At 60.5% G+C, this 94,390-nt stretch carries 78 protein-coding genes, 1 tRNA gene and 3 pseudogenes; 41 read left to right on the top strand and 41 right to left on the bottom strand.

Features of this window, described 5'->3' with window-relative positions:
- From N8H74_RS26765 to N8H74_RS26705, 13 genes are all read left to right on the top strand, one after another.
- A partial coding sequence (locus N8H74_RS26765) for a hypothetical protein (RefSeq protein ID WP_262151620.1) occupies positions 1–357 on the top strand: 357 nt, incomplete at its 5' end.
- 271 nt (positions 358–628) lie between these two features.
- Positions 629–2,212, top strand: a complete 1,584-nt coding sequence (glgA, locus tag N8H74_RS26760; RefSeq protein WP_262151619.1) for a glycogen synthase GlgA — start codon at positions 629–631, stop codon at positions 2,210–2,212.
- An 18-nt stretch (positions 2,213–2,230) separates the two neighbouring features.
- Entirely contained in the window at positions 2,231–4,033 is a 1,803-nt protein-coding gene (treZ, locus tag N8H74_RS26755) for a malto-oligosyltrehalose trehalohydrolase (RefSeq protein ID WP_262151617.1), read from the top strand.
- Positions 4,030–6,108, top strand: coding sequence for a 4-alpha-glucanotransferase (gene malQ, locus N8H74_RS26750; protein WP_217832491.1), 2,079 nt, complete (start codon positions 4,030–4,032; stop codon positions 6,106–6,108). The genes treZ and malQ overlap by 4 nt, the downstream gene beginning before the upstream one ends.
- Positions 6,105–8,897: a malto-oligosyltrehalose synthase gene (locus tag N8H74_RS26745; protein ID WP_262151615.1), complete on the top strand. Its 2,793-nt coding sequence runs from the start codon at positions 6,105–6,107 to the stop codon at positions 8,895–8,897. The genes malQ and N8H74_RS26745 overlap by 4 nt, the downstream gene beginning before the upstream one ends.
- 21 nt (positions 8,898–8,918) lie before the next feature.
- A complete protein-coding gene (locus tag N8H74_RS26740; RefSeq protein WP_262151613.1) occupies positions 8,919–9,236 on the top strand; it encodes a DUF2934 domain-containing protein in 318 nt (105 codons plus the stop codon).
- 105 nt (positions 9,237–9,341) lie between these two features.
- Entirely contained in the window at positions 9,342–11,501 is a 2,160-nt protein-coding gene (gene glgX / locus N8H74_RS26735; protein ID WP_262151612.1) for a glycogen debranching protein GlgX, read from the top strand.
- A 1-nt stretch (position 11,502) separates the two neighbouring features.
- Positions 11,503–12,501 (top strand): acyl-CoA dehydrogenase, encoded by a 999-nt coding sequence (locus tag N8H74_RS26730; protein ID WP_262151610.1) that lies wholly within the window; start codon positions 11,503–11,505, stop codon positions 12,499–12,501.
- Positions 12,498–13,256 carry a PIG-L family deacetylase gene (locus tag N8H74_RS26725; protein ID WP_262151608.1) on the top strand — a complete coding sequence of 253 codons (759 nt, stop codon included), beginning with the start codon at positions 12,498–12,500 and terminating at the stop codon, positions 13,254–13,256. The genes N8H74_RS26730 and N8H74_RS26725 overlap by 4 nt, the downstream gene beginning before the upstream one ends.
- Positions 13,253–13,852, top strand: a complete 600-nt coding sequence (locus tag N8H74_RS26720) for a nodulation S family protein (protein WP_262151606.1) — start codon at positions 13,253–13,255, stop codon at positions 13,850–13,852. Before N8H74_RS26725 ends, N8H74_RS26720 begins: the two co-directional genes overlap by 4 nt.
- A 271-nt stretch (positions 13,853–14,123) precedes the next feature.
- Positions 14,124–14,882 (top strand): PIG-L family deacetylase, encoded by a 759-nt coding sequence (locus tag N8H74_RS26715; protein ID WP_262151604.1) that lies wholly within the window; start codon positions 14,124–14,126, stop codon positions 14,880–14,882.
- Between the two features lie 92 nt (positions 14,883–14,974).
- Positions 14,975–15,769, top strand: a complete 795-nt coding sequence (locus tag N8H74_RS26710) for an endonuclease/exonuclease/phosphatase family protein (RefSeq protein ID WP_217832499.1) — start codon at positions 14,975–14,977, stop codon at positions 15,767–15,769.
- A gap of 383 nt (positions 15,770–16,152) precedes the next feature.
- Positions 16,153–17,223 carry an autotransporter outer membrane beta-barrel domain-containing protein gene (locus N8H74_RS26705; protein ID WP_262151602.1) on the top strand — a complete coding sequence of 357 codons (1,071 nt, stop codon included), beginning with the start codon at positions 16,153–16,155 and terminating at the stop codon, positions 17,221–17,223.
- Between the two features lie 78 nt (positions 17,224–17,301).
- Here the strand turns inward: N8H74_RS26705 and glgB are convergent, their stop codons facing one another.
- The 3 genes from glgB to N8H74_RS26690 all read right to left on the bottom strand — a co-directional run bounded on the left by glgB (position 17,302) and on the right by N8H74_RS26690 (position 25,040).
- Positions 17,302–19,533, bottom strand: coding sequence for a 1,4-alpha-glucan branching protein GlgB (gene glgB, locus N8H74_RS26700; protein WP_262151600.1), 2,232 nt, complete (start codon positions 19,531–19,533; stop codon positions 17,302–17,304).
- 2 nt (positions 19,534–19,535) lie between these two features.
- Positions 19,536–22,877: a maltose alpha-D-glucosyltransferase gene (treS, locus tag N8H74_RS26695; RefSeq protein ID WP_262151598.1), complete on the bottom strand. Its 3,342-nt coding sequence runs from the start codon at positions 22,875–22,877 to the stop codon at positions 19,536–19,538.
- Between the two features lie 165 nt (positions 22,878–23,042).
- Positions 23,043–25,040: an alpha-1,4-glucan--maltose-1-phosphate maltosyltransferase gene (locus N8H74_RS26690; RefSeq protein ID WP_262151596.1), complete on the bottom strand. Its 1,998-nt coding sequence runs from the start codon at positions 25,038–25,040 to the stop codon at positions 23,043–23,045.
- Between the two features lie 207 nt (positions 25,041–25,247).
- On the opposite strand from N8H74_RS26690, the gene N8H74_RS26685 reads away from it, so the two are divergent.
- On the top strand, positions 25,248–25,418 hold the full coding sequence (locus N8H74_RS26685) for a hypothetical protein (RefSeq protein ID WP_262151594.1): 171 nt from the start codon (positions 25,248–25,250) through the stop codon (positions 25,416–25,418).
- Positions 25,419–25,495: 77 nt separating this feature from the next.
- Here N8H74_RS26685 and N8H74_RS26680 read toward each other — a convergent pair whose 3' ends face one another.
- Positions 25,496–25,999: an MgtC/SapB family protein gene (locus N8H74_RS26680; RefSeq protein WP_262151592.1), complete on the bottom strand. Its 504-nt coding sequence runs from the start codon at positions 25,997–25,999 to the stop codon at positions 25,496–25,498.
- 124 nt (positions 26,000–26,123) lie between these two features.
- On the opposite strand from N8H74_RS26680, the gene N8H74_RS26675 reads away from it, so the two are divergent.
- The 3 genes from N8H74_RS26675 (at position 26,124) to mapR (ending at position 29,596) form a co-directional block, all read left to right on the top strand.
- Positions 26,124–26,357: a DUF3203 family protein gene (locus N8H74_RS26675; protein ID WP_217832506.1), complete on the top strand. Its 234-nt coding sequence runs from the start codon at positions 26,124–26,126 to the stop codon at positions 26,355–26,357.
- A gap of 195 nt (positions 26,358–26,552) precedes the next feature.
- The gene (gene ccoG / locus N8H74_RS26670; RefSeq protein ID WP_262151590.1) at positions 26,553–27,983 is read left to right on the top strand and encodes a cytochrome c oxidase accessory protein CcoG; all 1,431 of its coding nucleotides are present in this window, start codon (positions 26,553–26,555) and stop codon (positions 27,981–27,983) included.
- 203 nt (positions 27,984–28,186) lie between these two features.
- A complete protein-coding gene (gene mapR, locus N8H74_RS26665) occupies positions 28,187–29,596 on the top strand; it encodes a GntR family transcriptional regulator MpaR (protein ID WP_262151588.1) in 1,410 nt (469 codons plus the stop codon).
- Between the two features lie 74 nt (positions 29,597–29,670).
- Here the strand turns inward: mapR and N8H74_RS26660 are convergent, their stop codons facing one another.
- The 10 genes from N8H74_RS26660 to N8H74_RS26615 all read right to left on the bottom strand — a co-directional run bounded on the left by N8H74_RS26660 (position 29,671) and on the right by N8H74_RS26615 (position 44,259).
- Complete coding sequence (locus N8H74_RS26660; protein WP_262151586.1) at positions 29,671–30,273, bottom strand: hypothetical protein; 603 nt, start codon at positions 30,271–30,273, stop codon at positions 29,671–29,673.
- A 58-nt stretch (positions 30,274–30,331) separates the two neighbouring features.
- The gene (locus N8H74_RS26655; protein ID WP_262151584.1) at positions 30,332–30,502 is read right to left on the bottom strand and encodes a hypothetical protein; all 171 of its coding nucleotides are present in this window, start codon (positions 30,500–30,502) and stop codon (positions 30,332–30,334) included.
- A 298-nt stretch (positions 30,503–30,800) separates the two neighbouring features.
- Positions 30,801–31,547: an SDR family oxidoreductase gene (locus N8H74_RS26650; protein WP_262151582.1), complete on the bottom strand. Its 747-nt coding sequence runs from the start codon at positions 31,545–31,547 to the stop codon at positions 30,801–30,803.
- Positions 31,548–31,710: 163 nt separating this feature from the next.
- Positions 31,711–33,792, bottom strand: a complete 2,082-nt coding sequence (locus tag N8H74_RS26645) for an EAL domain-containing protein (protein ID WP_217832512.1) — start codon at positions 33,790–33,792, stop codon at positions 31,711–31,713.
- A gap of 175 nt (positions 33,793–33,967) precedes the next feature.
- A complete protein-coding gene (locus tag N8H74_RS26640) occupies positions 33,968–35,437 on the bottom strand; it encodes an efflux transporter outer membrane subunit (protein ID WP_262151580.1) in 1,470 nt (489 codons plus the stop codon).
- Entirely contained in the window at positions 35,434–38,541 is a 3,108-nt protein-coding gene (locus N8H74_RS26635) for an efflux RND transporter permease subunit (RefSeq protein ID WP_262151578.1), read from the bottom strand. Before N8H74_RS26635 ends, N8H74_RS26640 begins: the two co-directional genes overlap by 4 nt.
- A gap of 40 nt (positions 38,542–38,581) precedes the next feature.
- Positions 38,582–41,677, bottom strand: a complete 3,096-nt coding sequence (locus tag N8H74_RS26630; protein WP_262151576.1) for an MdtB/MuxB family multidrug efflux RND transporter permease subunit — start codon at positions 41,675–41,677, stop codon at positions 38,582–38,584.
- Positions 41,674–42,981: an MdtA/MuxA family multidrug efflux RND transporter periplasmic adaptor subunit gene (locus tag N8H74_RS26625; RefSeq protein WP_262151574.1), complete on the bottom strand. Its 1,308-nt coding sequence runs from the start codon at positions 42,979–42,981 to the stop codon at positions 41,674–41,676. Before N8H74_RS26625 ends, N8H74_RS26630 begins: the two co-directional genes overlap by 4 nt.
- Positions 42,982–43,172: 191 nt before the next feature.
- Positions 43,173–43,673 carry a thiol peroxidase gene (gene tpx, locus N8H74_RS26620; RefSeq protein WP_262151572.1) on the bottom strand — a complete coding sequence of 167 codons (501 nt, stop codon included), beginning with the start codon at positions 43,671–43,673 and terminating at the stop codon, positions 43,173–43,175.
- Positions 43,674–43,815: 142 nt separating this feature from the next.
- Positions 43,816–44,259 (bottom strand): polyketide cyclase, encoded by a 444-nt coding sequence (locus N8H74_RS26615; RefSeq protein ID WP_262151570.1) that lies wholly within the window; start codon positions 44,257–44,259, stop codon positions 43,816–43,818.
- 133 nt (positions 44,260–44,392) lie between these two features.
- Between N8H74_RS26615 and N8H74_RS26610 the strand changes: the two genes are divergently transcribed.
- Positions 44,393–44,815 (top strand): YciI family protein, encoded by a 423-nt coding sequence (locus tag N8H74_RS26610; protein WP_262151568.1) that lies wholly within the window; start codon positions 44,393–44,395, stop codon positions 44,813–44,815.
- A 92-nt stretch (positions 44,816–44,907) separates the two neighbouring features.
- Here the strand turns inward: N8H74_RS26610 and N8H74_RS26605 are convergent, their stop codons facing one another.
- From N8H74_RS26605 to N8H74_RS26590, 4 genes are all read right to left on the bottom strand, one after another.
- Positions 44,908–45,579 carry a DUF3313 domain-containing protein gene (locus N8H74_RS26605; protein ID WP_217832520.1) on the bottom strand — a complete coding sequence of 224 codons (672 nt, stop codon included), beginning with the start codon at positions 45,577–45,579 and terminating at the stop codon, positions 44,908–44,910.
- A gap of 357 nt (positions 45,580–45,936) precedes the next feature.
- Entirely contained in the window at positions 45,937–46,911 is a 975-nt protein-coding gene (locus N8H74_RS26600; RefSeq protein ID WP_217832521.1) for a hypothetical protein, read from the bottom strand.
- A 137-nt stretch (positions 46,912–47,048) separates the two neighbouring features.
- Positions 47,049–47,528: a DUF934 domain-containing protein gene (locus N8H74_RS26595; RefSeq protein WP_262151566.1), complete on the bottom strand. Its 480-nt coding sequence runs from the start codon at positions 47,526–47,528 to the stop codon at positions 47,049–47,051.
- Positions 47,525–49,198 carry a nitrite/sulfite reductase gene (locus N8H74_RS26590; RefSeq protein WP_262151564.1) on the bottom strand — a complete coding sequence of 558 codons (1,674 nt, stop codon included), beginning with the start codon at positions 49,196–49,198 and terminating at the stop codon, positions 47,525–47,527. The genes N8H74_RS26595 and N8H74_RS26590 overlap by 4 nt, the downstream gene beginning before the upstream one ends.
- Before the next feature lie 325 nt (positions 49,199–49,523).
- Between N8H74_RS26590 and ccoN the strand changes: the two genes are divergently transcribed.
- Positions 49,524–50,951 (top strand): cytochrome-c oxidase, cbb3-type subunit I, encoded by a 1,428-nt coding sequence (gene ccoN / locus N8H74_RS26585; protein WP_217832524.1) that lies wholly within the window; start codon positions 49,524–49,526, stop codon positions 50,949–50,951.
- Between the two features lie 12 nt (positions 50,952–50,963).
- Positions 50,964–51,185 carry a cbb3-type cytochrome c oxidase subunit 3 gene (locus tag N8H74_RS26580; protein WP_217832525.1) on the top strand — a complete coding sequence of 74 codons (222 nt, stop codon included), beginning with the start codon at positions 50,964–50,966 and terminating at the stop codon, positions 51,183–51,185.
- Positions 51,186–51,243: 58 nt separating this feature from the next.
- On the opposite strand, the gene N8H74_RS26575 is transcribed toward N8H74_RS26580, so the two are convergent.
- Entirely contained in the window at positions 51,244–52,020 is a 777-nt protein-coding gene (locus N8H74_RS26575) for an AraC family transcriptional regulator (protein WP_262151561.1), read from the bottom strand.
- Between the two features lie 77 nt (positions 52,021–52,097).
- Between N8H74_RS26575 and N8H74_RS26570 the strand changes: the two genes are divergently transcribed.
- A complete protein-coding gene (locus tag N8H74_RS26570; protein WP_262151559.1) occupies positions 52,098–52,790 on the top strand; it encodes an aspartate/glutamate racemase family protein in 693 nt (230 codons plus the stop codon).
- Between the two features lies 1 nt (position 52,791).
- On the opposite strand, the gene N8H74_RS26565 is transcribed toward N8H74_RS26570, so the two are convergent.
- Positions 52,792–53,310 carry a GNAT family N-acetyltransferase gene (locus N8H74_RS26565; RefSeq protein WP_262151557.1) on the bottom strand — a complete coding sequence of 173 codons (519 nt, stop codon included), beginning with the start codon at positions 53,308–53,310 and terminating at the stop codon, positions 52,792–52,794.
- 178 nt (positions 53,311–53,488) lie between these two features.
- Between N8H74_RS26565 and N8H74_RS26560 the strand changes: the two genes are divergently transcribed.
- The 4 genes from N8H74_RS26560 to N8H74_RS26545 all read left to right on the top strand — a co-directional run bounded on the left by N8H74_RS26560 (position 53,489) and on the right by N8H74_RS26545 (position 63,324).
- Positions 53,489–57,502 (top strand): hypothetical protein, encoded by a 4,014-nt coding sequence (locus tag N8H74_RS26560; protein ID WP_262151556.1) that lies wholly within the window; start codon positions 53,489–53,491, stop codon positions 57,500–57,502.
- 68 nt (positions 57,503–57,570) lie between these two features.
- Positions 57,571–58,479 carry a hypothetical protein gene (locus N8H74_RS26555; protein ID WP_262151554.1) on the top strand — a complete coding sequence of 303 codons (909 nt, stop codon included), beginning with the start codon at positions 57,571–57,573 and terminating at the stop codon, positions 58,477–58,479.
- A gap of 29 nt (positions 58,480–58,508) precedes the next feature.
- Positions 58,509–60,116: a hypothetical protein gene (locus tag N8H74_RS26550; protein WP_262151552.1), complete on the top strand. Its 1,608-nt coding sequence runs from the start codon at positions 58,509–58,511 to the stop codon at positions 60,114–60,116.
- A 187-nt stretch (positions 60,117–60,303) separates the two neighbouring features.
- Positions 60,304–63,324 carry a hypothetical protein gene (locus N8H74_RS26545; protein WP_262151550.1) on the top strand — a complete coding sequence of 1,007 codons (3,021 nt, stop codon included), beginning with the start codon at positions 60,304–60,306 and terminating at the stop codon, positions 63,322–63,324.
- A 158-nt stretch (positions 63,325–63,482) separates the two neighbouring features.
- Here the strand turns inward: N8H74_RS26545 and N8H74_RS26540 are convergent, their stop codons facing one another.
- The 15 genes from N8H74_RS26540 to N8H74_RS26470 all read right to left on the bottom strand — a co-directional run bounded on the left by N8H74_RS26540 (position 63,483) and on the right by N8H74_RS26470 (position 78,527).
- Positions 63,483–63,854, bottom strand: a complete 372-nt coding sequence (locus N8H74_RS26540) for a hypothetical protein (RefSeq protein ID WP_262151548.1) — start codon at positions 63,852–63,854, stop codon at positions 63,483–63,485.
- 441 nt (positions 63,855–64,295) lie between these two features.
- Positions 64,296–65,273 carry a LysR family transcriptional regulator gene (locus N8H74_RS26535; RefSeq protein WP_262151546.1) on the bottom strand — a complete coding sequence of 326 codons (978 nt, stop codon included), beginning with the start codon at positions 65,271–65,273 and terminating at the stop codon, positions 64,296–64,298.
- Positions 65,274–65,468: 195 nt separating this feature from the next.
- Positions 65,469–66,416 carry a peptidylprolyl isomerase gene (locus N8H74_RS26530; RefSeq protein WP_262151544.1) on the bottom strand — a complete coding sequence of 316 codons (948 nt, stop codon included), beginning with the start codon at positions 66,414–66,416 and terminating at the stop codon, positions 65,469–65,471.
- Positions 66,413–66,886, bottom strand: a complete 474-nt coding sequence (locus N8H74_RS26525) for a YbjN domain-containing protein (RefSeq protein WP_262151542.1) — start codon at positions 66,884–66,886, stop codon at positions 66,413–66,415. The genes N8H74_RS26530 and N8H74_RS26525 overlap by 4 nt, the downstream gene beginning before the upstream one ends.
- An 18-nt stretch (positions 66,887–66,904) precedes the next feature.
- Positions 66,905–67,534: a DNA repair protein gene (locus N8H74_RS26520; protein WP_262151540.1), complete on the bottom strand. Its 630-nt coding sequence runs from the start codon at positions 67,532–67,534 to the stop codon at positions 66,905–66,907.
- A 17-nt stretch (positions 67,535–67,551) separates the two neighbouring features.
- On the bottom strand, positions 67,552–69,249 hold the full coding sequence (locus N8H74_RS26515) for a putative porin (protein WP_262151538.1): 1,698 nt from the start codon (positions 69,247–69,249) through the stop codon (positions 67,552–67,554).
- A gap of 39 nt (positions 69,250–69,288) precedes the next feature.
- Entirely contained in the window at positions 69,289–69,993 is a 705-nt protein-coding gene (locus N8H74_RS26510; protein WP_217834411.1) for an energy transducer TonB, read from the bottom strand.
- Positions 69,994–69,996: 3 nt separating this feature from the next.
- On the bottom strand, positions 69,997–70,422 hold the full coding sequence (locus tag N8H74_RS26505; protein WP_041072644.1) for a biopolymer transporter ExbD: 426 nt from the start codon (positions 70,420–70,422) through the stop codon (positions 69,997–69,999).
- An 11-nt stretch (positions 70,423–70,433) separates the two neighbouring features.
- Complete coding sequence (locus tag N8H74_RS26500; protein ID WP_262151535.1) at positions 70,434–72,233, bottom strand: MotA/TolQ/ExbB proton channel family protein; 1,800 nt, start codon at positions 72,231–72,233, stop codon at positions 70,434–70,436.
- A gap of 13 nt (positions 72,234–72,246) precedes the next feature.
- Positions 72,247–73,845, bottom strand: coding sequence for a ShlB/FhaC/HecB family hemolysin secretion/activation protein (locus tag N8H74_RS26495; RefSeq protein WP_262151533.1), 1,599 nt, complete (start codon positions 73,843–73,845; stop codon positions 72,247–72,249).
- Between the two features lie 69 nt (positions 73,846–73,914).
- Positions 73,915–74,526, bottom strand: a complete 612-nt coding sequence (locus N8H74_RS26490) for a transposase (protein ID WP_262151531.1) — start codon at positions 74,524–74,526, stop codon at positions 73,915–73,917.
- Between the two features lie 295 nt (positions 74,527–74,821).
- Positions 74,822–75,232, bottom strand: coding sequence for a hypothetical protein (locus N8H74_RS26485; RefSeq protein ID WP_262151529.1), 411 nt, complete (start codon positions 75,230–75,232; stop codon positions 74,822–74,824).
- Positions 75,233–75,476: 244 nt separating this feature from the next.
- Positions 75,477–76,685 (bottom strand): DSD1 family PLP-dependent enzyme, encoded by a 1,209-nt coding sequence (locus tag N8H74_RS26480; protein ID WP_262151626.1) that lies wholly within the window; start codon positions 76,683–76,685, stop codon positions 75,477–75,479.
- Between the two features lie 74 nt (positions 76,686–76,759).
- The gene (locus N8H74_RS26475; protein WP_262151624.1) at positions 76,760–78,088 is read right to left on the bottom strand and encodes a D-arabinono-1,4-lactone oxidase; all 1,329 of its coding nucleotides are present in this window, start codon (positions 78,086–78,088) and stop codon (positions 76,760–76,762) included.
- 76 nt (positions 78,089–78,164) lie between these two features.
- A complete protein-coding gene (locus N8H74_RS26470; RefSeq protein WP_262151527.1) occupies positions 78,165–78,527 on the bottom strand; it encodes a c-type cytochrome in 363 nt (120 codons plus the stop codon).
- 278 nt (positions 78,528–78,805) lie between these two features.
- Between N8H74_RS26470 and N8H74_RS26465 the strand changes: the two genes are divergently transcribed.
- Together N8H74_RS26465 and N8H74_RS26460 are read left to right on the top strand one after the other, a co-directional pair.
- Positions 78,806–80,431, top strand: a complete 1,626-nt coding sequence (locus N8H74_RS26465) for an NADP-dependent glyceraldehyde-3-phosphate dehydrogenase (protein ID WP_217834417.1) — start codon at positions 78,806–78,808, stop codon at positions 80,429–80,431.
- A gap of 46 nt (positions 80,432–80,477) precedes the next feature.
- Complete coding sequence (locus N8H74_RS26460; RefSeq protein WP_262151622.1) at positions 80,478–81,518, top strand: FUSC family protein; 1,041 nt, start codon at positions 80,478–80,480, stop codon at positions 81,516–81,518.
- Between the two features lie 3 nt (positions 81,519–81,521).
- Here the strand turns inward: N8H74_RS26460 and N8H74_RS26455 are convergent, their stop codons facing one another.
- Positions 81,522–82,415, bottom strand: coding sequence for a DMT family transporter (locus N8H74_RS26455; RefSeq protein ID WP_262151525.1), 894 nt, complete (start codon positions 82,413–82,415; stop codon positions 81,522–81,524).
- 149 nt (positions 82,416–82,564) lie between these two features.
- Between N8H74_RS26455 and N8H74_RS26450 the strand changes: the two genes are divergently transcribed.
- Both N8H74_RS26450 and N8H74_RS26445 read left to right on the top strand, forming a co-directional pair.
- Positions 82,565–83,002, top strand: coding sequence for an Lrp/AsnC family transcriptional regulator (locus N8H74_RS26450; protein WP_007915449.1), 438 nt, complete (start codon positions 82,565–82,567; stop codon positions 83,000–83,002).
- Positions 83,003–83,059: 57 nt separating this feature from the next.
- A complete protein-coding gene (locus tag N8H74_RS26445; RefSeq protein ID WP_217834419.1) occupies positions 83,060–83,386 on the top strand; it encodes a YceK/YidQ family lipoprotein in 327 nt (108 codons plus the stop codon).
- Between the two features lie 87 nt (positions 83,387–83,473).
- Here N8H74_RS26445 and N8H74_RS26440 read toward each other — a convergent pair whose 3' ends face one another.
- On the bottom strand, positions 83,474–84,145 hold the full coding sequence (locus tag N8H74_RS26440; protein WP_262151523.1) for a Bax inhibitor-1/YccA family protein: 672 nt from the start codon (positions 84,143–84,145) through the stop codon (positions 83,474–83,476).
- 123 nt (positions 84,146–84,268) lie between these two features.
- Between N8H74_RS26440 and N8H74_RS26435 the strand changes: the two genes are divergently transcribed.
- From N8H74_RS26435 to N8H74_RS26415, 5 genes and pseudogenes are all read left to right on the top strand, one after another.
- Positions 84,269–84,356, top strand: a tRNA-Ser gene (locus N8H74_RS26435).
- 520 nt (positions 84,357–84,876) lie between these two features.
- Entirely contained in the window at positions 84,877–85,140 is a 264-nt protein-coding gene (locus N8H74_RS26430) for a hypothetical protein (protein WP_347710408.1), read from the top strand.
- Complete coding sequence (locus N8H74_RS29360; protein WP_347710409.1) at positions 85,022–85,393, top strand: YqaJ viral recombinase family protein; 372 nt, start codon at positions 85,022–85,024, stop codon at positions 85,391–85,393. Before N8H74_RS26430 ends, N8H74_RS29360 begins: the two co-directional genes overlap by 119 nt.
- Before the next feature lie 2 nt (positions 85,394–85,395).
- Positions 85,396–85,639: pseudogene (locus N8H74_RS26420) on the top strand (hypothetical protein).
- Positions 85,636–86,100 (top strand): hypothetical protein, encoded by a 465-nt coding sequence (locus N8H74_RS26415; RefSeq protein ID WP_262151521.1) that lies wholly within the window; start codon positions 85,636–85,638, stop codon positions 86,098–86,100. Before N8H74_RS26420 ends, N8H74_RS26415 begins: the two are co-directional and overlap by 4 nt.
- A gap of 117 nt (positions 86,101–86,217) precedes the next feature.
- On the opposite strand, the gene N8H74_RS26410 is transcribed toward N8H74_RS26415, so the two are convergent.
- The gene (locus N8H74_RS26410) at positions 86,218–86,811 is read right to left on the bottom strand and encodes a hypothetical protein (protein WP_262151519.1); all 594 of its coding nucleotides are present in this window, start codon (positions 86,809–86,811) and stop codon (positions 86,218–86,220) included.
- 278 nt (positions 86,812–87,089) lie between these two features.
- On the opposite strand from N8H74_RS26410, the gene N8H74_RS26405 reads away from it, so the two are divergent.
- On the top strand, positions 87,090–87,401 hold the full coding sequence (locus N8H74_RS26405; RefSeq protein WP_262151517.1) for a hypothetical protein: 312 nt from the start codon (positions 87,090–87,092) through the stop codon (positions 87,399–87,401).
- A 47-nt stretch (positions 87,402–87,448) separates the two neighbouring features.
- On the opposite strand, the gene N8H74_RS26400 is transcribed toward N8H74_RS26405, so the two are convergent.
- A complete protein-coding gene (locus N8H74_RS26400) occupies positions 87,449–88,450 on the bottom strand; it encodes a hypothetical protein (protein ID WP_262151515.1) in 1,002 nt (333 codons plus the stop codon).
- Positions 88,451–88,499: 49 nt separating this feature from the next.
- On the opposite strand from N8H74_RS26400, the pseudogene N8H74_RS26395 reads away from it, so the two are divergent.
- A pseudogene (locus N8H74_RS26395) lies at positions 88,500–90,305 on the top strand (DNA cytosine methyltransferase).
- A gap of 341 nt (positions 90,306–90,646) precedes the next feature.
- Here the strand turns inward: N8H74_RS26395 and N8H74_RS26390 are convergent.
- Positions 90,647–91,255, bottom strand: coding sequence for a hypothetical protein (locus N8H74_RS26390; RefSeq protein WP_262151513.1), 609 nt, complete (start codon positions 91,253–91,255; stop codon positions 90,647–90,649).
- Positions 91,256–91,484: 229 nt separating this feature from the next.
- Between N8H74_RS26390 and N8H74_RS26385 the strand changes: the two genes are divergently transcribed.
- The 4 genes from N8H74_RS26385 to N8H74_RS26370 all read left to right on the top strand — a co-directional run bounded on the left by N8H74_RS26385 (position 91,485) and on the right by N8H74_RS26370 (position 93,521).
- Positions 91,485–91,712 (top strand): HNH endonuclease, encoded by a 228-nt coding sequence (locus tag N8H74_RS26385; protein WP_262151511.1) that lies wholly within the window; start codon positions 91,485–91,487, stop codon positions 91,710–91,712.
- Entirely contained in the window at positions 91,685–92,125 is a 441-nt protein-coding gene (locus N8H74_RS26380) for a tyrosine-type recombinase/integrase (protein WP_262151509.1), read from the top strand. Before N8H74_RS26385 ends, N8H74_RS26380 begins: the two co-directional genes overlap by 28 nt.
- 456 nt (positions 92,126–92,581) lie before the next feature.
- Positions 92,582–92,824: a hypothetical protein gene (locus N8H74_RS26375; protein WP_262151507.1), complete on the top strand. Its 243-nt coding sequence runs from the start codon at positions 92,582–92,584 to the stop codon at positions 92,822–92,824.
- A gap of 46 nt (positions 92,825–92,870) precedes the next feature.
- Positions 92,871–93,521, top strand: a complete 651-nt coding sequence (locus N8H74_RS26370) for a hypothetical protein (RefSeq protein WP_262151505.1) — start codon at positions 92,871–92,873, stop codon at positions 93,519–93,521.
- Between the two features lie 162 nt (positions 93,522–93,683).
- Here N8H74_RS26370 and N8H74_RS26365 read toward each other — a convergent pair.
- Positions 93,684–93,828: pseudogene (locus N8H74_RS26365) on the bottom strand (phage tail protein); the annotation flags it as partial.
- Positions 93,829–94,036: 208 nt separating this feature from the next.
- Here N8H74_RS26365 and N8H74_RS26360 point away from each other — a divergent pair.
- On the top strand, positions 94,037–94,390 hold a 354-nt coding region (locus N8H74_RS26360; RefSeq protein WP_262151503.1), incomplete at its 3' end, for an aldose 1-epimerase family protein.

Here is a 94,390-nt window from a genome sequence, read left to right as displayed (position 1 = left end):
AAGCCTTTTGGGTTACCTTTTTGGCGTCTGAAAAAGGTGACTCGCCGTAAGGGCGAAACCGCCAGCCGCAACACCCACAAAAACGGATATTCACCCCAAACCCCAAACCCCAAGAGCCTGGCCGGCCCAAAGGCCGCCACCACCTACCCAAACACCCAATCAACAAACCTGCCCGCACCGCAACAGTGCAACCGCCCATCCGACGCGCACAAAAACATGACTACCCAGTCACCGTTTTGTCTCATTACCCCTGCTAAAACTGCACTTCGTCGGCGCATTCCCTCGTACAACCCACGATTTGCGCGGCCTGCAAGCCCATTGTCGAACAATTCATCCGATTGCCATGGCCCGCTCTAGGATCTGGCCTAGACTGGTTTTCGCGGGACGAAACCGACCGGTCACAAAGCGGAAAAATTATCGAAACTTTTGCTGATTGCGACGGGTCATCTGAAATACAAGGCCAACGCGACTGGTTCATTCCTTGCAACGGCCACTCCACCCATTCTGCTTGCGCGTGTTGGGTAGCGTTTGCTCACCGATGCGTGGCGCGTTTGCGCCCGGTCAAAGGATTTGGCCATGGACATCGCTTGTTCAAGACAAGAATCAGATCAATAGACGGGAGAGACATATGATCAGTGCGGCATTGGATATTCAGGGAGAGCGTGCTCACCAGGTTGGCGAATCGAGCACCATGAACGTACCCGACAGCCGATCGATCAACGTTCCCGCCAGCAAAGTGCTGACGCCGGTTGCCAGTCGGAATCGCAACAAGAAGAAAGTCCTGTTCGTGACCTCGGAAATCAACGATCTGGTAAAAACCGGCGGCCTGGGTGACGTCTCCGCCGCCCTGCCCAGGGCGATGGCCCATCTGCATGACGTGCGCGTGTTGATCCCCGGTTATCGCCAGGTGATGAACAGCGAAAACCCGATCCACATCATCGGCGAGCTGGGCGGTCACGCCGCGCTGCCACCGTGCAAGATCGGGCGCATGGACATGCCGGACGGCCTGGTGATCTACGTGCTGATCTGCCCCGAACTCTACGAGCGTGAAGGCTCGCCGTATGGCGCCAATAACGGCCGCGACTGGCCGGACAACCACATTCGCTTCGCCCGTCTGGGCCTGGCCGCCGCCGATATCGCCGCCAACCTCGCGCAAATCCACTGGTGCCCGGATCTGGTGCATGCACACGACTGGCCCGCCGGGCTGGCACCGGCCTACATGCACTGGCGCGGTCAGCGCACCCCGACCCTGTTCACCATTCATAACCTCGCCTATCAGGGCGTGACCAGCCTCGCTTCCTGCCCGGAGCTGGGCATCCCCGCCCATGCCCTGCAACAGGAAGGCATGGAGTTCTACGGCAAGATGTCGTTCCTCAAGGCCGGCATGGCTTATTCGAGCCACATCACCACGGTCAGCGCCACCTACGCCCAGGAAATCACCACCCCGGATTTCGGCTGCGGCCTGGACGGTTTCCTCGCCGCCAAGACCCATCAGGGTCTGCTCAGCGGGATTCCCAACGGCATTGACGAGAGCTGGGACGCCGCCACCGATCCGCACCTGTTCGCCCCGTTTGCCATTGGCGACTGGGACGGCAAGGCAATCAACGCCGCCCATGTTCGCCAGTTGTTCGGCCTGCACGACTCCACCGGCCCGTTGTTCGCCGTGGTGTCGCGACTGGTCTACCAGAAAGGCCTCGACCTGACCCAGGCGGTGTCCGAGTACATCGTGCAGAACGGTGGCCAGATTGCGATCATCGGTCGCGGCGAACCGGAAGAAGAACAGGCCATGCGCGAGCTGGCACTGCGCTTCCCCGGCCAGATCGGCGTGCGCATCGGCTTCAATGAAACCGACGCCCGGCGGATGTTCGCCGGCAGCGATTTCCTGCTGATGCCGTCGCGCTATGAACCCTGCGGCCTGAGCCAGATGTACGCCCAGCGTTTCGGCTCGTTGCCGGTGGCGCGCAACACCGGCGGGCTGGCCGACACCATCGAAAATGGCGTCACCGGGTTTCTGTTCGACGAGTCCACCGCCGAAAGCTACCGCGAAGCCCTGAGCCGCGCCTTCAAGGTCTTTGCCTTCCCCGAGCTGCTCAACGCCATGCGTTGCCGCGCCATGGCCGCGCCGTTCAACTGGTGCAAGGCAGTGGAACCCTACGCCGAACTCTACGAACAACTGGTCGCCAAGGCGCTGGGTAAATCACAACACAAATAAACCAGGGAGGTTTCCACCATGCCGTTACGGACACCTGAAAACTGGCCCCACGGCGCGATCATGCTGGACGACGCCCACACGCAATTCGCGTTGTGGGCGCCGGATGCGTTTTACGTCAGTGTCGAACTGGAAAACGGCCAATCCCTGCCGATGCTGCCCCAGGCTGATGGCTGGTTCGTGATCAAGGCGCGCTGCCCCGCCGGCAGCCTCTACCGCTACAACATCGACGGCGAACTGGAAGTGCCGGACCCCGCCTCCCGCGCACAGGACGGTGACCTCGACCGCCACAGCGTGGTGGTCGACCCCCACGCCTACACCTGGCGCCACAGCGCCTGGCACGGCCGGCCATGGAGCGAGGCGGTCATCTACGAACTGCATGTCGGCGCGCTGGGTGGTTTTGCCGAGGTCGAACAGCATCTGGCGCGGCTTGCCGGACTGGGCATCACCGCCATCGAACTGATGCCCCTTGCGCAATTCCCCGGCACACGCAATTGGGGCTACGACGGCGTTCTGCACTACGCGCCGCAGGCCTCCTACGGCAGCCCGGAACAACTCAAGCATTTGATCGATACCGCCCACGGCCATGGCCTGGCGGTGATTCTCGACGTCGTTTACAACCACTTCGGCCCCGACGGCAATTACCTGCATCGCTACGCCAAGGGCTTTTTCCGCGAGGACAAACACACGCCGTGGGGCGCGGCCATCGACTTCCGCCGCCGCGAAGTGCGCGACTTCTTCATCGAAAACGCCCTGATGTGGCTGCTCGAATACCGTTTCGACGGCCTGCGCCTGGACGCCGTACATGCCATCGACAGCGCGGACTTCCTGCCGGAGCTGGCGCAGCGTATCCGCCAGCAGATCGATCCGATGCGCCATGTCTGGCTGACCGTCGAGAACGAACACAACCAGGCCAGCCTGCTGGAAGAACACTACGACGCGCAGTGGAACGACGACGGCCATAATGCCCTGCATGTGCTGCTGACCGGTGAAACCGACGCCTATTACGCCGACTATGCCGAGCATCCGACCGAACAACTGGCCCGCTGCCTGAGCCAGGGTTTCGTGTTTCAGGGTCAGATCAACCGCCACGGCGAATCCCGCGGCGAGCCCAGCGAACACCTGCCCTCGACCGCATTTGTGCTGTTCCTGCAGAACCACGACCAGATCGGCAACCGGGCTTTCGGCGAGCGCCTGCATCAGTTGGCCGACCCTCGGGCACTCGACGCGGCCACGGTGCTGCTGTTGCTGTCGCCGATGATTCCGCTGCTGTTCATGGGCGACGAATATGCCGCCGAGCAACCGTTCCTGTTTTTCACCAGCCATCACGGTGAACTGGCGCAGTTGGTGCGCGAAGGCCGGCGCAACGAATTCGCCGCGTTCAGCGCCTTCAAGGATCCACACCAGCGCGAACGGATTCCCGACCCGAACGCCGAGCAGACCTTTCACGCCGCGCAACCGTCGCTGATCGGCGAAGGCAGCGTGAAGCAGCGACAGACGCTGGCGCTGTATCGAAAACTGCTGCAACTGCGCCACCGCCACATCATTCCCAACCTCTCCGGCACCCAGGCGCTGGGCGCGCAAGTGCTGGGTCATGGCGCGATCAGCGCGCGCTGGCGACTGGGCGATGGCAGCGAGCTGCGCATCGACCTGAACCTGGGCAACACGCCAGTGGTCAACCCTCCACGGGCCGACGCGGACTGGCTGTTGCGCCAACCGCCCGATGTCGAGCCGACGGATCAGGGCCTGCTCCCGCCGTATTGCGCGCTTGTCAGTCTCACGGCCGCAACCCCTTTGCACCTTCTGGATGGAGAGCGCCTATGAGCGATGCGCAACTGGAAATACTGGCGAGCCGGGCCGGCCTCGCCGTCGACTGGATCGACGCCAACGGCCGCCCGCAGAAAGTCGCCCCGGCGGTGCTGCGCAATGTCCTCACCGCCCTCGGCCATCCGGCCGGTTCGGCGCAGGAAATCGACGCCAGCCTGCAACAATTGCAACAAGCCCAACTGGATCGCCACCTGCCGCCCCTGTTGACCTGCGACGTCAACGTCGGCCTGGATCTGGCGCGCTATTTCGAGCCTGGCACGCCGTGCGAGATTCATCTGGAAGACGGTTCGCGCCTGAGCCTGAAACTCGACGACGCGGCCGTGTTGCCGGGACTGATTCCGGTGGGTTACCAGCACGTTCACATTGCCGATCAACAATTCACCCTGGCCGTGGCGCCCGAGCGCTGCTACAGCGTCGGTGACGCGGTCGACAGCCCGATCCCCCGCGCCTGGGGCCTGAGCGTGCAGCTCTACGGCCTGCGCCGCGCCGGTGACGGCGGTTTTGGCGACACCCAGGCCCTGGAGGAAATGGCCCGGGTCGCCGGCGAGCGCGGCGCTGATGCTCTGGCGATCAGCCCGCTGCACGCGATGTTCAGCGCCGACACCGGGCGCTACAGCCCCTACTCGCCCTCCAGCCGTCTGTTTCTCAATTCGCTGTACGCCGCGCCGGGCGCAATTCTTGGTGAGCGCGCCTTGCGCGATGCCATCGAATCCGCCGGTCTGGCCGAGACGTTCGGGCAACTGGAGGACTTGAGCCTGATCGACTGGCCGCGCGCCGCCGATGCCAAGCAAAAACTCCTGCAAGCGCTGTACGAAGGCTTTGTCAGCGGCGACCACCCGCTGCACCCGGACTTCGCCAGCTTCCGCCATGCCGGCGGCGAAGCCCTGGAAAACCACTGCCGTTTCGAAGCGATTCAGGAAATGCGCGCGGTCCGTGGCGAAAACCTCGACTGGCGCGAATGGCCGGAACACTGGCACGACCCACGGGGCGCGGCACTCGGCGCCTTCGCCGAGGAATATGCCGAGCGCATCGGCTACTTCGCCTTTTGCCAATGGCTGATCCATCGCTGCCTGGAACGCGCGCAAACCGCGGCCCGCAGCGCCGGCATGGGCATCGGCCTGATCGCCGATCTGGCGGTCGGTGCCGACGGTGCCGGCAGTCAGGCCTGGAGTTTCCAGGATGAGTTGCTGGCCTCGCTGACGGTCGGCGCGCCGCCGGACATCCTCAACCGCTCCGGCCAGGGCTGGGGGATTTCTGCGTTTTCTCCGGAAGGTCTGGTGCGCAACGGCTTTCGCGCGTTCATCGACATGCTGCGCGCCAACTTCGCCCATGCCGGCGGCTTGCGCATCGACCATGTGATGGGCCTGCAACGGCTGTGGGTGATCCCCAACGGCGCCATTCCGGCCGATGGCGCTTACCTGTATTACCCGGTGGACGACCTGCTGCGGCTGCTGACCCTCGAATCCCACCGGCATCAGGCAATCGTGCTCGGCGAAGACCTCGGCACCGTGCCCGACGGCCTGCGGGAAAAACTGGTCGCCCGCGCCATGCTCGGCATGCGCGTGCTGTTGTTCGAACAAGACAATACTTACTTCAAGCCGATTCTCGACTGGCCGGACAACGCCCTCGCCACCACCAGCACCCATGACCTGCCGACGCTCAATGGCTGGTGGCATGGCCGCGACATCGACTGGAATGCGCGACTGGGGCTGATCGACGCCAATGGCGAAATCGAATGGCGGCGTCATCGCGAGCGTGAGCGCGACGGCCTGCGCGGTGCGCTGAGCCAGGACCCGCAGAACTTTCGCGAGGAGTCCCACGAAGCCGACCAGGTGGTCGACGCCGCCGTGCGCTTCCTCGGCCATACCCGCGCGCCACTGGTGCTGTTGCCGCTGGAGGATGCGCTGGGCCTCAACGAGCAGGCCAACCTCCCCGGCACCATCGACACCCACCCGAACTGGTCGCGACGTTTGCCCGGCACTGCCGAAACCCTGCTCGATGGCATCGACGCGGCGCGGCGTCTGGAATTGCTGGCCTGCGCGCGCCTTCAGGCTGCCGAGCGTGACCGATGAGTGAGCTGCTGATTACGCCGCTGCGCGCCACCCTGCGCCTGCAATTTCACAAGGGCTTCACCCTCGACCAAGCCGTGCCGCTGGTGCCGTACTTCGCCCGGCTCGGCATCAGCCATGTCTACGCTTCGCCATTGCTCGCCGCCCGCGCGGGTTCCATGCACGGCTACGATGTGGTCGACCCGGCCCGGGTCAACCCGGAACTTGGCGGCGAACTGGCGTTGCGTCGATTAGTGGCGAGCCTGCGCGAACACGGCATGGGACTGATCGTCGACATCGTCTCCAATCACATGGCCGTCGGCGGCGGTGACAACCCGTGGTGGCTCGACTTGCTCGAATGGGGCCGGCTCAGTCCCTACGGCGAGTTTTTCGACATTCAATGGCACTCCCCCGACCCGCTGATGGAGGGCCAATTGCTCCTGCCGTTCCTCGGCAGCGACTACGGCGCCGCCTTGCAGGACGGCGCCCTGCCACTGTGCTTCAACGCCGAGGGCGGGACGTTCCACGTCGAGCATTACGAGCATCACTTCCCGATCTGCCCCAGCGATTACGGCGAACTGCTCAGGCCTGACGACACCCTTTCAGGCGAAGCGGCGGATCAACTCAAGGCCCTGGCCGAGCGTTTCAGTACCCTGAGCTACCAGACCGACGCCCATTCCCTGGCGGGTCCGCTCAAGGAAGAACTGGCACAACGGGCAAGCGACCCGCCGATCCTGCATGCCATCCTGCGCAATCTGGCCCTCTACGATTCGAAGACCGAAGCCGGTTTCGCCCGTCTGCATCAACTGCTGGAACGCCAGAGTTACCGGGTGGCGAGCTGGCGCACCGCCGCCGATGACATCAACTGGCGGCGCTTCTTCGACGTCAATGAACTCGGTGGTTTGCGGGTCGAGCGGCCCGCCGTGTTCGAAGCCACCCACGGCAAGATTTTCCAGTTGATCGGCGAAGGCCTGATCGACGGCCTGCGCATCGACCACATCGATGGCCTCGCCGACCCGCGCGGCTACTGCCGCAAGTTGCGTCGTCGCCTCGACGCGCTGGCGCCGGGGCGGCACCTGCCGATCTACGTCGAAAAGATCCTCGGCGAAGGCGAAACCCTGCACGCCGACTGGGCGGTGGATGGCAGCACCGGTTACGAATTCATGAATCAGTTGGCGTTGCTGCAACATGACCCGGCGGGCGAAGCGGTGCTGGGAGAGCTGTGGCAACGTCTCGCCGAGCGCCCCGCCGCGTTTGCCGAAGAAGCCCGGCTGGCACGCCAGCAGATTCTCAACGGCTCGCTCGCCAGCGATTGCGAAAGCGTCGCCCAGGCATTATTGCAAGTGGCGCGGGACGACCTGATGACCCGCGACCTGACCCTCGGCGCAATCCGCCGGGTGTTGCAGGCATTGATCGTGCATTTCCCGGTGTATCGCACCTACATCAGCGCCATGGGCCGCTCGGCCCAGGACGAGGTGTTTTTCCAGCGGGCGATGGACGGTGCACGGCAGAGTCTCGGCGAAGGCGACTGGCCGGTGCTCGACTGCGTGGCCGGCTGGCTTGGCGGCCATCCGTGGCGCCGCAAGCCGCGCGGGCGCTCGCGCAAGCTGCTCAAACATGCCTGCGTGCGCTTCCAGCAACTGACCTCGCCGGCCGCCGCCAAAGCCGTGGAAGACACCGCGCTGTACCGCTCGGCGGTGCTGCTGTCACGCAACGACGTCGGCTACAACACCGAACAGTTCAGCGCGCCGGTCAGTGATTTCCATGAGGTTTGCCAGCAACGCCTGACGAGCTTCCCCGACAATCTGCTGACCACCGCCACCCACGACCACAAACGCGGCGAAGACACCCGCGCGCGCCTCGCCGTGCTGAGCGAACGCAGCACCTGGTACGTCGAGCAGATCGGCTTGTGGCACGTCCTCGCCAGGCCCCTGCGTGAGGACGATCAGGCGCCGTCCTTCGGCGACGAGTTGATTCTGTTCCAGGCGCTGCTCGGCAGTTGGCCGCTGCACTTGCGCGATGACGATCAGGACGGCTTTACCGAGTACGCCCGGCGAATCTGGCAGTGGCAGCAAAAGGCGCTGCGCGAGGCCAAATTGCAAAGCAGTTGGAGCGCGCCGAACGAAGCTTATGAACAAGCGGTGCAGGCCTTCACCGAACGTCTGCTGCTAAGCCGCGAAGGAGCGCTGCTGCGGGGCAAACTGGCGGAGGCGGTCAACAGCATCGCAGCGGCCGGGGCACTCAACGGTCTGGCGCAAACCTTGCTGCGCATGACCGTACCGGGCATTCCCGATCTGTATCAGGGCAACGAGTTCTGGGATTTCAGTCTGGTCGATCCGGACAACCGCCGGCCGGTGGATTACCCCGCTCGGGAACAGGCCTTGCGCGCTGTCGCTCCGCTGCCGGAGCTGCTGGCGAACTGGCGCGACGGGCGCATCAAACAGGCGCTGATCGCGCAGGTGCTGAACCTGCGCGCCGAACACACGGAGTTGTTTCGCCGCGGCTCGTACCAGGCCCTCGAGGTGCTGGGCAGCCAGGCGCACAACGTGCTCGCGTTTACCCGCGAGCATGGGGAGCAACGGGTCATCGTGATTGTGCCGATCCGTTGCGCGACGTTGCTGGAAAACGGTGCCGTGCCTCAGGTGGATGCGCTGCGTTGGGGCGATACGCGGGTGGTTCTACCGTTCGCCGCTTGCGACGCAAATCTGAAGGGACTTTTTTCCAGCCGCGCAGTCACAAAAAACAGGGAGCTGGAAGTCAGCGCCGCGCTGGGGGATTTCCCGGTCAATCTGTTTATCTTGCAAGAGCATTGAGTTCAGTTCAGGAGCATTGCGATGAGTACCGACGATAAACGCATCCGCGAATTCGCCTATCAGATCTGGGAATCCGAAGGTAAACCCGAAGGTCACGAAGCCCGCCACTGGGAGATGGCGCGCAAACTGGCCGAAGCTGAAGCGCTGGCCCCGAAGAAACCGCCAAAGGCTGCGGGCAGCAAGACGGCAAACGGCAAGGCCAGCGAGCCCAAGGCCGCCGCCGCAAAACCCAAGGCGACGACGAAGGCCAAGCCAGTCGGCGCCGCCAAAGTGCTGCCCCCGGGCGAGAAAGCCGCCGAGAAAAAGCCCCGCGCACCACGCAAGCCGCCGGCGGTCTGACGCTTCTCCTCTCTTTGAATTGAATCAAACGTGTGGCGGGTTTACCCGCCACCAGGACTCGCTCGCCCTCGGAAAACAGACCCAAACGATTTTGCAGGAGCAATCATGACCCAACCGAAGAAAGCCGAACCCGCACCGCACGCCGAGCCTTCGAGAATCCGTGAAGGCCTGCCCTTCCCGCTCGGCGCGACCTGGGATGGTCTGGGGGTGAACTTTGCGCTGTTTTCCGCCAACGCCACCAAGGTCGAACTGTGTATTTTCGACGATGCCGGCGAAGTCGAACTCGAACGCATCGAGTTGCCGGAATACACCGACGAAATCTTTCACGGCTACCTGCCCGACGCGCATCCGGGACTGGTCTACGGCTACCGCGTCCATGGCCCATACGACCCGGCCAACGGCCACCGCTTCAACCCCAACAAACTGCTGATCGACCCTTACGCCAAACAGTTGGTCGGCAAGTTGAAATGGTCGGAAGCGCTGTTCGGCTACACCATTGGCCACCCCGACGCCGACCTCAGTTTCGACGAGCGCGACAGCGCGCCCTTCGTCCCTAAATGCAAGGTCATCGACCCGGCGCACACCTGGGGCAACGACCATCGCGTCAGCGTGCCGTGGGACAAGACGATCATTTATGAAACCCACGTGCGCGGGATCAGCATGCGCCACCCCTCGGTGCCGGAAAACGTCCGTGGCACCTTCGCCGGGCTGATGGTCGACGACGTGCTCGAACACATTCGCAAGCTCGGCGTCTCGTCGGTGGAATTGCTGCCGATCCACGCCTTCGTCAACGACCAGCACCTGTTGCACAAGGGCATGACCAACTACTGGGGCTACAACAGCATCGCGTTTTTCGCCCCGGACCCGCGTTATCTGGCGAGCGGCAAGATCGCCGAGTTCAAGGAGATGGTCGCGCACCTGCACGAAGCCAATCTCGAAGTGATTCTTGACGTGGTCTACAACCACACCGCCGAGGGCAACGAACAAGGCCCGACCCTGTCCATGCGCGGCATCGACAACGCCTCGTACTACCGGCTGATGCCCGACGACAAGCGCTTCTACATCAACGATTCCGGCACCGGCAACACCCTCGACCTGAGCCACCCGTGCGTACTGCAAATGGTCACCGACTCGTTGCGTTACTGGGCCAGCGAAATGCACGTCGACGGCTTCCGCTTCGACCTGGCGACCATTCTCGGGCGCTATCACGACGGCTTCGACGAACGCCACAGCTTCCTCGTCGCCTGCCGCCAGGACCCGGTGCTGCGCCAGGTGAAGATGATTGCCGAACCCTGGGACTGCGGCCCCGGCGGCTATCAGGTGGGCAACTTCCCGCCGGGGTGGGTGGAGTGGAACGACAAGTTCCGCGACACCGTGCGCGCGTTCTGGAAAGGCGATGAAGGCCAACTCGCCGACTTCGCCGCACGGATGACAGCCTCCGGTGAAATGTTCAACCAGCGCGGCCGCCGGCCGTATGCGTCGGTCAATTTCGTCACCGCCCACGACGGCTTCACCCTCAATGACCTGGTGTCCTACAACGACAAGCACAACGAGGCCAACGACGAGAACAATCAGGACGGCAGCAACAACAACCTGTCGTGGAACCACGGCGTCGAAGGCCCCACCGACGATCCGGAAATCAACGCGCTGCGCCATCGGCAGATGCGCAACTTCTTCGCCACCCTGCTGCTGGCCCAGGGCACGCCGATGCTGGTGGCCGGCGACGAGTTCGCCCGCACCCAGGACGGCAACAACAACGCCTACTGTCAGGACAGCGAGATCGGCTGGGTCAACTGGGACCTGAGCGAGGACGGCAAGGCCCTGCTCAAGTTCGTCAAACGCCTGATCAAGCTGCGCCTGACCTACCCGATCCTGCGGCGCGGGCGCTTCGTGGTCGGCGAATACAACGAGGACATCGGGGTCAAGGACGTGACCTGGCTGGCGCCGGATGGCACCGAGATGACCACCGAACACTGGCACGACGCGCACAACCGCTGCCTCGGCATGCTGCTCGATGGCCGCGCCCAGGAAACCGGGATTCGCCGCAAAGGCGCCGACGCCACGCTGCTGCTGGTGGTCAACGCCCATCACGACATCGTCAATTTCAGGTTGCCGGAAGTGCCCGAGGGCAGCTTCTGGACCTGCATGATCGACACCAACCAGCCGTCGATCCGGGGTCAGGAACGCTTTGAGTTCGGGCATGAATATTCGGTCACCGGGCGCTCGCTGCTGCTGTTCGAACTGCAACGCGAAGACGAGGACTGACATGGATCTGCATGAATATCTGCGCGAGCGCCCGCCGGACTTTGCCGACACCGAAGCCCTTGGGCGCGGTCTGCGGGAAATGGTCGAGGCCGGCCTCGATCAACTGCCGCTGCCCGGCAGCGGTCACACGCTGGAACGTTTTCAGCGCCTGGCCGAGGTCGGCGGCCATGACCTGGGGTTGTGCAAACTCTACGAGGGCCACACCGACGCGCTGGCAATCATCCAGCAGCTCGGCGGCTCGCCGACACCCGGCAGCACCTGGGGGATGTGGGCGGCAGAACCGCCGCAAGCACGGGTCAAGGTCAGCCCGAGCGGGCACATGGTCATGCTGAACGGGCGCAAGGCCTGGTGCTCCGGCGCCGCCGTGCTCAGCCATGCGCTGCTGACGGCCTGGGATGAAGAAGGCCGCCAGCAACTGGTGGCCGTGGCCCTCGATCAGCCCGGCGTGCGCATCACCGATCAGGGCTGGCAAGCCGTCGGCATGGTTGCCACCGGCAGCGTCGAGGTGCTGTTCGACGGCGCCGAGGGCCAGGCCATCGGCAACCCCGGCGATTACCTGCAACGGCCGGGTTTCTGGCAAGGCGCAATCGGCATCGCCGCCTGCTGGTACGGCGCCGCGCAGCAGATCGCCGAACGCCTGCGCCGACACGGCGGGCAACGCGAAGAACCCCACGCCCTCGCCCATCTCGGTGCCGTCGACAGTGCCTTGCAGGCGGCGGCCGCCGTGCTGCGCTTCAGCGCCCTGCACATCGATACCCATCCCGAGGCCGATGCCGAACTGCTGGCCCGCCGTGCGCGGGCGGTGGTCGAGTACTCTGCCGAGCAGGTCATGCGTGACGTCGGCCGCGCCCTCGGGGCCGGGCCGTTCTGTCAGGATCGTCACTTCGCCCGCCTGAGCGCCGACCTGCCGGTGTTCCTGCGGCAAAGCCACGCCGAGCGCGATCTCGCCGTCCTCGGCCAATTGATTGCCGGCCAGCCCGGCGAGACATGGACGTTATGAAAACCAATCCGATCGTCGGTCAGGGTACGACCCTGCACCAGTGGCAAGGCTCGCGGCATCTGGCGGAACTGGACAGCATCGACATTCTCAGCCTGGTGCCGCCGGGGTGCCGCGCGGTCATCATCGCACCGCACCCGGACGACGAAGTGCTGGGTTGCGGCGGCCTGCTGCAACTGCTCGCCGCCGCTGGGCGTTCGCTGCAACTGATTTCAGTCACCGATGGCAGCGCCAGCCATCCCGGTTCCGACCGCTGGCCGGTGGAGCGCCTGAGCGTGGTTCGTCCGCAGGAATCGGCCGAAGCCCTGCGCCGCCTCGGCCTGCCGATGCACCGTTTGCAATGGCTGCGCGGCGGCTTCGATGACACTCGGGTGGCGGCTCAGGAGGAGCAACTGCGCGACTTCATCGAGCGCTACCTGCGGCCGACCGACGTGATTTTCACCACCTGGAGCGAGGACGGTCATTGCGACCATGAAGCCTGCGGCCGGGCCGGTGCCGAAGCGGCCCGGCGCGTCGGTGCGCGCTGCCATGAACTGCCGGTCTGGACCTGGCATTGGGCAACCCCCGAAGACGCGTTCGTGCCGTGGCAACGGGCGCGCAAGATTGCCCTGACGCCGGCGCAGGTCGCCCGCAAGCGCCACGCCGTGCACGCCTTCGCCAGCCAGTTGGAGGGCGACCCCGAGGCGGGCCTGGGGCCGGTGCTGGCGCCCTATGTGCTGGATCGCCTGCTGCAACCGTTCGAAGTGGTGTTTCTGTGAGTGTCGAGGATCGCTATTTCGACGGTCTGTACGCCGGCAGCGATGATCCGTGGGCGTTTCGTCAGCGCTGGTACGAGCAGCGCAAACGCGCCATCACCCTCGCCGCCCTGCCACGCCCGCGTTATCGGTCGATCTTCGAACCCGGTTGCGCCAACGGTGAGCTGAGCGGCGAACTGGCGCAGCGTTGCGATCGCCTGTTGTGCTGCGACACCGCGACCGCTGCCGTGCAACTGGCGCAAATCCGCTTGAGCCCGTTCGACCATGCGCACGTCGAGCAAAGGCGCCTGCCTGCGGAGTGGCCGGAGGAAAAATTCGACCTGATCGTATTTAGCGAAATCGGCTACTACCTCGATAGCGCGGATCTGACAGCCGCGATCCAGCACATCGCCGACTCGCTCACGGCTGACGGTCAATTGCTGGCCTGCCACTGGCTACCGCCGATCGACGGCTGCCCGTTGAATGCCCGCCAGGTTCACGACCGGATCCACGAAACCCTGGGGTTGCCGCGGCTGGTGTTGCATCAGGAGGCGGATTTCATTCTGGAAATCTGGAGCCGCGAGCCACGGTCGGTGGCGGCGCTGGAAGGTTTGCGCTGAACGATGCGTCTGACGGGCAAAATCTCCTGTAATTGTTATGCAGGGGAAAGTTTTTACAGCCCCGTGCGAATTCAGCCACAGGTTGAATAAAAAAAAACGGATCAGTTCGATCTGCGACGCGACGAACCGCGTGTCTTGAGCAATACTCTGCGTCGCGGCAATCCAGGGTCAGGAGCGCCGCACGACGATCAATTCGCCTTCAAGGGGTTCGGCACGTCCAGCGGTCATGGCGTGCGCGACCGAAGGCAGACAACACAAGGACGTATCCATCATGAAACCGTTTCCCCTGAGTGAAAGCAGCCTGCCGGCGCAAATCTGGAACAGCGCTGCGCAACTCGACAATATCCCCGTCATCAACACCCACAGCCTGGTCCCTGCCGGTGCCCGCGCGGTGGTCATCGCTCCGCACCCCGGTGATGAAGTGGTGACCTGCGGCGGCTTGCTGCAACTGCTGTCCAGCCTCGGCCACCCGCTGCAACTGCTGTCGATCACCGACGGCAGCGCCAGTCACCCCGGTTCGCGGCAGTGGTCGGAAAAACGCCTGAGCGTGTTCCGTCCCCAGGAAAGCGTCGAAGCCCTGCGGCGCCTGGGCTTGCCGATGCACAGCCTGAAATGGGTGCGCGGCGGTTTCACCGACAACGCCCTGAACGATCAGGAAGAGCCCCTGACGGAATTCATCGGCCGCTATCTGCGCCCCGGCGACGTGGTGTTCAGCACCTGGCGCGAGGACGGCAGCGACGACCATGAAGTGGTCGGCCGCGCCAGCGCCAAGGCCGCACAGCAGATCGGCGCCACCTATCACGACGTGCCGGTCTGGGCCTGGCACTGGCCAGAGCGCGATCAGGAGCTGATTCCCTGGCATCGGGCACGCAAGCTGCGCCTGGACACCTGGACTGTCGCGCGCAAGAGCCACGCCACCCACGCCTACGCCAGCCAGTTGAACGGCGAACCGGCCATCGGCATCGCGCCGCTGCTGCCCCGGGTGATTCTGGAGCGCATGCGCCTGCCCTATGAAATCGTCTTCGTCTGAACAGCTACAGTGAGGGTTGCGGCGATTGCAACTGAACTGCGCGGTCACCCATCAGTCGCATGGAAAGGCAGTCATGATTCAGAGGAGCGAACGTGTCCAGCGATCCGAAGCGCCACGCCGAGGCGCAACCCTTGAACCCGTCGACCATCCATCGCCTGCGGGTCCTGACGGTCAACACCCACAAGGGATTCACCGCGCTCAATCGCCGTTTCATTCTCCCGGAGCTGCGCGAAGCGGTACGCAGCACGTCGGCCGACCTGGTGTTTCTCCAGGAAGTGGTGGGTGAGCATGAACGGCACTCGAGCCGTTACAACGAATGGCCGCAGACTTCGCAATACGAATTCCTCGCCGACAGCATGTGGAGCGATTTCGCCTACGGGCGCAACGCGGTCTATCCCGATGGCCATCACGGCAACGCGCTGCTGTCCAAATACCCGATCCGCGAATACCGCAACCTCGACGTCTCGATCACCGGTCCCGAGCGCCGTGGGTTGTTGCATTGCGTCCTGGATGTGCCGGGCCACACCGAAGTCCATGCGATCTGCGTGCACCTGAGCTTGCTGGAAAGCCATCGGCAATTGCAGTTGCAATTGCTCTGTCAGTTGCTCGAATCCCTGCCCGACGACGCCCCGGTGATCATTGCCGGCGACTTCAATGACTGGCAGCTTCAGGGCAATCAGGCCCTTTCGCGCCGCGACTATCTGCACGAAGCCTTCGAACGCCACCACGGGCGTCCGGCCAAGACTTACCCGGCACGTTTTCCGCTGCTGCGCCTGGACCGCATCTACCTGCGCAACGCCAGCAGCCATGACCCAAAGATCCTCGGCAACAAGCCGTGGACGCATCTGTCGGATCATTTGCCGCTGGCCGTCGAAGTGCATCTTTGAGAGCAGTTTTGACAGCAGCCCGCGCCGTCTCCAGCCATCGTCCAAAGCTCTGCCCATCGACCGATTGTCGGCGGCGCAACGTCTCTGCCTCGGGGGTCGCGGCGCGTTTTTCCCTGCAAACAAGAACTTAGATATGTGCAGAAAAACAAACGCTTGCATCGGGTATTTTGCTCATACCGCTTATCGTCCAATTTCTTGACGCAGTGTCAACGGTCTTCTTAGCTCTAGCGTACTACCCCCGGAAAAACACTTGGGGCCAGCCTTCGGACGCTCGCAAAACGGGCGGCTGAGGTCTTGCCTCGCTCCATTCGGTCGCCCCTCATTCGGGGTAGGAGAGACGCCAAATCGAGATACCGCATGCGATTGCTGCAAGGTAGACCTCCATGAGAACCTCACTCACCCAACACGAGATCAAAATCACTTTCTGCACCGTTTCAAGCTCCCTTCTGCTGTGCTCATCCATGGAGGCGCAGGCCGGCCCTGTGGCGGATGAGACGACACCCTGGTATCGAGCGGACGTGCCGGTCATGACCTTGCCGGCCACGGTCATCACGCCCGGCCCACAGCGTTTCAGCCCCCGCCCCGACTTGCAGGGCAGCAATCTCATCACCGAAGACCTGGCCCCCGGCGCCTGGGAACGCCTTTACGGGCAAAGCTCACGCCAGGCGCAAATCGATGTGCTCAGCCCCACTCTGGCGATTCCCGGCACGGGCGATTTCAAAGGCCCGGCGATCATGACCCTGCAAAGCAGCAGCGGCCACACCCAACAGATCGGGTTGATCGGCGGGGTCACCCAGATTCAGGGCAACAGCAACGGTTTGATCGCCACCCGCGCGCTCACCGATCCGACCACCGACACACTGAACATCCAGGGCCAGAGCCTCGGTGCCTATTACAGCCTGACCGGACCCCAGGGCTGGCACGTCGACCTGTCGGCCAGCGGTGGCCGGGTCAGCGGTTTCAGCCGTAACGAACAAGGCGCACGGCTGGCGACCGAGGGCAGCGCGATGACCCTGTCGGTGGAAGGTGGCTTTCCGATCGGATTGACCGAAAACTGGGTGGTGGAACCCCAGGCGCAATTGATCAATCAGCGCATCACCCTCGACACGCCCTACGCGGGCTCGGGCAACGCTTCATCCAGCGATATTTCATCGTGGAGCGGCCGGGTCGGTGCGCGCTTGAAAGGCAGTTACGATCTCAATGGCCTGCCGGTCGAGCCTTACGTCAGGACCAACCTGTGGCACACGGTCTACACCGGCAACACGGTGACACTGGATCAGGTGGACAAGATCAGCAGCAGCCGCAAGTCCTCCACCGTCGAACTGGGCCTGGGCCTGGTGGCGCGGGTGACACCGACGGTGAGCCTGTACGTCAGCGCCGATTACAGCAGCGATGTGGATGACAATGATCTGAACGGGTTGATCGGCAGTCTCGGCGTGCGGATGCGGTGGTGAGGAAAAATACTCAAGCCACACCGAAGTCCTCTCAATGGGGGAGCGGGAAAGCCAGCTCCCCCATTGAGATCCGGTGAATCAACCCTCAGGCTTGAGGATCAACACCGCCAACGGCGGCAGATTCAGCTCCAGTGACAACGCCTGGCCATGACTCGGCACCTCGTCGGCAAACGCCCCGCCACCATTGCCATAATTGGAGCCGGCATAGGTGTCGGCATCACTGTTGAACAATTCTTTCCAGCGCCCGGCAAACGGTACACCGACCCGATAAGCCTGACGCGGCACCGGGGTGAAGTTGGCGACCACCAGCACCGGCGTGCCCTCCTTGCTCCAGCGCAGCCAGGCGTAAACGCTGTTGATCGCGTCATCGCCAATCAGCCACTGGAAGCCCTGCGGCGCATCGTCCTGCTCGTGCAGCGCCGGTTCCTCGCGGTACAGACGGTTCAAGTCACCCACCAGTTTCTGCACGCCTTTGTGTTCCGAGTACTGCAGCAGATACCAGTCCAGTTGCTGGTCGTGATTCCACTCGCGCCACTGGCCGAATTCGCAGCCCATGAACAACAGTTTCTTGCCGGGATGAGTCCACATGAAGCTCAGGTAGGCACGCAGGTTGGCGAACTTTTGCCAGCGGTCGCCGGGCATCTTGTCGATCAGCGAGTGCTTGCCGTGGACCACTTCGTCGTGGGAAATCGGCAGGATGAAACGCTCGGACCAGGCGTAGACCAGGCCGAAACTCAGCTCGTTGTGATGATGGGCGCGGTACACCGGGTCCTGCTGGATGTAATGCAGCGAATCGTGCATCCAGCCCATGTTCCATTTGTAGGCGAACCCGAGGCCACCCTGCTGGGTACTCTGACTGACACCGGGCCACGCCGTGGACTCTTCGGCGATGACCAGGGCGCCCGGCGCTTCCAGCGCCACCACGTCATTGAGGTGTCGAAGGAAGTCGATGGCTTCCAGGTTTTCCCGTCCGCCATGGCGGTTCGGCACCCACTCCCCGGCCTTGCGCGAATAGTCGCGATAAAGCATCGAGGCCACCGCGTCGACCCGCAAGCCGTCGACGTGGAAATGCTTCAACCAGTGCAGCCCCGATGCCAGCATGTAGCCATGCACCTCGGTGCGGCCGAGGTTGTAGATCAGCGTGTCCCAATCCTGATGAAAGCCCTCCAGCGGGTTGCCGTACTCATACAACGCCGTGCCGTCGAACTGCGCCAGTCCGTGGGTATCGGTCGGAAAATGCGCCGGCACCCAGTCAAGGATGACGCCGATTTCTGCCTGGTGGCAGGCGTTGACGAACGCCGCAAACTCGTCCGGCGAACCGTAACGCGCACTCGGCGCGAATTGTGACAGCAACTGATAACCCCACGAGCCGCCAAACGGATGCTCCATGATCGGCATCAGTTCGATGTGAGTGAAACCCAGCTCCTTCACATACGGAATCAGACGCTCGGCCAGCTCGGGCCAGGTGTATTGCCGGGCCACTTCACCCAGATCATCCAGCTCGCATTGCCAGGAGCCCGCGTGCAGTTCATAGATCGACAGCGGCGCCGAATGCCGCTGACGCTCGACGCGCCCGCTCATCCAGTCCTGATCCTGCCAGTCGATTTGCAATGGCGAGGCGACCTTCGAGGCGGTGTCCGGCGGCAGGCTGGTGGCCAGCGCCATCGGATCGGCCTTCAACGGCAGGATGCCGTGCTGGCCGAGAATCTCATACTTGTACAGATCCCCCGCTTGCAGACGCGGAATGAACAATTCCCAGACCCCGGACGGATGCCGCGCGCGCATCGGATGGCGGCGGCCGTCCCAGACGTTGAAATCGCCCACCACCGACACCCGCTTGGCATTCGGCGCCCACACGGCAAAGCGCACGCCGTCAACGCCGTCGACGGTTTTCAATTGCGCACCGAGGCAACTGCTCAGGTCGCGGTGATTGCCTTCGGCGAACAGGTACAAATCCATTTCACCGAGCAACTGGCCGAAGCTGTAGGGATCTTCCGCGACCTGCTCGCCACCGGCCCAGCGCGTGCGCAAAAGATACGGCCGCGCCTGCTCGAAATGGCCGACGAACAGCCCTGGCGTTTCCGTCTGTTCCAGCGGGCCGCGCTCTTCACCGGTGTCCTTGTCCAGGACCGAAACGCTCAACGCACCGGGCAGATAGGCACGAATGAATTGCCCGCCGACGCCATCGGCATGGGGACCGAGAACGGAAAACGGATCGTGGTGTTCAGCCCGTACCAGGGCGTCGATGTCCCGGGGCTTGGGCAACAATCGTTCTTTGACGTGACCCTGTTCCTTGTTCGAGAAACTCATGACTACTCTCCACCAAGATCGGAAAAGGGTTTAAGCCCCGTCAGTAACCCGTGCAGACCGTGCAACGGCACGGCCAGCCAGGTGGGGCGGTTTTCGGCTTCATAGGCCACTTCGTAGGCCGCTTTCTCCAGACCGAACAACGCCAGTGCGGCGTCGGCACCTTCAGGATCTTGCCAGGCATGTTCAAGACTAGCTGCCGCCCGGCGATATGCCTCGACAAATGCTTCACGGGCTTCACGCAGGTAACGTTCGGCCACTCGCTGACGCGCTGCTTCGGCCTCAGGGCTGTTGTCGACGTTATGCACATTGGCGGCCATCGCAGCGGCGTAATCGAAGGAGCGCAGCACGCCGCTGACGTCCTTGTACGGGCTGTGCTTGCCCCGACGTTCGGACAACGGCCGCGCCGGCTCGCCTTCGAAGTCGATCAGGTAGGCATCGCCCTTGATCACCAGCACCTGACCCAGATGCAGATCGCCGTGGACGCGAATGCGCAAGCCACCGACCGACCGCTTCGCCAGTTCCTGCACGTGGGCGAGGATGGCTTTCTTGTTGTCGAGCAGGCGCGTGACCAATGCCTGATCCGCCGCGCCGAGCTCCTGTTGATGCTGCTTGAGCAGCTTCAACGCATGCTCGACCTGGGCCGCGACGTCCTTGCCGGTGGCCTGCGCATCTTTGGCAGTGCAGATCTGCGGCGCAAAATCCGGATGGTCGGTCGGGGCCGCCAGCACCTGATGCATTTCCCCCAGGCGCTGGCCGAGCATGCCGGCAAAATCCCGTAACTCGCCCAGGGCGTTGTAATGCTGTTCCTGCTCGGACATGGCATCGGCCAGCTCATCGCGCAGCGCCCGTTCGAGGTTGTTCTGCGTCCACTCCCACGCATCGCCCTGATTGCTCAGATAGCCTTGAGCAATCATCAGCAGAGTGTCTTCACCCTGACCATCGCGACGGATCACCGAGCCCAGCAACGGGGAGATATTGGCAAATCCGGCGGCCGTCAGGTAAGCGCTCATCTCCAGTTCCGGGTGTACGCCGCCAGCGACTTTACGGATCAGCTTAAGCACCAGACTGTTGCCGATCACCACCGAACTGTTGGACTGCTCGGCCGACAGATAACGCACCTCGGAATCGGCGCCGAGGCCCAGCGCCTCCAGCTGCGGCGTCGATTCGAAGCGAATTTCGCCCGCATCGCAGGCCAGTACCGTGTTGGCCTGCATGCCTTGCAGCACCGCACGAATGAACGCTTCCAGACTGAACGCATCGGTAATCAACCCGACCTGCCGCACGCGTCTTACACGAGACAGCGCCAATTGCTGCGGCAGCGCCGGGCCGACCTGATCTTCGGAAATGAAGCCGAACGGCAGTTGATAGCGACTGGTCTGCCCGCCGCTGCTGACTTCGATTTCGCTCAGTAGCACCGGATGCTGCGCGTCGCCGAAACGCACGCCGTACACCAGATTGACCTGCTCGATGGCCGCGTCCTTGCCGGCGAACCAGCGGCGGTTCTGCAACCAGCTCGGCAGGATGCCCTGCTCCAGCGTCGCACGGGACGGCGCTTCGAGCAGTTCTTCCATGCGTTTTTTCAGCACCAGTGTGGTGAAGTCCGGCAGACTCTGCGCCGGTTCGACGTGCCAGCTCGGCATCTGGTTTTCTGCCGCCAGCACAAACCAATAGAAGCCGTACGGCGCCAGGGTCAGGAGGAAATTCAGTTGGCCGATCGGCGGGAAGGCGTTACCGCCGAGCATCTCTACCGGCACCATGCCGACGTAGGCCGAAAGGTCTAGCTCCGCCGCCTGCGCGCTGCGCGAGACGTTGGCCACGCACAGGATCACTTCATGCCGGCCATCGGCGTCGGTGAATTCACGGGTGTAGGCCAGAATCCGCCGGTTGCTCGGCGAGAGCATTTTCAGGCTGCCGCGACCAAAGGCCTTGGACTGCTTGCGCACCGCCAGCATGCGCCGCGTCCAGTTCAGCAGCGAGTGCGGATCGCCGGCCTGGGTTTCGACGTTGACCGACTGGTAACCATAGAGCGGGTCCATGATCGGCGGCAGCACCAGGCTCGCCGGATCGGCGCGGGAGAAACCGCCGTTGCGGTCGATCGACCACTGCATCGGCGTACGCACGCCGTCGCGGTCGCCGAGGTAGATGTTGTCGCCCATGCCGATTTCATCGCCGTAATACAGGGTCGGCGTGCCGGGCATCGACAGCAGCAGGCTGTTGAGCAATTCGACCCGACGCCGGTCGCGCTCCATCAATGGCGCGAGTCGGCGACGGATGCCCAGATTGATCCGCGCGCGGCGGTCGGCGGCGTAGTAATTCCACAGGTAGTCACGTTCCTTGTCGGTGACCATCTCCAGGGTCAGTTCATCGTGGTTGCGCAGGAAGATCGCCCACTGACAATTGGCGGGGATTTCCGGGGTCTGGCGCAGAATATCGGTGATCGGAAAGCGATCTTCCTGGGCCAGCGCCATGTACATGCGCGGCATCAGCGGGAAGTGAAACGCCATGTGGCACTCGTCACCATTCACGCCTTGGGCGTCGGTGTCGCCGAAGTACAGCTGGGTGTCTTCCGGCCATTGGTTGGCTTCGGCCAGCAACATGCGGTCGGGGTAATTGGCGTCGATCTCGGCACGGATCTGCTTGAGGACGTCGTGGGTCTCCGGCAGGTTTTCGTTGTTGGTGCCGTCGCGCTCGATCAGGTACGGAATCGCGTCCAGCCGCAGGCCGTCGATGCCCATGTCCAGCCAGTAACGCATGACGTTGATGACCGCTTTCATCACCTGCGGGTTGTCGAAATTCAGGTCTGGCTGGTGCGAATAGAAACGGTGCCAAAAGTATTGCCCGGCCACCGGGTCCCAGGTCCAGTTGGACTTTTCGGTGTCGAGAAAAATGATCCGCGTGCCGTCGTATTTCTGGTCGTCATCCGACCACACATAAAAGTCACGCGCCGCCGAACCGGGCTTGGCCTTGCGTGCGCGCTGGAACCACGGGTGCTGGTCGGAGGTGTGATTGATGACCAGCTCGGTGATGACCCGCAAGCCACGCTTGTGCGCCTCGGCGATAAAGCGTTTGGCATCGGCCATGGTGCCGTAGTCAGTGTGGACGCCTTTGTACTCGGCGATGTCATAACCGTCGTCGCGGCGTGGCGAAGGGTAGAACGGCAGCAGCCAGATGGTGTTGACGCCAAGTTCGGCGATGTAATCGAGCTTGGCGATCAGGCCAGGAAAATCGCCGATCCCGTCGTTATTGGAGTCGAAATAGGATTTGACGTGAACCTGATAGATGACCGCGTCCTTGTACCAGAGCGGGTCCTTGATGAAGGTGGCTGATTTGGGTTTCTTCGCCATGTGAAACTCCTGGAAAAATCGTAAGAGCGACAACCACTCGAAGGGAGAAATGCGTTCCCCGTGGGAGCTGGCTTGCCTGCGAAAGCGCCGGGGCAGTCAACGAGGAGCCGGCTGACAAGCCGCTTTCGCGAGCCAGCCCGCTCCCACGCTTGATCGTCACCGGCCCTACGAACTGCTGATCCGCCAGATCCCGAACGGCTGATGCCACGGCTCGATCCGCATGAACTGGTACTTGCCGTGCCAGTCCCAGCGATGGCCGTTCATCAGGTCTTCGCCATGGGTGGTGGCATCGTCCGGCAGGCCCATTTCCCACAGCGGCAGCTCGAAATTCGCCTCCTGCGCGTTATGCGGATCAAGGCTGACCGCCACCAGAATGAAGTTGCTGCCATCGGCGCTGCGCTTGCCGAAATACAGGATGTTGTCGTTCCACGCGTTATAGATGCTCAGGCCCAGATGACTGTGCAGCGCCGGGTTCTGCCGGCGGATGCGGTTGAGCTGGGCAATCTCGGCAATGATGTTGCCCGGCGCATTGAAGTCGCGGACGCGGATTTCGTACTTCTCCGAATCGAGGTATTCCTCCTTGCCCGGCACCGGCGCCGACTCGCACAACTCGAACCCCGAATACATCCCCCACAGGCCCGAGCCCATGGTCGCCAGCGCCGCGCGGATCAGAAAACCCGCCCGCCCCGACTCATGGAGGAACGCCGGGTTGATGTCCGGGGTATTGACGAAGAAGTTCGGCCGGTAGCACTCGCGCCACGGCGATTGATTGAGTTCGCTGAAATACGTCGCCAGTTCAGCCTTGGTATTGCGCCAGGTGAAATAGGTGTAGCTCTGGGTGTAACCGACCTTGCCCAGGCGCGCCATCATCGCCGGCGTGGTGAAGGCTTCGGCGAGGAAAATCACTTCCGGGTGCAAGGTGCGCACATCGGCGATCAACCACTGCCAGAACGGCAGCGGTTTGGTGTGCGGGTTGTCGACCCGAAAGATCTTCACCCCCTCCTGCACCCAGCCGACGACGATGTCGCGCAACTCGACCCACAGGCTGGGAATGGCCTCTGGCGCATAGAAATCGACGTTGACGATGTCCTGGTATTTCTTCGGCGGGTTTTCCGCGTATTTGATCGTGCCGTCCGGCCGCCAGTTGAACCAGCCCGGATGCTGCTTGAGCCACGGGTGATCCTGGGAACACTGGATGGCGAAATCGAGGGCGATTTCCAGGCCGTGCTCGGCGGCGGCGGCCACCAGTCGCCGGAAGTCTTCACGGGTGCCGAGTTGCGAGTGAATCGCTTCGTGCCCGCCCTCCTCGCTGCCGATCGCATAGGGGCTGCCGGGATCGTCGGGACCGGCGGTCAGCGAATTGTTGCGGCCCTTGCGATGGCTGCGGCCAATCGGGTGGATCGGCGTGAAATACAGCACGTCGAAGCCCATGTCCTGAATCATCGGCAACCGCGAGTGAACGTCATTGAAGGTGCCGTGGCGGGCGGGATCGTCGGTGATCGAGCGGGGAAACAGCTCGTACCAACTGGCGAACTCGGCGAGTTCGCGCTCCACGTCCACGGGGAATTCGGCACTCAGGCTCAGGTAGGCCCGGTGATCGGCCTCGGCCATCAACTGCGCACTGCGCGAGTGCAGGAACAACGCAACCTGCTCGGTTTCGAGCAGGCCGGACAATTCGTGGTGCAGGGCCGCCAGTTGTTCGCTGAGCGGACCTTCGCTGCGTTCGGCGGCCTGCTGCACCATGTTTCGCCCTTCTTGCAGTTCAAGGCTGACCGGGACGGCGGCATTGTGCTTCTTCTCCAGTTCGTACTGGAAACTGGCGAACTGATCGATCCACGCCTCGATCAGAAACAGGTAGCGCCCCTGGCGCTCAGGCCGGAAGCGCCCCGCCCAGCCATTGTTGCCCTGATCGGCCATCACCTCGCTCTGCCAGCTCTCGTCGCCGACTTCCCGCCAGCGAATCCGCACCGCCAGTTTGTCGTGGCCATCGGCGAATACCTTGCTGGTGACCGGCACCTCGCGCCCGACAATCGCCTTGACGGCAAACTGCCCGCCTTCGAGGGTCGGCATGGTGTCTTCAATGACAATGCGCGGCAGCAACAGCGCCTGGGACAGCGGAATATGCGGGTTGTAGCTTTGTTCAGAAGGTTTTTCAGCAGTCACTGAGCATCTCTCCTTAACGCCCCAAGGACGCTCGTTTGCCTGTTCGGCCTGATGAACTCACTTAGGTTCCGAGCGACCCTCGCCGGCAAAAGTTCACCGCGATTGGCCGCGACTTTTCACCCGCCCAAAAAAGCGGATCGAATTCGCTGCGAGGTGGTCAACCCACTTAAGCACTTCTCACGCCATGTGCCACACGGAGGTTCACCTATGACTATCCCGATCCCGGCGGAAACGCCCGATCCCAACATCGACAAACCGGTCCTGCCCGAGACCGAACCACAGCCGATTCCCGAACAGGAACCACCGGGCACCACGCCACCGCCGAAAGTAGAGCCGCCAACGACCATACCGCCGGTGATTGTTCGCCATATCCGTTGATCGTACCCGCGCGCCGTGACGATCTTTCGAGCCAGGTGGATGGGTGATTCGTTCTGGATCGCCGGAGCGAGGGGCAATCAGTGCGGGGAATCGTCCTTCTCGAACACCTTCACGATCCTCGGCATCACACTGAAAATCCCCAACGCCAACACCGTACTGAACACCGCCGTCGCTTCCCGCCCCAACCCGGCCGCGACGCCGATGGCGGCGGTCATCCATAGCCCGGCGGCGGTGGTCAGGCCCTTGACGTGGCCTTCGTCACCCTCATGGTTTTTCAGGATGGTGCCCGCCCCCAGAAATCCGATCCCGGCAATGACGCCCTGCACCACGCGGCTCATGGCGTCGGCCTGGGAGCCGGACAATTGCGGCACCAGCACAAACAGCGCCGCACCGAGGGCCACCAGCATGTGAGTCCGGACGCCCGCAGCCTTGCCCTTGTGTTCGCGCTCGAAGCCGAGAATCCCGCCCAGCAGCGCCGCCATCAACAGGCGCACGGTGATGCGGGTCAGTTGTGCGGCATCGCCAATGTCGGCGAACTCCGCTTGCAGGGTCACCCAGACTTCGTGCCACCAGGCGTCCATCGCGCTGTCCTTGTGAAAGGTTCGATAGACGGTGGACAGCGCCGACCATTAATCGGTTGCGTAGAACGATCACTCGCACCCGCGCCCTAAGCTTTCAACATCCCTTGGAAAAAAGGACAGCGCCATGAGCCTGCGCATCGAGAACCAGACCTGCTTTTTCGCCACCGAAAAGGGTGAGCAAATCCGTCTGTGCGGCGACCTGACCGTGATCACCGACAGCGAAAAGGCCATGTCGGCCGTGGAGATCGAGGGCCGGCGCATCTACATCACCGAAGCCGAGGCGGACGCGTTGACCGTCGCAGGTGCCACCGACGGTCGCAAACACCTGAAAGCCGATAGCGGTGATTCGGTGATTTGACTGACCCCGGTCAACGTGCGTCGCAGGCGTCTGGGATAGGCGTCCGCGCCCCGTCGGCCGGGCTGCTTCAAGTTGTCGCAGGCGTTGCGTAAAAATCCATCTGATACGCTTTTTATTGAAATACCTGAGTCTGTTATGCAAACAGATCGGCGCTCATAGTGCTCTGGCCTGATGGAGGCTGATGAGCTAAAGACCATGAGCGAACAAATCCCCGTCCGAACCGTAGAAGCAACGCCAACCATTAAAAAAGTGCCGGCCCGTCCAATGAAGACGAAGGCCGCCTCCAGCGACAACCAGATCTTCACCCGCAGCTTCACCGGCCTGTTCCGAACCCTGCGCATGAGCGGCGCGGGGTTTCTGTTTTTGCTGTTCTTCGGCACCGTCTGGCTGAACTGGGGCGGTCGCCAGGCCGTACTCTGGGATCTTTCCGAAAGCAAATTCCATATCTTCGGCGCGACGTTCTGGCCGCAGGATTTCATTCTGCTGTCGGCGCTGCTGATCATCGCCGCGTTCGGCCTGTTCGCGATCACCGTGTTCGCCGGGCGGGTCTGGTGCGGTTACACCTGCCCACAGAGTTCGTGGACGTGGATTTTCATGTGGTGCGAGAAGATCACCGAGGGTGAGCGCAACCAGCGGATCAAGCTGCAAGCCGCACCGTGGAGCCTGAACAAACTGGCCCGGCGCGCAGCCAAGCACACCCTTTGGCTGGCAATCAGCGTACTGACCGGCCTGACCTTCGTCGGTTACTTCACGCCGATCCGACCATTGGCCGAGGAACTGCTGACCCTGCAGATCGGCGGCGTCAGCCTGTTCTGGGTGCTGTTCTTTACCGCCGCCACCTACATCAACGCCGGTTGGCTGCGCGAAGCAGTGTGCATGCACATGTGTCCGTATGCGCGGTTCCAGAGCGTGATGTTCGACAAGGACACCCTGGCGATTTCCTACGACGTGGCCCGTGGTGAAAACCGTGGCCCGCGCAAACGCGAGGTCAAACCCGCCGAGGCCGGCCTCGGTGACTGCATCGACTGTCAGTTGTGTGTGCAGGTGTGTCCGACCGGCATCGACATCCGCGACGGTCTGCAAATGGAGTGCATCGGCTGCGCCGCGTGCATCGATGCCTGCGACTCGATCATGGACAAGATGAACTATCCGCGCGGCCTGATCCGCTACACCTCCGAGCGCGAGTTGCAGGGTGGCAAGACGCACCTGCTGCGACCACGCTTGATCGGTTACGTCGCGGTGCTGGTGGTGATGATCGGCGCGCTGGCCCTGGCGCTGGCCGAACGACCGATGGTGTCGCTGGACGTGACCAAGGATCGCGGGCTGTTCCGTGAAAACGGCCAGGGCCAGATCGAGAACATCTACACCCTCAAGGTGATCAACAAGACCCAGCAGCGCCAGGAATACAACCTCAGCCTGGTCGATGGCGATGGATTTCAGCTGCAAGGCAAGACCGACCTGAGTCTGGCACCCGGCGAAATTGTCGACGTGCCAGTGTCGGTGGCGATGACCACGGATCGTCCGGCCAGCAGTTCGCAGACCTTGAGCTTCAAGATTGCCGATAGCGATGAGCCTGAGGTTTACAGCGTGGCCAAAAGCAGGTTTGTGGCGCCGATGAATCGCTGAGCCGCTAGAATCCCCCCTCACCTCAACCCCCTCCCCAAAGTGGGCGAGGGGGAAAGGGAGCTGATTTGCTGGCTGTTCAAACCTGAGTTCAACTCGATATTTCAGGTCGATAATTTTCTGCAGCAACCCTCGGTCAGTCCCCTCTCCCTCCGGGAGAGGGTCAGGGTGAGGGGCTTTTTTCCATACCAGCCACAAGGCCATCGATGAAACGCTACGAAAAATTCGCCGACGACATCGCTGAACTGATCCGCTCCGGCGTCCTCGGCCCCGGCCAGCGGGTGCCCTCGGTACGCTACGCCAGCCAGACCTACGGCGTCAGCCCGTCCACGGTGTTCCAGGCCTATTACCTGCTCGAGCGCCGGGGCCTGATCCGCGCCCGGCCGCGCTCGGGCTACTTCGTCAACGCCCACGCGCCGAGTCCGTTCTCGGAGCCGGTGATCAGCAGCCAGGTCAACGAGTCGACCGAAGTCGACGTCAGCGAACTGGTGTTCTCGGTACTGGAATCGATCAAGGACCCAAGCACCGTGCCCTTCGGTTCGGCGTTCCCCAGCCCGACCCTGTTCCCGCTGCAACGCCTGTCGCGTTCACTGGCGAGTGCAGCGCGGGAGATGGATCCGCGCATGGTGGTCACCGACATGTCGCCGGGCAACCCGCAACTGCGTCGGCAGATCGCCCTGCGCTACATGGTCGGCGGGTTGATGCTGCCGATGGAAGAACTGCTGATCACCAACGGCGCTCTTGAAGCGCTGAACCTGTGCCTGCAAGCGGTGACCGCACCCGGCGATCTGGTCGCCATCGAAGCCCCGGCGTTTTACGCCAGCCTGCAAGTGCTGGAGCGGTTGAAACTCAAGGCCGTGGAAATCCCCGTGCATCCACGGGACGGCATCGATCTCGGCGTGCTCGCCCAGACCCTTGAGCGCCATCCGATCAAGGCGTGCTGGTGCATGACCAGTTTCCAGAACCCGATGGGGGCGACCATGCCCGAGGCGAAGAAACAGGAGCTGGTCGAGCTGCTGCGCCGGCATCAGGTGCCGCTGATTGAGGATGACGTCTACGCCGAGCTGTATTACGGCCAGCAAGCGCCGAAACCGGCCAAGGCGTTCGACACCGAAGGTCTGGTGATGCATTGCGGCTCGTTCGCCAAGAGCCTGGCCCCCGGCTACCGCATCGGTTGGGTCGCCGCCGGCCGTTACGCGCAAAAGATCGAGCGGCTGAAACTGATGACCTCGCTGTGCGCCTCGATGCCGGCCCAGGCCGCCATCGCCGACTACCTGCAACACGGCGGCTACGACCGTCACCTGCGCAAATTGCGCTACGCCCTGGAAGAACAGCAAAGCGCCATGCTTGCGGCCATCGCCCGCTACTTCCCGGCGCAGACCCGGGTCAGCCAACCGGCCGGCGGCTACTTTCTGTGGCTGGAACTGCCACCGCAGATGGACTCGCTGAAGTTGTTCCAGATGGCCCTGGCGCAAGGCATCAGTATCGCGCCAGGACCGATTTTTTCACCAGCCCAACGCTTTCGAAACTGCATTCGTCTGAACTATGGCAGCCCGTGGACCGAGGACTCGGAAAAAGCGATGGAAACATTGGGGCGAATTGTGCGGTCGTTCTGAACCCGCCACTGCCCAAATAAAAAAGTCCTGCCGATCACTATCGGCAGGACTTTTCAATCACGCATTCAAACGACTCAATCAGACGGATCGTTCGATAACGGAACGTCTTTCACCTGTATATCGAAGTTCACACCGAACGGATCGTGCAGCAGGTGCTGCCCCTCAATCCGGGTTTGCGAAAAGTAGCGTTGATTATCCAGCTCCAGACGGCCAGGTTGCTCGTAGAGATAAATCGGCCCCTTGATCTCATTGTCCGAAGACGCTTTTTTCGCGACGTTCAACATCCTGACAGTCCCGGGAGAAACACTTTCCAGGAAAAACCGGGTCGGCTCGGTTCGATCAACGACCACCCATTGCTTTTCAAATGTCTGTTGCCCCTGCCCATCCCGAATGTTCTCCATGCTCAAGAGTTTTCCAAGAAACATCCCTGGCGTGGCCACACGCAGCGTGTAACGTTCTTCTTCAAAGTGAAAGTTGATCAACAACGGCTCAGTGTCTTCCCTGTCAGCGACTGTCAGGAAGCCGCCTTCATTCTGCAACTGGCGGTTATATTCCGCGCGCTGAGCCGGCGTCAGACGCTTGCGCTTCAGCCTGGCCTCCATCAACTGATAGTTCAGAACCAACGGCTTGCCTTTATAAAAAAGGTTGGCCTTGAACGATTTTTTCGGGCTTTCCATACTTGCCACACTTCCATTTCAATATCAGGTAATTATCAAAAAACAATAAATAACTTAATTATTTATCTTCAGAAACAACTTCACGCTTGCGGCGCTCAAGAATAAACTTGTCCGCCAGATCGGCAATAATCTTCAGCATTTCCGGCGGCATGGTCAGCGTAAAAGTCTTGGTCAGGGTTTTCGCCACGAAATCGCTCCACAGTGCTACTTCATCTTCATAAAGATCCATCTTCAAACTCCTTTCATTAATATTTAAACCTTGCTCGCTGCAAGGCAAACAAAGAATATCCAACGAGCAGATTCAACTCAACAGCCGACCATGGAACTTACCGTACAAATAATTTCAGGCTCAAACATATCAAACAGTGCAACTAACAACTTACGAAGCAGATACCCAGCAAATACGGGACTGCAAAACAAAAAACCACCTCCCTTTTTACATACAAGGGAGATGGTTTCGCTATTTATTTAAAAATTTAACAACGCTGAACAATAGCCCCGGCGTTAAAGATGAACAGCCAGAAGGACTAGCGCCCGCCACCCAGGTCGACAAACGTTCCCGTCGCATAGGAGGCCTTGTCCGACAGCAACCAGACAATCGCTTCCGCCACTTCATCCGGCCGGCCGCCACGGGCCATCGGGATGGCCGATTCCAGTTTGCTGACCCGGTCCGGATCGCCGCTCAAGGCGTGGAAATCGGTGTAGATGTAGCCCGGACGCACCGCGTTGACCCGAATCCCCTCGCCCGCCACTTCCTTGGACAAGCCGATGGTGAAGGTGTCGAGCGCGCCTTTGGAAGCGGCGTAGTCGACATACTCATTGGGCGAGCCCAGGCGCGCAGCGACCGAAGACACGTTGACGATGCTGCCGCCTTGCCCGCCGTGTTTGGGCGACATGCGCAGGATCGCATGCTTGGCGCAGAGAATCGGCGCCAGAACGTTGGTCTTCATGATTTTGAGAATGCGGAATTCGGACATTTCGTCGACCCGCGATTTGTGGCCGACGGTGCCGGCGTTGTTCACCAGGGCGGTGACCCGGCCCAGTTCGGTGTCGACCCGGTGAAACAGGGCGACCACTTCGTCTTCGATACTGACATCGGCGCGGACCGCAATGGCTTGGGCGCCCAGTGCGCGGACTTGCTCCAGCACGTTTTGCGCGGCCTGTTCATCCGCCTGGTAGTTGATACAGATCCGATAGCCTTGCTCAGCAGCCAACAGCGCGGTGGCGGCCCCGATTCCGCGCCCGCCGCCGGTGATCACAATGACTTTATCCATGCTGGCCTTCCCCCAAATGCACTCGTAACAGTCGGGGGAAGAATAACCGTCATTGCCGGGTTTTGCATAAGTCTGTGCCGGCAGACATGACGCCTTCGCGGGCAATCGCTCACGCAAGATCCTGTGGGAGCGATTGCCCGCGCAGAACGATGACGCGGTGGCGTCAGACCGCCGTCAGGCGCTTGTCCCGCGTCACGCTCTGGATAAAACGATCCGCCGGCATCGGATGGCCGAGCAGATAACCTTGCAGGGAATCACAGCCCAGTTGCGTCAGGAAGTCCTGCTGCACGCCGGTTTCGACACCTTCGGCAACAATTCGCAGCCCCAGGGCCTGCCCCAGCGCGACAATCGCCGAAACGATGGCGGCGTCATCGCTGTCGCGCTCCAGGTCGCGCACGAAACCGCGATCGATTTTCAGCTCATTGGCCGGCAGACGCTTGAGGTACATCAGGCTCGAATAACCGGTGCCGAAATCGTCGATCGACAAATCGACGCCCATGTCGGATAGCTCTTGCAGCACCGTCATGCTCGCATCGGCGTCGCTCATGGCGGTGGTTTCGGTGATTTCCAGGGTCAGGCTGTTGGCCGGCAGATGGTGGGTCGCCAGGGCATTGGCCACGCTCTGCACCAGTCCCGCGTGGCAGAACTGCAACGCCGACAGGTTCACCGCGATACGCCAGTCGGTATGGCCGAGGACGTACCACTCGCGCATCTGCCGGCAGGCTTCATTGAGCACCCAATCGCCGATGGGGATGATCAGGCCGGTTTTTTCCGCCAGATCGATGAACTTGTCCGGCATCAGCATGCCGTGGGTCGGATGCTCCCAGCGCAGCAGCGCCTCGGCTCCTACCGGAAGACCGTCGGCGGCATCGAACTTGGGCTGGTAATGCAGGCTGAATTCATTGTGTTCCAGTGCCGCGCGCAGGTCCTGCAACAGTTGCAGTTGCTTGCGCGCGTTGTTGTTCATCGACGCGTCGAAGAAGCTGTAGCCGTTCTTGCCACCCCCCTTGGCGTGGTACATCGCGGCGTCGGCGTTCATCAGCAGTTCCTGGGCGTTCTGGCCGTTGCCGGGGAACAGCGCGATGCCGACGCTGGCGGAAATCTGCAAATCGTGGTCGGCCACCCGGAACGACTGCGCGATTAACCCGACCTGGCGCGCCGCCAGCCCCAGTGCGTCGTTGGGTTCGTTGAGGCGCACCAGCAGGACAAATTCATCGCCGCCGATCCGCGCCAGCGTGTCGAGGCTGCGCAGGTCCTCACGCAGACGCACCGCCACTTCGCGCAACAACTGATCGCCCATGTGATGGCCGAAAGCGTCGTTGACCGGTTTGAAGCCATCCAGATCGATGAACATCAGCGCAAAACAACCGCCCTGCTCGTTGACTTTTTTCATGGCCTGATTGATCCGGTCGTCCAGCAACAGGCGATTGGGCAGACCGGTGAGGGTGTCGTGCAGCGCCAGTTGGGTCAGTTCGCGGTTGGCGACGGTCAGCGAATGGGCCAGATCGGCGGTGCGCGCTTCGAGGCGCGCGTCGAGGATCGACGTCAGCAAGGCGATGGTCAAGACCGCCAGGGTGGTAATCAGCACCAGATTATCGAGGCCGTTGCCGTTCAGGCCGCTGAGCGCCGCGCCGCAGAAACTGCCTTCGGGAAAACGCGCCGCCGCCATGCCGGTGTAATGCATGCCGACGATCGCCACGCCCATGACAATCGCTGCCCCGGCACGGAACAGCCGCACATAAGGCGACTGCTGACGCAGGCGAAAGGCGATCCACAACGCCGCCGCCGACGCCCCGACAGCAATGAGCAAAGAAGCGCCGAACAGGGTCGGGTCGTAGTCGATACCCGGCTGCATGCGCATGGCCGCCATGCCGGTGTAATGCATGGTGCTGATGCCGGCGCCCATGATCAAGGCGCCGAAGGCCAGTTGCCACGCGGGCAGTTTCGGTTGGCTGACCAGCCACAAGGCAAAGCCGCAGGACAACACCGCGATCAACAGCGACAGGGCCGTGAGCCCGGTGTCATAACCCAGGCTGATCGGCAGCTTGAAGGCCAGCATGCCGATGAAGTGCATCGACCAGACACCGACGCCCATGGCAAACGCGCCACCGGCCGTCCACAAATGCACGGCACGTCCCTTGGCGGTGGCAATGCGCCCAGTGAGATCGAGAGCGGTGTACGACGCGAGGATCGCCACACACAGCGAAATAAAAACCAGCGTGAAGGAATAGTTACCGATGAGCATGGGAGTTCTCGTGACCACCCCACCGTAGTGCGTCCGTTCTCGGCGAGGGTAAATGCGCCGATTGTACTGATTGCACAGAAGAACGCACTGACAAAGTAGTCAATTTGCCATCAAGCCGATGAAACGCTTGTTTGACCGACCCCACCCCTCTAATCCGGTAGCCGGCGTTGATCGATCAGCGGTTGTCACTCACATCGAGTTGCCCGTCCCAGCCCCCGCCCAGCGCGGCAATCAACTGCACACTGGCGATCAACCGGCTCTGCAGCACATTCAGCACGCTGCGCTCGTTACTCAACGCCGTGGCTTGCACCGTGACCACATCGAGATAGGCGATAAGCCCGGCCTTGTACTGGTTTTCGGTCAGGCGCACCGAGTCGCGGGCCGCATCAAGGGCTTCCTGGCGCACCGCCGCTTCGTCCTCATACACCTTCAACTGCACCAGGTAGTTTTCCACCTCGCGGAAGCCGTCGAGCACGGTCTGGCGGTATTTGGCCACGGTCTGATCGTAGATCGCCTCGGTACGGTCGACTTCCGCCGAGCGCTGCCCGCCGTCGAACAGCGGCAACGTCACTTTCGGCCCGACCGACCAGAAGCGGTTCGGCAGACTGATGAGATTCTGCGAGGTGCTGCTGCTATAACCGCCGCTCATGCTCAGGCTCAGATCCGGGTAATACGCCGCTTTTGCCACGCCGATATTGGCGTTGGCGGCGATCACCGAACGCTCGGCCGAGGCGATGTCCGGACGTCGCTCCAGCAATTGCGAGGGCAGGCTCAGCGGAATCTGCGGCAGCTTGGGAATGTCCTGGGTTTCGGCGAGTTTGAACTCGGCCGGCGGTTGCCCGATCAGCACCGCGATGGCGTTTTCGAACTGCGCCCGCTGCCAGATCAGATCCACCAGATCACCCTGGGTGGACTTCAACTGAGTCTGCGCCTGGGCCACCGCGTCACGACCGGAAACCCCGGCCTTGTACTGGTTCTGTGTCATTTTCAGCGAGCGTTCATACGCGGCCACGGTCGACTCGAGCAAGCGCTTCTGCTGATCGATCACCCGCAGTTGCAGGTAGTTTTTCACCAGCTCGGACTGTTGGCTCAGGCGCATCGCCGCCAGATCGGCAAAACTGGCCTGGGCACTGGCTTCGTTGGCCTCAAGGCCACGACGCAATTTGCCCCAGACATCCGCCTCCCAACTGACGCCCAACTGCGCGTTGTAGGTATCACGAATACCGCTGGAGGAACTGCTCAGGCTCGAACTGCTGCTGCCGGTGCCCTGGCTGGAACGGGTCTTGCCCGCGCTCAGATCAACGCTCGGGTAAAACGCCCCGCGCGCGCTGCGCACCAGTGCCTGGGCCTGACGGAACTGCGCCTCGGACTGCGCGACGCTCTGGTTGGCGCCGTTGAGTTTCGCGATCAATTCATTGAGCTGACGGTCACCATACAGTTCCCACCAGGCACCACGGGCCAGTGCATCACTCGGGTTGGCCTGGCTCCAGCCTTCGGCTTCCTTGTATTGGGTGATTTGCGCGGTTTGCGGGCGATGGTAGTCCGGGCCGACGGCGCAGGCACTGAGCATCGCCACGCACAGCGACAGACTCAACAGACGCGAGCCACGGGCAGTGGCCAGATTGAGAAGCGAACGGTCAGTCATAGCGGAGTTTCCAGTGCGGCATCGGTACGTACGCCACGCCATTTGTTGAAACGATGGCGCAGTTTGTCGAGATAGAGGTAAACCACCGGCGTGGTGTAAAGGGTCAGCACCTGGCTGAAAATCAGCCCGCCGATGATGGTCAGGCCCAGCGGTTGACGCATTTCCGCGCCTTCGGCCCGACTGAGCAACAGCGGCAAGGCGCCGAGGATCGCTGCCAGCGTGGTCATCAGAATCGGCCGCAAGCGTTGCAGACAGGCGCTGCGGATCGATTCCAGCGGCGACAGGCCCTGATGGCGCTCCAGTTGCAGCGCCAGGTCGATCATCAGGATCGCGTTCTTCTTCACCACGCCGATCAGCAGGAACAGACCGAGCAGCGAAATCAGGCTGAACTCACCGCCCAGCGCATAGATCGACAGCAGCGCACCGACCCCGGCCGAAGGCAGGGTCGAGAGAATGGTCAGCGGGTGAATGTAGCTTTCGTACAGCACACCGAGCACCAGATACACCGCCAGCAGCGCGCCAAGAATCATGAACGGCTGACTCTTCTGGGTCGCGGCAAAGGCATCGGCGGTGCCGGCCATTTTTGCGATCACGTCTTCCGGCAGACCGACCTTGGCAATCGCCCGCTCGATCGCGGCACTGCCCTGCTCCACCGTCACGCCTTCGGCCATGTCGAAGGAAATGTCCTCGGACGCGAACTGGCCTTCGTGGCTGACCCGGTCGTCTTCCAGGCTGTTCTCATAGTGGGCGAAGGTCGACAGCGGAACCCGCGCACCGTCGGCGGTGATGACTTCGACCTGCTTGAGCGTCACCGGATCCTGGGCGTATTTCGGATTGACCTCCATCACCACCTGATACTGGTTGAGGCTGTCGTAGATCGTCGAAATCTGCCGCTGGCTGTAGGCGTTGTTCAGCACGGCGGTGACCATGTTCATGTCCACCCCCAGGCGCTTGGCCTGATCACGGTCGACAATCAACGTCACCTGCTGCGCGCCGCGACCCTCACGGGCGTCGATGGCGGTCAGTTCGGGCAAGGCCCTGAGCGCGCTCACCACTTTCGGATACCACTCGCGCAGCGCCCCCAGGTCACCGCTTTGCAGGATGTAGCTGTATTGCGAGGTAGTCTGCTCGCGGCCGCCGCCGAATTGCAGGTCCTGGTCGGCCATCAGCATCAACTGGGCGCCCGGCACCTTGGGCATTTCCTTGCGCAGGCGTTCGATGACTTTCTGCGCCGACAGATTGCGCTCCTTGATCGGTTTCAGGCGAACCAGCATGAACGCGTTGTTGGTGCCGTTGGTGCCACCGATGAACCCGGCAACGCTTTCCACCGCCTCATCCTTGAGCACCGCGCGACGGAAGATTTCCATTTTCGGCTGCATCACGCTGAACGACAGGCCGTCGTCACCGCGCACAAAACCGATCAACTGGCCGGTGTCCTGTTGCGGCATGAAGGTCTTTGGCACCACAACGTACAGGGCGACGTTGACCCCGACGGTGACGATCAGGCTCAACAGGGTCAGACGCCGGTGACGCAGCACCCAGTCGAGGCTGGTGGCGTACTTGCCGACCATCCAGTCGTTGGCGTGCCGGCTCCAGCGTTGCAGGCGGTTCTCCTGCCCTGGCGTGTGCGGCTTGAGCCAGCGTGCGCAGAGCATTGGCGTCAGGGTCAGCGACACCACCAGCGACACCACGATGGCCGCCGCCAGCGTAATGGAGAATTCACGGAACAGGCTTTCGATGATCCCGCCCATGAACAGGATCGACAGGAACACCGCGACCAGCGAGACGTTCATCGACAGCAAGGTGAAGCCGACTTCCTTGGCCCCGAGGTACGCGGCCTTCATCGGTTTGACGCCTTCGTCGATGTGCCGGGAAATGTTCTCCAGCACCACGATGGCGTCGTCCACCACCAGTCCGGTGGCGAGAATCAGCGCCATCAGCGACAGGTTGTTCAGCGAAAAGCCGTAGAGGTACATCACCGCGAACGTACCGACCAACGACACCGGCACCGCCAGGGTCGGGATCAACGAGGCGCGGAAGTTACCGAGGAACAGGAACACCACCAGAATCACCAGGGCCACGGCGATCAGCAGGGTCATTTCGGCTTCGTGCAACGTGGCCTTGATCACCGGCGAGCGATCCATCGCCAGGTTCAGTTTGACGCTGGCCGGCAGCACCGCCTGCAACGCCGGCAATTGCGCCTTGATCTCGTTGACCGTCTCGATGATGTTGGCGCCGGCCTGCCGGTTGATCACCAGCAGCACCGCCGCGTCATCGTTGAAGAACCCGCTGTTGTAACGGTCTTCGACACCGTCGCTGACCTTGGCCACATCTTTCAGGCGCAACGCGGCGCCGTCGGCGTAGTGAATGATCAGCGACTCGTAATCCTTGGCTTTCTCCAGTTGATCGTTGGCCTGGATCTGCCACAGCCGCTCACCGTCCTCGACCGAACCTTTCGGCCGGCGCACGTTGGCCTCGGCGATGGTCTTGCGCACGTCGTCCAGTGCCACGCCGTACTGGTTCAGCGCCTGGGGTTCGAGTTCGATGCGCACTGCCGGCAGGGAGCTGCCGCCAATCTGCACTTCACCCACGCCCTGCACCTGGGACAGGCTCTGGGACAGGATGGTCGAGGCCAGGTCATAGAGCTGGCCTTTTTCCAGCACGTCCGAAGTCAGCGACAGCACCATGATCGGTGCCTGGGACGGATTGACCTTCTTGTAGGTCGGCATGCTGCGCATCCCGCTCGGCAGCAGGTTGCGCGAGGCGTTGATCGCCGCCTGCACTTCCCGCGCCGCGCCGTTGATGTCGCGGTCGAGGTCGAATTGCAGAATGACCCGGGTCGAACCCTGGCTGGAGCGGCTACTCATGGTGTTGACGCCGGCAATGGCGCCGAACGAGCGCTCCAGCGGCGTCGCCACGGTGGATGCCATGACCTCGGGACTGGCGCCGGGCAGGCTGGCCTGCACCACGATCACCGGGAAGTCCATTTGCGGCAGCGGCGACACCGGCAGCAAGCCGAAGCTCACGCCGCCCAGCAGCATGATCGCCAGGCTCAGCAGCATGGTCGCCACCGGACGCTTGATGAAAGGACCGGAGAGGTTCATGTATCGACCCCATCAGGAGCGGGCCGGGTGTTCAGCATGATCACACTGCCACCTCTTCAGCCCTGGACTTGCCGAAACGGCGACCCAGCCGGTCGAAGTACAAATAGATCACCGGCGTGGTGAACAAGGTCAGAATCTGGCTCATCAGCAAGCCACCGACCATCACCAGACCCAAAGGCTGACGCAATTCCGCGCCGGAACCGGTCGCCAGCATCAACGGCACCGCGCCGAACAATGCGGCCAGGGTGGTCATCAGGATCGGCCGGAAGCGCAGCAACGCTGCCTGATAGATGGCCTGCTCCGGCGCCATACCCTGGTTGCGTTCGGCGTCGAGGGCGAAGTCGATCATCATGATCGCGTTCTTCTTGACGATACCGATCAGCAGGATGATGCCGATGATCGCGATCATCCCCAGGTCATTGCCACTGAGCAACAGCGCCAGCAAGGCGCCCACCGCCGCCGATGGCAGGGTCGAGAGAATGGTGATCGGGTGGATGTAGCTCTCGTAGAGCACGCCAAGCACGATGTACATGGTCACCACCGCCGCCAGAATCAGCAGCAAGGTGCTCGACAGCGACGCCTGGAACGCTTCGGCCGCGCCCTGGAACTGGGTCTGCACGCCGATCGGCATGCCGATGTCCTTCTGCACCTGATCGATCACGTCCACCGCATGCCCCAGCGCCACGCCGGGCGCGAGGTTGAACGACATCATCACCGCCGGGAACTGACCGATATGGGTGATCGCCAGTTGCGCCTGGCGCTCCTCGACATGGGCCAGGCTCGACAACCGCACCTGTGCGCCGTCGGTGGTCTTGACGTGAATCTGATCCAGCGCCTGCGGGCCGATCCGCTCCCCGGCCTGGGCTTGCAGCACCACGCGGTACTGGCTGGCCTGGGTGTAAATGGTGGAAATCTGCCGCTGGCCGAAGGCGTCGTAGAGCGCATCGGTGATGTTCGACACCGAAACGCCAAGGCGCGAGGCCGCATCACGGTCGATGACCAGATACACCTGCAACCCCTTGTCCTGCAAATCACTGGCGACGTCGGTCAGTTCCGGGCGCTGCGCCAATGCCTCGACCAGTCGGCCGCTCCACAGGCTGAGCAGATCGGCGTCCGGTGAAGACATGCTGAACTGGTATTGGGTGCGGCTGACGCGGTCTTCGATGGTCAGGTCCTGCACCGGTTGCATGAACAGACGGATACCGACCAGTTTGTCCAGTTGCGGTTGCAGTCGCGCGATCACCTCGGCGGCGCTGAGGTCACGCTGACCGTGGGGTTTGAGGTTGATCAGCAGACGTCCGCTGTTGAGCGTGGCGTTGTCGCCATCGACGCCGATGTAGGACGACAGGCTTTCCACCGCCGGATCTTCCAGGATCACCTTGGCGAGCGCCTGCTGGCGTTCACCCATGGCGGCGAAGGAAATCGACTGCGGTGCCTCGGAAATGCCCTGGATCACCCCGGTGTCCTGCACCGGGAAGAAGCCCTTGGGCACCACCATATAAAGGAACACGGTCAGGGCCAGGGTGCCGATGGCGACCAGCAGGGTCAGCGGCTGACGCTTGAGCACCCACTGCAACATGCGCCCGTAGCCGGCGATCATCCAGTCGATGAACTCACCGCTGGCACGATAGAAACGGCCCTGCTCGCTGGCCTCCGGCTCACGTTTGAGCAGGCGCGCGCACATCATCGGCGTCAGGGTCAGCGACACCACCAGGGAAATCAGGATCGCCACCGCCAGGGTGATGGCGAACTCGCGGAACAGGCGCCCCACCACGTCCGCCATGAACAGCAGCGGGATCAGCACCGCGATCAGCGACAGGGTCAGGGAAATCAGGGTAAAACCGATCTGCTTGGCGCCTTTGAGCGCGGCCTGCAGCGGGCTGTCACCTTCTTCGATGAAGCGCGCGATGTTTTCCAGCATCACGATGGCGTCGTCGACCACGAAACCGGTGGCGATGGTCAGGGCCATCAGGGTCAGGTTGTTCACCGAAAACCCGGCCAGGTACATCACGCCGAAGGTGCCGATCAGCGACAGCGGCACGGCCACCGACGGAATGATGGTGGCACTGGCGCGCCGCAGGAACAGGAACGTCACCATCACCACCAGGGCGATGGCGATCAGCAGTTCATGCTGCACATCGGTGACCGAGGCGCGAATGGTCTGGGTACGGTCGGTCAGCACGGTGACGTCGAGACCGGCCGGCAGGTTGTCGGTGATGCTCGGCAGCAGTGCCTTGATCCGATCGACCACTTCGATCACGTTGGCGCCCGGCTGACGCTGGATGTTCAGCAACACCGCCTGATTCTGGTTGGCCCACGCGGCGAGGCGTTCGTTCTCGGCGCCATCGACGATTTCCGCCACGTCCTTGAGCCGCAACGGCGCGCCGTTCTTGTAGGCGAGGATCAGATTGGCGTAGTCCTTGGGTGAGGTCAGCTGGTCGTTGGCGTCGAGCATCGACACCCGGGTCGGGCCGTCGAAGTTGCCCTTGGGCTGGTTGACGTTGGACGCACCGATCAGGGTACGCACGTCCGACAGGTTCAGGCTGTTGGCGGCCAGGGCCTCGGGGTTGACCTTGATCCGCACCGCCTGACGCTGGCCGCCGGCAATGCTGACCATGCCGACACCGCTGATCTGGGCGATTTTCTGCGCCATGCGCGTATCGACCAGGTCATTGAGCTTGGGCAGCAACATGGTTTTCGAGGTGATCGCGAGCGTCAGCACCGGGGTGTCCGCCGGGTTGACCTTGTTGTACACCGGCGGTGCCGGCAAATCGGTCGGCAGCAGATTGGTCGCGGCGTTGATCGCGGCCTGCACTTGCTGCTCGGCGACATCCATGTTGATGTCGAGGCTGAAGCGCAGGGTCAGCACCGAGGCACCGCCGGAACTGGTCGAGGCCATCTGCGTCAGGCCCGGCATCTGCCCGAACTGACGTTCCAGTGGCGCAGTGACAGCGCTGGTCATGACGTCCGGACTGGCGCCGGGGTACAGGGTCATGACACGGATGGTCGGGTAATCGACCTGGGGCAGCGCCGAAACCGGCAGCAGACGATAAGCGATCAGACCGGCCAGAACGATAGCCAGCATGCTCAGCGTGGTGGCGACCGGGCGGAGAATAAACAGCCGCGAAATGTTCATGCGCCCTTCTTGGCCTTGTCGGTAACGGCGGTGTCAGGCGCGGTGGCGGCGGATTTGCCTTGCAGGTGTCCGGTCGGCGTGGTCGGTACGTCCTGGCTGTCGTTGACCACTTCCACTTCACTGCCTTCCTTCAGGCGGTCAGTGCCCTCCAGCACCACGCGGTCGCCAGCGACCAGGCCTTCGGTGACCACGGTGTTGTTGCCATCGCTGGCGCCGATCTTCAACTGGCGGATGGTGACTTTCTTGTCACCGTCCATGGCGTAGACAAAGGTGCCGTTGTTGCCGAACTGGATCGCCGCCGAAGGCGCCAGCACCACACCCTTGAGGGTGTCGGCCAGCAGGTGGACGTTGACGAACTGGTTGGGGAACAGCGACTGGTCGCGGTTTTCGTAACGGGCCTTGAATTTCAGGGTGCCGGTGGCGACGTCGATCTGGTTGTCGAGGCTTTGCAGAACGCCGGTGGCCTGCAACTTGGTGTCGCCGCGATCCCAGGCTTCGGCCGGCAGTTTCGCGCCGCTGCGATAGCGGGCAAGGACGGTTTCAAGGCTGTTTTCCGGCAGGGTGAAGGCCACGCTGATCGGTTGGGTCTGGGTAATGACCGCCAGGAACGTGGTGTCGTTGGCGGCCACCAGGTTGCCGACGTCGAGCTGGCGCAGGCCCACGCGGCCGGCAATCGGTGCGCGGATCTTGGTGAAGTCGAGGTTGAGCTTGGCGTCGTTGACCGCCGCCTGATTGGTTTTCACCGTGCCGAGGTATTGGCCGACCAGCGCTTCGGCAGTGTCCAGGGTCTGCTTGGCGATGCTGTCTTCCTTGAACAGGCCGCGATAGCGCTCGACGTCGACCTGGGCGTTTTTCAGTTGCGCCTGGTTTTGCAGCAAGGTGCCTTCGGCCTGAAGCAAGGCGTTCTGGTACGGACGCGGGTCAATCTCCGCGAGCAGGTCGCCCGCCTTGACCATCTGCCCTTCTTCGAAATAGATCTTCACCAGTTCGCCGGCCACGCGGCTGCGCACATTGATGGTGTTGAGCGCCGTCACCGTGCCCAGCGCCTTGTAGTACAGCGGGAAGTCCCCGGTGACCGCCGGTGCCACGCGCACCGGAATCGGCCCGGTGCCGCCACCGAAGCCCGGCCGCATCATCCCCGAACGGCCGGTATGGCCGGCCGCAGCCTTCTCGGCGCCCGCCTTGTGGGGCGCTCCGGCCGGCCAGAATTTCCAGCACAGGACGGCGACGACCAGCAGCACGAACAGGCTGATCAGCCAGCGACGGGATTTACGGGGAGACGATTGCATGGAGTGATTAACCATTGGGCGCGTGGGCTTCTTTTACGGGAGGCTGAACGATAAGCACTGGTGGGGATTAAGCAAAGCGCATTTACCGGCAATTTACCTTCAACTTACGTTTCAAGGTGTGAGGCAAGACACTGATACACAAATGAAAACGGCCTGGACAGGGCCAGGCCGTTAACAATTGTAAAAACGCTGTTTGAGAAAGCGGATTACTTCAGAACAGCGAGGGCTGCTTCGTAGTTCGGCTCTTCAGCGATTTCCTTGACCAGCTCGCTGTGCAGCACTTTGTCGTTCTCGTCCAGAACGACGACGGCACGGGCGGTCAGGCCTTTCAGCGGGCCGTCGGCGATGGCAACGCCGTAGTTCTGGATGAACTCGGTGCCGCGCAGGGTCGACAGGTTCTGTACGTTTTCCAGGCCTTCGGCGCCGCAGAAACGGGCCTGGGCGAACGGCAGGTCAGCGGAGATGCACAGCACCACGGTGTTGGCGATGTCGTTGGCCTGGGCGTTGAACTTGCGCACGGAGGTAGCGCAGGTCGGGGTGTCGACGCTTGGGAAGATATTCAGCACTTTGCGCTTGCCGGCGAAGTCTTTCAGGGTGACGTCGGACAGATTGCCGGCAACCAGGGAGAAGGCAGGTGCCTGGGAACCGGTTTGTGGCAACTGGCCGTTGACTTGAACCGGGTTGCCTTTGAGGGTGACTTGAGCCATGAACGGAATCCTTCTGAACGTTGTTTTATTGAAAATCACGCAAGAGGCCGAAGTTAACCACGAAATTGTCCGACGACCTATGCCTGAACTGAAATTGTCATGCTCCGGAAGACAAAACTGGATACAACCTGAATCAGCAGGGTTATTTGAGCAGTTGCAGCATGTTGCGGTGCCGCGCCTCGAAAATCCGCCGCATGTAGCCGTTCACCAGCAACGCCTCGCTGAACGCCCCGCCAATCGCCGAGTACGTCACCCGGTCGGTGTAAAGCGTACCGCCCTCTCCCGCCGCCACCCGATGTTCATGACGAAAGGCACGCAGCGGCCCCTTGAGCATTTCATCGATGAAGTGACTGTCGCTGACCTCACGAATGACCACCGTCCAGTTCGACGGGATAAGGTTGAACATCCAGTGCCGAAACCGAAACTGCCGGCCGGCCTCGATGCGCAGCCGGCCCAGGTCGATATCGCCCAGCGGCGTGACGCGTTCGGGGAAAATCTTCGGGAAGTTGACGCCCTCCAGGCAGAAGTCGAGCACCTCGCTCGGGGTGCGCGCGGGGATCAGGGTCGTGAGTTCAAGGGTAGGCATGGCGGACACATTCCGTATGGAGGCGATGCTTGTTAAAACGCGGGTCTGCATCTTTTATTTAAAGGCCCTGTCGATTCAAGTCCTGCCCGTTCGACTAAGCAGTGAATCCCTTACACGCCTGCGGAGAACCACCATGCAATTCATGATCATTGTCAAAGCCAGCGCCGACTCAGAAGCCGGCGCCATGCCCAGCGAAGAACTGCTGACCGCGATGGGCAACTACAACGAGGAACTGGCCAAGGCCGGCATCCTGGTGTCCGCCGATGGCCTGCATCCCAGCAGCAAGGGGGCTCGCGTAAGGTTCTCCGGGGAAAAACGCACGGTGATCGACGGCCCTTTCGCTGAAACCAACGAATTGATCGCCGGCTATTGGATCTGGGAGGTGAAATCGAAGGAAGAAGCCATCGAGTGGGTCAAGCGCTGCCCGAATCCGATGCCGGGCACCGAGGCCGAAATCGAAATCCGCCAGGTCTTCTCGGCAGAAGAGTTTGGCGCCGAATTCACCCCGGAACTGCGCGAACAGGAGCAGCGGATCCGAGAGGCGAAAAAACACTGAAATGGCTTGAGAGTCTCAGTGAATCGAACCCCGCTTCCACAAAGGTTTTGTGGGAGCGGGGTTGCTCGCGAAGAGGCCAGCGCCTCAGCCAGTCACTTGGCCTTGAGTTTCAGATAGGACTGATGCATGTCCGCCGCCCAGCCATCGATCACGCCTTTGACATCAGACGGTTTCATCACCTGGGAGTCGTTTTCCAACGGTTTGCCGGTGCCCTTGCGCACAACCTGGGCCACGACCTTGTTGTTGCCGCCATCCAGGAACACGGCCTCGGTGGCGAGGGTGGTTTCCTGATCGCGAGAACCGCTCGCGGTGGTGACCGCCGCCGCCACCAGTGCGATCGGAATCACTTCATACGGCTTGAGGCCCTCGGTCGAGCTGCTCACGGCAGTGATCGCCGCACGCACCACGATCACGCCCGGCCCCGGGCCGGTGGCCAATGGCAATGACTTGCCGATTTCACGCTTGAGCGCCTGATCGTAGTAGCTGGTGATGCCGTTGAGGGTCTGCTGCGGGATTTTCACAGTCGCTTGCGGTTTGGGGTAAAGCTGGGTGGGTTCGATGTAGACGCTGCTGTATTTGTTGATGTCGACCTTGGGATCTACCCAACGCATGACCTCGGCACCGGAAGGCGACTTGGCCTCCTTGAGCTGACTGTAGTCTTTGAGGAAACCGGAATATTCCTCGGGAGAGACGGTTTTGCTGGAGCAGCCCACCACTCCGAGAGTGGCAATGCACAACGTGCTCATCATCACTGCTAGCTTCATGCTGTAACTCCTGTCAGAAGGCCCAATCAGTGTTGCGTGGGGAGGAATTACAGGTATAGCTAAAACCTTGAGGTTTGCGATCAGAAACCACAAAAATCACGGATTTTCCGTGCGGGGATGGGCGTGGGGAATTCGGGTCGGGTGACCGGCTGGGAATTGCTGCCCTCACCTGGCCCTCTCCCAAGCGGAGAGGGCACTGATTGGGGGATATTGGAGAAACTTGCCGACCTGAACGATTGTCCTTGAATCCATAATCGGCCGGTTCTTTCAGGTCGGCGCATGACACAAGAGAACCCGGTCAATCCCCTCTCCGCCTGGGAGAGGGTTAAGGTGAGGGGCTTTTCAAGCCACACTCGATCACCAGGAAGACGTCGCCCCGCTCTTCAACGCCATCTCCCGCCGGCTATTGGCCCGCATCGCCTTGATCAGCGACACCGATCCCACCAGCAGAATCGCCGCGCCAAACAGGAAATCGATGTTGTACAACTGGAAGTCCTGCACCGGCCCGACCAGCAGCACCCGCACCACGCCAATCCCCACCAGCGTCGCCAGGAAGTCGATCCCCGGCTCATCGCGATAGAACACGTGGAGCAACGGCAGGCACAACACCAAGAGCAACAACAGCACGACCACCTTGAACGAGCCCTTGCGCTCGACACTGAACGCACACTCATGGGCGCCGTAGGCCTTGTAGTCCTCGTCGCGGATCATCGAGTTTTTCTCGTCGATGTACTCGACACGGTTGTATTTCTGGATCGGTGTGAAGGTGTTGGACATCTCCATCAACGTAGTGATGTTCTTGAAGCGCAGGTCGATGCGCTCGCTGCCCTTGAGGTAATACAGCACCGGCTTGTAGCCGTAGCGGTAAGTGTCGAACGGAAACTCGGTGACCCGCCCCTGAACGCCGATGGGCCGTGGTTCCAGTTCAGCGAAGGCGCTTTTGTTGGCGGACGCGAGGTTGCGGCTCAGTGGCTGGATCTTCACTTGCTCGAGGAAGATCGGCGTGACGCCGTAGGACCATTGCAACGGCTCCAGGCGCAGGCGCAATTCGTTGCGGCCCAGGTCGTAGCGGTTGAACGTGCGCTCGGACACCAGCACCGAGCCGCTGAGCATGAACTCGCCGCGCAGGTTGTTGGTGATGCGCAAGGTCAACTGGTCCTTGCCCAGCAGCGCGGCTTCGCCGTTGGGCGGCGTACCGCACCAGGCAGTGCTTTCGCTGGCGCCGCCGAGCTGGCCGTCGCGGTTTTCCTTGAATACATAGAAGTAGCTGGCCCACAGCGTCAGCATCAATAGCAACGCCGTGAGGCCCAAGATCTTTTTGCCCGCAGTCACAGCCCAGACTCCTTTCTTCGATTCCATCGTCCAGCCGAAAACCCGCTGGCGCGAAGGACTCTACCAAAAGGCCACCATCGACCCAAGGAAAAATCCGCGAATGACGTGGGCTGTAGGGGTTTCCCTTGTGTGAAAGATCAGCGCCGCCGAAACAACGGACGCGGCTCAATCACCGAGCGCCCGTACAACACGCTCATCCCGGCCAGCCCCTTGAGCGCGTCCTCGACGGACTTGTCTTCGCGCACGGCAAAGCTGTCGAAGCCACACTGGCGCATATGACTGAGCTGATCGCGCAGCACATCGCCAATGGCGCGCAACTCTCCCGTCCACCCCAAGCGACTGCGCAGCAGATAGGCCTGGCTGTACGCGCGACCGTCGCGAAAACTCGGAAAGTCGAGGGCAATCAGCGGCAGCGACGCCAGCCACGGCACCAGACTGTCGACCTCATCGTCCGGCCCCAGCCAGACCGCGTGGGTCGAGGGCGACTCCAGCCAATGGGCCAGCGGCAGGATCAGCAGCCCCGCCGGCCTCTCCTGCTCAGGTTCGCGGACCAATGTCCATGGATCGTCGACCGCGATCCGCGCGACACCCTGCTCCAACCGCAACAGATTGTTCATGCCGACACCTCCAGCATTTTCGGGTAGACCCGTTCCTTGAAGGGTTCCAGGCCAATGCGGGCCAGGGTGTCGACAAACAATTCCTCACTCTCGCGATAACGCACGAAGGTGGCGATGATTCGTTCGATCACCTGCGGCACTTCGGCGGCGCTGAACGACGGGCCGATCACTTTGCCCAGCGCACTGTTTTTGCCTTGCGCGCCACCGAGGGTGATCTGATACCACTCGCTGCCGTTCTTATCGACGCCAAGGATGCCTATGTTGCCAATGTGATGATGCCCGCAGGCGTTCATGCAGCCGGAGATGTTCAGGCTGATGTCGCCCAGGTCATGCAGGTAATCGAGGTCTTCAAAACGCGCCTGAATCGCTTGCGCAATCGGGATCGACTTGGCGTTGGCCAGCGCACAGAAATCGCCGCCGGGGCAGGCAATGATGTCGGTCAGCAAACCGACGTTGGCGCTGCCCAGGCTTTGTTCGCACGCCATCAGCCACAGGGCGTGGAGCGCGGATTTCGGCACGTCCGGCAGCACGATGTTCTGCTCGTGGGCGATGCGGATTTCCCCGAAGCCGAACTGCTCCGACCAGTCCGCCACCGCCAGCATCTGCACACCGGTGACATCGCCCGGCGCGGCGTCCATGCCGGGTTTGGTCGACAGCACCGCACTGGCATAACCCGGCACCTTGTGCGGTTGCACGTTGCGCGCGACCCAGCGGGCGAACGCCGGGTTCTCGGTCAGGCGCGTGCCGAAGTCCAGATCGGTCGCCGCCAGCCTGTCGTAGTCCGGCGGCACAAAAGCACTGGCGACCCGCTGATACTCGGCTTCGGTCAACTGCGCCGGGCCGTCCTTGAGGTGCTGCCACTCCGCCTCGACTTCCCCGGCGAACGCCTCGATCCCCAGCGCCTTGACCAGAATCTTGATCCGCGCCTTGTACTTGTTGTCGCGTCGACCATGGCGGTTGTAGACCCGCAACACCGCCTCGACGTAGGACAGCAAGTGTTGCCAGGGCAAGCCGTCGCGGATCTGCAAACCAAGAATCGGCGTACGCCCCAACCCGCCGCCGACGATCACCCGCAACAGCATCTGGCCGTCGCGGCCCGGATAAAGATAGAGGCCGATGTCATGCATCATGATCGCCGCGCGGTCCTGCCTGGCCGAGCAGATGGCGATCTTGAACTTGCGCGGCAGGAACAGGAATTCCGGGTTGATCGTCGACCATTGCCGGAGGATTTCCGCCAGCGGACGCGGGTCGATCATCTCGTCCGCAGCGACCCCGGCAAACGCCTCGGTGGTGATGTTGCGCACGCAGTTGCCAGAGGTCTGGATCGCGTGCATGTTGACCTGCGCCAGGCGTTCGAGAATGTCCGGCACCTCGTGCAACTCGATCCAGTTGAATTGCATGTTCTGCCGGGTGGTGAAGTGGCCGTAACCCCGGTCGTAGTCACTGGCGATGCTCGCCAGGGTGCGCATCTGTTCGGCGCTCAAGGTGCCGTAGGGAATCGCCACCCGCAGCATGTAGGCGTGCTTTTGCATGTACAGGCCGTTTTGCAGACGCAGCGGCAGGAACTCCTCCTCGCTCAATTCCCCGGCCATGAAGCGCTCGACCTGATCGCGAAACTGCGCAACGCGCTCGAACACCAGCGCCCGGTCGTAATCGTCGTACTGATACATGCCACTGCTACCTCATCAGATGTCTTTCTGTGGGAGCGGGCTTGCTCGCGAATGCGGTGTGTTGACTGACACACCGCATTCGCGAGCAAGCCCGCTCCCACAGGTTTTCCAACGACTATGCAGCAACAGAGCAGCCCATTACAGATTCACCTGAAACCATAAAAACCGTATCAGAACGCGGCAGATAGCCGCAGGCAGCGCACCTATCTGATCCGCATAAATGAACATTTCCTGAGCCTGTTTTGTTTCCGACGGGATTCCTACAGTGCAGCCCATGCCAGACCGGGTGGCCTGGCAAGACTTTGCAACCGTGGATGAACTGACCATGAGCACAGCAACAATCGGACAGGCTTATAACTACAAGGTCGTCCGCCAATTCGTCATTGCGACTGTTTTCTGGGGTGTCGTGGGCATGGCGATGGGGGTATGGATCGCCTCGCAACTGGTATGGCCCGAGATGAACCTCGACCTGCCGTGGACCACCTTCGGCCGGCTGCGGCCGCTGCACACCAGCCTGGTGATTTTCGGTTTCGCCGGCAGCGCACAATTCGCCGCCAGTTACTACGCCGTGCAGCGTACCTGCCAGGTGCGGCTGTATTCGGACAAGCTCGCCGCCTTCACCTTCTGGGGCTGGCAGTCGGTGATCGTGATCATGTTCATCACCTTGCCGCTGGGCTTCACCACCACCAAGGAATACGCCGAAATCGAATTCTCCGGCGCGGTGTGGATGGCCGTGGTCTGGGTCGCCTACGCCGTGGTGTTCTTCACCACCGTGGTGCAGCGCAAGACCAAGCATATTTACGTCGGCAACTGGTTCTTCGGCGCGTTCATCCTGGTGATCGCCATGCTGCACGTGGTCAATCACCTGTCGATTCCGGTGGACTGGTTCAAGTCGTATCCGGTGTACTCCGGGGCCACCGACGCCATGGTGCAATGGTGGTACGGGCACAACGCGGTGGGTTTCTTCCTGACCACCGGGTTCCTCGGGATGATGTATTACTTCGTGCCGAAACAGGTCAACCGGCCGGTGTATTCGTACCGGTTGTCGATCGTGCATTTCTGGGCGCTGATCACCCTGTACATCTGGGCCGGCCCGCACCATTTGCACTACACCGCGCTGCCGGACTGGGCGCAGTCGCTGGGCATGGCGATGTCGCTGATCCTGCTGGCACCGAGCTGGGGCGGGATGATCAACGGGATGATGACCTTGTCCGGCGCCTGGCATCAGTTGCGCACCGACCCGATCCTGCGCTTCCTGGTGTTGTCGCTGGCGTTCTACGGCATGTCGACGTTCGAAGGCCCGATGATGGCGATCAAAACCGTCAACGCCCTCTCCCACTACACCGACTGGACCATCGGCCACGTCCACGCTGGCGCCCTGGGCTGGGTGGCGATGATCACCTTCGGCGCGACTTATCACATGGTGCCCAAGGTCTTCGGCCGCGAACGGATGCACAGCACGCCGCTGATCAACCTGCACTTCTGGCTCGCGACCATCGGCACCGTTTTGTACATCGCCTCGATGTGGGTCAACGGCATCACCCAGGGCCTGATGTGGCGGGCGATCAACGAGGACGGCACGCTGACGTACTCGTTCGTCGAGGCGCTGCAGGCCAGTCATCCGGGGTTCATCGTGCGCTTTGCCGGCGGGGTGTTTTTCCTCAGCGGCATGTTGCTGATGGCCTACAACGTGTGGCGCACAGTACGGGTCGCGGATGTGGCGCTGGCGCATCGTGATGCGCAGATTGCCTGAGGCCGGGAGGCGATGATGGAGATGTTTTTGAATGGATTGGGCGTGGTGTTTCTGTGGCTGGCGGTGGAGTACTGCCTGCGCCATGAGACGGCGCAGAGCCTGGAAGATGCCAGTCTGACGCCGTTCGCCGATGACCCGGAGGTGGCGCGGCGGGTGGAGCTGGAAACGGGCAAGACCGTGAACGCGGTCGCGCCCGAGGAGGCGCGGCCGGGGTGGGTCAACCTGGAGATGTGAGGGGGGCGGCGTTGCGATGAGGGGGGCTCTTGATCTTGATTTTCCCCCCTCATAAAAACTAAAACCGCAACCGATACCCCCCAGGCGTCATCCCCAACTGCCGGCGCATCGCGCTCCCCATGTGCGACTGATGCGCAAACCCCACCTCCAGCGCAATCTGCGCCAGCGCCCGGTCACTGCCCTCAATCAACCGTCGAGCCGCCTGCAACCGCACCTCCACCAGATAAGCATGCGGCGTAACCCCCATGAACCGAGAAAAATCCCGCAACAGACGCAGTTCATTTTCGCCATAGGTCTGCGCCAGTTGCGCCAGGGTCAGCGGTTGATCGAACTCCCCGGCAATCCGCTCCAACACCCGCAAAAACGCATCTGAAACCGCCCCGCCGCCATCAGCCTTCACAGAACGCCCCAGCGCCACAAAGCCCAACGCGCATTGCTCGATCGCCAAGCCATCCGGATGCGGATCGAGCATCAAGCGGCGCAACGTCTGCGCCAGCTTCAACCCCCGCCGGTGCCCCTCCTGCTGCACGCGCCGATCCAGCACTGGCAAGCATTGCTCAACCAACGCCGGGGCCAGTCGCAGCGCCAGGTACTCGCCGCCCTCGGCCGATTCGGAAAACACCTCAACCCCCGCCGGCGTCTGCGCCAGCACACCGGGCAAGGTGTCGAAGTCCACACGCCGGTCAGAGCCAATCGCATGCACACCCTGCTGACGTTCAAGGGTCATGCCCAGCGTCTGCCATTGCAGCGGATCCCGTGCGCTGTAAGCCGAGCGCGGCAGCAGGTGCAGACACAACTGACCGTCCAGCAGGCTGTGGCTCAGCACGCCGGGCATGTGAAATTTCCTGATAGAACGAATCGACAATCCACGGGACACTCACCCCACGCAAGCCATCAAAACAGGAGCACGCCATGCGCACCATCGGCCTAATCGGCGGCATGAGCTGGGAGTCCAGCGCCGAATACTATCGCCTGATCAACCAACAGGTCCGCGACCGCCTCGGGCCGCTGCGTTCGGCGCGGTTGCTAATGTACAGCGTCGACTTCGGGCCTGTCGAACAGGCTCAGCACGCCGGGCGCTGGGACGATGCGGCGGCGATTCTGGTGGACGCTGCGCGCCGGCTCCAGGCCGGTGGCGCCGAATGCGTGGTGCTGTGTACCAACACCATGCACAAGGTCGCGGAGCAGATTCAGGCAGCGATCGACATCCCGTTTCTGCACATCGCCGAACCCGCCGCCCAAGCCGCGCTGGCCATCGACGCACCCACGGTCGGCCTGCTCGGCACCGCGTTCACCATGGAACAGGATTTCCTCAAACAACGCCTGGTCGCCCGGGGCCTGACCGTGCTGGTACCGGACGAAGCAGAACGCCAGGCCGTGCACAGGATCATCTACGACGAACTGTGTGTCGGCATCATCAGCGACAGCTCGCGCCAGACCTACCAACGGGTGATCGAATCGCTGACCGCTCGCGGCGCCCAGGCGATCATTCTCGGCTGCACGGAAATCGGCCTGCTGATCAAACCGCAACACAGCGCCCTGCCCCTGCTCGACACCACCGAACTGCACGCGCAGGCGGCGGTGGCGTTCGCCCTGGGCGACTGACTCAGGCCTTGGGCGAGCGCCGCAGACGGGCCATGCTCAGGGTGTCCACCCACTGCCCGTCGCGCACCGCGTAATCGCGAAACAGGCCTTCGGTTTCAAAGCCGAACTTGCGATACAGGCCGATGGCCGCCTCGTTATCGGCGTACACCGTCAGCTCGATTCGGTGCAGGTTCATCCAGTTATCGGCGACGTCCAGCGCCGCCGCCAACAGCGTCGACCCCACGCCCTTGCCCTGCCACGCCGCCGCCACGCCCATGCCGAAACTCGCGGCGTGGCTGCGGCGCATCCGCGCATACGCCTCCAGCCCCAGCGTGCCGATCACCACGCCCTGATGCAGCGCCACCAGCTTCACCGCCCGCTCATTGTCCGCCAACAACCGCTGCCGCCAGACCTCAACGGACTGAAACGGCATCTGCAACACCTGCCGCGCCACGGCCGGGTCGTTGTACAACGCGGCGATGCCTTCAAGGTGGGATTCGTTGAAGCGTTCGAGGTGAATGTCGGGATTGTGGTCTGGCATGGCGATTCGTCCGTGATCGTGAAGTGGCTGGTCACTCTAAACCACAGCTATGGAACAGGGGAAACCAAAGCCGCCACTCGTCGGGAATCCGCTGGCACCTGTCAGATCTGACAGGTGCCATTTCCCCGCAACAGGCGCTCAATCACTCCGTCCCCTTCCCTCGACAGGAGTGTTCGCCATGCTGACTCAGCCACCGAGAAAAATATCGACCCTCGCCCTGCTCGATCCGGATATTCCTGACAGCCCCGAAACGCCTTTGCCTTCCGGCGAGCGGAGCATCAACCGCGCAGCGGTGCTGGGCGTGTTTCCCGACAAAGGCCTGCAAGTGCGCATTCATCCGTGGGCCGTCATGGGCAGGGGCGACAAGGCTGAGCTGTTGGTCAATAACAACGTGGTTGCTCAACACACCCTTCAGAATGATGCCGAGGTTGATCAGCGGGTGACGATGTTCGTCCCGTCCCGCAATCTGCTGACGGGCGCCCACACCCTGTCCTATCGCATCACCCGGCTCAACCAATTGCCGGAGACCCAGACCCCGCCCCTCAAGCTCTACGTCAAACTCGAACTCCCTGCCGACCAGGATCTGGATCCTGGCCCCGGTCACTCCAACCTGTCCATGTACATCGACCCGAAAATCATCGACGGCGGCGTGGACAAGGAAGTGGCCGAAGATGGTGTGCTGGTAATCATCCGTGGGCCGGCAGGTGACGATGCGCTCTACCCCGGCGCAGCCGTGGGCGACATCGCCACGCTGAGTTGGGGTGGCGTATTCAAAAACTCTGAACCGTTGACCGCCGAGCAAATCAGCAATCCGGTCGATAACCCGTTCGGCGTTCTGGTGGACAAAACCATCATCGACGAGGCTGGCGATACCGACGCAGCCGGCCTGGCTGTCTCCTACCTGCTGGAGGATGTCGTCAAGAACCGAGCCGAGGACTGGTGCAAGGAAACCCGGATCATGGTTTCGACCAGCACCGACCTGCTGATCGCGCCCATCATCGAACAGGCCACCAACAATGTTATTGATCTGGAAAAGCTCAAGGACGAGGATCCCGTCGCTCAAGTGTGGGTCACTGACAAGTTCAAACTTGGCGACATCATTACCGCAACGATGCGTGGCACCACCACTGATGGAGATCCCGTCGAAGTCGATTCCGATCCCCAAACAGTCGTCAACCTGCCGCATATTTACGAGCTGAAGATCAAGAACTCGGCTATCCGCAAACTGGCAAAAACCCAATGCGTGTTCTTCTACCACGTAGCTCGCGCCGGTGCTCCCGCCCCGCTACGCTCCAAAGGCCAGTTCGTGCAGGTCATCGGCGAGGGCACGCCCATTGATGCGCCAATTGCCGAGGATGCAAATCAAGGGATACTGGACCCGGATCTCTCCAGCACGACAATCCGCATTCCGCACAATCCATACATTGAGGCGGGCGTTGCTATTGAAGTGAGCTGGTTTGGTACTCTGTTTGATCAGAGCAGCTACAACCCGGAACTCGACTGGCACTTCCCCAGCGCTGCCGAGGCAAACAATCCCGATGGATTCACCCTTACAGTGGATGGGCAGCACCTGAAAATTCTCGAAGGTGGAACGCTGCGCTTGTCCTATGTCGTGCTGAAAGACGTTAACGGCGAGATCGTAAAACGCAGTTCTCGCACCGCGGCGGTGTTGAACGTCGGAGAACCAAAACGCGAACTGGTACACCCACTCGTCGAGGGAGAAAAGGACGGTGCGCTCGAACCCGCCGATCTGCCCGACAACCGCAGCAAGCTGACCGCCCCAAGACCCACCACCACACCGAGCAAGGCCAAAGATGTGGTGACCTATACCTGGGACGGTGAAGTCACTGGCAAGGTGGAAGACTCGGTCACGTTGAACTCGCTCTCGGCTAACAGGGACGTTATTTTCAATCTTGATCCCGAGTTCGTGGCGAAACACATAGAGCCTAACCGTGGGAACAAGGTGATCGTCACGTATCGAATTTTGCGTGCAGAAACCAGTACAACCAGTTATTCCAATCCACTGGAGTTTGTTGTCGGCGTAGCGCAGCAGGAGCTACTTGATCCGGCTCGAGTCATTGAGGCTCCGGACGATGTGCTTGATCCCGCCGATGTACCAAATGGTGCAACCGTCCAAATGGACGCCAATCGCCAGGAGAACGCCGGAGACCACTTTTACATGAAGTGGGTCACGGCCGACAATGCAACGGTACACGAGGATGACAAGCCCATTAGCTCCAACAATAAGGGCAAGCCTGTCGAGTTCACTGTACCTCATCGCATAGTGCTAACCAGTCTCGGTCAGGACGTGACCATCAGCTATCACGTTGAGTTGTTCGAAGGCGGCGAAGCCTTGGGCAAAGAGTACCGCCTGAAAGTTGAGGCACCGTCATTCGAGCTTCCTGTTGCTGTTTTCAAAGAGGCAACCGGAGCGCAGGAAGATCAGTTGAACCCTGATGACGTTTATCCAGGCGGCGCGACTGTTGTAATTAAAGCCTCCGCTCACTTAAAAGAAGATGACCAAATCACGGTAACCGTCGAGGGCAAAACCAACACAACATACTCACACACAGTGAAACTTTCAGAGGCCGACAAGGAACTGTCATCGATAAAAGTACCGTACAGCGTTATCAGTGCCAATGAAGGTGACGCTATCGCTTTGAGTTACATCGTCAAGCGCAAAACGGGAGGAACTGACGGCCCTTCCACACCGACAGAATATGATGTGCGTAAAGTCATCGGCTCAGGACATTTGAAAGTCCTCGGGGCACGCTACAACCGCAGCACGTATCGAGCGTCCAGTGCCAGTCGAGTATTGAGTTCATTCAATGCCACCACCGGGCAAGCACTCCAGGCCGAGTGGAAATATGCCAATCAGAGCGACTGGACAACCGCTTCCACTTGGCGCGATACCGAGCCACAAGAGCCCTTGCAAGTACGTACAACCGACGACCAATGCACCCTCAATCCAGCGAACATCATTGGCAACGGAGTCGACACCGAAGTTGCGGGCAACGCGGCGTTTGTTGCTCATCGCGATTTCGGTGATGTGGTTGGCTGGGGGAAAGCGGCGTATGGCGCCAGTATCCCGGCCACCATTATCACCATGACCGACATCGTGGAGGTCAGTTGCACGCGCAGTGCCTACGCTGCACGGCGTGCCAACAGTGCCGTCGTAGTCTGGGGGACAGCCGCTGAAGGCGGCAGCATGACGGGAGTCACACCGCTAGGTTTCACACAGGTAGTTGGAAATTCAACGGCATTCTCCGGTATCAAAAGCGACGGAAAGGTCGTTGCCTGGGGCACCGCGGCAGACGGCGGCGTAATCCCCGCCGACATTGCCGCATTGACTGACATTGTTGGCGTCACCTCTGCTGGCCAGGCTTTCGCCGCGAAACGGGCAACCGGGCAAGTAGTGGCCTGGGGGCAGGCTGCCAATGGCGGTGAGGTGCCACCGGAGATCGGGGGACTCACCGATATTGAACATGTACTCGGCAGCTTCGGTGCGTTCGCTGCCCACCGCGCCAATGGCAGGATTATTGGTTGGGGTCACGCGACATATGGCGGAGTGGTTCCCGCCAATATTGCTGCGCTGACCGACATTGTCGAGCTCAGCTGTGCCAACGCCCAAGCCTTTACCGCCAGACGTGCCACCGGCCAGGTGGTGGCTTGGGGAACGGCCGAGTACGGAGGCACGGTCGACCCGTTGATTGAAGGACTGACAGACATCGCCAAAGTCGTTTCGACCTGGCGTGCTTTCGCGGCGCTGCGCGCCAACGGTCACGTTGTGGCGTGGGGAAGACCCGCGGAGGGAGGTTTGGTGCCAGACGACATCGCGACGCTGGACGACATCGTCCAGATATGCGGCTCGTCGATGGCCTTCGCCGCGTTGCGCAAGAACGGCACGGTAGTGGCTTGGGGAGACGCGAAGGTAGGCGGTGACACTTCGGCAGTGATTAATGAACTCACTCAAGTGCAAGCGGTATATGACAATACCCATGGCTTCACAGCCCTGACGGCCGACGGCCGAGTGGTGACCTGGGGGCACCCAGAGGGAGGCGGAGACAGCAGCGCCGTACAAGATCGGCTCAAAGGCAAAGTATCGTACCTCGCTACACCAACGTCCCGTGGACTGGCACGTAAAGCCAGGGCTGGGGCGCGGTTGGCCGTAACCTCGAATATACCGACCTGACCACAGCCTCTCAGCCCGTACGTGGCGCTTGCATGAGCGCCACATGCTGTCCTTCACGAGGTGATGACATGACCCCTGCACAGAATTCCCTGCGCCCGCCCTCAGTAGACGAAGCCCCTGATGACGTTCTGAATCCGGAAACAATTCCGGCTGGAGGCGCCACCGTACGAATCGAACCCTACGACAACATGACATTCCGCGACCATGTGTACCTATTTGTGGGTGACGACTACACGGATGATCTTCCGATCAGTGCGGGCGCCGTCGGCAAAGATGTCGAATTCACCGTCACTGCCAACCACTTCGTAGCCGATATCGATGACATCGTACGTACACGTTACGAGGTGCAGTTTTACCAAGGTTCTCGCGAACCCTCAGCAATCCTGGATCTCAAGCTGCAAGCGGGTTTTGAAGCAAATGCAACGCTGGATTTGAGTGATGAAAACTATGTCATCTCAGTCGACAAACCACCGTTGAACACTCCATCGGCGGCTCGCATGACCCGACTGGCCGGTTGGGGCGTCAGTCCTTACCTCTATTCCAGCAGCGACTCGACAATTGCCAGCATCAACGAGTTATCCGGCGAAATCACTGCCACACGCAACGGGACATGCACAATCAGCGCAACCGACAGCCAGAACCAGAGCCGCGGATTCAACCTGACAGTCAAAGGCATACAAGAAGTACATTTCCTCAGCCCCGGCGCGGACTGGCAAGGGATGGCCAGAATTTGTGCCGCTGCGAGCCTGGAACCGATCACGCTGAACCAGAGCAAGCGTCTCTGGGCGCTGTATTTCCCCGATACCGGTCCTGTCGCCGACTACCTGCAGTGGCTGAATTACCCAGTGTGGACAGGTGACTCCCTGGGCGCAGGAACGGCATGGACGTACGACCTCAACGGGCAATCAATCAACGACAACGCCAGCGCCCAGGACACCACTCTTTTTTGGCAGGTAATCGGTGTCTCTCAAGCGTGATATGCCTATAAGCGTATGGGGAGTGCGTCATGAAAAGCAGCATTCTGCGAATAAATCACCTGTTGCTGGGCTTGCTGCTTTTCAGCGGCATCAGCCAATCAGCCACCGGTCCGGAAATTGCGTATCTGCTCAATCAGCGCTATCAAAACACCTCGAATCAATGTGCGGGGGCAACCCCGGCCTACTTTTGCAGTGGTGTCTTGCTGCGTGGCAGTCAAGGAACCGGTCCGTTCTGGAAACATGATGCACAAGCTGTCCAGTTGGGTGCAGAAGGTTTTAATTTCCTTCGCGCAGATCTCGACAACCCTGCGCTGACAGAACAATACGGCGCGGTGTTCAGCGACCAGTTCACGGCTATAGGCGAAAACAAGGTACTGGACGCCCTTTGTGTTTATCCGGTCGCGTTCCCGGTGCAGGCCACCCGACCCGGCTTCGGGTGCGGGTGGAACGCTGCTGCCAGGACGCAGGACGTCAGCTCTTGTAAGGCTTTGGACGCCACGCAAGTAGAGAGTTGGCTCTCACACTTTGCGCAACAAAGCCACCAGCCTGCACGCCAATGCTCGCTGAGCACTCGAGATCCCGCACAGTTCCTCGTCAGCCTGATCGCACACCAGCGCATTCAGGCTGACCAGCCCACGCTTGTACAAATCAGGAATTGGGATGATCAGGCACCCAATCAGATACCGCTTCAAGGGTTGTTCTATGACTTGACGCAAGCTGGCTCTTTGCTCGGCGCACAGAAGGATCAACGTGATTACTTCGAAGCTACCGGCGACTGGCTGCCGATCATTCGAATGGATTTACGTCAGAAACCCAATTCGGTGTTTGGCTTCAATCAGCAGGATCAGTTGTACATCGGTTATCAGGTAGCTGCGAAGCTGAACGCACGCTATGCCGACACGGCCATGGCGTGCCGGGGCAATACTGCTGCCTATAACTGCAATGGCATTCTGATCCGCACCACTGATGCATCCGCTGACTTCCATGCATGGAACCCCAGCCCTGGATCAGTGGAACGCAACGGAGTCTCGTTTTCCTACTTGCGTACCGACCTGCACCTGCCAATTCTGGCCTGGGCAAAAAATCAGGGGCTGATCATGAAAGAGCTGGCAGCACCGACTGCCTATCCACTGACAGTACGTTGTGCCTGGCCGTTTGATGCAGCTACTTTTTACCGAAGCGACAGTTGCAATGGGCACTCTGGAAATCCGACCGCCAGCAAACCGTGCGATGAGCAAGGAATCACAACGGTCGATGAATACATTACCCACTTTTACAAACAATCGAGTCGATATCACGGTTGCAGCCTCAAGGGCGAGCAGGCTCCCTTTGCCGTGAGTATCGAAGCGCGTTCTCGACTGACACCCACAGATCAGCGAGTTCATAACGAAAGCATCATTGCCGCCTGGCCTCAGGACATACCGGATCAGCTACCCCTCGAGGCCTTTTTCTATGCCGCTGTCTCCGGAAAACCAAGCGCACAATTTTTTCAGCGCGACTATTTTCAACAAACCGGGCGTTTCCTTCCGATCGTGCGATTGACGACGAACGTGGCCAGGAACGCGTACGTATTTGAGTTCGATCCTCAAGATCAAACTGTGGCTGGAGAAGACGTGCGCCCGCCACGTATCGAATGATGTGTCAAACAACTCACCTGAAAGAAAAGCAAACGTAATCCTGCAGAAATGGACAAGCACCTTGAGGACCAAGACGGGGCTGCCACTCGTCGGGAACCCACCGGCACCTGTCAGATCTGACAGGTGCCATTTCCCCGCAACAGGCGCTCAATCACTCCGTCCCCTTCCCTCGACAGGAGTGTTCGCCATGCTGACTCAGCCACCGAGAAAAATATCGACCCTCGCCCTGCTCGATCCGGATATTCCTGACAGCCCCGAAACGCCTTTGCCTTCCGGCGAGCGGAGCATCAACCGCGCAGCGGTGCTGGGCGTGTTTCCCGACAAAGGCCTGCAAGTGCGCATTCATCCGTGGGCCGTCATGGGCAGGGGCGACAAGGCTGAGCTGTTGGTCAATAACAACGTGGTTGCTCAACACACCCTTCAGAATGATGCCGAGGTTGATCAGCGGGTGACGATGTTCGTCCCGTCCCGCAATCTGCTGACGGGCGCCCACACCCTGTCCTATCGCATCACCCGGCTCAACCAATTGCCGGAGACCCAGACCCCGCCCCTCAAGCTCTACGTCAAACTCGAACTCCCTGCCGACCAGGATCTGGATCCTGGCCCCGGTCACTCCAACCTGTCCATGTACATCGACCCGAAAATCATCGACGGCGGCGTGGACAAGGAAGTGGCCGAAGATGGTGTGCTGGTAATCATCCGTGGGCCGGCAGGTGACGATGCGCTCTACCCCGGCGCAGCCGTGGGCGACATCGCCACGCTGAGTTGGGGTGGCGTATTCAAAAACTCTGAACCGCTGACCGCCGAGCAAATCAGCAACCCGGTCGATAACCCGTTCGGCGTTCTGGTGGATAAAACCATCATCGACAAGGCTGGTGATACCGATGAGGCCGGCTTGGCGGTCTCCTACCTGCTGGAGGATGTCGTCAATAACCGATCCGAAGACTGGTGCAAGGAAACCCGGATCATGGTTTCGACCAGCACCGACCTGCTGATCGCACCCATCGTCAAACAGGCCACCAATAACGTTGTTGATCTGGAAAAACTCGGCGACGAAGACCCCGTTGTTCAAGTATGGGGCACTGAGCCGAGGTTCAAGGCTGGCGACATCATCACCGCAACGATGCGTGGCACGACGGCAGAAGGCGATCCGCTCGAAGTGGTGTCGGCCCCTGAAACAGTCGACAACCTGCCACACATTTACGAGTTGCAGCTCAAGAACTCGGATATCCGCAAACTGGCGAAAACCCAGGGTGTATTTTTCTATCGTGTAACGCGTGCCGGTGCGCCCGCGCCGCTACGCTCCAAAGGCCAGTTCGTGCAGATCATCGGCGAAGGCACGCGCATTGACGCGCCGATTGCCGAGGATGCCAATCAGGGAGCACTGGATCCGGATCTTGCCAGCACGCGCATTCGCATTCCCTACAATGCGTTCATCGAAGCAGGGGTGGCCATTGAGCTGAAGTGGTTCGGCACGCTGCCCGATCACAGCAACTACGACCCGGAACTCGACTGGTACTTCCCGACCGCTGCCGAGGCGAACAACCCCCAGGGATTTACCCTCCAGGTTGAAGGGCGACACGTGAAAATCCTCGAAGGCGGAACCCTGAGCCTGTCCTACATTGTGCTGAAAGAAATTGACGGCGAGATCGTCAAACGCAACTCGCGTACCGCTGAACTGCTCAACGTCGGCGAACCCCGCCACGAACTGGTAGCCCCCATCGTACTGGGAGAAAAGGACGGCGCCCTCGAACCCGGCGACCTGCCCGACAACCGCAGCAAACTGACCGCCCCAAGACCCACCGCCACACCGAGCAAGGCCAATGATGTGGTGACCTATACCTGGGACGGCGAAGTCACTGGCAAGGTGGAAGACTCGGTGAAGTTGAATTCGCTCTCGGCCAACCGGGACGTCAACTTCAATCTGGAACCGGAGTTTGTAGCCAATCACATAGAGCCGAACCGTGGGAAGAAGGTGACGGTCACCTATGAGATCTGGCGCGCGGAAACCAATACCACCAGTTATTCCGAGCCTTTGAGTTTTGTGATTGGTCAAGTGCAACCAGAACTGTCTCTGCCGCGTTTGCATAAGTCCAATGCCGGGGTGGTTGACCCGACAGATCCAGAGAACCGGAATGGCGTCGTCATTATTGTGGAGTATCTCGATCACCGGTCGGGGGACAAGGTCAAGATTATCGTCAAGGGTGCTGATGGAGTGGGCTCGCCGGTTTCTGACTGGTTGGAATTCGATGCCAACGGCCAGGTGAACTTTGCACAGGGCAAGCCGTTTGTGGCGAAGAACATGGGCAAGTCGCTGACGATTGAATATCTGTTGCAGCAGGACGGCGAAGAGCATGGGTCGCCGGTGCTGAATGCTTCGATACTGACGATTCCGGATGATTCGCCGTTGATGCCGAAGCCAATCATTGATGATGAGTCAGGCAATGAGTTGGATGTGAAAGCGCTGACCGCCAATTCTCAACTGCGGGTGGCTGAGTGGATTCTGCAAACGCCGGGACAACGTGGGTGGGTGAGATATCACGGGGTGATCAACGGTAAGGCTGAAACTTTTGAAGATTTGAAAGGAGAGGTTCTGGAGGGTGAATCGGGATTGGTTAGATCCGTTGCATGGGCGTGGTTGCAGGGCCTCGACCATATGAGTGAGCTAGGAATTTCGGTCCTCATTAACATGAGTGGCGAGCTGGAAGAGGCGAAGGCAGTCAAGCTCCCCAAGAGGAACTACCTTATTAGGAATCAGTCATTGCCGGTATTACCTGAAGAAAATTTTGATGACAAGCCGGATATGACTATTTATCCGACTGAAAGTATCCAGCTACCTGCTATAAGAATAGACTTCACCTCAGGACACGGGGAAGTAAAAATAGGCCGCTACTCACTCACCCCCGAACCTGGAAAACTGGAAGGAAACGTACTAACAATAAACAAGAGTTCAACTGGAAGTTATCAATTAGTCAAATTCACGCCAGATACAGACATAACTGAAATTTCGTTCTGGATTAGAAATAACTATTCTTCCGTCCCTTGTGAAGTCGCGATCCTCAGAGACAATTTTTTAGTAAGCCAGCTATTTCTTACCCCAGGTTCAACACAACGTGTACACCACAGAGCTGAAAAAATTACACACTTCATAATCGCGAACCATGAAGGCGAGCTGTACATCGACACAATAAACTTTGTCAGACATTAAACGTATAAATAAGACAGGACAGATTCAATAAAATAAACCTTCTTTTTCAGTATTTTTACGAACAAGACGTTGAGAGTCTGGTATGTATATTTCAGTCTCTCAACGTCGCTTTGGAGTTGGGTAGTCATGTCCACTAACAACAAGCGGACAATCACCTATCAGCCCGTCAACTCCATCGTATCCAGCACCCGATTCACCGCCAGCTCACTCAACATCACCAACTGCGCAATCCCAAGCAGCGTCCGGCGGTGTGGTGGCGGCAGCATGCCGGCGAAGTCGAGCGAGATGGTTTTGGCCGAGCCCAGGGTTTCGCTGACGTTGGCCAGGAGTTCTTCGCTGGTGTAGTCCGGGTCGATGGCGTACATCGGGCCGCGTTTGCGTTTCGCGTCGGGATTTCTGGGTGGATTGAGGTAGTGGTCGAGCGCGCGTTCGGCGGCTTCGTGGAGTCTTTTCGAATCGGCGGATTCGTAGGGAGAGGTGTTATCGGGGGTGGGGATTTCGTCTGGCGGATTGGGTGTTGGTTTGATCATGGTGAAGCTCCTATTGGTTACTGAGCCACCCGTAACCCGTCGCTAAACAGGTAAGGGTGGCGGCTGCACGCAGGTTAGCGAACCGGTAATAGGCAACCGGCAGACCCGAGGGTCTCCCGCATACAGCCACCATGACAAATTGCGGATGAGACCATCCAGCAACACTGTTTGGAGCGCTGATGCACCTATTAGTGATCCGGGTCGCTAAACCCGATCGCTGATGTATTCAGCGACCGGGAAACAATAAAACCGGCACCCTAGGCGCACAAGCCGGCGGATTCTGGCGTATGCGTAGGCAGCGGCGCAAGAATGTGTAGCCTGAAAGGCATGTCGAGTGATGTCACTTAAACGCTAACGTTTAAAGAAAGGCTCTGGCCTGAAAGACAACTTCGGCATTTCAGCTATATCGCGTAAAACGCCACGGCACGCGACGACTCGCCCCTACTCAAACCAATCCCCCCGCTCCCGAAACGCCCCCCGAATCAACTCCACCAACCCCTCCACCTCTGCCCCACCCTGCGACTCTTCGTTCACCGCCAGCCACGCCTGCAACTGCATCGGTTCATCAAACAACCCCGGCAACGCCACCAGGCCCCGGTCGAACTGGCTCATGTACATCGGCAATAACCCGATGCAGGCGCTGCAGCGGATCATCTCCAGCATCAATTCGTAGGACTGCATCTGCACCACCCCGGCCAGGCGTTGGGCGACGAGGTCGTTCCAGGGGCGGAAGCTGTCGATCTGGTGGTCGTGGCGCCATTGCACGAGCATGAAGTCGGCGAGGTCGTCGGTGCTGTCGGGGCGTGCGGTGACGCGGGAGTAGCGCTTGGCGATGTGCGGCAGGTAGTCGATTCTGGCCAGGCGTTGCGGTTCGCTGGTGGCGAAGGTCGGGCCGGGGTTGGGGGTGTCGCCGTGGGCCAGCCACAGGACGATGTCGGCGCTGACGGCGCGCAGGGCCAGTTCGCTGTCCAGGGCGATGATTTCCAGGCGCACGCTGGCGTTGCGCCGCAGCAGTGCGATGAGGTCGCGGCCGAGGATGTCGTGCAGGATCGATTCGGCGACGGCGAGGCGCACCAGCGGTTGTTCGATCACCGGCAGTTTGCGTTCGTGGGCCAGGGCGATCAGTTGCGCCTGGAGTTGCTGGCCTTCGCGGGTCAGGCTCAGGGCGCTGCCCTGGAAGCTGAACAGAGTGTGCTTCAGTTGCTGTTCGAGTTGCGCCAGTTGTTTGCGCAACAGGGTCGATCGCACATTGAGGCTGCGCGCCGCCTGCATGAAACAGCCGCACCGGGCGCTGACCAGGAAGTATTGGGCCACTTCGCTGTCGAGGGTCGCGGCCTGGGCCAGCCAGGGTTGGCTTTTGTCCTCGGGGGCGCGGTAGTCGGGGCTGCTCTGTCGGCCTGCGGGTTCGGTGAATGACATCGATGACTCCCTGTCGATCTTTGTTGTTTGGCGGCTTCCGGTGCTTGGAGCATTTTTCAGTCTGTTGGCGCTTTCCTGTGGGAGTCGGGCTTGCCTGCGAAGGCGCCGGCACTTTCAGCCTTTTCGGTGCCTGACACGCCGCTTTCGCGGGCAAGGCCGGCTCCCACAAGTGCCGGGGCATTTCATCACTCCGGATTACTGCTTGCTCTCCAATACCTTGTTGAGTTCAGCGCCGTCGATGCTCAGGGTCGCGGTGTTGAGCATGCCGTCGAGGTAGGCCTGGGCGATTTGTTCCTGGCGTTGATTGCGCAGGGCCTGGGTCAGTTGGTCGCGCAGTTCGTCGAGGGTCGCGGCGCGGGCCGGTTGTTGTTCGGTGAGTTTGATCACATGGAAGCCGGCGGCGCTTTGCACCGGGTCGGAGACGGCGCCGACTTTCAGCCGCGCCACCGCGCCCCGGACTTCCGGCACCAATTGCTGCAACGGTTGCAGGCCGGTGTCGCCGCCGCGTTCGGCAGTCACACGATCCTGAGAATACTGGGTTGCCAGTGCGGCAAATTCCCCCGGCGCGGCCTGGGCTTTTTTACTCAGTTCCGCCGCCTGTTTGCGCACCGACTCCAGACTCTGGGCATCCGCCACGCCAAGGAAAATCTGGCTGACGCGGTACAGCGCCGGGGTCTGCCAATTGGCTTTGCCGGCGTCGTAGGCCTGCTGCAGCTCAGTGGCGCTCGGGTAGTCCGCCGGCACTTGGCTGACCGAGCGCAGGTAATCGCGGAACACGATCTGCTCGGTGGCCGCGCGGGTCTGCCGGGCGACGTCGGGACGTTGCGCCCACCCCTGGGCATCGGCCTGTTCCAGCACGGCTTTCTCCGCCAAGCGCGCGCGAATCCAGCGCTCCAGCGCTTCACGATTGCCACGCAGTTGCTCGCGGCTCGCCTCGGGCAGCGTCGCCAGCAGCGTCTGCAACTCTTCCGGCGACACCTGCTGATTGCCCAGCCGCGCCACCGCAGGCCCGGCACTGGCGCCCGGCACCGGCGCCGGCTGCTGAGCGGCGACCGGGTCGCTGCCCGGTCGCAACACCAGCGCCACGGCCACCACCAACAGCGCCACCGCAACAGCGCTGATCACCATGGCAGGCTTTTTCACAGCGCGACTTCCTCTTCCTCGGCCACGGCGACTTTGGCGGTCTGCGTCTGATTGGCCTGGGTGAAATCACGCAGGTAAACGATGAACTCCTGAAGCAGGCGATCCCACAATTCGAGGTTGCCGCGCAGGTGATCGGCGCTGACCCCGGCGGCCACCACCACGTCCATTTCCATCACCAGAAACTCGCCCTGCAACGACAACCGCGCGAAGCGTCGGGTCGCGTTCCACTGCTCGGCCACACCGGCCGGCAACTCGCCCTGAACCCGCAGCGCGCAACTGAACGTGAAGTCGACGTAGCTGCCCTGCTCCGCCACCGCCGGGTTGCCGAACCGCACGGCGTAGCCGATGCCCTGGCTGGCGCTGAGCAACTGGACGATGCCGTTCTGTTCGGTCTGGTTGACGCGATAACCGGCGGCTTGCAGGACATCGGTCAGGGATTGCGCGGATACGTGGCTGATCAATTGAGTCATGGTGTCTTCCTTGTCAAATCAGTGAGCGAGCGCCGCTCGTGGCGCATCGAATTGAGTCTTGTACAGGTCGTCGCCAAAGCCCTGAGCCAGTTCTTCGAACTTGACCCGGGCGCTGCCCGCGAAGGGCTGGCGGATCTTCATCACCTCGGCCACGTCGATGTTTTCGTAGGCGCTGAGGATCTGCTTGGCGACGCCGTACATTTGCTGATTCTTGACTGAACATTGCTGCACTTGTGTGTCACGTTCAGCCAATTGCGCCTGAAGCTTAGACCGTTCTGCCTCTTTGGCACGGGCCATGACCAGCAGATCGTCATAGGCCTTCTTGAACTTGCCGGTCTGCTCGTTGCTGGCCGCCACTTGCGCCTGGGCCTGGCTGTGCAGGCTCTGTTGCTGGCCGGCCAGTTGCTCGGCGAGGCCTTTGGCCTTGGCCAGTTCAGCGGTCAATTGCCTGATCTGCGCCTGCGCGGCCTTGGCCTCGTTCTGCGCCGCCAGTTGCGCGGCGCTGGCCTGGGCCTGCTGGCTTTGCAAGGCCTGCAACTGCTGGGTGGTGCTGCGCAACTGGGTGCGCAGACGCTCTTCCATGCCCTCGGCGCTGGCCCCGGTGGCGATCAGCATTCCCAGCCCGAGCAAGAACAATCGCGTATTCATCAGACTCTCCCGGCGCCTCAGAAGCGCGTGTTGATCTCAAGCTGCAAGACGTCGATGTCGAACGGCGCGCCGTACACCGCTTCCGAACTCAGCCAGCGACCGGTGGCGTAGACGTTCTTCGCCAGACCGTAGTTGCCGCCGAGGAAGTAGCCCTTGGCGTTGGTGCCGCCGAGGTGGAACGAGGAGTCGTTGAAGCCGTCCGGCAAGGCATCCGGCTGGATGTACTTGTAGCCGGCGAAGAAGTTCCAGTCGCCCTGCTTCTTCAGGTCCAGCGCATTGCCGAGGGTGAATTGCACCATCCACGCGTTGGCGCCGCTTTCGATGTCGCCGCTGCTGTCGAGGTTGTTGACCAGTTGCCCGGCCGAGCGCTTGCGCATGTCGCCTTCGTCGTAGCCGAGGTTGTGGATGTAGTTGCCCTGGCTGCGCAATTTGAAGTCGTGCGGCAGGTCGGCGTCCCACACCAGGTTCAGGTCCAGCAGGTTGAACTCCGAGGCCAGGCCAACGAATTGCGGCTGCGGCGTGGTGGTCGGGTTGAGCGGGTTCGGCGTGATGTCGCGTAGCAGGAACACGCTGTTGCCCTTCTGCATGAACGAGGCGCGGGTGCCGTCGCTGTCGCAACCCGGCGCGCCGGCCCACGGTTCGCAAGGGCTGGAGCGCTGGCCTTCGATGTCGTCGAAGCGGTAATACGCCAGGGCGCCCTTCACGCGGTTGTTGCTGTTGATCGCCCATTTGGCGCCGATCTGCGCGCCGTACAGCCACTTGTTGTCGCTGTCTTCCTTGTCGAAGCCGTTGCTGGTGGTGGTGTCGTTGGTGTACTCCACCGGGAATGCGCCGACGGTGCCGAACACGCCCCAATCGTGACTGAGTTTGTGGTCGAAAATCGCGGCCACGCCGTCGAAGTTGAGGTCGTTGGAATACAGCATATCGGTGGACATGAACGGGTTGGCGAAACGCCCGCCGGTGAGGGTCAGTTCATCCGAAGGCTTCCAGGTCAGGTAACCCTGGTCGAGCCAGATGTCTTTCTTGGCGAAGCCGCCGCCGAGGGTCTGGGTGGTCGACACCGGGTTGTTGTCGGAACCGGTGCCGATGCGGATGCCGGCGGTCCATTCCGGCGAGATCACCGCTTTCATGCCCAGACGCGCGCGCAGGCGGAACAGGTTTTCGCGGTCTTCGCGGGTGTTGAGCAACGGCGGCAGATTGGTGCTGCTGTTGGGGTTCACGTCGTACGGGCCGTTGTTGTTGAGCTTGGCGAAGTCGACGATTTCGTTGCTGTTGTTGCCCGAGTAGTAGCGCGATTCGTCACGCAGACGGATGTCGCCATCGAAGCTGATGCGCGAGGCCCAGTCCGGGAAGGTGTTGGGCGCCGCCCAGTTTTCCTGCTTGGCGGTGGCCATGACTTCAGCCTTGACCTGATCGCGGATCTGGTCGCGTACCGCCGCCGGCACGTACTGCACGCGCACATCGCCCGGTGCCGCGACCGGCCCGGCCGCCACGGCGGTGGACGCCGCTGCCTGTTTGGCCTGGTCGGCTTCGTTCTGGGCCTGGGCGATCAGCGCGTCGGCCTTGTCCTGTTTCAGAATGCCCTGCTCGACCAGCAAGCGGATCAGATTGATCGTGGCGTTTTCCGAGGGCGCAGGCGCTGCCACGGCCTGACAGACCAGGGTCGCGATGACCATGCCGACCGCCAGGGACAATCGATTCACATTGGAAATCATCTGCACACAACTCCTTTTGGCAACTCTCTAAAAATGGGGTTAACCCGGACGCCGCCCTTGCAGGGACAGGCGCACGGGCAAGGTCATGGAGGCCGGTGGCCGTTCGCTCAGGTGCGGCGCGTTGCGCAGCGCTGCGATGACGTTTGAATCGATCTCGGGATTGCCGCTGGACTTGACCAGCTCGACCCGGGTGATCTCGCCGACGCTGCTCAGCCACACATCGGCTTGCAGGGCAAACGCGAGGTTGCGCAGGTCCGGGTTCTCGCGCAGCAGCTTCTGGAAAGTGAACGCGAGGAACTGGCTGTAGGTGCCATTGCCCACGCGCCCACCACCGGAACCGGCCATGCCGCCGCCCTTGCCCGCACCGATGTTGAAGGCGTCGCTGCCGCTCTGGGCGTCGCCGTCCATTTGCATCGGGTTGGCCAGATCGTCCGCCGGCGATGGCGGTGCTTCTTCCTCGGGCTTGACCTCTTGCGGTTCGGGCGTCGGTTCCGGCTCGACGATTTTTTCTTCCACCGGGGTTTCTGGCTCCGGCGGCTTTTCCGGCGGCGGAGGTGGCGGTGGCGGCAACGGAATGATCGTCGGCACTTTCGGCGCTTCACGGCGCACGCCGCTCATGTCGTTGGCCCACTGCCACAGCAGATAAGCGGCGAGCGCGCCGAGCAGCAGCCCGGCGCCCCACTTCACAAAGCGCAGGGGCGACTTCTTCACCGGCAGTGGCTCGATCGGCAGTTGTGCGGTCATGGCTCAGCCCTGGGTCGGTTTGCCGGTGACGAGACCGACCTGGGACAGTTCGAGCCGGCGCAGCAGATCCAGCACTTCGATGACTTTCTGGTATTGCACCGTGGCGTCGCCGCGCACGATCACCGGGAAGTCCGGGCTCTGCGCCTTCTCGATGCGCAGGCGCTCTTCCAGCTCCGCCAGGGTCACCGGGTAGGCATCAAGGAACACCTGGCCGCCGTCGTTGACCGAGATCGCCTTGGTCTTGGCCTCCGACAGCGACACGGCGGCGCTGGCCTTGGGCAGGTTGATCTGAATCCCGGAGACCTGCGCGGTGGCGGTGAGGATGAACATCACCAGCACCACCATCAGTACGTCCACCAGTGGCGTGATGTTGATGCTGTCCACCGCTGCATCTTCATCATCGTCGTGGGAGGCATTTACGGACGCCATGTCGATGCTCCTCAGGCCGGTACGGAGTGGTTGGCGTGATGCCCGCGCGAATGCGCCGCTTCACTGGACTGGCCTTCGCCGTGCATCTCCGCCAGACGGGTGATGAACTCGTCGACGAACACGCGCATGTCGGCGCTGACCTCTTTGTTGCGGGTAATCAGCCGGTTGTAGCCAAACAGCGCCGGGATCGCGACGAACAGGCCCATGGCGGTGGCGAGCAGCGCGGCGGCCATGCCGGGGGCGATGGCGTTGATGTTGACGTCACCGGCCATGGCCGTGCCGAGGAACACCACCATGATCCCCAGCACGGTGCCGAGCAGGCCGATGTACGGGCCGCCGGCGATGGCGTTGGACAGGGTCGAGAGTTTCGAGCTGAGGGCCTGGTTTTCCCGGGTGCGCACGCCGTCCATGGAGCAACGGATGGCCTCGATGGTCGCCGCCGACACCGACGAAGTGTCGGCACCCTGCTCGCGACGGGTGCGGATCTCCTTGATCGCCACCTGGTACAGACGCCACAGCGGCGAATGCTGCAAGCGCTGGGCGAGTTGCGCGTCGTCGGCGAACATCTCCAGGCGGGTGCCGACCTTGGCGAACTGCACGCGGAAATCTTCGTTGGCGGCGGTGACGCGGCTGAGGGTGCGGTTCTTGCGCAGCATGATGATCCACGACTGGAACATCATCAGCACCAGCACCGCGATGATGACCCAGGCGTCCACCGGCACCGCGTTGAGCAGGAAACCGAGGCTGCCGAAACCGAAGCCCGACTGTTCTTCATCGACGCCGTAAGTGACCAGTTTGGATTCGGCGCCCTGGGAGGTGGCGTCGGCCAGCAACAACGCGGCCGGACGCGCGACTTTCGACAGGCGCAGTTCATCGATCGCGCCCACGAATGGCTGGTAAGGGCCGGCGGCCAGGTCACCGCCAATTGCCAGCACCGAATTGAACGCCGGCATCGCCTGCGCCAGGGCCACGCTTTCGCGGCCATTGAGGTACAGCGCGACTTTCGCGCCTTCGGCGGTCAGCGCCAGGTGTTGCCATTGGCCGGGGTTCAGCGCCTGGGTGGCGACCGCACGCTGGCCGTCGATTTCCACGAAAGGCACGCCTTGGTTGAGGCCGACCAGCAAGCTGTTGGCGCCTTCGCGGCGGGCCAGGATCAGTTGCTCGCCGTTGGCCTGATCCAGTCGCAGCCAGGCACTGAAGGTGAAGGCGCTGCCGGCGTTGTGCTGCAACGACGGACTGGCCGGCAACAGCAGCGGTTGGCCGCTGAACTGCAAGGCGCGACCGATCACGCCGTCAATCGCCGCGCCGGTGGCGCTTTGCGCGGTGTTGCCGTAGGCGGTGGTGTCTTTGGCCGGGGTGCCGGTGGCGCCGTCGAAGTGGTAGAGCGCGGTGTAATTCGGATCGAACGCCAGTTGCCCGTTGCCGGTGGCCGGGGCTTTCTGGTTGCCGTAGTACATCCAGATGTCCTGGCGCTGACCGCCCTCGACATTCGGCACGTCGACCCAGATCAGCGCCATGCCCATCAGCGCATCGAAGCTTTCGATCTGGTGGTTGAGCACGGTCTTGTCATCGGCGGCGACGAAGCGCAGGTCCGAGCCGTCCTCCTTCACCCCGTCGAAGGTGAAATTGCCGGTGTGCAGACGCACCAGCAGCGCGGTGCGGCCAAGGGGCTGGCTGATTCCGGCGCCTTGCGGCGTGGTGTCGACGGCGATCTGTTTGCGGTAATGCCAGTCGTCCTGCCACCAGGCCTGGGCCGTGGCCGGGAGCACGAAGCCCAGGCAGATCAACAACGAAAGGAAGAGGCGCTGCATGAAACGTGCTCCTTTAGAAAGTGGCTTGAAGGTTGAAGTGCAGGCGCGATTCCTGTTTCGAGGTGTTCGGCCCTTCGAGCAGCGGGTAGCCCCAGTCGAGGCTGCCGGACAGCCATTTGCTCAGGCTCGCGCGGGTGCCGAGACCGACGCTGGCGAGGGCGTAATCGGCGTCCTGATCCGGCAGTTCGTCGCGCAGGTACAGTTGCGCACCTTCGGCGAAGGCGTAGAAGCGCCACTCCTGCATCCAGCCGCCGACGTACTTGGCCAGCGAAGGGGTGCGCAGCTCCTGGCTCAACAGGTAGCCGTCATCGCCGGTACGCTCGGCGGCCAGATAGCCGCGCACCGAGGTCGCGCCGCCGGCAGAAAATTGCTCGTTGGACACCAGCGGCCCGGAGGCCAGCTGGAACGCGGCTTTGCTCGCGCTCTGCCAGTCGTTGTCGAAGGTCCAGGTGAAACTGGTGTCGCCCTTGACCACGGCGAAGCTCGGGTTGGCGCGGTAGCGCTTGTAGTCGAAATCTTCGTCGGAGCTGCCGTAGCCGAAGATGCTGCGGGTGGCGGCGACCAGGCTCAGGCCGAGGCCGAGCTGGCTCTTTTCGGTGTAGCGATAGCCGTTGTAGGCGAAGGTGAACGGCGCGTACTTGAGCGGCACCTTGTCGCTCTCCCCGGCCAGGGTCAGGCGTTCGTCGAAGTCCTTGAAGTCGATGCCCGCCGACAGCGAGTTCGACCAACTGCCGCTGGACGGCAAGGTGTAGATCGCCGACACGCCGTAGGAATGGCCCTTGCCCAGCACGTTGCTGCCGCCGATGGTGGCGACGTTGCTGTCGGACTGGTAACCGGAGAATTGCAGGCTCCAGCGTTCGGTCAGCGGCGCGGTGTAAGAACCCGACCAGACCTTGGCGTTGTCGGTGTCCTGGGGCGCGGTGAAGTAGGTCAGGTTGATGCTGTGGCCGAGCTGCCAGAGGTTGTTGTAGCCGAGGCTGGTGACCGCGCGCAGTTTCTCGGTGTCGGCACTGTAGTCGTTGTTGAGGCCGACGCTGGCGGTCCACGGGTTCTGGTCTTCGACCTGCAGATCGACGTCCATGGTGCCGGGGCGCTGACCTTCGCGCACCAGCGGCATGACCTGGCGACCGGGGGTCTTGTTGAGTTGCGCCAGTTCGCCCTGGACCTTGGCGAAATCCGGCACCTCGCCTTCCTTCAGGGCCGGCACGTTGTCGCGGATGTCCAGCGGCGAATAGTGTTTGGCGCCGACCACGCGCACCCGGCCGACCTTGGTTTCGCTGACTTGCAGGTAGACGATGCCGTCGGCCACGGCCTGTTCCGGGAGTTCGACGAACACCGACTGATAGCCGCGTTCCTGATAGGCCTTCTGCAACGCATCTCGCGCGCCTTCGATGTCGCTCAGGGCTTTTTGCGGGCCGAGAAACGGGTACACCGCCTCTTCGATGGCCCGCGCGTCGAGCACGGTGTTGCCGCGCACGAAGTATTCGTTGACGTCCACCAGACGCGGCGGCGCGGCGGCTTCAACCGCTTCTTCGGCAATCGCAGGCTGCACGCCGGCCGTCACCAGCAGCCAGCCCCACAGCGCCAGCCGTGACGTGAAAATCTGATCCACACTACCCCCTGAATTCGCGATGACCTGATGGCGCTCGAACGCCTTGTGTGTTGCGTCGATGGCTGGCGGTTAGTTGCCGGTTGTCGCCGGGCCTGCGTGCTTGCCCAGCCACGTGTGCAGCAGCGCGAAGTTCAAGGAGAACTCAGGCATTTGCAGCAAGGCGCCGCAGAACACTTCGCCGATGATTTTCTGGATGAGCTGCACCGCACGCGGGTTGTTGAGCAGCGTGGCGATGTCGCGACTGAGGACGTTGAAGCTCCAGACTTTCTGGTTCAGGCCCAGGCCGACGAACCAGCGGAACAGCAGGTTGTAATTGAGCTGTTCGTAGAGTTGCTGCTCGCTGGGCACCGAATACAAAAGTTGCAGGAGCAGGATGTGCATGACCGTCTGCGGGGCGATCAGCATGCCGGGCTGGGCGTCGAGGTCGTGCAGGATGTCGCGGTGGGCGTCGAGCAAATCGTCGATCTGCGGACGCAGCAGCACCAGCGAGTGGCCCGGCGGGATGTAGCTGGACACTTCTTTCAAGGCGCCCTGCCAGTCATCCTGCGACACGATCCACACCCACGGCGCGCCGTAGCGATACACCGAAACCGGCTTCTTGCGCGCGGCCTCGACGATCTTCGACAGGCGTTGATCGAGTTCCTGCATGCCCACTTTCGAGTAGCGTTCCATAGTCCCCATTGCCTCACTCCCGGCGTCCCGCCTCGGCTTGTAGAAAACGGCCCGAAGGCCCCTCAAGCGCGTTACATAGGCATGACCGGCGCGGCGATGTGCTACCGAACTTTTGTCATAAAAGCTTCATTACTGGGGGCATTGCGACAAACGTATACAAACAAATCCAGAAGTGAGCCTGCTCGCGATAGCGGTGTCAAAAATGCCAAGCCTCTGGCTGACAATCCGCCCTCGCGAGCAGACCTGCTCCCATATACCTGTGTCATGGTGTTGATGTAGTTAAGGGTAGATACAAAAAAATACGCTATACGTGCTCGTGACTTAAAGAAAACAAGGCAGTTACGCTCAATTGCTCAGGCCATTTAATTTCACTGTCCGCCGTCGGCTTCATTTCCATTTGAAGTACTCCATTAAGCGCCGCTGAACCTGCAGCAATCCAGGCAGTTAACTTTCCGGATACCGGGGCAAAACGAGCTGTGTGTGAGTCCGAAAAAGTCACAAATGCCACCGACGGTAAGTCTTTGACATCAAACACCGTCAATTTTTGAATTTTCGGAAGACTCAGCTCAAGCTTCGACCAGCTTTTTCCGGCATTACCGATATTTTCTTGTACCTTGAGCTCATAAAGATCGCTAGAGGAATGCAATACGATTTCGTCCGGTTTGAGGGCATTCCAAGCATCAGTAAAAACTTCAAACTTACCTGTCGTAGCCATTTAGCTCACCAAATTTGTGGAGTTGTTTGAGTGCACGCCCGACAGTCTCTTCGCAACTGCTTGACGTTGCCCAAGTAATTACTGCTCCCGAAGAAAAAATTGTCTACTGTCAAACCTGACAGTAGACAAATCCGAAACCCTGTGCCCCAGCCACAACCACTTATTAAATAATCTAAATTAATATCCGAACGAAATTTCGGCTGACTCTCTCGCGGACCGTCAAAGAGAAATCATTAAATTGAAGTCAGCTATAGACCGGCCAGGTATCAACAATCCTTCCCCCCCGTACCGCCAGCAAGTCGCCGAACTGCAACAGCACGGCCTCGGTCTGGGTCGGCCGCAGGAAGACCTGATCCTCCACGGTCAGCCCCACGGCACTGGAGCCATTGACCATCTCCTGATTCGAACTGCGCCCGTATACGCCATTGCTCTGAAGCCCCGGCGGCGATTCAAACTCAGCCATCCAGTTACCGCCATAGATGAAAAAAGTCTGGCGCTGGTTGGCGTCCCACCACGAAAACAGTTTCGATTTGTCATCCAGCGCCGGAATGTTCACTGCCCCCGTGCTCTTCAGCACCGGGGTCGCGATGTAAGCGGCAGGCTCGTGCTCGACCAGTGACGGCAAGTCGTAATGGGTCGGTTTGAGCATCGCCGTTCCCACCGAAACCTCCGTACTCAGGCGCTCGTTTTCATGCATGCGATAGCTCGGACTGCCTGCGGTGTTCAGGCACAAGTCTTCGCGCCACAACGCCGGAAACTGCTGGCGGGTGAAGTCGACGCAGCGCTGATAAATCACCATCACCTTGGCGAACAATTCTTCAGGCGAGCCGAGAATCCCCGGCACGCCCATGCCCACGAACGGGTCGTAGCCCATAAACCCGGCGAACTCCAGATGCTGTGGGTTGGCGCTGATCAGCGTGAGCATCTGCCCCAGCACATTCAGGTCGCTGACCCCACCGCGATGCAGGCCGACATCCAGCTCGATGTTGATCCGCATCCGCGTGCCCAGGCCCTGCGCGAGCGCCAGGTATTGCTGTAATCGTTCGGGGCCATCGAGCAACCATTGCAGTTGTTTCGACGGATCGAACGGGCCTGTGTGGGTTTGATAAAACAGCTGCGCCGAACGCACCGGCAGCGGTTTGCCGAGCAGGATGTCGGACTGCGGAAACGTCAGCGCATCGTGGTTGAGAAACGGCTGATGAAACGACATCAAGCGCTGCGTCCCGGCGCGTTGGGCGATGTAGCTCAGCAAACCCGGTGCCGGCAGCGACTTTTCCACCAAACGCAGTTGCTTGCCGGTTTTCTTGATCGAGCGCACCACCACGGCGATGTTGTGATCGAGGCGATCCAGATCGATCAGCAACACCGGGCGCATCGGCCCCTTGTCCTTGAGTTCGCGATTCAGCCCACGGAAGTAATCGCTGTACGGCCCGCCGCGATCCCCCGGCCGCAACCATGCACCAACCCCGAACAACAGCGCGCCGACACCCAATGTCCCGAACAGAAAATTGCGTCGATTGACCGCCATCAGCTCACCCCCAGAATCGATGACAGATGTGCATTGAGAAACTTGCCGCTCGGGTCGAGGGCCTGGCGCACCTGAATGAATTCCTGCCAACGCGGGTACAGGGTCTGCAGGGTTCTCGCGTTGAGCGTGTGCAACTTGCCCCAGTGCGGACGACCGTTGTACTTCCAGAAAATCGGCTCGATGGCGGCGAAGAAGTTGTGGTGATCCATCTGGTAATGCTGGTGGACCGAAATCGAGCAACTGTCGCGGCCCTCGAACATGCTCAGGGGAATGTCGTCGGCCTTGACGTAGCGATACTCGATGGGAAACCAGGTGCGCAGGTCCTTGTCCTGAATCAGCTTGAGAATCTCCCGCAGGCAGGCCGGGCCATATTCCGCCGGGACTGAATATTCCATCTCGTTGAAGCGCACGGTGCGCACGTTTGCGTAGACATCGAACGAGTCGCCGACCCGATCCTCGAAGCTCGCCAGCAGCCGCAGACTGTTGAGCAGGTGGCGGCGCAGATCGGGGAAATCACTGCCGTACTTGTCGATCTTTTCGATCAGGGTCACGAACTCGTTGCCGCCCTCCTCTTCAGGGCTGATCGGCGGCGTGGCCGGGTCGTCGGTTTCGTTGAGGGCGATGGACAAGGCGTAGTCGGAATGGGTGACGACAAGCATTTCCCAGTGCTGGTTTTCCGAAGTGTTCTTGTCCAGGTCTTCGAGCAGCTCTTCGGTTTTGGCGATCCACTGGCGCTCGCGCAGACGATAGGCCGGGCGGTTTTGCAGGCGGATTTTGCTGGCGACTCCGAGCGCCCCGAGGGACACCCGCGCGGCATTGAACACGTCGGGATGGCGCTGGCTGTCGCAGTCGAGCACGTCACCGTTGGCGGTCACCAGTTGCAGACCGCAGACGTGCGCCGAGTAGGACTGGAAGGTCTTGCCGGTGCCGTGGGTCGAGGTGGAAATCGCACCGGCGAGGGTCTGGTAGTCGATGTCGGCCATGTTCGGCAGGGCCTGTCCGATGTCCTTGAGCGGCACGCCCATACGCGACATCGGGGTGCCGGCGGCGAACTCCGCTTGCAGGGTTTTCGGATCGTGATCGAGCAGCCCGCTGAAGTAACTGAGGGACAGCAACGTGCCGTCGGTGGGCACCAGGGCGCTGAAGGAGTGCGCCGAGCCGACCGGGCGCACCTTGCCCGGCGCCTGGCGGATCACGCTGGTCAACTCGTCAAGATTCTTCGGCGCGAGCCGTGCGGCGGGCTGGCAACTCTGCCCGCCCGACCAGTTGCGCCAGGGAATCAGCCGGGGCGCGCGCAACAACTGGCCCAACGCCGGAGTCGCCGCCAGCGCGCTGAACGCCCCGACAATGCTTGCCCGCTGCAACAGCTGCCGGCGTGTCAGATCTATCGGCATGCCAGGATCCTTATTGTGGGAGGGGCTGGTCGGCCATGAAGCCGATCAACTGGAGGAACTGTTCTTCCGAGCACTCCACGCACTGGCCCATCGGCGGCATGCCGTTGTAGCCGTTGATGGCGTGGTCGAGCAGCGTGTCGGTGCCCTGCCGCACCCGTGGCTCCCAGGCCTTGCGGTCACCGGTGAGCGGCGCGTTCGCGGCGGGGTTGGCGTGGCAGAGCTGGCAACTGTTGGCGTAGATCTGCGCCAGGGCCAGGTCGGAGGGTGTGGCGCTGCTGGCGACGCCGTTGGCGGCTGGGGATTTGGCCTCATCGCCGCAGCCGGGCAGCGCCATCGACAGCGCCAGCAGTAAAGTGAACGGGAATGCCCGCATAACGATCCTCGCGTGGGATACCGCTTATTGTTGTGATCACACCTTAAGGCAGGCGCGCCAGCGGGTTGAGGGCAATGCGGGACAGTGAGGGGGGCTTCGGGGGCCAGTGGAGGTCCTTCGAACGGCCACAATGGTTTTCATCCGCCCCTCAGCGCTCTGTTCCGCGCCTCCGGGTGACATTCGCGTGACATTTGCCGGGTTAAATTCCAGCGCATTCAGGCGTATAACCTGTACAGACTTTCCAATCTGCACGCCGACATCACACACGGGGTAGCGACATGACCACAGCAAACATCCTTGGCAACCTGTTCCCTTCTGTCAGCGACATCCCGGAAAAATACCGCCTCGACGGCCAGATCGAACAACGCGACTACCTGGTCGACGGCCAGTTGCGCCGCTGGGACGGCCCGCTCGCCACGGTGCGCAGCCCGGTCTACCTTCAGGGTGAAAACGGCGAAGAACAGGTCATCCTCGGCAGCACCCCGCTGCTGGATGCCGACACTGCCCTCACCGCGCTCGACGCCGCCGTGCGCGCCTACGACCGCGGTCAGGGTCTGTGGCCGACCATGCGCGTGGCCGAGCGCATTCAACACGTCGAAGCGTTCCTCGGACGCATGCGCCAGCAGCGCGACGCCGTGGTGAAACTGCTGATGTGGGAAATCGGCAAGAACCTCAAGGACTCGGAAAAAGAGTTCGACCGCACCTGCGACTACATCGTCGACACCATCAATGCCCTGAAAGAACTGGACCGCCGCTCCAGCCGCTTCGAGCTGGAACAGGACACCCTCGGGCAGATCCGCCGCGTTCCCCTCGGCGTGGCGCTGTGCATGGGGCCTTACAACTACCCGCTGAACGAAACCTTCACCACACTGATCCCGGCGCTGATCATGGGCAACACCGTGGTGTTCAAACCGGCCAAGCTCGGGGTGTTGCTGATTCGCCCGTTGCTCGAAGCCTTCCGCGACAGCTTCCCGACCGGTGTGATCAACGTGATCTACGGCAGCGGCCGCGAAACCGTCAGTGCGCTGATGGCCAGCGGCAAGATCGACATCTTCGCCTTCATCGGCACCAACAAGGCCGCCAGTGACCTGAAAAAACTGCACCCGAAACCGCACCGCCTGCGCGCCGCCCTAGGACTGGACGCGAAGAACCCCGGCATCGTCCTGCCCGAGGTGGACCTGGACAACGCGGTCAGCGAAGCGGTCACCGGCTCGCTGTCGTTCAACGGCCAGCGCTGCACGGCGCTGAAAATCCTTTTCGTGCATGAGGATGTGGTCGACAGTTTCATCGAGAAATTCAACGCCAGACTGGCCGCGCTCAAACCCGGCATGCCGTGGGACAGCGGCGTGGCGCTGACGCCGCTGCCGGAGTCAGGCAAGGTCGACTACCTGCACGGCCTGGTCGATGACGCCGTGAGCAAAGGCGCGGAAGTGGTCAACCCGAATGGCGGCGAATCCCGCGCATCGTTCTTCTACCCGGCGCTGCTGTACCCGGTCACGCCGCAGATGCGCGTGTACCAGGAAGAGCAGTTCGGCCCGGTGGTGCCGATCGTGCCGTACCGTCACCTCGATACCGTGATCGATTACGTGCTGGAGTCGGATTTCGGCCAGCAACTGAGCATCTTCGGCACCAATCCGGTGGCGGTCGGCCGGCTGGTCGACACCTTTGCCAACCAGGTCGGGCGGATCAACCTCAACGCCCAGTGCCAGCGCGGCCCGGACACCTACCCGTTCAACGGCCGCAAGAACTCCGCCGAGGGCACGCTGTCGGTACACGATGCATTGCGGGTGTTTTCGATCCGCACCCTGGTGGCGACCAAGTTCCAGGACAGCAACAAGGATCTGATCAGCGAAATCATTCGCGGCCGGGATTCGAACTTCATCGCCACCGACTACATCTTCTGAGGAGAAACCGCCCCTGAGTACCTTCAGCCCCCACCGCTGGCCACCACTGTTGCGGCGGATTTTGCGCCCGCTGCTGGACCCGTACCGCCGCTACCGGCATGCCCGGCTGATCCACGCGGTGCGGGTGGCGCTGGGGTTGCTGGCGACGATCCTGCTGACCACCGGCATCAACCTGCCCCATGGTGAATGGGCCTCGGTGACCATGCTGGTGGTGATCGGCGGTCTGCAACACCACGGCAACATCGGCAAGAAGGCTGCCGAACGCGCTATCGGCACCTTGATCGGCGCCGGTGTCGGACTGCTTCTGGTGGCGCAGCAGGCATGGCTCGGCCTGCCATGGCTGACCTATTTCGCGATGGCGTTGGTCTGCGGATTTTTCTCGTACCACGCCATCGGCAAGGGCGGCTACACCGCCCTGCTTTCGGCGATCACCGTGTTCATCGTCGCCGGCCATGGCGACAACCCGATCACCGACGGTTTGTGGCGCGGGGTCGATATCCTGATCGGCATCGCCCTGGCCCTGGCCTTCTCTTTCGCCCTGCCACTGTACGCGGTGTATTCGTGGCGCTACAACCTGGCCGATGCGCTACGCGACTGCGCCACGTTGTATGGACGAATCATCAGCGGCCAAGCGGTTGCCGCCGATGAACACCTGAAACTGATGGGCCGCTTGAACGCCATGCTGGTGCAATTGCGCTCGCTGATGCCGTCGGTGTCCAAGGAAGTGAAGGTGTCGATGACCGAACTCGACGCGATCCAGCGCAACTTGCGGATGTGCGTCAGCACCCTGGAAATCCTCGGCAACACCCGTCCGGATGGCAACGACCCGGAAGCCATGGCCCACCTGCAATCGGCGCTGAACGCCGAACACCGGCAGATCCGCGTGCAACTGATCGGCATGGCCCGCGCCTTGAAATCCGGAGCGACCCAGCGTCTGGGACGCCCCATGGAATTGCCGGATGCCGGTCTCGATGCACCGGTCTACAGCGCCCTCGACGGTTATCGTTTGCTGACCCGGCAACTGGCGGCGAACATCGGCGAGATGCGCCAGCGCCTGGCAAAAACCGCGCCGCGCTGGAACATCTGAGGTTTACGAAGTCGCCAGCCGCCGCGACTTCACCCCCCACCCCTGCTGCATGCCGGCGGCCGCCAGCAGAATCGCCGCCACCCCGACCCATTGCAGGGTTTGCAGTTGATGGCCGAAGGCGAACCAGTCGACGAAAATCGCTGCAATCGGGTAAATGAACGACAGCGCGCCGGTCAATGCAGTCGGCAGTTTCTGGATCGCACCGTACAGCAACACGTACATCAGACCGGTGTGAATGATGCCCAGCGTCACCAGACTGGCCCAGGCACTCGGCGCTTGCGGCAGCGCGGAAAAGTGCGCAAACGGCGCGAGCATCAACACCCCGGTGCAGACCTGGATCAACGCAATCAGGTGCGGCGGCGTGCCGGTCAGGCGCTTGATAATCAGCGCGGCAATGGCATACAAAAACGCCGCGCCGAGGGCCAATGCAATACCTGTCAGATAATCATTGCCAGCCTCGCCGTGCCCGCCATGGGCGCTGACTATCGCCAGCATGCCGAGGAAGGAAACTGCCAGCCAGAACAGTTTCTGCAAGGTGATTTTCTCGCCGAGAAACAGCGCCGCCAGTCCGACCAGCATGAACGGCTGCACGTTGTACACCGCCGTGCCGATGGCAATCGAGGCCCGGGAATACGAGGCGAACAGCAGCACCCAGTTGCCGACAATCGCCATGCCACTGAGCACCGCGAGCAGGAACGTGGTGCGGGTCAGAATGCCCGGACGCAGAAAGCCGAACGCAGCGCAGATCAGCAGCAACGTGCCGGCGCCGAATACGCAGCGCCAGAACACCACGTCGAGCACCGGTTGCCCGGACACCAGCACGAACCAGCCGATCGTCCCGGATATCAGCATGGCGGCGGTCATTTCCAATGAACCGCGACGGATGGGGTTGTCCATGATCGATCTCCTCTGGCTGTGGCAAAACTGTGGCAAAAGTATGCCAAGTGGGTGCCAGCCTTCTCCAGCGCAAAAAGCAGGCTAAACTCGCCATCTGCCTTTTTTATCGAGGGTGGTTTCGATCAATTGCCTAATACGGGAGTTGCAGCATGACCGACGACATCGACCAGATCCTCATCAGCGCACTGATGGAGGACTCCCGGCGCTCGCTCAAGGCCCTGGCGCAGATCAGCGGCTTGTCCTCACCGAGCGTGGCCGAACGCCTGCGCCGCCTGGAAGAACGCGGCGTGCTCAAGGGCTACACCGTGGAGATCGATCCGAAATGCTTCGGTTATCAATTGCAGGCCATCGTCCGGGTGCGGCCGCTACCGGGGCAATTGCAGGAAGTGGAACGACAGATCCTGTCGATCCCGGAGTTTACCGAGTGCGACAAGGTCACCGGCGAAGACTGCTTCATAGCCCGCCTGCACGTGCGCTCGATGGAGCAACTGGACACCCTGCTCGATCGCCTCAACACTCTCGCCGAGACCAATACCGCGATCGTCAAGAAAACCCCGGTCAAGCGCCGCCTGCCGCCGATGGCGTGAGTGCTTTTCCGGCAGGTTCGGCGTAGATTGAGGTTTTTCCGGCGAAGGATTGGCGGTATGAAAACTCAGGCAATGATGCTGGCGGCGTTGATGCTCGCCGGCTGCGGGACGGTGCAGACGGTGGCGTTGAGCGACAAGAAGGCTTCCGAGCAGTTGAAGGCGAAGAAAACCTACTGCGGCGCCGTACCGCGCATCTATAGCGGCGTGACCTTCGACTTCTGCATGTTGCATGCGGAACGGCCGGACGACGTCGATGCCTACACCTACAACAATGCACCGCTGGGCATTGCCATCGATGCCGTCGCCTCAGGCGCCCTCGACACCTTGCTCCTGCCCTACACGATCTACAAACAACACGCCGATGGCAGCATTGAGATCAATTGATCGATTGCCGGCATCCGCCCCGCTTGCCATTTCGCAGGCAACAAAAAACCCGCCTAAGCGGGTTTTTTGTTGCTATCGATAATGCGATCAGTCGTCGCGGCCCATGATGCCGAACAGTTGCAGCAGGCTGACGAACAGGTTGTAGATCGATACATACAGGCTGATGGTCGCCATCATGTAGTTGCGCTCGCCGCCGTGGATGATCGCGCTGGTCTGGAACAGAATGCAGACCGACGAGAACAGTACGAAACCAGCACTGATCGCCAGTTGCAGGCCGCTGATCTGGAAGAAGAAGCTCGCCAGCGTCGCGCCCAGCAGCACGAAGAAACCAGCGGTGATGAAGCCACCGAGGAAGCTCATGTCCTTGCGGGTAATCAGCACATAGGCCGACAGACCACCGAACACCAGCGCGGTCATCGCGAATGCCGAGCTGACCACTTCAGCGCCGCCCTGCATGTGCAGGTAACGGTTGAGGATCGGGCCGAGCAGGAAACCCATGAAACCGGTCAGCGCAAACGCCGACACCAGGCCCCACGCGGAATCACGGAGTTTGTTGGTGAGGAAGAAAAGACCGTAGAAGCCGATCAGCACCACGAAAATGTTCGGGTAGCCAACACGCATCTGCTGCGCCACGAAAGCCATGACGCCGCTGAATGCAAGCGTCAGCGCCAGTAGGCCGTAAGTGTTGCGCAGGACGCGGCTAACCTCTAGCTGCTCAGCCTGCACGCTGTTATTAACTGCGTAATCCTGTTCGCGCATGGCGACACTCCTGTTGGTTTGAAACGTTCAGTGGCAAAGATCATAACAGACGCTCTGTAACAAGCCATGCAGAGAGTTTGACAGTGTGTTTCATTCAGGTATTATGGCGCCCGCAACGCAAACGGAGGTGTGGCCGAGTGGTTTAAGGCAACGGTCTTGAAAACCGTCGACTGTAACAGGTCCATGAGTTCGAATCCCATCGCCTCCGCCATATTTGATACGACAGAGCCCTGATTGTTCAGGGCTTTGTCGTTTCTGGGGGTCTGAAAATTCTGCGACCATCAGGACGCGTTCCATAACTATTCTGGACGTACTCCATAACCCAGCAGTCCCCCCTTCTGGCATTCTGCCAACGAACATAATCCCACCTGCTACTGCTCCAAATTCGCAGCCCTCTTGGCTGTCACGAAGCAGCCGGATATCGAAACCACGCCGTAGCTTGGGTGGTTCTCAAGCCAAAAACAGCGTGCGGCGATTGGCTCTGAAGTGCCACGAAGCGCCCAAGAGCATGGCTACAACCGTTAATACCGACTTTTACCGACATGATTGGAACGAACAGCGACCTGTCTCAGACCGAGGCACAGCGTAGTGAGAGCGGAACTCCGAGGCACTGAAAAGTGGCACGCGGATCGATCCGGCCGAATCACTGCCAGCAGGTTCAAGGACGCGATGGCCTGGGGTAAGCCTGACAAGCATGGAAAGCGCGAGCCGATGGGGCGCGCACCTCATACATGCGCGAACTCTGCTTCGAGCGACTCGCCAAAAAGTCCAAACACAACGTCAGTAGCGCTTCCATGAAGTGGGGCCACAGCGAAGAGCAGAAGGCTCAGGACGCTTACGAGATGTTGACCGGCAATATCGTCGTCCCGTCAGTTCATCGTTCACCCGAAGTACGACTGGCTCGACTGCTCGCCAGACGGCCTGATCAACGACGACGGCGGCACCGAGTCGAAGTGCCCCTTCAACGAAGCGATTTACGTCAGAACATGGCTTGAGGGCATGCCCGAGGAACACATACCTCAGGTCCAAGGCTGCATGTTCGTCACCCGGCGCAAGTGGTGGGACTTTCTGTCTTTCGATTCTCGCCAAGATGAAGAGTGCCAGCTCTACGTCGAAACCATCCACCGCGACGAGGAATACATCGCCAACCTGCACAAGGAGCTAGTCCAGTTCAACCTGGAGCTTGGCCGGATGGTTGATGAGGTCGCGGACAAAGCACGGGCGCAGGCCCATAGATTGGGAGCTTGAGCATGATCAGCAACCACCTCAATCTGGTCGAGCAGCACCGGCCAGACGCTGAGTCGATCTCTGAACGAGTCGCCCAGTACCTGGCCGCCGACGGGCAGATCGACCAACTGAAAAGTCCGCCGCGCAATCCGCTGCCACCTCCCCCGCTCGAAGAAAATAGACCCCGAAACGGTACTGAAGCGGCGACCCAAACCGATTTCAGCCGCCGACCGAAAAGCGCTGCGCAAGATGGCGGACTCGCTATGAAATCGAAACGCAAACCCAACAACGGTTTCGCCCTGGCCGAACGCAGTTGCCGGGCACTGCTCAGCACCAACCACGTTGCGGTGGTGAACATCGACCCCAGCGGCTCCCAGATCATGGTGAACTGGAAGAACTGCAAGCAGATCCGCAGCCTGGCGATCGCCAATGCCCTCTTCGACTTCTCCTACCACTGGACCATCTACATCGCCGCCATGTGTCGCGACGAGCGCGGCGGTGAGTACATCAAGTCGGTGGAGATCTCGCCGGAGGGTATGTACAAGGTCGAGCGCCTGACTGACGCGATCGAGCATTACTACCTGGAGCTGCGCAACAGCGCGAACCCGAACCACATGGTTGCTTCTGGTTGGATCACAGTACCGGCGGACATCACGCTCAACGAGAGCGCCGCCGCGAAACTGTTCAACGCCGCCGGTGCCTGGCATCAGGTGAAGGTCGCAGCGTGAGACGAACCATCAATCGGGCGGCCACGCGCCGCCGGCGGACCTTGTTGGTTCTGCTGGCCAGCGGAATTGAAGATCCGCCAAGCGATACGCTTTACTCCTACAACCTTCCGATTGAGTTCAAGCTTTATCAAGCACCATATAAATCGGAGCCACTTCACCTGGCATGAGAATCAGCCAGCTCTCTCCATCGACTAGACGAATATGATGAGCGTTCAACAGGCTCGTTATCTTCATCAACCACGAAGGCGCTTGCTCAAGAAGATCGGTGTACCTATGTGCATCTCCGTAGGGGTTCTCACTGTGCATGAACGCTCCACACTCGTCATAAAGCGTCTCAAATTGTTCGCGAGTTAAAAAACCTTCCTCCAAGCCGACGAAATTCAAGCGCTCAGGGGCCTCCTCCACTTTTTCGAATTTCAAAGGATCTGGATAAAATTCCGCATTGAGACTCTCAATTTTTTTTAAAAATCTTTTAGCATGCCACTCTGTCGAGTGGTCGTTCCTAGCAGCCGAGTAAATTTTAAAGTTAGCGACTAAGGACGCATAAGCGATGAGCTCTAATATCTTTCTGAACTGTAGATAAACCGTCTCTGCGTTGATGTTCACAAACCCCAAGCTAACGTTTTCTTCCAAAATTAAGCGTATAGCGGAAACCCTATTCTGGATCTCCTGCATCAATCCGCAGTACTGCTTCACGCTCGAATCACTCATTGCTCGCCACTCGTTTAGACAAGCCCTTTACATACCCTAACCCAAATCAGATTGCCACCATCGATCACGAAGAGCGGCGCCTGACTGGAGAAATCCATGAGCCACGATTGCGCATACGTTCAGCAGCACTAGATGCCCACCAAGATCATCCGACGCGGCGATGTCCGCGAGAACAACAGTTTTCCGAGCCTAAGTGAGGCGATTGATCAACCGTGCGGCCACGCGCCGCCGGCAGACCTGGCTGGACTTGCCCGCCAGCGGAATTGAAGAGGTAGGCCATGGCCAAGAGCAACGCGGAACGCTCAGAGAAAGCCTCGGAGAAGAGAAAGAGTCGCGGCGAAGTGGAGATTCGGTTTCACACGCTGTCCGCTACGCGGCAAGCCCTTGCTGACCTGATGGCGTGGAGCGGCATCAAGGAACCCGGCGAGGCAATGACGCTGATGATTCACCACCTGCACGGCCTTGGCCCGGGCGGCGCTCTTCCTCTGCTAACCCCACCGCGACACGAATATGTAATTTCAGAAAACGTGTCGCGAAAACTGAAGTTAGCTTATCAAAGCGAAGAGCTTCGTAACCATGTCGAGGAATAATTATCGTCTTGCAAAAGAAATCAGACTACTAGCCATTCCATGATGCTTCACCTCTGTCTCGGATAATTTCCACTACGAATGTCCGTCAACATACTAGCAAAAACGCTGTACTCCGGATCATTTCCAACGCTATTAACTACAAACAACAAATCCGCTTCAGCTTCTTGCTTTCTTCCAGTCGCAGCATATGCATTCGCCCTTAAAATATAAGGAGCGTAGTACTCAGGAACTCCCTCAATCATTCGGGTGCACGAAGCGATTACTGCATTCCATTCAGCCTTCCTCTCAAGCTCTTGAGCTTGTGGAAGCCAACCAACCAAATGATTAGATGTTTTGATATTTGATCCAGTTATAACAATCTGAACGCCTTTAAATGAATATCTTGTGTACGTAACCACCTCTGAATCCATTCCGGTAACTTTATGTACTTCAGCATTCCTAGGTGGCTCATCCGCGTTTTCCAGCGCTTGCTGCAAATTTTGCAGAGTACGCAACGCGTTCTCAATTTTCGCCATAGCCACCCATGCGCCTTCCAGCACGGCGACATCGAATTTTTCACGATTAGCGATAACGTGAAATGTCAATGCAAAATCATCTACTGCGTTTCTCACTAAGAAAAGCTGATGGTACATCTTTGAATCAATCCCGCGACTTGACACCATCTCTTTCAAATATTGTTGACGGAGCGAGAACTCAAATTGCATACCACTAACTAAGTCAGGCAAATTGCCATTTGCTGTTATTGCCTCCAGAGCGTTTTTTGCAGCTATCGCAGTATGCTCAACAACATTTACCACTCTAATCATCGCCTCAACACGCTCCTGCGCCTCAGTTGTTTTCCGCAACCGTGACTCACGACCAGCGATCCATACCGCAGCCAATATTGCGGCTATCGAGCCAAATGCCTGAACCCAACTAGCCAACTCATTTGAGTTTAGGCTAACCAACCTAAAAAAAAGAACCAGAACAAAAAAAACTGCTAAGCCAAGAATAATGTTTTGAGCTGAAACTATAGGTTTAAACAGACTCTTTCCGTAGTCATTTAGCATAACCACCTCCTTCACTTGTTTTGTGAAATATACATGGCGAGGATCCCCTATGTCCGCACAACAGAAATTGCCTCAGTTCATCCATGGCCAGCCGAGCATGGGCCTGCCGTTCGAAAAGGAACTGGTGGTCGACCTGTTCGCCGGCGGTGACGGCGCCAGCACCGGCATCGCTCGGGCATACCGGGAGCCGGACGTGGCGGTAAACCACAACCCGATTGCCTTGGCCGTGCATCGCGCCAATCACCCGAAAACAGCGCACTACGTCGCCGACGTGTACGAAGTCGATCCGCTGGAGGCTACTGGCGGCCAGCCCGTTGCCATTATCTGGGCGTCTCCGGATTGCCGGCATCACAGCAAGGAAAAGGGTGGCGCTCCGCGCGATCGAGGTGTGCGCGGGCTGGCGTGGGTGGTTATCCGCTGGCTGTACGTCACGAAGTCGCGCTTGCTCTTCCTGGAGAACGTCGAAGAGTTCTGCGAATGGGGCCCGATCAACGAAGAAGGCCAGCCAATCAAAGAAGAGCGCGGCCGCACCCTCAAGGCCTTCATTTCCGCGATCAGCACCGGCCTACCTGCCGACCACCCAGATATGCCGGAGATTTTGCAGTCCATTGGCGAGTTCGTGCCTATGGAGGCTCTGGTACGCGGTCTGGGCTACAACGTCGAATGGCGCGAACGTATCGCGGCGAACGTCGGTACTCCGACCATCCGCAAGCGTCTGTACCTGGTAGCGCGCAGCGACGGGAAACCGATCGTCTGGCCGGTACAGAAGCGCCACAAAAATCCAACAGGCAAACAGCAGCCGTGGCGCACGGCCGCGGAGTGCATTGACTGGAACAACGTCGGGCGCACGATCTTCCGCGAGCGGCCGATGGCCAAAAACACAATGCGCCGAGTGGCCAAAGGCCTCTGGCGGCACGTTCTGACCAGCGCCAAACCGTTCATTGTTCCGATGCGTGGCACGTCCGAACAGCACACCAGCACCCATGGCGTCGACGGGCCACTGTCGACAATCAGTGCCGGCGGCACGCATCACGCGCTTGTTCAGCCAGTGGAGGCGCCGTTCCTGACCGAATGCGCGAACGGTTCGTCGCAGCGCAATTTCAGCGTTGAAGAGCCTCTGCGCACACAAGTCGCCCAGGTGAAAGGCGGCCACTTCGCAATGGCGGCCGCGAACATGGTCACCTTGCGCAAGGGATCTGTGGGCGCCGACATGACTGAGCCTCTTGGCGTGGTCGCTACCAGTACCGGGCACCATGCGGTTTCGACCGCGTTCTTCGAGCAGGCCAATGGCGGCTTCTCCAAAGGCGACGGTCGATCGGCGTATGACCCGGTTTCAACCATTTGCCAGTCCGGATCAAATCAGCGGTTGGTGAACGCATACCTGGTGAAGTACTACGGATCTGTGAAAGGTGGTGTTTCGCTAACTGAGCCGATGCCGGCGCTGCCGACCAAGGATCGGGTGGCCGTGGTTGAGACGATTCAGGTACCGGACACGCTGACGCCAGAGCAGATGGAGGGCGCGCGCCGTTGTGCTGCGCTCATGCACGAATACCTGCCGGAACACTTCAAAGATCCCGCAGACCTGGTGCTGGTCGGTGGCTACGTGTTGGTGGACATCACGCTGCGCATGCTGCAACCGCCCGAGCTGAAAGCTGCCCAGGGCTTCGACAAGGACTACATCATTGATCGCGGCTTGTTCGTCGATGCGGTAACTGGCGAGGAACAGTGGCGCGACATCTAGAAGGTCGACCAGGTGCGACTGATCGGCAACAGCGTCTGTCCGGACGAAGCCGAAGCACTGGTCGCCGCCAACGCCGCCGATATCATTGAGCTCTACCAGAGGCTAGCGGCTTGAAACCAATCGCCAGCGTTCAGTGCCTGGCGTGATAAATGGCGGGTAGTGGCCCAACGCTCGCTGGTCCCTAAGCCACTGTCTCATCTGCTCGACGTCGAATTCGTAAGCGTTTCTCCATTTGATAGCCAAGACACTTCCGTCGATGTCATATCGACTGCATTCAACGCAATCAACGGATCGGCCACCCAGATCCAGCGGCCAAGTCTGGGCTATGGCCCCGCATATGTAGCACTCCATATCCACCTCCAATGACTGATCGCTGAACTGTAGCTCATCCCTCACCACCCTCCACCCATGGTGTGGCTTGACCAGCACCGCTTGATGTTCGAGCGGAAGCTTGTTTATTCTTCTTTAACTTGAATAAAAGAAATTTGTGCAATTCTTTTTATAGCCGACGTAACATCCACCCTCATCCGATACCTATCGGCCCTAACTACCCCCTCTCCATACTTGTACCTAAGAGAGAAGTCATACGAGCCATCTTCCCTTGGAAGTCCAAATTTAAAATCAATTGACCCGCTATTCTCTAAAGCCAAGAACCTATGAATAACTCTGTTAACTAGGAGAATTTCTAAATCCTCTGCGAGACCTCCGAGATTTCGAATATTCATCGAAACATTCAAATTTTCGCTAGCTGACGGCACAACCGCTTGTAATTTAAAATTCGGAAGCAAAGCAATATTTCTTTGCTCTCTTTCAAACAAGACTTTATCCAACTCAACCTCCAGCTGCCTCCCTGCAATACCCACCATCTCTCTCTGCTGATCAACTGAGAGTCTGAGCTCTTTGGCTTGCAACTGTAGTGCTTCCGAACTTAACCTCAGTTCACGTCCTTGTTGCAAATAACCTAGTATCAGCCACAAAAATGCCACCGGCCCAAAAACACCGGCAGCGAGATCCCCTATTTCATTTAGCTTTAGAACTATCAGCTCATCAAATCTTGCACCCATGATAGTTAGAGCTCCGCCAACGTAGAGAGCCGTAAGATGAGCCGCCCACCACTCCAAACCCCGGCTGCACCACCATTTTGCTTGGCCACGCCAGTATGCCCGAATGCGATTCAATGACTTCTTCCTAATAAATTTTGGAAGCCACCTTAACAAAAAATCACGTTACTAACCTCAACGCGCAGGAACCCCTCCCCCTTCAAAGTCAGCCGCTATAGCGGCAAGGATACCTATGCGCCTGAAGAAAGCTGAGCGCGAGCAAGTTCGCCTGAAATACGGCGGGCACTGCGCCTACTGCGGCGTGCTTTTGGGCGAGAAGTGGCACGCCGATCACTTCGAAGCAGTGCGTCGCGGCACCAGCCCTCGCTGGGAAGGAAACGCAGAGCGCCCGGAGAACCACAACCTGGAAAACATGATGCCCGCCTGCGTACCATGCAACCTCAGCAAGGCGCATATCTGACTGTTCAGCAAAACAAGACGCAGAAGAAGCTTCGAATCCAGCTAACGACTGGCGGGGAATCAAACAGCCTGGGCAAGCTGATCACGGCAATCACTGAACGAAACGCCCAGCACGTTTCGAGTTACCTGATCATCAACCGGAGCGGTAAACGCATGACGGCCACGATACTGAGGAAACGCTGGGACGCGGCGCGGGAAAAGGCAAAACAGGATGCTCTTGAACAAGGTGACGAACTGTTGGCCAACCGTATCGGCGAATTTCAGTTCCGCGATATACGCCCGAAAGCCGCGTCGGAAATCAGCGATATCGGCGATATCGGCGATGCAAGTCTGCTTCTGGGTCACACGAAAGGCGACATCACCGAGCGGGTTTATCGACGCGTCGGGGCCATCGCGAAGCCGTCGAAACAGTGAAAAGATGCGTTCCAGAACTCGCAGCGCACCCCTTGTAGAACACGGTCTGTAGCGGTGCTGAAAAATGAAAGTAATGGAACGGAAAATCGCTACAAGCCGCAGCCTGATTACGTCGTTGTATCGGTCTTGAAAACCGTCGAATGTAACAGGTCCATGAGTTCGAATCCCATCGCCTCCGCCATCTTTAGTACGACAAAGCCCTGATTATTCAGGGCTTTGTCGTTTTTGGCGTACAGCAAATGTTTCGCTATCCTAAATGCCAATAACTCTCAACTGGTTCCGAGGCAAAGGTATTCCTCTGCTATAGCGGTCCAATTGGATTTCTGGCCGACCACCCTCCATCGCCAGGGTACACCCCGGAATAGGACGCCCCATGCCCACAGAAAAAGAATGGTCGAGCCATTGCCGAGCTTGGTGACCGGCGCCGCGCTCAATGCGTCGATCTGAAACGACTTCGTGACTCGCATGCGACATGACTGTGTGGGCAAAAATGGCCCCGACCATTGCACCGCCAACGCTGTCGTCATCAAGCAGGCGAAGCGGATCGTGTACGGCATCAATACCGACTACAGCGACAACCACGTCTTTATCAAGCACTGTAACGATGGTGAGTATTTAACGCCAAAAGAGTTCGGGGCTGAAAAAGATCGCGAAGGTCGCGCGGGATTGGGGATCCGGAATGGATTAGATCAGTACTAGAGCAGCATCAAGAAATCAGATCGCAATTGAATAAAAAGGACTTTTCATGAAAATTCTCGTGGCGCTCCTGCTGGCTGTTTTGGTGACAGGAGCTGGATGGTTTGGTTGGACTCAGTATAAGAGCAGCGAGGAGAGAATCCTCGCCATCGAAACAGTTCAAGTATCTGTCGATTTAACAGAGCGCCAACTGAAGGCCCGCAAAGAAAGCGAGATCACAGTCGGGGAGTACTTCAAGAGTAGTGCGGCAGCAATAGAGCAGTTGGATGCTGGCATTTCCAATCTTGAAGCACACAAATGGCAGTACCACCGTTCTGATCGAGATGTGGCGGTCAACTTCTTGGAGCAATGCAAGGTCATCGTCTGGTCCGACCAGGCTGAGACTCGCCTACTGATGGACAAGAGTAACGCCAAGAAGCAAGTAGATCAGGCGCAAAGAGAAGTCGAAGAGGCCGAAACCCCTGAGGCGATTGACTGGAGACTGAAACAATACAATCGTGCCAATGATGAGCTAATTGCGGTTATGCAAAAGCAAATCGAAGCCGTCAAACACAGCGTAGAGAAGATTAAGCAACTCATCGCGGCTGATGACTCGGTGAAGCTGGCATTCGGTAACGATCAAGGATTTACGGAAACTACGATCGCGGCGATGAAAAAATACATTGCGTCAGAACAGCCCAAGGAAGCTGACAACGGCTAGATTAATCATCGCATCAAGGCCCGCCATAGAGCGGGTTTTTTATTGCTCATCAGAAAATATATTCCATTGGTATTGGCGACAAATAATGCCATAGGTATTTTTCTCTCATCGCAGCGACGCACAGCCACTGCGAAGTGCCTTAGCCCCCTCACGCTTGTATCAGTCAGCGCAGACCTGCCAGCAGTCCCAGGCCCCGTGAATGGGCGCTTGAGCAGCGGCACCTCCCGGATGGCATCACCGTCCGCCAAACGCCCTCGGGCCAGCTCAGGATGCGCCACGGCAGCGCGGTTGCTTCACACATGGCCAGACTCACCCGCTACAAGGCCAGGGCCTACCAGCGTCGCTAGTTGATTGATCGCCAGTGGGTGCTCATCAAGAACCGAGGCCAGTGCCCGCTTCCGGGTTGTCCAAAATCCTTCTTGGCAATACCTGCATGCGCCGTGTCGCCTTTTAAGCTTGCTGAAACGTTTCATCAAGTTTATAAAAAGCGCACAACTCCAATAAAGGCTGCTGCCATGACCCCGCTCAAACTCGTTGTTGCCCTCAGCGCATTGTTCGCTGGCTCCCACGCCATGGCCTGGGATTACGTTCTGCTCGACACCGACAAAGCCGCACAAAACTGGCAGATCACCAGCCAGCAACTCGGCATAAAGACCGACAAACCCTTCAGCGTTACCCTGCGCACCTTGCATGGTGGTCGGCAGGAGGGCGTCAGCATCGTTGATATCGATAACGGCACGATGAAACTCTCGGTTGTGCCGACACGGGGAATGAACGTCTTGCAGGCCTCGATCGGCAATGTGCGCATGGGCTGGGATTCCCCGGTCAAGGAAGTGGTCAATCCGTCCTTCATCGAACTCAATGGTCGC

Origin of the sequence: Pseudomonas sp. B2M1-30 (genome assembly GCF_025447575.1) — a bacterium.
GTDB lineage: Bacteria > Pseudomonadota > Gammaproteobacteria > Pseudomonadales > Pseudomonadaceae > Aquipseudomonas > Aquipseudomonas botevensis.
This window is presented reverse-complemented; position numbering and strand designations above follow the sequence as displayed.

What these genes read in the sequence shown, in the direction of transcription:
- N8H74_RS26455 (WP_262151525.1), bottom strand. Translation starts at nt 82,415, where the DNA reads ATGGACAACCCCATCCGTCGCGGTTCATTGGAAATGACCGCCGCCATG.
- N8H74_RS26740 (WP_262151613.1), top strand. Translation starts at nt 8,919, where the DNA reads ATGAGTACCGACGATAAACGCATCCGCGAATTCGCCTATCAGATCTGG.
- N8H74_RS26385 (WP_262151511.1), top strand. Translation starts at nt 91,485, where the DNA reads ATGCGCCTGAAGAAAGCTGAGCGCGAGCAAGTTCGCCTGAAATACGGC.
- mapR (WP_262151588.1), top strand. Translation starts at nt 28,187, where the DNA reads ATGAAACGCTACGAAAAATTCGCCGACGACATCGCTGAACTGATCCGC.
- N8H74_RS26565 (WP_262151557.1), bottom strand. Translation starts at nt 53,310, where the DNA reads ATGCCAGACCACAATCCCGACATTCACCTCGAACGCTTCAACGAATCC.
- malQ (WP_217832491.1), top strand. Translation starts at nt 4,030, where the DNA reads ATGAGCGATGCGCAACTGGAAATACTGGCGAGCCGGGCCGGCCTCGCC.
- N8H74_RS26615 (WP_262151570.1), bottom strand. Translation starts at nt 44,259, where the DNA reads ATGCCTACCCTTGAACTCACGACCCTGATCCCCGCGCGCACCCCGAGC.
- N8H74_RS26570 (WP_262151559.1), top strand. Translation starts at nt 52,098, where the DNA reads ATGCGCACCATCGGCCTAATCGGCGGCATGAGCTGGGAGTCCAGCGCC.
- N8H74_RS26540 (WP_262151548.1), bottom strand. Translation starts at nt 63,854, where the DNA reads ATGATCAAACCAACACCCAATCCGCCAGACGAAATCCCCACCCCCGAT.
- tpx (WP_262151572.1), bottom strand. Translation starts at nt 43,673, where the DNA reads ATGGCTCAAGTCACCCTCAAAGGCAACCCGGTTCAAGTCAACGGCCAG.
- N8H74_RS26400 (WP_262151515.1), bottom strand. Translation starts at nt 88,450, where the DNA reads ATGCTAAATGACTACGGAAAGAGTCTGTTTAAACCTATAGTTTCAGCT.
- N8H74_RS26745 (WP_262151615.1), top strand. Translation starts at nt 6,105, where the DNA reads ATGAGTGAGCTGCTGATTACGCCGCTGCGCGCCACCCTGCGCCTGCAA.
- N8H74_RS26500 (WP_262151535.1), bottom strand. Translation starts at nt 72,233, where the DNA reads ATGCAGCGCCTCTTCCTTTCGTTGTTGATCTGCCTGGGCTTCGTGCTC.
- N8H74_RS26730 (WP_262151610.1), top strand. Translation starts at nt 11,503, where the DNA reads ATGGATCTGCATGAATATCTGCGCGAGCGCCCGCCGGACTTTGCCGAC.
- N8H74_RS26370 (WP_262151505.1), top strand. Translation starts at nt 92,871, where the DNA reads ATGAAAATTCTCGTGGCGCTCCTGCTGGCTGTTTTGGTGACAGGAGCT.
- N8H74_RS26645 (WP_217832512.1), bottom strand. Translation starts at nt 33,792, where the DNA reads ATGCTCATCGGTAACTATTCCTTCACGCTGGTTTTTATTTCGCTGTGT.
- N8H74_RS26505 (WP_041072644.1), bottom strand. Translation starts at nt 70,422, where the DNA reads ATGGCGTCCGTAAATGCCTCCCACGACGATGATGAAGATGCAGCGGTG.
- N8H74_RS26515 (WP_262151538.1), bottom strand. Translation starts at nt 69,249, where the DNA reads ATGATTTCCAATGTGAATCGATTGTCCCTGGCGGTCGGCATGGTCATC.
- N8H74_RS26675 (WP_217832506.1), top strand. Translation starts at nt 26,124, where the DNA reads ATGAGCCTGCGCATCGAGAACCAGACCTGCTTTTTCGCCACCGAAAAG.
- N8H74_RS26380 (WP_262151509.1), top strand. Translation starts at nt 91,685, where the DNA reads ATGCAACCTCAGCAAGGCGCATATCTGACTGTTCAGCAAAACAAGACG.
- N8H74_RS26410 (WP_262151519.1), bottom strand. Translation starts at nt 86,811, where the DNA reads ATGAGTGATTCGAGCGTGAAGCAGTACTGCGGATTGATGCAGGAGATC.
- N8H74_RS26625 (WP_262151574.1), bottom strand. Translation starts at nt 42,981, where the DNA reads ATGGTTAATCACTCCATGCAATCGTCTCCCCGTAAATCCCGTCGCTGG.
- N8H74_RS26635 (WP_262151578.1), bottom strand. Translation starts at nt 38,541, where the DNA reads ATGAACCTCTCCGGTCCTTTCATCAAGCGTCCGGTGGCGACCATGCTG.
- N8H74_RS26590 (WP_262151564.1), bottom strand. Translation starts at nt 49,198, where the DNA reads ATGTATCAGTACGACGATTACGACCGGGCGCTGGTGTTCGAGCGCGTT.
- N8H74_RS26535 (WP_262151546.1), bottom strand. Translation starts at nt 65,273, where the DNA reads ATGTCATTCACCGAACCCGCAGGCCGACAGAGCAGCCCCGACTACCGC.
- N8H74_RS26610 (WP_262151568.1), top strand. Translation starts at nt 44,393, where the DNA reads ATGCAATTCATGATCATTGTCAAAGCCAGCGCCGACTCAGAAGCCGGC.
- N8H74_RS26640 (WP_262151580.1), bottom strand. Translation starts at nt 35,437, where the DNA reads ATGACTGACCGTTCGCTTCTCAATCTGGCCACTGCCCGTGGCTCGCGT.
- N8H74_RS26580 (WP_217832525.1), top strand. Translation starts at nt 50,964, where the DNA reads ATGATGGAGATGTTTTTGAATGGATTGGGCGTGGTGTTTCTGTGGCTG.
- N8H74_RS26605 (WP_217832520.1), bottom strand. Translation starts at nt 45,579, where the DNA reads ATGAAGCTAGCAGTGATGATGAGCACGTTGTGCATTGCCACTCTCGGA.
- glgB (WP_262151600.1), bottom strand. Translation starts at nt 19,533, where the DNA reads ATGAGTTTCTCGAACAAGGAACAGGGTCACGTCAAAGAACGATTGTTG.
- N8H74_RS26725 (WP_262151608.1), top strand. Translation starts at nt 12,498, where the DNA reads ATGAAAACCAATCCGATCGTCGGTCAGGGTACGACCCTGCACCAGTGG.
- N8H74_RS26595 (WP_262151566.1), bottom strand. Translation starts at nt 47,528, where the DNA reads ATGAACAATCTGTTGCGGTTGGAGCAGGGTGTCGCGCGGATCGCGGTC.
- glgA (WP_262151619.1), top strand. Translation starts at nt 629, where the DNA reads ATGATCAGTGCGGCATTGGATATTCAGGGAGAGCGTGCTCACCAGGTT.
- N8H74_RS26510 (WP_217834411.1), bottom strand. Translation starts at nt 69,993, where the DNA reads ATGACCGCACAACTGCCGATCGAGCCACTGCCGGTGAAGAAGTCGCCC.
- N8H74_RS26520 (WP_262151540.1), bottom strand. Translation starts at nt 67,534, where the DNA reads ATGAATACGCGATTGTTCTTGCTCGGGCTGGGAATGCTGATCGCCACC.
- N8H74_RS26630 (WP_262151576.1), bottom strand. Translation starts at nt 41,677, where the DNA reads ATGAACATTTCGCGGCTGTTTATTCTCCGCCCGGTCGCCACCACGCTG.
- N8H74_RS26470 (WP_262151527.1), bottom strand. Translation starts at nt 78,527, where the DNA reads ATGCGGGCATTCCCGTTCACTTTACTGCTGGCGCTGTCGATGGCGCTG.
- treZ (WP_262151617.1), top strand. Translation starts at nt 2,231, where the DNA reads ATGCCGTTACGGACACCTGAAAACTGGCCCCACGGCGCGATCATGCTG.
- N8H74_RS26405 (WP_262151517.1), top strand. Translation starts at nt 87,090, where the DNA reads ATGGCCAAGAGCAACGCGGAACGCTCAGAGAAAGCCTCGGAGAAGAGA.
- treS (WP_262151598.1), bottom strand. Translation starts at nt 22,877, where the DNA reads ATGGCGAAGAAACCCAAATCAGCCACCTTCATCAAGGACCCGCTCTGG.
- N8H74_RS26680 (WP_262151592.1), bottom strand. Translation starts at nt 25,999, where the DNA reads ATGGACGCCTGGTGGCACGAAGTCTGGGTGACCCTGCAAGCGGAGTTC.
- ccoG (WP_262151590.1), top strand. Translation starts at nt 26,553, where the DNA reads ATGAGCGAACAAATCCCCGTCCGAACCGTAGAAGCAACGCCAACCATT.
- N8H74_RS26655 (WP_262151584.1), bottom strand. Translation starts at nt 30,502, where the DNA reads ATGGATCTTTATGAAGATGAAGTAGCACTGTGGAGCGATTTCGTGGCG.
- N8H74_RS26550 (WP_262151552.1), top strand. Translation starts at nt 58,509, where the DNA reads ATGAAAAGCAGCATTCTGCGAATAAATCACCTGTTGCTGGGCTTGCTG.
- N8H74_RS26715 (WP_262151604.1), top strand. Translation starts at nt 14,124, where the DNA reads ATGAAACCGTTTCCCCTGAGTGAAAGCAGCCTGCCGGCGCAAATCTGG.
- N8H74_RS26450 (WP_007915449.1), top strand. Translation starts at nt 82,565, where the DNA reads ATGACCGACGACATCGACCAGATCCTCATCAGCGCACTGATGGAGGAC.
- N8H74_RS26555 (WP_262151554.1), top strand. Translation starts at nt 57,571, where the DNA reads ATGACCCCTGCACAGAATTCCCTGCGCCCGCCCTCAGTAGACGAAGCC.
- N8H74_RS26545 (WP_262151550.1), top strand. Translation starts at nt 60,304, where the DNA reads ATGCTGACTCAGCCACCGAGAAAAATATCGACCCTCGCCCTGCTCGAT.
- N8H74_RS26685 (WP_262151594.1), top strand. Translation starts at nt 25,248, where the DNA reads ATGACTATCCCGATCCCGGCGGAAACGCCCGATCCCAACATCGACAAA.
- N8H74_RS26485 (WP_262151529.1), bottom strand. Translation starts at nt 75,232, where the DNA reads ATGGCTACGACAGGTAAGTTTGAAGTTTTTACTGATGCTTGGAATGCC.
- ccoN (WP_217832524.1), top strand. Translation starts at nt 49,524, where the DNA reads ATGAGCACAGCAACAATCGGACAGGCTTATAACTACAAGGTCGTCCGC.
- N8H74_RS26430 (WP_347710408.1), top strand. Translation starts at nt 84,877, where the DNA reads ATGCGCGAACTCTGCTTCGAGCGACTCGCCAAAAAGTCCAAACACAAC.
- N8H74_RS26650 (WP_262151582.1), bottom strand. Translation starts at nt 31,547, where the DNA reads ATGGATAAAGTCATTGTGATCACCGGCGGCGGGCGCGGAATCGGGGCC.
- N8H74_RS26660 (WP_262151586.1), bottom strand. Translation starts at nt 30,273, where the DNA reads ATGGAAAGCCCGAAAAAATCGTTCAAGGCCAACCTTTTTTATAAAGGC.
- N8H74_RS26560 (WP_262151556.1), top strand. Translation starts at nt 53,489, where the DNA reads ATGCTGACTCAGCCACCGAGAAAAATATCGACCCTCGCCCTGCTCGAT.
- N8H74_RS26415 (WP_262151521.1), top strand. Translation starts at nt 85,636, where the DNA reads ATGAAATCGAAACGCAAACCCAACAACGGTTTCGCCCTGGCCGAACGC.
- N8H74_RS26465 (WP_217834417.1), top strand. Translation starts at nt 78,806, where the DNA reads ATGACCACAGCAAACATCCTTGGCAACCTGTTCCCTTCTGTCAGCGAC.
- glgX (WP_262151612.1), top strand. Translation starts at nt 9,342, where the DNA reads ATGACCCAACCGAAGAAAGCCGAACCCGCACCGCACGCCGAGCCTTCG.
- N8H74_RS26525 (WP_262151542.1), bottom strand. Translation starts at nt 66,886, where the DNA reads ATGACTCAATTGATCAGCCACGTATCCGCGCAATCCCTGACCGATGTC.
- N8H74_RS26440 (WP_262151523.1), bottom strand. Translation starts at nt 84,145, where the DNA reads ATGCGCGAACAGGATTACGCAGTTAATAACAGCGTGCAGGCTGAGCAG.
- N8H74_RS26490 (WP_262151531.1), bottom strand. Translation starts at nt 74,526, where the DNA reads ATGGGGACTATGGAACGCTACTCGAAAGTGGGCATGCAGGAACTCGAT.
- N8H74_RS26705 (WP_262151602.1), top strand. Translation starts at nt 16,153, where the DNA reads ATGAGAACCTCACTCACCCAACACGAGATCAAAATCACTTTCTGCACC.
- N8H74_RS26575 (WP_262151561.1), bottom strand. Translation starts at nt 52,020, where the DNA reads ATGCCCGGCGTGCTGAGCCACAGCCTGCTGGACGGTCAGTTGTGTCTG.
- N8H74_RS26445 (WP_217834419.1), top strand. Translation starts at nt 83,060, where the DNA reads ATGAAAACTCAGGCAATGATGCTGGCGGCGTTGATGCTCGCCGGCTGC.
- N8H74_RS26390 (WP_262151513.1), bottom strand. Translation starts at nt 91,255, where the DNA reads ATGGGTGCAAGATTTGATGAGCTGATAGTTCTAAAGCTAAATGAAATA.